The organism is Levilactobacillus tongjiangensis (assembly GCF_003946345.1).
In the GTDB taxonomy this organism is placed as follows: Bacteria; Bacillota; Bacilli; order Lactobacillales; family Lactobacillaceae; genus Levilactobacillus; species Levilactobacillus tongjiangensis.
In genome coordinates, this window is the sequence record NZ_RHNY01000008.1 from 1 (window position 1) to 115,343 (window position 115,343).

109 protein-coding genes, 5 tRNA genes, 1 other RNA gene, 2 pseudogenes and 1 other annotated feature (1 of these 118 running past the window's edge) are annotated in these 115,343 nt (G+C 47.7%); of the genes and pseudogenes, 94 read left to right on the forward strand and 23 right to left on the reverse strand.

Translation table 11 applies throughout. From position 1 onward, the window contains the following. Positions 1-81: 81 nt before the first annotated feature. From EKM75_RS06050 to EKM75_RS06105, 12 genes are all read left to right on the forward strand, one after another. Positions 82-154 (forward strand) — tRNA-Asn (locus EKM75_RS06050). 28 nt (positions 155-182) lie between these two features. Next, positions 183-255 (forward strand) — tRNA-Thr (locus EKM75_RS06055). Positions 256-545: 290 nt separating this feature from the next. Next, positions 546-863 carry a PTS sugar transporter subunit IIB gene (locus EKM75_RS06060; RefSeq protein ID WP_125692954.1) on the forward strand — a complete coding sequence of 106 codons (318 nt, stop codon included), beginning with the start codon at positions 546-548 and terminating at the stop codon, positions 861-863. 342 nt (positions 864-1,205) lie between these two features. Then, entirely contained in the window at positions 1,206-2,687 is a 1,482-nt protein-coding gene (locus EKM75_RS06065) for a peptide MFS transporter (RefSeq protein WP_125692956.1), read from the forward strand. Positions 2,688-2,773: 86 nt separating this feature from the next. Next, positions 2,774-3,574: a metallophosphoesterase gene (locus EKM75_RS06070; protein WP_125693143.1), complete on the forward strand. Its 801-nt coding sequence runs from the start codon at positions 2,774-2,776 to the stop codon at positions 3,572-3,574. An 82-nt stretch (positions 3,575-3,656) separates the two neighbouring features. Further along, positions 3,657-3,739: transfer RNA gene (locus EKM75_RS06075), tRNA-Tyr, on the forward strand. A gap of 10 nt (positions 3,740-3,749) precedes the next feature. Then, positions 3,750-3,821 (forward strand) — tRNA-Gln (locus tag EKM75_RS06080). Between the two features lie 310 nt (positions 3,822-4,131). Further along, positions 4,132-7,233, forward strand: a complete 3,102-nt coding sequence (locus EKM75_RS06085; protein WP_125692958.1) for a leucine-rich repeat domain-containing protein — start codon at positions 4,132-4,134, stop codon at positions 7,231-7,233. Between the two features lie 210 nt (positions 7,234-7,443). Next, positions 7,444-9,402: a S9 family peptidase gene (locus EKM75_RS06090; protein WP_125692960.1), complete on the forward strand. Its 1,959-nt coding sequence runs from the start codon at positions 7,444-7,446 to the stop codon at positions 9,400-9,402. Positions 9,403-9,404: 2 nt separating this feature from the next. Continuing rightward, on the forward strand, positions 9,405-10,208 hold the full coding sequence (proC, locus tag EKM75_RS06095) for a pyrroline-5-carboxylate reductase (protein ID WP_125692962.1): 804 nt from the start codon (positions 9,405-9,407) through the stop codon (positions 10,206-10,208). A gap of 119 nt (positions 10,209-10,327) precedes the next feature. Then, positions 10,328-11,470, forward strand: a complete 1,143-nt coding sequence (nagA, locus tag EKM75_RS06100) for an N-acetylglucosamine-6-phosphate deacetylase (protein ID WP_125692964.1) — start codon at positions 10,328-10,330, stop codon at positions 11,468-11,470. Between the two features lie 35 nt (positions 11,471-11,505). Then, a complete protein-coding gene (locus EKM75_RS06105; RefSeq protein ID WP_125683778.1) occupies positions 11,506-12,207 on the forward strand; it encodes a GntR family transcriptional regulator in 702 nt (233 codons plus the stop codon). 553 nt (positions 12,208-12,760) lie between these two features. Here the strand turns inward: EKM75_RS06105 and EKM75_RS06110 are convergent. Beyond that, positions 12,761-13,495: a WecB/TagA/CpsF family glycosyltransferase gene (locus EKM75_RS06110; protein ID WP_125692966.1), complete on the reverse strand. Its 735-nt coding sequence runs from the start codon at positions 13,493-13,495 to the stop codon at positions 12,761-12,763. 160 nt (positions 13,496-13,655) lie between these two features. Here EKM75_RS06110 and EKM75_RS06115 point away from each other — a divergent pair, with 160 nt between their 5' ends. The 7 genes from EKM75_RS06115 (at position 13,656) to EKM75_RS06145 (ending at position 20,319) form a co-directional block, all read left to right on the forward strand. Beyond that, entirely contained in the window at positions 13,656-15,122 is a 1,467-nt protein-coding gene (locus tag EKM75_RS06115) for a nicotinate phosphoribosyltransferase (RefSeq protein WP_125692968.1), read from the forward strand. Positions 15,123-15,151: 29 nt separating this feature from the next. After that, on the forward strand, positions 15,152-15,982 hold the full coding sequence (gene nadE, locus EKM75_RS06120) for an ammonia-dependent NAD(+) synthetase (RefSeq protein ID WP_125692970.1): 831 nt from the start codon (positions 15,152-15,154) through the stop codon (positions 15,980-15,982). A gap of 21 nt (positions 15,983-16,003) precedes the next feature. After that, positions 16,004-16,438: a hypothetical protein gene (locus EKM75_RS06125; protein ID WP_125692972.1), complete on the forward strand. Its 435-nt coding sequence runs from the start codon at positions 16,004-16,006 to the stop codon at positions 16,436-16,438. A 151-nt stretch (positions 16,439-16,589) separates the two neighbouring features. After that, positions 16,590-18,782: a Tex family protein gene (locus EKM75_RS06130; protein ID WP_125692974.1), complete on the forward strand. Its 2,193-nt coding sequence runs from the start codon at positions 16,590-16,592 to the stop codon at positions 18,780-18,782. After that, positions 18,775-19,254, forward strand: coding sequence for a SprT family protein (locus tag EKM75_RS06135; RefSeq protein WP_125692976.1), 480 nt, complete (start codon positions 18,775-18,777; stop codon positions 19,252-19,254). The genes EKM75_RS06130 and EKM75_RS06135 overlap by 8 nt, the downstream gene beginning before the upstream one ends. A gap of 19 nt (positions 19,255-19,273) precedes the next feature. Continuing rightward, on the forward strand, positions 19,274-20,155 hold the full coding sequence (gene thrB, locus EKM75_RS06140; RefSeq protein ID WP_125692978.1) for a homoserine kinase: 882 nt from the start codon (positions 19,274-19,276) through the stop codon (positions 20,153-20,155). A 79-nt stretch (positions 20,156-20,234) separates the two neighbouring features. Further along, positions 20,235-20,319 (forward strand) — tRNA-Leu (locus EKM75_RS06145). Between the two features lie 163 nt (positions 20,320-20,482). Here the strand turns inward: EKM75_RS06145 and EKM75_RS06150 are convergent. From EKM75_RS06150 to EKM75_RS06160, 3 genes are all read right to left on the reverse strand, one after another. Further along, complete coding sequence (locus EKM75_RS06150) at positions 20,483-20,647, reverse strand: helix-turn-helix domain containing protein (protein WP_191988798.1); 165 nt, start codon at positions 20,645-20,647, stop codon at positions 20,483-20,485. Between the two features lie 63 nt (positions 20,648-20,710). After that, positions 20,711-21,709 (reverse strand): hypothetical protein, encoded by a 999-nt coding sequence (locus tag EKM75_RS06155; RefSeq protein WP_125692980.1) that lies wholly within the window; start codon positions 21,707-21,709, stop codon positions 20,711-20,713. A gap of 145 nt (positions 21,710-21,854) precedes the next feature. Next, positions 21,855-22,880, reverse strand: a complete 1,026-nt coding sequence (locus EKM75_RS06160; protein WP_125692982.1) for a hypothetical protein — start codon at positions 22,878-22,880, stop codon at positions 21,855-21,857. Between the two features lie 380 nt (positions 22,881-23,260). Here EKM75_RS06160 and EKM75_RS06165 point away from each other — a divergent pair, with 380 nt between their 5' ends. The 3 genes from EKM75_RS06165 (at position 23,261) to EKM75_RS06175 (ending at position 25,853) form a co-directional block, all read left to right on the forward strand. Continuing rightward, positions 23,261-24,685, forward strand: coding sequence for an MATE family efflux transporter (locus EKM75_RS06165; RefSeq protein ID WP_225426668.1), 1,425 nt, complete (start codon positions 23,261-23,263; stop codon positions 24,683-24,685). Between the two features lie 97 nt (positions 24,686-24,782). Next, positions 24,783-25,394 (forward strand): HAD family hydrolase, encoded by a 612-nt coding sequence (locus tag EKM75_RS06170; protein ID WP_125692984.1) that lies wholly within the window; start codon positions 24,783-24,785, stop codon positions 25,392-25,394. Positions 25,395-25,430: 36 nt separating this feature from the next. Beyond that, positions 25,431-25,853 (forward strand): PTS sugar transporter subunit IIA, encoded by a 423-nt coding sequence (locus EKM75_RS06175; protein ID WP_125692987.1) that lies wholly within the window; start codon positions 25,431-25,433, stop codon positions 25,851-25,853. A gap of 161 nt (positions 25,854-26,014) precedes the next feature. Here the strand turns inward: EKM75_RS06175 and EKM75_RS06180 are convergent, their stop codons facing one another. The 4 genes from EKM75_RS06180 to EKM75_RS06195 all read right to left on the reverse strand — a co-directional run bounded on the left by EKM75_RS06180 (position 26,015) and on the right by EKM75_RS06195 (position 30,965). Beyond that, positions 26,015-27,256 carry an RNA-guided endonuclease InsQ/TnpB family protein gene (locus EKM75_RS06180; protein ID WP_164508743.1) on the reverse strand — a complete coding sequence of 414 codons (1,242 nt, stop codon included), beginning with the start codon at positions 27,254-27,256 and terminating at the stop codon, positions 26,015-26,017. 161 nt (positions 27,257-27,417) lie between these two features. Further along, positions 27,418-28,548, reverse strand: coding sequence for a GGDEF domain-containing protein (locus tag EKM75_RS06185; RefSeq protein WP_125692991.1), 1,131 nt, complete (start codon positions 28,546-28,548; stop codon positions 27,418-27,420). Positions 28,549-28,777: 229 nt separating this feature from the next. Continuing rightward, entirely contained in the window at positions 28,778-29,425 is a 648-nt protein-coding gene (locus EKM75_RS06190) for an EAL domain-containing protein (RefSeq protein WP_125692993.1), read from the reverse strand. Between the two features lie 412 nt (positions 29,426-29,837). Next, a complete protein-coding gene (locus tag EKM75_RS06195; RefSeq protein ID WP_125692995.1) occupies positions 29,838-30,965 on the reverse strand; it encodes an LCP family glycopolymer transferase in 1,128 nt (375 codons plus the stop codon). A gap of 366 nt (positions 30,966-31,331) precedes the next feature. Here EKM75_RS06195 and EKM75_RS06200 point away from each other — a divergent pair, with 366 nt between their 5' ends. From EKM75_RS06200 to EKM75_RS06225, 6 genes are all read left to right on the forward strand, one after another. After that, entirely contained in the window at positions 31,332-32,279 is a 948-nt protein-coding gene (locus tag EKM75_RS06200; protein WP_125692997.1) for an AEC family transporter, read from the forward strand. A gap of 40 nt (positions 32,280-32,319) precedes the next feature. Next, positions 32,320-33,390, forward strand: a complete 1,071-nt coding sequence (locus EKM75_RS06205; RefSeq protein WP_125692999.1) for a DMT family transporter — start codon at positions 32,320-32,322, stop codon at positions 33,388-33,390. Positions 33,391-34,030: 640 nt separating this feature from the next. Beyond that, entirely contained in the window at positions 34,031-34,702 is a 672-nt protein-coding gene (locus EKM75_RS06210) for a 2,3-bisphosphoglycerate-dependent phosphoglycerate mutase (protein WP_125693001.1), read from the forward strand. Positions 34,703-34,827: 125 nt separating this feature from the next. Then, the gene (locus EKM75_RS06215) at positions 34,828-36,060 is read left to right on the forward strand and encodes a serine hydrolase domain-containing protein (RefSeq protein WP_125693003.1); all 1,233 of its coding nucleotides are present in this window, start codon (positions 34,828-34,830) and stop codon (positions 36,058-36,060) included. Positions 36,061-36,421: 361 nt separating this feature from the next. Next, entirely contained in the window at positions 36,422-37,726 is a 1,305-nt protein-coding gene (locus EKM75_RS06220) for a GntP family permease (protein ID WP_125693005.1), read from the forward strand. Positions 37,727-37,751: 25 nt separating this feature from the next. Continuing rightward, positions 37,752-38,882 carry a glycerate kinase family protein gene (locus EKM75_RS06225; RefSeq protein WP_125693007.1) on the forward strand — a complete coding sequence of 377 codons (1,131 nt, stop codon included), beginning with the start codon at positions 37,752-37,754 and terminating at the stop codon, positions 38,880-38,882. Between the two features lie 189 nt (positions 38,883-39,071). Here EKM75_RS06225 and EKM75_RS06230 read toward each other — a convergent pair whose 3' ends face one another. Then, on the reverse strand, positions 39,072-40,406 hold the full coding sequence (locus tag EKM75_RS06230) for a C1 family peptidase (protein ID WP_125693009.1): 1,335 nt from the start codon (positions 40,404-40,406) through the stop codon (positions 39,072-39,074). 522 nt (positions 40,407-40,928) lie between these two features. Beyond that, a complete protein-coding gene (locus EKM75_RS06235) occupies positions 40,929-41,363 on the reverse strand; it encodes a MarR family winged helix-turn-helix transcriptional regulator (RefSeq protein ID WP_164508744.1) in 435 nt (144 codons plus the stop codon). Between the two features lie 115 nt (positions 41,364-41,478). Between EKM75_RS06235 and EKM75_RS06240 the strand changes: the two genes are divergently transcribed. After that, positions 41,479-41,937 (forward strand): hypothetical protein, encoded by a 459-nt coding sequence (locus EKM75_RS06240; RefSeq protein ID WP_125693013.1) that lies wholly within the window; start codon positions 41,479-41,481, stop codon positions 41,935-41,937. 145 nt (positions 41,938-42,082) lie between these two features. Here the strand turns inward: EKM75_RS06240 and EKM75_RS06245 are convergent, their stop codons facing one another. From EKM75_RS06245 to EKM75_RS06255, 3 genes are all read right to left on the reverse strand, one after another. Then, complete coding sequence (locus EKM75_RS06245) at positions 42,083-42,889, reverse strand: aldo/keto reductase (RefSeq protein WP_125693015.1); 807 nt, start codon at positions 42,887-42,889, stop codon at positions 42,083-42,085. 344 nt (positions 42,890-43,233) lie between these two features. Next, complete coding sequence (gene rpiA, locus EKM75_RS06250; RefSeq protein ID WP_125693017.1) at positions 43,234-43,920, reverse strand: ribose-5-phosphate isomerase RpiA; 687 nt, start codon at positions 43,918-43,920, stop codon at positions 43,234-43,236. Between the two features lie 25 nt (positions 43,921-43,945). Further along, positions 43,946-44,266, reverse strand: coding sequence for an N-acetyltransferase (locus EKM75_RS06255; protein WP_225426669.1), 321 nt, complete (start codon positions 44,264-44,266; stop codon positions 43,946-43,948). A gap of 173 nt (positions 44,267-44,439) precedes the next feature. Here EKM75_RS06255 and EKM75_RS06260 point away from each other — a divergent pair, with 173 nt between their 5' ends. The 20 genes from EKM75_RS06260 to mprF all read left to right on the forward strand — a co-directional run bounded on the left by EKM75_RS06260 (position 44,440) and on the right by mprF (position 63,151). Beyond that, a complete protein-coding gene (locus EKM75_RS06260; RefSeq protein WP_125693019.1) occupies positions 44,440-44,979 on the forward strand; it encodes a dCTP deaminase/dUTPase family protein in 540 nt (179 codons plus the stop codon). Between the two features lie 90 nt (positions 44,980-45,069). Beyond that, positions 45,070-46,452 (forward strand): DNA repair protein RadA, encoded by a 1,383-nt coding sequence (radA, locus tag EKM75_RS06265; RefSeq protein WP_125693021.1) that lies wholly within the window; start codon positions 45,070-45,072, stop codon positions 46,450-46,452. 37 nt (positions 46,453-46,489) lie between these two features. Further along, positions 46,490-47,671: a PIN/TRAM domain-containing protein gene (locus EKM75_RS06270; protein WP_125693023.1), complete on the forward strand. Its 1,182-nt coding sequence runs from the start codon at positions 46,490-46,492 to the stop codon at positions 47,669-47,671. 151 nt (positions 47,672-47,822) lie between these two features. After that, on the forward strand, positions 47,823-49,313 hold the full coding sequence (gene gltX, locus EKM75_RS06275) for a glutamate--tRNA ligase (RefSeq protein ID WP_125693025.1): 1,491 nt from the start codon (positions 47,823-47,825) through the stop codon (positions 49,311-49,313). A gap of 293 nt (positions 49,314-49,606) precedes the next feature. Continuing rightward, the gene (gene cysS, locus EKM75_RS06280) at positions 49,607-51,016 is read left to right on the forward strand and encodes a cysteine--tRNA ligase (RefSeq protein ID WP_125693027.1); all 1,410 of its coding nucleotides are present in this window, start codon (positions 49,607-49,609) and stop codon (positions 51,014-51,016) included. Positions 51,017-51,019: 3 nt separating this feature from the next. Continuing rightward, a complete protein-coding gene (locus tag EKM75_RS06285; protein ID WP_125693029.1) occupies positions 51,020-51,427 on the forward strand; it encodes a Mini-ribonuclease 3 in 408 nt (135 codons plus the stop codon). Further along, positions 51,427-52,206, forward strand: coding sequence for a 23S rRNA (guanosine(2251)-2'-O)-methyltransferase RlmB (gene rlmB / locus EKM75_RS06290; protein ID WP_125683842.1), 780 nt, complete (start codon positions 51,427-51,429; stop codon positions 52,204-52,206). The genes EKM75_RS06285 and rlmB overlap by 1 nt, the downstream gene beginning before the upstream one ends. Positions 52,207-52,235: 29 nt before the next feature. Continuing rightward, positions 52,236-52,781 (forward strand): NYN domain-containing protein, encoded by a 546-nt coding sequence (locus EKM75_RS06295; protein WP_125683843.1) that lies wholly within the window; start codon positions 52,236-52,238, stop codon positions 52,779-52,781. A gap of 71 nt (positions 52,782-52,852) precedes the next feature. After that, positions 52,853-53,422, forward strand: a complete 570-nt coding sequence (locus tag EKM75_RS06300) for a sigma factor (RefSeq protein WP_125693031.1) — start codon at positions 52,853-52,855, stop codon at positions 53,420-53,422. A gap of 74 nt (positions 53,423-53,496) precedes the next feature. Continuing rightward, entirely contained in the window at positions 53,497-53,646 is a 150-nt protein-coding gene (rpmG, locus tag EKM75_RS06305) for a 50S ribosomal protein L33 (RefSeq protein WP_125693033.1), read from the forward strand. A gap of 47 nt (positions 53,647-53,693) precedes the next feature. Beyond that, the gene (secE, locus tag EKM75_RS06310; RefSeq protein ID WP_125693035.1) at positions 53,694-53,870 is read left to right on the forward strand and encodes a preprotein translocase subunit SecE; all 177 of its coding nucleotides are present in this window, start codon (positions 53,694-53,696) and stop codon (positions 53,868-53,870) included. A gap of 123 nt (positions 53,871-53,993) precedes the next feature. Beyond that, on the forward strand, positions 53,994-54,545 hold the full coding sequence (nusG, locus tag EKM75_RS06315; RefSeq protein ID WP_057732911.1) for a transcription termination/antitermination protein NusG: 552 nt from the start codon (positions 53,994-53,996) through the stop codon (positions 54,543-54,545). 239 nt (positions 54,546-54,784) lie between these two features. After that, entirely contained in the window at positions 54,785-55,210 is a 426-nt protein-coding gene (gene rplK / locus EKM75_RS06320; RefSeq protein ID WP_125683847.1) for a 50S ribosomal protein L11, read from the forward strand. 98 nt (positions 55,211-55,308) lie between these two features. Continuing rightward, the gene (gene rplA / locus EKM75_RS06325) at positions 55,309-56,007 is read left to right on the forward strand and encodes a 50S ribosomal protein L1 (RefSeq protein WP_125683848.1); all 699 of its coding nucleotides are present in this window, start codon (positions 55,309-55,311) and stop codon (positions 56,005-56,007) included. Positions 56,008-56,079: 72 nt separating this feature from the next. Continuing rightward, positions 56,080-56,204 (forward strand) — a sequence feature (ribosomal protein L10 leader region). Positions 56,205-56,228: 24 nt separating this feature from the next. Continuing rightward, positions 56,229-56,735, forward strand: coding sequence for a 50S ribosomal protein L10 (gene rplJ, locus EKM75_RS06330; RefSeq protein WP_125683849.1), 507 nt, complete (start codon positions 56,229-56,231; stop codon positions 56,733-56,735). Positions 56,736-56,793: 58 nt separating this feature from the next. Then, entirely contained in the window at positions 56,794-57,159 is a 366-nt protein-coding gene (gene rplL / locus EKM75_RS06335; RefSeq protein ID WP_125688436.1) for a 50S ribosomal protein L7/L12, read from the forward strand. Between the two features lie 68 nt (positions 57,160-57,227). Further along, a complete protein-coding gene (locus EKM75_RS06340) occupies positions 57,228-57,542 on the forward strand; it encodes a hypothetical protein (protein WP_225426670.1) in 315 nt (104 codons plus the stop codon). 170 nt (positions 57,543-57,712) lie between these two features. Next, on the forward strand, positions 57,713-58,408 hold the full coding sequence (locus EKM75_RS06345) for a response regulator transcription factor (RefSeq protein ID WP_125693037.1): 696 nt from the start codon (positions 57,713-57,715) through the stop codon (positions 58,406-58,408). 6 nt (positions 58,409-58,414) lie between these two features. Next, the gene (locus EKM75_RS06350) at positions 58,415-59,803 is read left to right on the forward strand and encodes a sensor histidine kinase (protein WP_125693039.1); all 1,389 of its coding nucleotides are present in this window, start codon (positions 58,415-58,417) and stop codon (positions 59,801-59,803) included. Positions 59,804-60,541: 738 nt separating this feature from the next. Next, the gene (mprF, locus tag EKM75_RS06355) at positions 60,542-63,151 is read left to right on the forward strand and encodes a bifunctional lysylphosphatidylglycerol flippase/synthetase MprF (RefSeq protein WP_125693041.1); all 2,610 of its coding nucleotides are present in this window, start codon (positions 60,542-60,544) and stop codon (positions 63,149-63,151) included. Between the two features lie 123 nt (positions 63,152-63,274). On the opposite strand, the gene EKM75_RS06360 is transcribed toward mprF, so the two are convergent. Further along, complete coding sequence (locus EKM75_RS06360; protein WP_125693043.1) at positions 63,275-63,853, reverse strand: LOG family protein; 579 nt, start codon at positions 63,851-63,853, stop codon at positions 63,275-63,277. Positions 63,854-64,047: 194 nt separating this feature from the next. Between EKM75_RS06360 and EKM75_RS06365 the strand changes: the two genes are divergently transcribed. The 4 genes from EKM75_RS06365 to EKM75_RS06380 all read left to right on the forward strand — a co-directional run bounded on the left by EKM75_RS06365 (position 64,048) and on the right by EKM75_RS06380 (position 68,355). After that, positions 64,048-64,944 (forward strand): 3-hydroxyacyl-CoA dehydrogenase, encoded by an 897-nt coding sequence (locus EKM75_RS06365; RefSeq protein WP_125693045.1) that lies wholly within the window; start codon positions 64,048-64,050, stop codon positions 64,942-64,944. 1,153 nt (positions 64,945-66,097) lie between these two features. Further along, positions 66,098-66,769: a GW dipeptide domain-containing protein gene (locus EKM75_RS06370; protein WP_125693047.1), complete on the forward strand. Its 672-nt coding sequence runs from the start codon at positions 66,098-66,100 to the stop codon at positions 66,767-66,769. Between the two features lie 758 nt (positions 66,770-67,527). Then, positions 67,528-67,887 (forward strand): hypothetical protein, encoded by a 360-nt coding sequence (locus tag EKM75_RS06375; protein ID WP_125693049.1) that lies wholly within the window; start codon positions 67,528-67,530, stop codon positions 67,885-67,887. A gap of 276 nt (positions 67,888-68,163) precedes the next feature. Further along, on the forward strand, positions 68,164-68,355 hold the full coding sequence (locus EKM75_RS06380) for a KxYKxGKxW signal peptide domain-containing protein (RefSeq protein WP_125693051.1): 192 nt from the start codon (positions 68,164-68,166) through the stop codon (positions 68,353-68,355). Positions 68,356-68,747: 392 nt separating this feature from the next. On the opposite strand, the pseudogene tnpA reads toward EKM75_RS06380, so the two are convergent. Next, positions 68,748-68,972: pseudogene (tnpA, locus tag EKM75_RS06385) on the reverse strand (IS200/IS605 family transposase); the annotation flags it as partial. Between tnpA and EKM75_RS13125 the strand changes: the two are divergent. Beyond that, complete coding sequence (locus EKM75_RS13125; RefSeq protein ID WP_449818786.1) at positions 68,941-69,051, forward strand: zinc ribbon domain-containing protein; 111 nt, start codon at positions 68,941-68,943, stop codon at positions 69,049-69,051. The pseudogene tnpA and the gene EKM75_RS13125 overlap by 32 nt on opposite strands. Positions 69,052-69,619: 568 nt before the next feature. Here EKM75_RS13125 and nrdF read toward each other — a convergent pair. The 3 genes from nrdF to nrdH all read right to left on the reverse strand — a co-directional run bounded on the left by nrdF (position 69,620) and on the right by nrdH (position 73,158). Continuing rightward, a complete protein-coding gene (nrdF, locus tag EKM75_RS06395) occupies positions 69,620-70,615 on the reverse strand; it encodes a class 1b ribonucleoside-diphosphate reductase subunit beta (RefSeq protein ID WP_125693053.1) in 996 nt (331 codons plus the stop codon). A gap of 45 nt (positions 70,616-70,660) precedes the next feature. After that, positions 70,661-72,826, reverse strand: a complete 2,166-nt coding sequence (gene nrdE, locus EKM75_RS06400) for a class 1b ribonucleoside-diphosphate reductase subunit alpha (protein ID WP_125693055.1) — start codon at positions 72,824-72,826, stop codon at positions 70,661-70,663. A gap of 104 nt (positions 72,827-72,930) precedes the next feature. Further along, positions 72,931-73,158 (reverse strand): glutaredoxin-like protein NrdH, encoded by a 228-nt coding sequence (gene nrdH, locus EKM75_RS06405; protein ID WP_125583309.1) that lies wholly within the window; start codon positions 73,156-73,158, stop codon positions 72,931-72,933. Between the two features lie 199 nt (positions 73,159-73,357). On the opposite strand from nrdH, the gene EKM75_RS06410 reads away from it, so the two are divergent. The 16 genes from EKM75_RS06410 to tsaD all read left to right on the forward strand — a co-directional run bounded on the left by EKM75_RS06410 (position 73,358) and on the right by tsaD (position 85,016). Continuing rightward, the gene (locus EKM75_RS06410; RefSeq protein WP_125693057.1) at positions 73,358-73,960 is read left to right on the forward strand and encodes a class I SAM-dependent methyltransferase; all 603 of its coding nucleotides are present in this window, start codon (positions 73,358-73,360) and stop codon (positions 73,958-73,960) included. A 52-nt stretch (positions 73,961-74,012) separates the two neighbouring features. After that, positions 74,013-74,519, forward strand: coding sequence for a nucleoside deaminase (locus EKM75_RS06415; protein ID WP_191988802.1), 507 nt, complete (start codon positions 74,013-74,015; stop codon positions 74,517-74,519). 191 nt (positions 74,520-74,710) lie between these two features. After that, positions 74,711-74,797, forward strand: an RNA gene (gene ffs / locus EKM75_RS06420) — signal recognition particle sRNA small type. A gap of 291 nt (positions 74,798-75,088) precedes the next feature. Beyond that, positions 75,089-76,858, forward strand: a complete 1,770-nt coding sequence (dnaX, locus tag EKM75_RS06425; protein WP_125693061.1) for a DNA polymerase III subunit gamma/tau — start codon at positions 75,089-75,091, stop codon at positions 76,856-76,858. Between the two features lie 11 nt (positions 76,859-76,869). Continuing rightward, on the forward strand, positions 76,870-77,196 hold the full coding sequence (locus EKM75_RS06430) for a YbaB/EbfC family nucleoid-associated protein (protein ID WP_191988799.1): 327 nt from the start codon (positions 76,870-76,872) through the stop codon (positions 77,194-77,196). Between the two features lie 22 nt (positions 77,197-77,218). After that, complete coding sequence (gene recR, locus EKM75_RS06435; RefSeq protein ID WP_125683412.1) at positions 77,219-77,818, forward strand: recombination mediator RecR; 600 nt, start codon at positions 77,219-77,221, stop codon at positions 77,816-77,818. An 11-nt stretch (positions 77,819-77,829) separates the two neighbouring features. Then, positions 77,830-78,081 carry a YaaL family protein gene (locus EKM75_RS06440; RefSeq protein ID WP_125683414.1) on the forward strand — a complete coding sequence of 84 codons (252 nt, stop codon included), beginning with the start codon at positions 77,830-77,832 and terminating at the stop codon, positions 78,079-78,081. 340 nt (positions 78,082-78,421) lie between these two features. Further along, positions 78,422-79,063: a dTMP kinase gene (tmk, locus tag EKM75_RS06445; RefSeq protein ID WP_164508745.1), complete on the forward strand. Its 642-nt coding sequence runs from the start codon at positions 78,422-78,424 to the stop codon at positions 79,061-79,063. A 25-nt stretch (positions 79,064-79,088) separates the two neighbouring features. After that, positions 79,089-79,418, forward strand: coding sequence for a cyclic-di-AMP receptor (locus tag EKM75_RS06450; protein WP_125683418.1), 330 nt, complete (start codon positions 79,089-79,091; stop codon positions 79,416-79,418). 9 nt (positions 79,419-79,427) lie between these two features. Next, positions 79,428-80,441 carry a DNA polymerase III subunit delta' gene (holB, locus tag EKM75_RS06455; protein WP_125693067.1) on the forward strand — a complete coding sequence of 338 codons (1,014 nt, stop codon included), beginning with the start codon at positions 79,428-79,430 and terminating at the stop codon, positions 80,439-80,441. A 28-nt stretch (positions 80,442-80,469) separates the two neighbouring features. Next, positions 80,470-80,808, forward strand: coding sequence for a DNA replication initiation control protein YabA (locus tag EKM75_RS06460; protein ID WP_125683422.1), 339 nt, complete (start codon positions 80,470-80,472; stop codon positions 80,806-80,808). Between the two features lie 9 nt (positions 80,809-80,817). After that, positions 80,818-81,699 carry a 16S rRNA (cytidine(1402)-2'-O)-methyltransferase gene (gene rsmI, locus EKM75_RS06465; RefSeq protein WP_125693069.1) on the forward strand — a complete coding sequence of 294 codons (882 nt, stop codon included), beginning with the start codon at positions 80,818-80,820 and terminating at the stop codon, positions 81,697-81,699. 5 nt (positions 81,700-81,704) lie between these two features. Further along, positions 81,705-82,445 (forward strand): acyl-[acyl-carrier-protein] thioesterase, encoded by a 741-nt coding sequence (locus tag EKM75_RS06470; protein ID WP_125693071.1) that lies wholly within the window; start codon positions 81,705-81,707, stop codon positions 82,443-82,445. Between the two features lie 174 nt (positions 82,446-82,619). After that, a complete protein-coding gene (gene tsaB / locus EKM75_RS06475) occupies positions 82,620-83,342 on the forward strand; it encodes a tRNA (adenosine(37)-N6)-threonylcarbamoyltransferase complex dimerization subunit type 1 TsaB (RefSeq protein ID WP_125693074.1) in 723 nt (240 codons plus the stop codon). After that, positions 83,326-83,910: a ribosomal protein S18-alanine N-acetyltransferase gene (gene rimI / locus EKM75_RS06480; protein WP_125693076.1), complete on the forward strand. Its 585-nt coding sequence runs from the start codon at positions 83,326-83,328 to the stop codon at positions 83,908-83,910. The genes tsaB and rimI overlap by 17 nt, the downstream gene beginning before the upstream one ends. Before the next feature lie 62 nt (positions 83,911-83,972). Beyond that, entirely contained in the window at positions 83,973-85,016 is a 1,044-nt protein-coding gene (tsaD, locus tag EKM75_RS06485; protein WP_125693078.1) for a tRNA (adenosine(37)-N6)-threonylcarbamoyltransferase complex transferase subunit TsaD, read from the forward strand. A gap of 398 nt (positions 85,017-85,414) precedes the next feature. On the opposite strand, the gene EKM75_RS06490 is transcribed toward tsaD, so the two are convergent. Together EKM75_RS06490 and EKM75_RS06495 are read right to left on the reverse strand one after the other, a co-directional pair. Further along, positions 85,415-85,747, reverse strand: coding sequence for a hypothetical protein (locus EKM75_RS06490; protein WP_125693080.1), 333 nt, complete (start codon positions 85,745-85,747; stop codon positions 85,415-85,417). A 710-nt stretch (positions 85,748-86,457) separates the two neighbouring features. Next, positions 86,458-88,410 carry an ABC-F family ATP-binding cassette domain-containing protein gene (locus EKM75_RS06495; protein ID WP_125693082.1) on the reverse strand — a complete coding sequence of 651 codons (1,953 nt, stop codon included), beginning with the start codon at positions 88,408-88,410 and terminating at the stop codon, positions 86,458-86,460. A gap of 469 nt (positions 88,411-88,879) precedes the next feature. Here EKM75_RS06495 and EKM75_RS06500 point away from each other — a divergent pair, with 469 nt between their 5' ends. The 4 genes from EKM75_RS06500 to EKM75_RS06515 all read left to right on the forward strand — a co-directional run bounded on the left by EKM75_RS06500 (position 88,880) and on the right by EKM75_RS06515 (position 94,533). Then, a complete protein-coding gene (locus tag EKM75_RS06500; RefSeq protein ID WP_125683436.1) occupies positions 88,880-89,518 on the forward strand; it encodes a redox-sensing transcriptional repressor Rex in 639 nt (212 codons plus the stop codon). A 786-nt stretch (positions 89,519-90,304) separates the two neighbouring features. Continuing rightward, positions 90,305-90,589: a co-chaperone GroES gene (groES, locus tag EKM75_RS06505; RefSeq protein ID WP_125683438.1), complete on the forward strand. Its 285-nt coding sequence runs from the start codon at positions 90,305-90,307 to the stop codon at positions 90,587-90,589. A 57-nt stretch (positions 90,590-90,646) separates the two neighbouring features. Further along, on the forward strand, positions 90,647-92,272 hold the full coding sequence (gene groL / locus EKM75_RS06510) for a chaperonin GroEL (protein ID WP_125693084.1): 1,626 nt from the start codon (positions 90,647-90,649) through the stop codon (positions 92,270-92,272). 425 nt (positions 92,273-92,697) lie between these two features. Then, positions 92,698-94,533 (forward strand): APC family permease, encoded by a 1,836-nt coding sequence (locus EKM75_RS06515; protein WP_125683442.1) that lies wholly within the window; start codon positions 92,698-92,700, stop codon positions 94,531-94,533. A 190-nt stretch (positions 94,534-94,723) separates the two neighbouring features. Here the strand turns inward: EKM75_RS06515 and EKM75_RS06520 are convergent, their stop codons facing one another. Together EKM75_RS06520 and EKM75_RS06525 are read right to left on the reverse strand one after the other, a co-directional pair. Further along, complete coding sequence (locus tag EKM75_RS06520) at positions 94,724-95,530, reverse strand: LrgB family protein (protein ID WP_125693086.1); 807 nt, start codon at positions 95,528-95,530, stop codon at positions 94,724-94,726. Between the two features lie 45 nt (positions 95,531-95,575). After that, a complete protein-coding gene (locus EKM75_RS06525) occupies positions 95,576-96,016 on the reverse strand; it encodes a CidA/LrgA family protein (protein ID WP_125683446.1) in 441 nt (146 codons plus the stop codon). Positions 96,017-96,358: 342 nt separating this feature from the next. On the opposite strand from EKM75_RS06525, the gene EKM75_RS06530 reads away from it, so the two are divergent. After that, complete coding sequence (locus EKM75_RS06530) at positions 96,359-97,456, forward strand: glycosyltransferase family 4 protein (RefSeq protein ID WP_125683448.1); 1,098 nt, start codon at positions 96,359-96,361, stop codon at positions 97,454-97,456. Between the two features lie 217 nt (positions 97,457-97,673). On the opposite strand, the gene EKM75_RS06535 is transcribed toward EKM75_RS06530, so the two are convergent. Then, on the reverse strand, positions 97,674-98,336 hold the full coding sequence (locus EKM75_RS06535; protein WP_125693088.1) for a YigZ family protein: 663 nt from the start codon (positions 98,334-98,336) through the stop codon (positions 97,674-97,676). Positions 98,337-98,432: 96 nt separating this feature from the next. On the opposite strand from EKM75_RS06535, the gene EKM75_RS06540 reads away from it, so the two are divergent. The 19 genes and pseudogenes from EKM75_RS06540 to lgt all read left to right on the forward strand — a co-directional run. Further along, positions 98,433-99,746 carry a DEAD/DEAH box helicase gene (locus EKM75_RS06540; protein ID WP_125693090.1) on the forward strand — a complete coding sequence of 438 codons (1,314 nt, stop codon included), beginning with the start codon at positions 98,433-98,435 and terminating at the stop codon, positions 99,744-99,746. After that, positions 99,746-99,925, forward strand: a pseudogene (locus EKM75_RS13100) (ComF family protein); the annotation flags it as partial. The gene EKM75_RS06540 and the pseudogene EKM75_RS13100, both read left to right, overlap by 1 nt. Positions 99,926-99,952: 27 nt before the next feature. Next, positions 99,953-100,420, forward strand: a complete 468-nt coding sequence (locus EKM75_RS06545) for a ComF family protein (protein WP_225426672.1) — start codon at positions 99,953-99,955, stop codon at positions 100,418-100,420. A gap of 138 nt (positions 100,421-100,558) precedes the next feature. Beyond that, positions 100,559-101,113: a ribosome hibernation-promoting factor, HPF/YfiA family gene (hpf, locus tag EKM75_RS06550; protein WP_125683456.1), complete on the forward strand. Its 555-nt coding sequence runs from the start codon at positions 100,559-100,561 to the stop codon at positions 101,111-101,113. A gap of 199 nt (positions 101,114-101,312) precedes the next feature. Next, positions 101,313-103,676, forward strand: coding sequence for a preprotein translocase subunit SecA (gene secA, locus EKM75_RS06555; protein WP_125683458.1), 2,364 nt, complete (start codon positions 101,313-101,315; stop codon positions 103,674-103,676). 148 nt (positions 103,677-103,824) lie between these two features. After that, a protein-coding gene (gene prfB, locus EKM75_RS06560) for a peptide chain release factor 2 (RefSeq protein WP_125693094.1) occupies positions 103,825-104,941 on the forward strand; the annotation gives its coding sequence in 2 pieces (ribosomal slippage) (positions 103,825-103,896 and positions 103,898-104,941; 1,116 coding nt in all). 121 nt (positions 104,942-105,062) lie between these two features. After that, a complete protein-coding gene (locus EKM75_RS06565; protein ID WP_125693096.1) occupies positions 105,063-106,217 on the forward strand; it encodes a PDZ domain-containing protein in 1,155 nt (384 codons plus the stop codon). Between the two features lie 4 nt (positions 106,218-106,221). After that, complete coding sequence (locus EKM75_RS06570; RefSeq protein WP_125693098.1) at positions 106,222-106,929, forward strand: response regulator transcription factor; 708 nt, start codon at positions 106,222-106,224, stop codon at positions 106,927-106,929. Then, entirely contained in the window at positions 106,926-108,269 is a 1,344-nt protein-coding gene (locus tag EKM75_RS06575) for a sensor histidine kinase (RefSeq protein WP_125693100.1), read from the forward strand. Before EKM75_RS06570 ends, EKM75_RS06575 begins: the two co-directional genes overlap by 4 nt. 183 nt (positions 108,270-108,452) lie before the next feature. Next, the gene (locus EKM75_RS06580) at positions 108,453-109,337 is read left to right on the forward strand and encodes a phosphate ABC transporter substrate-binding protein (RefSeq protein ID WP_125693102.1); all 885 of its coding nucleotides are present in this window, start codon (positions 108,453-108,455) and stop codon (positions 109,335-109,337) included. Then, complete coding sequence (gene pstC / locus EKM75_RS06585; protein ID WP_125693104.1) at positions 109,337-110,266, forward strand: phosphate ABC transporter permease subunit PstC; 930 nt, start codon at positions 109,337-109,339, stop codon at positions 110,264-110,266. The genes EKM75_RS06580 and pstC overlap by 1 nt, the downstream gene beginning before the upstream one ends. Beyond that, positions 110,266-111,150: a phosphate ABC transporter permease PstA gene (gene pstA, locus EKM75_RS06590; protein WP_125683471.1), complete on the forward strand. Its 885-nt coding sequence runs from the start codon at positions 110,266-110,268 to the stop codon at positions 111,148-111,150. Before pstC ends, pstA begins: the two co-directional genes overlap by 1 nt. Before the next feature lie 49 nt (positions 111,151-111,199). Further along, a complete protein-coding gene (gene pstB / locus EKM75_RS06595; protein ID WP_125693145.1) occupies positions 111,200-111,988 on the forward strand; it encodes a phosphate ABC transporter ATP-binding protein PstB in 789 nt (262 codons plus the stop codon). A 15-nt stretch (positions 111,989-112,003) separates the two neighbouring features. Continuing rightward, a complete protein-coding gene (pstB, locus tag EKM75_RS06600) occupies positions 112,004-112,762 on the forward strand; it encodes a phosphate ABC transporter ATP-binding protein PstB (RefSeq protein WP_125683473.1) in 759 nt (252 codons plus the stop codon). Positions 112,763-112,773: 11 nt separating this feature from the next. Then, positions 112,774-113,451, forward strand: coding sequence for a phosphate signaling complex protein PhoU (gene phoU / locus EKM75_RS06605; protein WP_125693106.1), 678 nt, complete (start codon positions 112,774-112,776; stop codon positions 113,449-113,451). A 116-nt stretch (positions 113,452-113,567) separates the two neighbouring features. Next, the gene (locus EKM75_RS06610; RefSeq protein WP_125693108.1) at positions 113,568-113,903 is read left to right on the forward strand and encodes a PspC domain-containing protein; all 336 of its coding nucleotides are present in this window, start codon (positions 113,568-113,570) and stop codon (positions 113,901-113,903) included. 1 nt (position 113,904) lies between these two features. Further along, on the forward strand, positions 113,905-114,276 hold the full coding sequence (locus tag EKM75_RS06615; RefSeq protein ID WP_125693110.1) for a phage holin family protein: 372 nt from the start codon (positions 113,905-113,907) through the stop codon (positions 114,274-114,276). 90 nt (positions 114,277-114,366) lie between these two features. Further along, the gene (gene hprK / locus EKM75_RS06620) at positions 114,367-115,302 is read left to right on the forward strand and encodes an HPr(Ser) kinase/phosphatase (RefSeq protein ID WP_125683480.1); all 936 of its coding nucleotides are present in this window, start codon (positions 114,367-114,369) and stop codon (positions 115,300-115,302) included. Positions 115,303-115,307: 5 nt separating this feature from the next. Then, on the forward strand, positions 115,308-115,343 hold the 5' end (the start) of the coding sequence (gene lgt, locus EKM75_RS06625; protein ID WP_125693112.1) for a prolipoprotein diacylglyceryl transferase. The gene runs 828 nt beyond the window's last position; only the first 36 of its 864 coding nucleotides appear in the window; its start codon is at positions 115,308-115,310; its stop codon lies beyond the right edge, outside the window.

The window sequence follows — 115,343 nt, forward strand, 5'->3', positions numbered from 1 at the left end:
ACACGGAAGTTAAGCTTCAGCACGCTGATAGTAGTTGGGGGATCGCCCCCTGCGAGGATAGGACGTCGCTACGCGAATTATTCCGGCATAGCTCAGTTGGTAGAGCACCTGACTGTTAATCAGGTTGTCGACGGTTCGAGCCCGCCTGCCGGAGTCGGGTTAACCCAGTTAGCCAGAGTTATGCCGGCTTAGCTCAGTTGGTAGAGCATCGGTATCGTAAACCGAGGGTCGGGGATTCGAATTCCTCAGCCGGCATCAGATAATCATCAGTCTTATGACTGGTGTTTTTTTTGTGTCTAAAAATATTTAGTAGTCGTGGTCAACCGATGGACCTAACTTGACCATGTCAGGAAGAAAACGATTACAGTCACAACCAAATTGGTATATCCAATCAAGAGTGATTGGTATAGAGCATACAAACACTAGTGCACCAGTAAATAAGGCGAACTAAATAAATATTGATTTTCTCCATTGACCTATTGTGGTATAGGTAGCGAAGTGCTATTCTTAATTCATGAAGAAGAACGTGAAGGGGAGAACTAATTATGAAGAATGTTCTATTATTATCCGGTAAGGAAAACTCAAGTCGACTGTTTTTAGGTGAAGCTAAACGAGTTGCTGAGACACGTCACGTAGCTTTGGCTTTCACAGCTAGCACCGTTGATGACCTGACAGCTGACATGCTGGCGGAACAAGACTTGGTCTTACTGGCCCCACAAGCTGCTGATCTCGTGGAAACTGCCGCTCTGCATACTCAGGTGCCGACTGCTTTGATTCCCAACGATGTCTATGGATGGCTGAATGGGCAAGCCTTAGTCAAATTTGCCTGCAAGCAGTTGGACTTAGCTCCAATGCCTGCATAACATATATATGGAAGAAACGTGTGTTGATTAAAACCCGACGCACGTTTTTTATTTGCGAGATTTTATTCATAACGAAATTGATAATCACACGATAAGGAGAATGAATAAAAAATAAGAAGATTGCATGAGATGGCTAATAATTTCATCATTGTTTTTTCGCGCTATGCCGCTAATTAGAGCGGGTGCGGTTGCGAAAGTCGTTGCGTAACGGTACTTCATGCAGTATAATTACTACTATGTTTTATTAGAGGTCTATGAGATACCGCTGCCAAGGGATTTTGGATTGGCGTTACGGATGATAAAATTATTCATTTTTGCAGATGCTATGGAGGTATTATAGTTTTGAATAACAAACCGGAATCAACCAGCCAGGACCGAACCTTCTTCGGTCAACCGCGCGGGTTATCAACCTTGTTCTTCACAGAAATGTGGGAACGGTTCAGTTACTACGGGATGCGTGCCATCCTTATTTATTACATGTACTACTCTGTCACTAAGGGTGGTTTAGGCTTTGACAAGACGACCGCTGCTTCAGTGATGTCCATCTACGGGTCAATGGTTTACTTATCCTCAGTTTTGGGTGGATACCTTAGTGACCGTGTTTGGGGTAGTCGGCGGACAGTGTTCATTGGTGGGGTTCTCATCATGTTTGGGCACATTGCGTTGTCTGTTCCTGCTGGGAGCGTTGCGCTGTTTATTTCGATCCTGCTGATTGTTTTAGGGACTGGGCTGTTGAAGCCAAATGTTTCTGAAATGGTTGGGGGCCTGTATGATGCAGGGGACACTCGACGAGACGCTGGGTTCACCATCTTCGTCTTCGGGATTAACCTGGGGTCGTTGGTGGCACCAATGTTAGTCGGTTGGCTCGGGTTGAAGTACAACTTCCACCTTGGGTTCTCATTAGCCGCTATTGGGATGTTCCTAGGATTAGTTCAATACTGGCTTGGTGGTAACAAGTACCTGAGTAAGGATAGCTTGTACCCAAGTGACCCACTGGAACCAGGTGACATGAAGAAGCTGTCTGTTCGGAGTTCCCTTGGATTGATTGCTTTTGCCTTAGTCGTTGTTCTGATGTACTTATTGGGTTCATTGAACTTAAACAACTTCGTGCTCTTGCTGTCGATCATTGCTCTCGCTGCACCAGTTGTCTACTTTGTCATCTTCTTAACCAGTAAAAAGGTTACACCAACTGAACGGAAGCACGTTTGGGCTTACTTAGGCCTGTTCATCGCTGCGATGATCTTCTGGGCGATTGAAGAACAAGGGTCGTCCGTATTGGCACTGTTCGCAGCTAACCAAACGAATAACCACTTCATGGGAATCCACATCTTGCCAGCTTGGTACCAGATGTTAAACCCATTGTTCATCTTGATTTACACACCATTCTTTGCTGCTCTTTGGAACCGTTGGGGTAAGAAACAACCAAGTTCTCCAGCTAAGTTTGCAACTGGTATGTTATTTGCTGGGGCATCTTACCTGATTATGGTGATTCCTGTCACGATGTTTGGGACTAGTGCTCGCATCAGCCCACTCTGGTTGGTTGGTAGCTGGGCAGTTGTCGAAATTGCCGAATTGCTGATTTCACCAATTGGATTGTCCGTGACGACCAAGTTGGCGCCAAAAGCCTTCCAATCTCAAATGATGAGTATGTGGTTCTTGGCCGACGCTGCTGGGCAAGCCGTGAACTCACAAATCGTTAAGTTCTACACGCCAGGTAATGAAGGTAACTACTTCTTAGGCGTGGCGATTGTCGCCATTGTTGCCGGGTTGATTATGTTTGCCTTGGTTAAACCAATTAAGAATTTGATGGCTGGGATTAAATAGTCATTATTTAAAGCGGAAAGTGCTACTCTTAAACGGAGTGGCACTTTTTTTGTGGAAGGGGGTAGGTTTCCGTGGTTCGTGTGGCAATGATCAGCGATTTACATTTAGACATCAATCATCAAGACGCCCGTGTTGTGGCTCGGCAGCAGACTGCTTACTTGCAGCAGCAACGAGTTGGTATTTATTTGATTGCGGGAGATATCAGTAATCACTTTTCCCAATCGTTGGCGTTTACTCAGGACTTGCAGAGCCAATTGGCACCGGCTCAAGTGAAATTTATTGCGGGCAATCACGATATGGTCCATGACATCTCGTATGCGGGCCTAGAATCGCCTCAGGGGCCAACTTATCTTCATCGCGGGTATTTAGACGTACCGGGGACAAACTGGCGGATAATTGGCAATAATGGCTGGTATGACTATCTATTTGCCGACAACCTGACAGGTCGGAACTTTTTAACCTGGAAACGGGCATTTTGGGTCGACGCCGCAATTACCCAACCGATGACGGACCCCGAACGGATGGATGGGGTGTTGGCTCAGGTTGAGGCGCAATTACTGGCGGCTCAGCAGGTTGGCAAACGCGTCTTGTTTATGACACATTTCGTTCCGCGCCGTGACTATATCAAAATTACCGGAGATGATCGTTTCTGGAACATGGCTAACGCATTGTTAGGTAGCCCCCGGTTGGGAGACCTGTTAGCCAAATATCATGTGGTGATCACACAATTTGGCCACGTCCACCGACGTTTTGCTCCGCGCCATCTTGCTGGAACGATCTATTATGATCAAGCAGTTGGTTATCGGAACAAGCGTTTTAGTGAATGGTCGCAACCGGATTATATGACTGAATGGCGGCAACGATTAAGAATTTTAGACTTAAAATGAAAAAATATGCAAAAACCTCTTGACGGTTTATGCAGAATTTTGTATGATAGTGAAGTTGATTCGTTACGGCGATTCATTTTTTGGTGGGGTAGCGAAGTCTGGCTAAACGCGGCGGACTGTAAATCCGCTCCTTCGGGTTCGGTGGTTCGAATCCACTCCCCACCATTTTTATTATTGGGCTATAGCCAAGTGGTAAGGCAACGGGTTTTGATCCCGTGATGCGCTGGTTCGAACCCAGCTAGCCCAACTTAGACCGGTCACTGTGTGTGGCTGGTTTTTTTGTGTTTAAATTTAAAAAACTTTTTTTGTCACAAATTAAGGACTTTGTCCCTAAAAGTAAGCATGCACCTATTAACTGTAGGTGCCGGGCTTGCAGTCAGCGTTCTTTATACATCCGTTTCAAATAAATGCAAAAGGACCCTATCAAATTATAGCCATAATCGTTATCCCCCTGGGCAATTGAGCTTCTGGCTCAAGGTGTTAACATGTATATGTGGTTAGTACGGGATAAATTGAATTGTAAAAAATCGTTTTTATTGTAAAGGGGTGGCACAGACATGTACGAACAAAAATGGCACGTAGCAAAACATTTCGGCTATTCAAGTTGCAAATGGTTATATGCCGGCGCCACCATGGTTGGGTTGAGTGCTGGCATGATGTTGACCGGAATCGTTGCAAGTGCTAACAGCGCTCCAGCTGGTGATTCAGAGTCGACACCACAAACGCAGGTTGCATCAGCCAATCAAGCAGCAAGTGCCACCCCAGCGACGCCAGCTAGCTCTTCAGAAGATAAGCGGGCGGGAGCCGATAATCAACAGAGTGATGAGAATAACACGGATCAGCTAGTTAATGGCGAGGTCCCAGATAAGGATTCGAGTCTGTCCAAAGGCTCAGACCTTTCTAAAGAAACGGATCAGCCTACTGATCCAGCGAAACCAGGAACCCAGTCTGGCAAGTTACCGTCTTCGAACTTCCGGTCACGGATAGCGGCCCCCGCAGCGACTAAGGAAACACCTGCGGATATGGCAGTCACAGCTGCACCAGTAGTCACGGCAACGGTACAACCACAATTAGCTTATCAGCTAAATGACGCTGGCTCGGGGTACATTCTGACGGGGTATACGGACAAAGCGACTGCGGCGGCCTCTACCGCTACCAGCTTAGTGATTCCAGACTTTTATCAAGGGAAGCCCGTGACGGTGGTTGGGACTAATGCTTTCAAAGGAGCGGGACTAACTGCCGTAACGTTCGGAAAGAATCTGCAATGGATAGAAGCCGGCGCTTTTGAAAATAATCTGCTGAAATCAATTAAACTTCCAGATGGTGTTTGGTCGGTCGGTGAAAGTGCGTTTGCCCACAATCAACTGACGACAGTCGATCTAAACCAAGTGAGCGCCATCAATGCGTACGCCTTCAGCGATAACGCCATTACCAGCCTGACGATTCCCGACAATGTAACGGGTATCGCGGCGTATGCCTTTCAGAACAATGCCATGACGAAGTTGGCTCTCAATCAGAAGGTCGTCTCGATCGGTAGTGGTGCCTTTCAGAATAATCAAATTCAAGGACAACTGGTGCTACCAGATACGTTGACGCTGTTAGGTGTCCAGGCTTTTGAAAATAATCAGCTGACAGGCGTTACCTTGGATAGCGGTTTGACGATGCTGAACACCGGTGTTTTCGCCAATAACCAATTGACAGGAACGTTGGTCTTGCCAGCGACCATCACCAGCGTTGGGGACCAGGCGTTTACTAATAACCAGTTGACGGATGTTCAGCTAAACGATAACCTGACTTCAATTGGGACGGCAGCGTTTGCCCATAACCTTATCGAAAAGTCACTTACCTTACCCAGCAAATTGATCAACCTTGGCGATGAAGCCTTTTGGGACAACCGATTAACGGGGATCACCTTGAATGATCAGTTGACTGGGATTGGCAGTAAAACGTTCGCCGATAATCAACTGAAAGGGACACTCAACCTACCGGCCAATATTTTAAATATTGGGACGCAGGCGTTCGCCAACAACCACCTGACTGGTTTAACGGGTGGTGCTAACTTACAAACGATTGAAAAGGAAGCCTTTCTGGACAACGATTTGACTGGGTCATTTACCCTTTCGGATCAGTTGAAGAGTATTGGAGAATCAGCCTTCGCTAACAACCAATTGACTCAGATTTTGGGCGGAGCGGGTCTGACAACCATTGAAGTCAACGCGTTCGTAAATAATGAGTTAAGTGGAGTCTTGAACCTTTCCAATGTTTTGAAGAGCATTGGGAAATCAGCCTTCGCCAACAATCAATTGACCGGTTTAACCGGCGGGGCCAGTCTGGATACAATTAATGACCAGGCGTTTGCTAACAACCAGTTACAGGGAACGTTGACGTTAGCGGATACGCTCCATGATGTCGGAGAATATGCCTTTGCACATAACGACCTAACGAAGCTGGACTTGGGTGACGCGGTCAACAGTCTGGCGGATTACTCATTTGCTTATAATAATCTCAAGGAAATCAATGCTAGTGGCAAGATCAATACGATTGGGGACTACGCGTTTGCCGGGCAACGAGACCTAGATGATGTTAAAGTGGACGCACTGGTGACCAACAATGGTCAAACCAATACAGCGGTCTATCATGTTCGTGAAGCGATTATGAAACGGTTAGGGTTGAGCAATCTCGACTTGGCTGGGTTAAGCTTTACGGACACTGATACGCAACAGATGCTGAACTACGATGCGGCGACAGATACACTGACCTTGCCTGTTGGGTTCATTGGCGGCACAATTACCGTCAGTCTGAGTACCGATAGTACTGATACCGGCCGGTACGGTGTGAAGAATCTGACTTTGGTCTTAAACCGTTACGTTATTGCTGATGTTGATATTCCAAGCAATTTGAAGGATGAAGGCATGGGTGAGTGGTTGGTCGAGATTCACGCCGATAAGGTCAAAGATGCTGCTGGATATGTTGGTAATATCATCTCGGTCAAGGTACCCGTGCTCGAGGGGTGGACTGTTAACAAGGCCTCAATTAAGGCAACGGTCAATCCGGATGGGACCATTACGCCGAATGAAGCCGTCATCTACACTTCGAAGGTTGCTACTAAGGGAGAGCCAACCACACCGACTGGTGGCGATACTGGTCATACTGGGGATGATTCCGGGACCCCAACGACACCGATTGATGGTGGTCAGACTGGAGATACTGGCACAACGCCGGTAGACTCGGGTGAGACGCCAAATGTTGGTGTCGTCACTGATGAACCAACCATTCAGGTACCTATCGTGATCGACGACCACAAGGCTGCTAAGATTACGCCAGTGCTCTACGTTCCTGACTGGCAGCATCATCAAATGGGACGGCCAATTGATACGGAATGGTTGGGGCAACGGGTACCACAGCAATGGCGAGCAAGTGTTAAGCCGATTGGGACCTATCCAAAGAATAGTGTAGCAGCGTTCAAGCCAATGATGGCGCCGGCACCTACGGAAACCATTTCGACGACCACACAGCCCGCTCGGCAGGCGGCAACTATTAGTAAGCAAGTCACGTTACCACAGACCAGTGAGCAACTTGGCTGGTGGCAAGCGTTGGGTGTTGCATTGCTTAGCACGTTAAGCTGGTTGGGCCTGACTAAACGCAAGCACGAATCATAATCATTGACGGTTACTTCAGAATAATAAATTTATTTGACTAAGGGATTGGAGAATTTTCCAGTTCCTTTTTTATTATCCAATTTTTGAGAACGGTTATCCCAATGACGCGCCGCTCTAAAGAATTGACAAGTACCCGGAATTTCGCTAAAGTCAAACTAATAATTGCTCCAGACCATTTGTCGTTTCAAATGAGGAAAGTGGGGTCTTACGATGGCGTTAGCTGTGCAACCAGAGGATCTATTTGCCTTGCGTCCGCTGGCTCAACCAGTAAGTGATGGGCAACGGGTCTACTTTGTTGAAAGTCAACTAGACCAACTGCAGAATAAGTCCGTGGCAGCGGTGTTTAGCGTTGACCTGAAGGATGGGAGTGACCGGCGTCGTTGGAGCCCGGCAGATGTGCAGGTCGCACAACTGGCATTGAGTCCCAGTCATCGCTACTTGGCGTTTACCGGAAAAGTGGGGGAACATACCCAGCTCTTCATGGTGCCACTAGATGGTGGTGCCCCCGAACAGGTTACACGAGGCGATGCTGATGTTCAACAACCAGTGTGGGAAACTCATGCAGACGTGTTGTATTTTCAAACGACCACTGGTGCCATTGAGCAGCCGACTTGGCCAGAGCCCCACGTGATCGATCACTTACATTATCAAGAAAATGGGCGTGGCCTATTACCACAAGGCTTAACGTATCAGTGTATCCGGTACAATTGTGCTAATCGCGATCAATCAGTTGTCTTAGAACGATCAACGGCGTTTAACGTGACGGCAGCTAGTGATCAAGGTCTGGTCTACGATACGAAACGTTTGCCATTGGATGAACACGACTTTAGTACTGGCGTCTACTGGCATTCCTTTGCTGGCGCAGGCGATGTTTTGCTCAATCAGCAATTGCCCGCGGGAAGCTTTGGTCAAGGACGGCTGACAGCCTCCGGTGACCGCGTCGTGATGTGGGGTCAGGATAACCACGTTCCCAATGTCTCCCAATTTCACGCCTGGACGGTCAAAATAGACGGGACGGCACTAACTGACGTGACGGCGACCCGCGACGTTGAGGTCGGCAACATGCTGGCAATTGATAGCCAGCAGCGACTGAGTAACCAATTTGTGGCGTGGCTGACGCCGACTCGAATACTGACTCTGGAAAATATTCACGGCCGCGTTCAACTGGTTGTTCAATCAGACCAGGATCCAGCACCCGCGCGAGTATTATTGGGTGGTGACCGGGCGATTACAGATTTTGGCGTTGTGGATGCCCAGACCATTGTCTTTACCGAAACGACCATGACCCATGTGAGTCGATTAGGCGTGTTGAACGTAGCAACTGGTGTTGAACGACAGCTGGTCAATCCGAACGCGACTTACGAGGCAAAACACGCGTTGGTTGCTGGACAACGTTTTACGTTTGCTGGTGCCGAGGACTGGCCGATTGAAGGCTGGTATTTCCCGCCAGTTCAGGAAACGCCAACACATCCGGCGGTACTCTACGTCCACGGTGGGCCGCAGGTGGACTTTGGCTATGGCTTCTACCATGAGCTGCAGTATTTAGCCGGCCAGGGATATGGCGTCATTACCATCAATCCGCGAGGTGGTAACAGTTACGGTCAGGACTTTGAAACGGCCGTCATTGGGCACTACGGCGAAGGTGACTTTGAAGACCTCATGTTGGGCGTCAATGCGGCGCTGGCATTGGATTCAAGGATTGATGAGCGACAGCTTTGTGTCACTGGTGGCTCGTACGGCGGGTTCATGACGAACTGGATTGAAACACATACCAGTCGGTTTGCTGCGGCGGTAACGCAGCGGTCAATTTCAAATTGGATCAGTTTTTACGGAACCAGCGATATTGGCTACTACTTTACGCCTTGGGAGCTGCAGCAGGATATGTCGGATATTTCAGCCCTCTGGCGTTTCTCACCGCTGGCCTACGTTAAGCAGGCCACAACACCCCTGTTGGTACTTCACGGGACCAATGACCTACGTTGTCCGGCAACACAGGGTGAGGAGTTCTACGTGGGTCTTAAGGAGGCAGGGGTGGAGACTCAGCTGGTTCTCTATCCGGAGTCGACCCATGAGTTGTCCCGGTCGGGGTTGCCCAATTTACGGGTCGACCGGTTAAAACGAATTCAGCAGTGGTTCCAGGACCACTTACCACATGAGGAGGAAATTTAACGATGAAAATTGGGTTTATTGGTGTTGGTGGCATGGCAAAAGCCATTATTGGTGGCTTATTAAACGCGCAGACATTTGCACCAGCGGATATTTTGGTGCATAGCCACCGGCAAGAAAGTTACGGGCCGTATGCGCAAGAACATGGACTAGTTGCGGCTGATAGCAACGTTGCCGTGGCACAAGATAGTGATCTGGTGGTCCTGGCCGTGACGCCTAACGTGGCGGTTAAGGTACTGCAGGAAATTGCACCGCAGTTAGTTGCGGGTGAGAAAACGCTAATTTCTATCGTTGCCGGCCTATCCTTGGCGGAGATGCGTCAGGTCGTAGGCGCTGACCTACCGATCTTACGGACGCTGCCCAACGTTAACGTTGAGGTCGGTGCGGGGATGACAGCGGTCGCGGCGAATAATCAACTGACTGGCAATCAATTGACTGCGGCACTTCGGGTCTTTAACACTATCGGGTCGACGACCACGTTAGCGGAAGATCAGTTTGGGGTCTTCAGTGCCCTGGCTGGGAGTTCACCTGCCTACATTGACTTCTTCATTGATAGTCTGAGTCGGGCCGGGGTCAAGCATGGTTTGAGCAAAGAACAGGCAACTCAAATTGCCGCCCAGGCCACGTTGGGTTCGGCCAAAATGGTATTGGAGAGTGATAAGATTCCGTTCGCTTTGATCGACCAGGTAGCTTCACCAGGTGGTAGCACCATTGCGGGGTTATTGGCGATGGAAGAAGCTGGTCTGATGACGGCAGTCGTGAAAGGCATTGACGCCACCATCAAACGGGATGCTGGGGGTCCCGCCTAACGACCGGTAGCTCAAGCTAGATACAACTGAATTTATGATGACTGTCAGTTGCCTTTTTGGTCTATACCGATTATAATATCAGTGTTGACTAAATGTGACATTTGATGAGGAGGAGACTCATGAGTATTGTTTTAAAGCACGCAAAGATTTATACCGGTGACGAGGTTATCAATGATGGCTACATTCGGTTCGACCAACAAATTGAAGCGGTGGGCCCCGTGGCGGATTTCCGGCCACTTCCCGCTGACGAGATTCAGGTTGTGACGGGCCGGACCATTGTCCCCGGATTCATCGATGTGCATAGCCATGGTGGCTATGGATATGATAGTATGGATGGGGAACCAGACCAAATTGATAAGATGGTTAACCTGATGGCGCAAGAAGGGATTACGTCGATTTTTCCAACTACCATGACACAGTCTAACGAGGCCATTGACCACGCCATGCGTGGAATTGCGACTGCTGCTGAACGGAACCCCATTATCCAGGGGGTTCACTTGGAAGGACCATTTATTGCGGCGATTTTTAAGGGCGCTCAGCCAGAAAAGTATATTAAAGATCCGGATGTTCATTTGCTAGACCACTGGAATCAATTATCCGGCGGCCGGGTCAAGCTGATTACCTACGCACCAGAAGATGCCGGTGCCAAGAACTTTGAAGCTTACTGTTTGGCAAATAACATTGTGCCATCCGTTGGTCATTCCAATGCTACCCGGGAACAACTCCTGACCAGTCGGGCCACTCACGTTACGCATTTGTACAATGCCCAGCGTGGCTTACGGCACCGGGAACCTGGCGTAACGGGGCATGCGATGTTGGAAGACAACCTGTACTGCGAATTAATTTGTGATGGGTTCCACATTGTTCCCGATATGATCAAGCTTGCGTACGAACAAAAGGGCCAACATCGTTTGGAACTGGTGACCGATTCAATGCGAGCTAAGGGGATGCCCGAAGGGGTTAGCGAATTGGGCGGTCAGAAGGTTATCGTGAAGGACCGGCAAGCGCGATTGGAGAGTGGCAACTTAGCCGGGTCCGTCTTACGCTTCGATGAGGCGTTCAGAAATGTGATTGCCTTTACCGGATGTGACGTGGACGCAGCCGTGCAGATGAGCTCGGTCAATCAAGCAGAAGAGTTTGGTCTGACTCAAAAGGGCAAGCTCGTAGTGGGCCGCGATGCCGATTTAAACTTGTTAACTTCAGACCTGCAAGTAGAAACGACTTATAGCTTAGGTCGTCATATTCAGGCCGCAACAGACTAAAAATTGTAGTGATTCGAGAAGGGACGTTGGGTGCTGTGAGTTCACCGATTTATATTCAAATTCATAATGATATCAAACGAGCAATCGAAGCGGGAAAGTGGGCGGTTGGCGACCGGATTCCATCGGAACGAGAGTTGTCTCGAGATTTTGATGTGAGTCGGATGACTCTGCGCCAAGCGATTCAAACCCTGGTCGATGAAGGAATATTGGAGCGCCAAGTGGGTTCAGGAACCTATGTGGCCAACCAAAAAGTACAGGAAAAGATGTCTGGGGTCACGAGTTTTACGGACCTCATGCTGACGCAAGGCAAACAGCCAACGAGTAAGACTATTTCTTACCACGTTATGAACCCTTCCCTGAGTGAGGCTGAAAAGCTGAAGCTTAAGGAAGATGATCAGGTCCTGCGGATGGAGCGGATTCGTTACGGCGACGATGTTCCCATCTGTTTTGAAGTGGCCACTGTTCCAGAAAAACTGGTTGATGGATTAAATAAAAAAGAAGTTACGAGCTCGCTGTACCGGGCACTGGAGGATAAGAAGAGCTTGAATCCAGGCAAGGCACAACAGACGGTTTCCGCCATGTCCGCTTCCGAACGGATTGCAGAATACCTCAAGATTAAGCGGGGAGATGCCATCTTACGGTTGCGGCAAGTAACTTATTTACAAGATGGAACGCCGTTCGAATACGTTCGCACGCAATACGTGGGTGAACGCTTTGAGTTCTATTTGGAAAAATAGTCAGTAAAAATGCCTCACAAAGGGTTAGTCTAGCTAACGAGATTGTGAGGCATTTGCTGTAACTAAATGGTGATGAACTGCTGCCTCCGGTTGTTAGGGGCGACGGTGGCTGTGGGGACCGCTTCCGGCCTGAGAAGCGGTCCTTCAGCTCGACTTGAAGCTTCACTTAGAACCGTGAATCTCCAAGCTCGTCCCGTAGTGTAAAACCGAGAGAAACGCCCGCTTTAACGCCACCGACACGGCCACCGTCCCCCCTAACAACCTGCGGCTACATGTTGTTTTCAGTGGCAAATTTATGTTCACTGCAGGTTTAGTCGGGGTGTTCTAATTCAGGTCCTTTTAGGACGATGTACATTAACTAGAATTGACCTCAGATGTCAATGAAATGAGGCCTAAACAAAAGGTGGCAATATCCATTCATCGGACACAGCCACCTTGAAAATAGTATTTTTAGTTGAGGTTGCAAAGCTACAGTTGAGCCGGAGGACCGCCCCTCAGGCCGGAGGCGGTCCCCACAGCAGCGACCATCCCTGACAGCCGGAGGCAGATATAACTATCTCGACTGTTTAGCTTGGCGCCGAACTAGGTGCAAATAGTGGGGGATGACCGCGATTCGCTTGAGCCGCTTAGGTTCCTTGACCGTGCGGTACAGCCATTCCAGGTGGTGTTTTTGCCAGAATTCTGGTGCGCGGACCACGGCGCCAGCTAGCACGTCGAAACTGCCACCAACGCCCATCCACAGGCCCTTAGTGGTGTGCCGGTGGGCGTTAATGAACCGTTCCTGTTTTGGAAAACCTAGCGCAGCGAAGACCATGTCGGGCTGCTTGTCTGCAATGTCAGCAATGATTTCGGCGTCGTCTTCAAAATAGCCGTCGTGCATACCAGCAATAACCAGGCCGGGGAACTGGACGTCTAGCACCCGCTTTAGCTGAGCAATGACGACTGGCTTAGCACCCACAAAGTAGGCGGAACGGTGGTTATCACTGGCCCAGTTCAGTAACGCTTCCAGCGTATCAAAGCCGGTGATGCGTTCTGGTAAGGGCTGCTTCAGAATCTTAGCCCCGTCTAGGATACCAACGCCATCTGGTGTGATGAAGTCGGCGGTATGTATCAGATCACGGTAGTCTGGATGGTCGTGAGCGTACATCGCGATTTCTGGATTGGCCGTAACTACGAAGGTGTTTTGTTGGTCAACGATGCGTTGCTTGAGAACTTTGAGCAACTCGTCTGCGGTCGTTTTAACGAACGGAATATCAAGGACCGTGACGGTCGGAAATGTAGTTTGCATGGCGGTGCTCCTTTCGAGATTGTCATGGAAACGAATAAAGCTTCCGTGACCACACTAAATTGTATGACGCTTAATTTGATTCATGCTAAAATGTACCTATTGGATTTAAAAACAAACACAAATAGTCTGGCTTGAAAGATAGCCAAGGGAGTAGCTCATTATGACGAATTTGTATCCTGACGACAGTCAGACCCTGCATACGGATGCGTATCAAATCAACATGATTCAGACGTATTACGAAGAAGGTATCGCAGATAAGCGTGCCGTCTTTGAAGTTTTCTTCCGTAAGATGCCGTTTAGAAACGGGTACGGCGTCTTTGCCGGTTTGGAACACATTGTCCATTATATCGAAAATCTTCATTTTTCCCAAACGGATATTGATTACTTACGAGAAGCTGAAGATTATTCAGAAGATTTTTTAAATTACTTAGCCAATTTTAAATTCAGAGGATCGATTCGTTCAGCGGTTGAAGGTGAATTAGTCTACGCCCACGAACCCTTACTCCAAGTCGAAGGCCCCTTGGCAGATTGCCAATTGGTAGAAACGGCTATTTTAAACATCGTGAACTATCAAACGTTGATTGCCACGAAGGCTGCACGAATTCGTTCAGTGGCTGGTGATGACGCCCTGATGGAATTTGGGACGCGGCGGGCCCAAGAGTTTGATGCTGCCATCTGGGGAACGCGGGCCGCTTACATTGGTGGTTTCGACGCGACTTCTAATGTGCGTGCTGGTAAAATTTTTGGTATTCCCATCAGTGGAACTCACGCTCACGCTTTGATTCAGACTTATGGTAACGATTACGACGGGTTCATGGCTTACGCTAAGACCCACCATGATTGTGTCTTCTTGATCGATACGTATGACACGTTGCGGAGTGGCTTACCTAATGCCATTCGTGTGGCTAAGGAAATGGGCGACAAGATCAACTTCCAAGGCGTGCGAATTGATTCTGGAGACATGGCCTACATTTCAAAGCGCGTGCGGCAGGAGCTGGACGAAGCTGGTTTTCCAAATGCCAAGATTTATGCCTCTAACGACTTGGATGAAAAAACGATTCAAAGTTTGAAGATGCAAGGGGCTAAGATTGATGTCTGGGGGATTGGGACTAAGCTGATTACGGCGTTTGACCAACCCGCACTGGGCGCCGTTTACAAGATGGTGTCTATTGCCGACGAAGACGGGAACATGCACGGCACCATCAAGCTGTCTAACAATGCCGAAAAGGTGACGACACCTGGTAAGAAACAGGTTTGGCGGATCACCAAGAAGGCTGACGGCAAGACTGAAGGGGACTACATTACCTTGATCGATGAGGATCCTCGACGTGAAGAGTCCATTTTCATGTTTAATCCCAACTACACCTACATTAATAAAACTATCAATGATTTCAACGCCCGGCCAATTTTACAGCCGATTTTTGAAAGCGGTCAATTGGTTTACGAGCTCCCAACTTTGGAAGCTGCACGGGACCGTTGTCGTGGTGCCTTAGCTAACTTGTGGCCTGAGTACAAGCGGGATCTGAATCCGCAGAAGTACCCGGTTGATTTATCCGAGGACTGCTACAACCAGAAGATGGCTATTATCAAAGGAATTCATAATTACGTTCAAAAGATGCCCGAATAGAGTCGAGCAAAAACTAGGGGGCAAGTAGCATGCGTGCTATGCAAAAGACGATTATTGAAGCTTTAAAGGTACAACCGACCATCGATCCTGCCACGGAGGTTCGTCGCAGTGTGGACTTCTTGAAGGATTATTTAAAGCATTACGATTTCATGAAGACCTTAGTCTTAGGAATTTCTGGTGGACAAGATTCCACACTAACAGGAATCTTATGTGAACAGGCCGTGACTGAGTTACGTCAGGAAACAAATGATCGTGACTACCGGTTTATTGCGGTTCGCTTACCCTACGGTGAACAAGCAGATGAGGACGATGCCATGATGGCCATCGATTTCATGGGTGCCGATGAGGTTGAACGCGTCAACATTCAACCGGCGACGGATGCTATGGTGGCCGCAGTGACTGCTAATGAGGAATCTGTGAGTGATTTCAATAAAGGCAATATCAAGGCACGGCAACGGATGATCGCGCAATACGCCATTGCTGGTGCTCGCTCTGGGGCAGTTGTGGGAACGGACCACGCTGCGGAGGCCATCACCGGTTTCTACACGAAATTTGGGGATGGTGCGTCAGATATTTGTCCAATTTGGCGGCTGGATAAGCGCCAGGGTGCAGCTATGCTGGACTACCTAGGTGCCCCAGAGCACCTCTATAAGAAGGTGCCAACGGCTGATTTGGAAGAGAATCGGCCGGCACTTCCCGATGAGGTAGCCTTAGGGGTCCACTATGCTGACATTGATGCCTACCTGGAAGGGCACGACATTGATGCACAAGCGGCAGAAAAAATTGAGAATTGGTATCAAAAGACCGCGCACAAGCGGCATTTACCAGTCAACGTTTACGATACGTTCTGGCAGAAATAAACCAAGACGGAGGCCAACAGAATGCGTAAAAATAATATGAATGGGTACATCAACGTCTTATCGAAAGTTCTGCAAGGAACGGAAGACACTGCAGGAGAAATGAACGCGGACTTTGAAACGATGCGTCAAGCCATCGATAATGGTACCGTTGGGGACTTGTCCCAAGTTGAACTGCAAAAAATTGCGGACAATTTTCAACGCGGTACTGATGGTTACGAAGATAAGTTGAATCAACTTGAACAAGCCAGTGCCCCAGTCCGGGTATTGGGCAAGCACAAGTCTCTGGTAGCGGCTTACCGGGTGTACGCTGAGGCTTGTCAGTCAATGACTGATAGTTTAGACGTGGAACACCAAGCGGTTGACCAGGCAGCGTTTGATGAAGCCGAAAAAACGCAAGAGAATGCCATGGGTAAAGTGACTGCGGCAATTCAACGGATTATGAGCAGTCCAATGTAGGGCGTTAAAACTCGTGAAGATACGCAAGGATTCCGGTATTGGCGGAAACTCTTGCGTATTTTTTTGGCCGCTCGGGTTAGTCGAGTTATGGACGGTGGGCGGTCGTCCCATGGTATAATGCAGGTATGACGAAACGTAACGGAGGGGTTGCATGGCAACACAGAAGAATGAGAATGCTTTACGTGAATTGGCTCAGCCGGTTCATGCCCAGCTCAGTCAGTATAAAGTGACCCAAATACAGGCCGTGCTGACCCTTCTGGATGAAGGTAATACGGTCCCATTTATTGCCCGGTACCGGAAAGAACGTACGGGTTCGCTGGATGAAGTCGCGATTCGTGACATTGAAGACGAAGCCCACCGGTTGATGAAGTTGAATCAGCGCCGGCAGGATGTTTTAAAATTAATCGCTGAACAAGGGAAGCTGACCCCACAACTGCGGCAGTCATTGACCCACGCTACCGTTCTTCAGCAGGTGGAAGACCTTTACCTGCCGTATAAGCAAAAGCGGCGAACCAAGGCAACGATTGCACGGGAAAGTGGGCTAGCACCACTGGCGGAGTGGTTGCTGCATTTTCCGGCCAACGGACTAACTGCTAAAGCGCAAGGCTTCATAAACCCGCAGAAGGAATTACCCGATGTGGCGGCCGTATGGGCTGGTGTCCATGAGATCTTGGCGGAAACATTCAGTGAACAAGCTGCCTTTCGAGAATGGATTCGGCGTTATACTTGGCAACACGGCGAGCTGACCAGCAAGCTAAAACGGGGCGCAACCGATGAGCAACAGGTGTATGCAACCTATTATGACTTTAGTCAGCCACTGAAGCAGTTACCACCATACCGGGTACTGGCCATTAACCGGGCAGAACGGGAAAAGGTCCTCACAGTGGGGGTTAACGTAGATTCAGCTTCAATTCTGCAGTACGGGCACTTTCGGCTGATTGGGCAGCATCAGGGCCCAGCCGTGGCGAAAGTGGAAGCTGCTTTTGCGGACGCCTACAAGCGGTTCCTGGGCCCCGCCATCGAACGGGAACTCCGGCGACAATTGACCGAGAAGGCTGATGACCACGCGATTCAGGTATTTGGCAATAACCTTTACCACCTGTTGATGCAAGCGCCGTTGAAGGGCAAAGTAGTGATGGGATTTGATCCTGCGTACCGGACTGGCTGTAAGCTGGCTATAATGGACGCTAACGGCCGTTTCTTGGCTAAGCAGGTCATTTATCCACATAAGCCGGCAAGTGGCAAGCAGCGGACGGCAGCGGGTCCAGAGTTCAAACGGTTATTGGAGACCTACCACGTGGAAATGATTGCCATTGGTAATGGGACGGCGAGTCGGGAATCGGAGGAATTTGTTAGTGAGATTCTCAAAACGTTAGACCATCCCGTGTACTACGTATTGGTGAATGAAGCGGGGGCGTCCGTCTACTCGGCTAGTGCCAATGCCCGAGCTGAATTCGCTGATTTTCACGTAGAAGAACGGTCGGCCGTCAGCATTGGTCGGCGGTTGCAGGATCCCTTAGCTGAACTGATCAAAATTGATCCCAAGGCTGTGGGGGTTGGGCAATACCAACACGATGTTCCGGAAAAAGCACTGGATGAACAACTGGACCGCGTGGTGGAAACGGCTGTGAACCAGGTCGGCGTTAATGTGAACACGGCTAGTCCGGAACTACTGACCCATATTTCCGGGTTGACGGCAACCACGGCGAAAAATGTGGTGGCTTACCGGAATGAGAACGGTGCGTTCACGTCACGGCAAGCTTTGAAAAAGGTCCCACGGTTGGGGCCCAAGGCTTATCAGCAAGCGGTGGGATTCCTCCGAATCATTGGCGGAACCGATCCGCTGGACAATACGGATATTCATCCCGAAAGTTACACGGTGGCTAGAAAATTGTTGAACGGTGTGACAGCGACGCTGAGCGATGTGGGAACAGCTAAGTTACAGCAGAAGCTGGCACAATTAAACCGGCAGCAGTGGTCAACCCAGTTAGATGTTGGGACGGCAACCTTGACAGATATTATTGACGGGTTGAGTAAGCCGGGCCGAGACCTGCGGGATACGATGCCTGCACCGTTATTACGGCAGGATGTACTGACCATGGCTGATTTGAAGCCAGGGATGGAGCTCCAGGGAACCATCCGCAACGTTGTTGATTTTGGGGCCTTTGTGGATATTGGCGTGAAGCAGGATGGACTGGTTCACATTTCCCAGTTGGCGGACCATTACGTTGGTGATCCCAGCACAGTGGTGACGATTGGGGATGTCGTGACCGTCTGGGTCCTGACGGTTGATGAGAACCGCCAGCGCATTCAGTTGACGATGCGAGCTGATCACCATGACTGATGAAGAGCTACAGCGACTGGTGGAACAAATTTCACGCGAAAGCTTTGGCAAGGAGTTCCGTCACCGGGCTGTGTTTAATTCGCGGTTAAGGACGACGGGTGGCCGCTACCGGTTACAGGACCACAATATTGAAATTAATCCGCGGATGTTAACTGAGCACGACGAAGCCACTTTGGTAGGCGTCATCAAGCATGAGTTGTGCCATTACCATTTACATTTGGGCGGTCAATCCGGGCAACATCGAACGGTTGCCTTTAAAAAGTTATTGAAACAGGTGGGGGGACTACGTTATGCCCCGGCACCCGTAAATCAAAAGCCCCGGGTCAGACGTTGGTATCTGTACATTTGTACAAACTGCCAGCAGAAGTATTACCGGGCAAGAAAAATTGATGTTACAAAGATGGTGTGTGGTCGGTGTCATGGTCGCTTGGCCTGGCAAAAGATTGTTTTAGCACCCACCCGTCCGCATTAGGCTTAGGAGGCAAGAGCTCATGGGAAAAACGATTATTCGGGTTCCCGCAACGTCGGCGAACCTGGGCCCCGGAATTGATTCAATTGGGGCAGCGTTACATCTGTATTTAACGGTGATTATTGAGGAAAAAACTGAGAAATGGCGGGTCAACCATGCGTTGGGAACCGACATTCCGCGGGATGAAAATAATTTGATGGTCCAAACGGCTTTGAAAATTAAACCAGATTTGGCGCCCCATCAGTTAACCGTGATGTCTGATATTCCAGTGTCACGGGGGTTAGGGAGTTCAACGAGTGCCATCATTGCGGGAATCAAGATTGCTAATGAGCTTGGCGAGTTGGATTTGACGATTCCAGAACAGTTAGACTGGGCCATCAAGTTGGGTGGGGCGTTGGATAACGTTGCCCCAGCGCTGATGGGTCAAGCCGCGGTTGCTACAGTGGATGGTGTCCATGCCGATGCGATTAAGTTACCATTACCTGATCTGCAGGTGCTGGTCTTTATTCCCGGCCAGAAGTTGATGGCGGAAAAGAGTCGTGAGGCATTGCCGAAGACGTTGCCTTTGAACAAGGCCGTGCATGCTAGCAGTGCGGCCAACGTCCTGGTTGCTGCATTATTGAAAAAAGATTGGGAACTCGCGGCGAAGATGATTGAACGCGATGAATTCCACGAACAAGCGCGGTCACAACTCGTTCCCGAGCTTAATACGATTCGGGATGCAGCTCATGATTTAGATATTATGGGGACGTACTTAAGTGGGGCTGGGCCTACGGTCGTCACGTTTGGAACGTCAGCACAACTGACCCTCTTACGCGGGAAATTAGCGGATCAGGATCTGCCGGGTAGCCTGCGGATTATTGAGCTGGATCAGGACGGTGCGACGGTCTTAACTGATGCATAAATAAAATTTTTTTGAATTAACTTGCAAAAAATATTGTCAGGTGCGAAATCATTTGTTATACTATTTCTTGTGAGTTAATGCGGCCATGGCGGAATTGGCAGACGCGCAAGATTAAGGATCTTGTCCGGGTAATCCGGGTGGAAGTTCGAATCTTCTTGGCCGCATCATAATTACGGCGACAGCAATCAGATTTCTGATTGCTGTTTTTTTTGTGGAATTAATGAAAAGTGGATGTTTCTAGTAGTTAATGAGTGGGGGAGCTAGCGGTGCGCTAACGGGATAAAAAGGCAGATAGCGAATTTTCTTTTTTGAAGTGACACCTGCCGTTTAATCTCCGTCCATCAATACCGTGTTTTTTTGGAAACGACTAACCCAAAGAAGAATGATACCTTCCTCACTGATTCGGTACTTCTTAGCTAGTGAAGTTGAGCCAATACCACTTAAGTATTCGGTGACGACTTTAATCCTAAAATCTAAATCAAACTTAAGCATAGTAAAACTCCCAAGGTTGGACAGAACGTCCAACCTTGGGGGTTCACTTCATGCTTGCTTTTATTATTGTAAACCTTGAATATAACTTTTGGCTTTGGCACTGTCGAACTTAGCAAAGGTCTTACCCTGAAGCGTACATGCATAAGATTCTGCGACATTTCCAAGTGTGGCATAGAACTTTTTACTACCAACGTTAACGGTAATTCTGAAACCATCGGTGTCATGGTTAAAATTATCATGAGTCATAAATACATGGCCCAGAGAGACTTTTAGTTTGTAAAGATAAGTTTTACCTACTCGTGTCTTAGTTGTGCCAAATCCGGCTAATGGCTTGGCTAGGTAATAGGTATAATTAGAGGTGCCACGCGTAAATTTCTTGATTTTTACTGACTGCGAAATTTTACTGTAATTTGTATTATTGCCAGACTTGTAGCTAGTCGTGTAGTAATTCAAGTAGTTGTCTGACGTTACACTAATAAACGGATTATTTGCACGATCTGTGTCGAAATATGATTGTAGGCCCTTTTCCTGCAAGTCAATCAAATTACGAACACCATTATTTGCAAATGCTGTGTTTTTAGTGTACTTGGTGAGTGGTGTACCATTGGTCGTTGAAATGGCACTTCCCGGGAGCTTGGTACCAAGTCCTTTAAACACTTTACTTTGATTCTTTTTACTTAAGTGGGAGTTGTAGATGGTAAATGTTCCCTTTTGAAATACAGTGCCCGAAACAACTGACCCTTTCCCAAGTGTCACAGTTTTACTTGCGCCATTCGAAGCTTTTACTGCCCTAGTCGTGTAAAACACGTCCGTTGCGGGTGCATTAGGCAACGTATTATTCTGACCGTCTAGAGTGAGTGCTGTAAGGTTAGACATGCCAACTTTATCAAATTCTCTGTCCACCTTTTTACTCATGGTTGTGGCTTTACTATCTGTCTTTTGCGTAGCAGTTAGATATTTGGTGGCACTTGAACTCAGGGCAGATGCCTTGAGTGTAGTAAATCCAATCCCTGAAATTGCCCCAAGCAACAAGAGACTGACAATACCTTTCAATTTTAACAATTGTGTTCCCCCCCTAATATATGTGACTCGCAAGCATTATAGCGCAAACTGTGAAGCATTAAAACATACCTAGTTAATTGGTAAGGGTTCACTTCAAAAAAGAGAACTCCCTGTCTGCTTTCTTAGTCCGGGTATCGCTGCCGACTTACTGTAAACTTTGAATGTAGGCTTTAGCTTTTTGTTCGCTGAAGGATGATTCGCCATTAGGGCTACCTTGCAAATAGTAAGCGTACGACTCGGCAATATCTTGCAGGTTGGCGTAAAACTTTTGATTACCGACGTTGACTGTGATCCGGAAGGTTCCGGCGTCACCGTTGTCATTATCATAGGCTTGGAAAACGTGGCCGAGTGACATCGTTAATTTGTAGAGGGTTTTACCAGCGACTTTTACCTTCTTAGTTCCGAAGCCAGTCATTGGTTTAGCTAAGTAGTAGGTGTACGTAGATTTGCCACGAGTGAACTTTTTGATCTTAATGGATTGTGCAATGTTGGTGTAGTCCACTTTCCCTGACTTGGTGGTGTAATTATTATAGTAATTCAAGTAATTATCAGCAGTGACTGTCACAAAGCCATTATTGGCTTTGTCGATGTCAAAATAGGATTGCAAGTTTTTTCGATAGAGTCTGGGAAGATTTGAGTAGGCACCGTAAGCAAAAGCTGTCTTGGATTTGTGTTCCGTTAGAAAGGCTGCTTGTGCAGATGCAGTCAACTTCTTCATGGATACAGCATACGGCCACTTGTTTCCGATGACTTTCAAAACTTTCTTCTGATTCTTTTTGGAAAGGACGGTTGTGTCAACGTTGGCCACTCTCCAAGTGCTAACGTTGCCAACGACGACAGAATGTTTCCCCAGGGTGACTCCGTGAGTTCGATTTTCATTGCCAATTGCGAGTGGTTGACCAATGGTAAAGACGTCCGGCTGGAAATCTTCAACGACGGAACTACTCATATTGATTCGAGTCAGTCGGGTTAGATTTCGCATACCAACCTTATCGAATTCACTGTCGACCTTTTTGGTGGTCTTAGTGGTCTTTTTATCAAGCTTGGCGTAGTTGTTCAACTGGGCCAGCTTGCTTTTGCTCATGGCGGATGCATTCGTGACAGCTAAGCTGCCAACTGTGGCCCCTATTAGCATGAGCAGTACAGCACTCGTTTTTCTAAATGTTAACAATCTAATTACCCCCTATAATGAGTATCCCACTTCAATAGTTAGTGTAACGCTTTTTTTAATGCATGAGAATAAGCATATTAATGAATGGGAGTAGGCAAGCCACTGATGAATCACGCAATCTGTTGAATAATTGAAGCCGTTTTCTGAAAATGATACCAAAATGTCACCAGAAAATGACAAACAGATAACAATTTTCAAAGGAAATCGTTTTCAGTGGGAATGGGGGTTCAAATGCGGTTAAAAAGGGCGTAGAATGCCTTATTACAGCGGAAAATTCGATTGAAAAATAAGTGAGCAAATTTACTGACAATCCGGGTGTTTCGCGTTATAGTAGTCCTCTTGTGTGTTTTGCAAGATAAATATTAGAAGGAGGTCGGCGTATGAGCGACTTAACCAAGGGCAATTCCCTGAAACTTATTTTCTTTTTCACGATTCCATTGTTGATTGGTAACTTATTTCAGCAATTGTACAACGTCTCCGATACCGTTGTTGTGGGACAAACCCTTGGTGTCAAGGCGCTCGCCGCTGTTGGAGCTACTGGTTCCATTAACTTTCTGATTATTGGCTTTGCGCAGGGCTTAACTGCCGGCTTGGCCATCATTACGGCAACGCGCTTTGGTGCACGCGATTATCGTGGCGTGCGGCGGTCGTTTGCTGCAAGCATTATCATTTCGATTTTAATGACCGTTGTTTTAACGGTTTTAGCATTAACGTTTGTTGATCCTATTTTAAAGTTAATGCAAACACCAGCGTCAATCTTTGACAACGCACGAACTTTCATCAGCATCATTTTCGCTGGTATCTTTGCATCCATGGCATTTAACCTGTTGTCCAACATTATTCGGGCATTAGGTGATTCACGGACACCACTGATTTTCTTGATGGTTGGGACTGTGGTTAACGTGATTCTGGAATTGTTGTTTATTTTAGTCTTTCATATGGGGGTCGCCGGGGCTGGTTGGGCAACCGTTATTTCTCAAGTAATTGCATCATTACTATGTGTGGGCTACATTGTTCGGTCAATTCCGTTACTACACATCTCAAAGGAAGACTTCAAATTTGATTTAAATGAACTATGGCAACATTTTTCAACGGGGATGCCAATGGGATTCCAACTCTCAATCATTGCGATTGGGACAATGGTCATGCAGGCGGCGTTGAACTCATTAGGAACCGATTCCGTTGCTGCTTCGACGGCCGCGTCTAAGGTTGATCAACTCTGCTCGTTACCAATGTCTTCATTCGGCGTCACTATGGCGACCTTTGCCGCACAGAACTTTGGCGCGGGTAAATTTGGTCGAATCTTAGAAGGGGTTAAAAAAACTCTGTGGTTATCAGGGAGTTTTGCTGTCTTCGCTGGTGGGTTGGTCATTTTCCTCGGTAAGCCAATCGTGACCTTGATTATTGGTACTGCTGACGAGAACGTTATTCACCTGTCACAGACATACTTCAACATTATCGGTAGTACCTACCTGTTGTTGAGCGTGCTGTTTATTATTCGGAACACCCTCCAGGGATTGGGACGACGTGTTTTGCCGACTTTGGCCGGTGTTGGTGAATTAACCATGCGGGTATTTGCCGCTTTATTCATGGTTCAAGCCTTTGGCTATGCTGGTGCAGTTTCTGCAGAACCATTAGCTTGGCTGGAATCATGTGCCATCTTAGTGCCTTCTTGGATTCGGGCGGTTAAGCAATTGCGGAACTTACAGCGTTCTGTTGACGTCGTTGAAGGGAAGACCGAAACTACGGAAGACAGCTTGGATGCGCCAAGAATGATGGCAGCATCTCCCAAATTAGAGTCCTAACCTAAAGCGTGATAAACTAGGGTGTAGTCGGTATGACTGCATCCTTTTTTGATACACTAAGGGTCAACCAACCTGTGATTGAGGAGAAGTTATTTAAATGAAAAATTTTATTTTTGACATTGATGGTACATTGTTAGATACGGAGGCGATGTACATGAAGTCCCTTCAGGCCGTTCTTCACGAACGGGGAATTGACCGGGAGTACGCAGAATTGGTCACGACTTTTGGTATTCCTAGTCGTGAAGCATTAGTACGACTGGGCATCGCCGATGTTGATGATGTGTTAGCTGCCTGGGGACCGAGAACGGCTCAATATCGTGAGTCGGTTAAAGTGTATGCAGGTGTCAAACCTGCGTTGACAGCATTGAGAGAAGCTGGCGCCCACCTGGGAATTATGACATCAAAGCAGCAATTTGAGTATGAACGTGATGTGACGGCTGAAGGCTTAGATACAGAGATGAGCATCGCAGTTGTTGCTGAAGATGTTGCCCATGGTAAACCGGAGCCTGATGGGATTCTGTTAGCCATGCAGCGCTTAGGTGCCACACCTGCTGAAACAATGTACATCGGGGATACAGCCTATGATGCGCTGGCTTCCAAAGCAGCAGGCGTGACCTTTGGTTTTGCCGCTTGGAATGGGCGTCAGCCACGGGACTTTACACCTGACGTTCGTTTTGCAACACCACAAGCCATGTTAAAAATGATGTAATGGTTTCTTCAGAAATAAGAGGAGAGGGATGGCAACATGTTAGCCATAATCGTCACTGGCCACGGTGAGTTTACCCGTGGCATTTTACAGAGTGCCGAGATGATCTTTGGCAAAGCGCCCAAAGTGACAGCAGTTACGCTGGGGGCTAAGGAGAGCGTTGAAGACCTGGCCAATCATTACCAGGCCGCAATTCAAGCAATGCGACCCGTTGATGAGTTATTGTTCTTGGTGGATTTGTGGGGTGGATCACCCTACAATGCCGCTAAGCAAATTGTTGCACAACATGCAGATAAATATGGTCTCGTTTCAGGGTTAAACCTGCCAATGTTGATTGAAGCATTGTCGAGTCAGGATCAGCCGCTGACGGAAGTGATTCCACGGATTGAAACGGCTGCTAGAGCAGGAATTCGCCACGTGGAGAATCCTAACGAAACGACGGCTGATCAGGAAGATTTTTAAGTTAGTTGCGTGGACTCAGTGGTTCCACGGTTGGTAGTCAACTGCGTCTTGGACGCTTACGAGCCTTGGTCAGCAACCAAGGAACCGTAATTTGCGTGATTTTTCTTAGGTTAAGTGTTGTTTGTCACGCCAAACCCGCAAGTTGCCAAACGGGGGAGCTATTATGCTAAGCGAATCAGTCCACGATTTAAGATGTTTTGGGCGGCATTCTGATCACGGCGGTGGAACGTCAGACAGTGTGGACACCACCAGGTGCGTTCACGACAAGTCAGTTTTTGCTGGCCATGCAGGACGTAGCCACAGTGGCTACAAGTCTGGGTAGTTGAAACGGGATTAACCGTGATAAATGTTCGCCCATACAATTGCGCTTTATAGCGCAGCATGGTCAGTAATGAAATCCAGCCGGGGTCGCGAAAACGCCAAGACATGGCATAGTTACGGGCCGGGTCCTGACCACGAAGTTCTTCCGCAACTACGAGATCGTGATGACGAAGAATTTGGGTACTCAATTGTTGTAAAAAATTTTCGCGTTGCTGGTGTAGCTTAATGAGTAGTTTTGCCACGCATTGACGTTGTTTTTGGTAATTTCTGGCGGTCCTTAGGGGTCGCCTTTCTTTTTGGGCTAAATGACGTTGCCAATTTAGTCGCTGTACCGCTCGCCTAAAACGGAAACTGAGTCGGCGATTGAAATGGGGACTGGCTACAGTTTTACCTGTTGAAGTGGTTAAAAAATTAGCAGTGTTCAGATCGATACCGATAGGTCGTGGTTGATCGTCTAAGTGTCGAACAAAGGGGACTAGACTGGTTAGTTGTAGGGAAAGGTAATAGTGATCAACCGCATCTTTAGTCAGGGTTACCAGGGTAATCTGAATTAGGGCCTCCCTGCTCAGTAGACGGCGCTGGGAGCCAGCCACTCGTAATCGGCCAATGATGGGCAGTGTGACGTGGTGTGTGTCGGTGAATGCAATTGATCCGTTGCGGAGGGAACCGTGGCGACGATGGTGATATTGACAAGCCAACTGGTACCGCCACGTATAACTTTTCCGTAGAAAGTGGGGACGCTTGGCCCGTCCGAGTTGGTAAGCCATCTGTCGATCGTGATAGTCAATGATGGCCTGTAATCGGACGTGGGCGTCAATTCGAGGATCTGCTAGGAAAGAATGATTGAGGGCCATTCGCTGATAGTCTAGACTTTTGGTGAGGTGTTGGATGAGTGTGTGGACTTTGGTTGGTGGGTGTTTAATCTGATGAAGATGTTCTAATCGCTGTTGAATGGCGTGATGCTCGTTGTAGACGAAACGATACGCCTCAGCGTTACGCTTAATCAATTGTTTTTGCCGGTCGGAAGGGTAGATTCTTACCTTGATGCCAAAACGATAGGGGAGTTGTCCAAAGTCGCTCATGAAGCCACCACCAATCTGATTTTTTGGTAGCCTTACCATAACATGTTCACGTTGATTATTCACCCCGTTTACCTTATAACATTTTTCATACGAAATACCAAAAAAGTCGTAAGCAAAAAAGCACTGTTTCAATTTCCCATTGGAAAGAAACAGCGCTAATTTTAGCCAACTGTGATTTGGTCTCGGCCGTGGCGTTTAGAATAATAGAGATTTTGATCAGCCCGTTTATAAACGTCCAGTTGTTCGGCGTCTGCTCGACGGACTTGGGTTACGCCCACTGAGAGGCGAACAGTAATCTGCTCGCCAGCCTGTTCAAATTTGGCTTCGCGAATGGACTGTGCAATGGCATCAATGTGGGTGCGTGCTTGGTCCGTTGTGTAATTGGTGAAGAGGATGGTGAACTCTTCGCCACCGGTTCTGTAAAGTGAAAGTTCCGGGTCAATATCTTGTAACTGTTGCGTAATCAGGTTAGCCGTGCGGTTAAGCACGTAATCACCAGCTAGATGACCATACGTGTCATTGACGTTTTTGAAATGATCAATGTCAAATAGCATCAGGGTCAGTGGCTGATTGGCAAGTTTACTCTGGCCAAAGCCGCGTTCGAAATCATTTTTGAAGGCAAAATAATTTTTGACCTTCGTTAATTCGTCGAAGTTGGTCGTATAAGTTAGTTGGGCGAGCGTTGACGCACTAGAGATTAATGTTCCCAAGTAGATATACATAATAGTGAGTAGGAAGAAACTGAAAATCAATTCCCAGAGAAGGGTGTTGCCTGGCAATTTGAAGCGAATGCCAATCAGTCCCCAGAGAACCGCGGAAAACGCGAGGCTGGCTATTGTATAGTCAACGAAGTCTAACCAATGGTGATGGCGATGCTTTTTTACCAGTTTCATCACATAGAATAGGCCAATGTAAAAGGCGGCGAAAACCCAAGATAGACCGAAGAACATGGTACCATTGACAATCATGAAGATTATGATCACACTGATCAGCTGCCATAAACGGATATCCAATTGTAGGAAGTAGCTGACGAAGACAATTGCAAATATTTGAAAGTTTGCGAAGACCCAGCTATTAGAAGTACCATTGACTGCCAATTGCATACCAACAATTAAGAGGGTAATGTAAATGACCCCAACGTGAGTTCGGACTTGATCAGGGTCGGGATGTTTGTCACGATTTTTAAGAAAACGAATAATCTCGTTTGTGAGGAACCAATACAGGGTTAAGACGCCGAGAAGAAAAAAGAGACTGGTAAAGGCCGGCGTCACGAACCAGTGGGACCAAGTCAATGTGAGTCACCATCCAATCCGGAAAATAAGTTTTTACTATCGATTAATTTCATTGTCACATATTAACGCGTTATCAATACTTTTGCCACGATAACGAAACATTCCGAGAAAAGTGGATAGAGAAAAGCTGTTTCAACTGTCTGGCTTGGTAACAGATTTATAAAAGTGTCCTCGAAAAGAGGCTCAGGAAGATATTCCCAAGCCTCACGTAAACTTAAAATTAAATTGTTTAAACTAAACTAGGTTTGCCATAAAGGTATCCTTGGTGAAGGGTAATACCAAATTGTTTGGCAAGTTCTTGATCCTGCTCGTTCTCAACGCCTTCCAGAACGAGCCGAAGGCGAAAGTCCCGGGCAGTTTGCGCCCAGAAGGCCAAACTAGCCGGAATTAAGTCACCTTCACCGCTCATGCGTAAGTTTTGCATGGCGAATTTGATTTCATCGACGAAGGGTAATAGGAAACGGATGTTTTCGTAAGTATTACTTCCAGTGCCCACATCATCTAACACTAAGCCAATACCGTACTGATGGACGGACATACTGAAGAGTTTCATCTCATCTAACGTAGGTGCCTCTGTCAATTCGATTGTCAGTGCTGCAGGAGCAATCCGTTTTTTCAGCGCGATGATTGTCCCCAGAGTTAAAGGATCTCGTAGTTGTTGGTTGTTAAGGTTAAAGGCCAAGACTTGGTTATTAACAGCGGTGTGTAGAGATGCTGCTGCTTCTTCCAGGAGCTTTGCCTGGTCGGTCACGGAAATATCCGTGAAGTGTTTAGGCAAAACCCAGGTGTCATTTTCCTGCTTACGAAGTAAGACTTCGTAACCAAAAACCCGGTTATCATCTTGATTTATTTGAGGCTGTACGAAAAATCGATACATGCCGATCCTCTCCTTTGGACGCTTTAAAGGCTATTCGTTCTGATAAGTTTAAATCTATTTTAACGCATTATTAAAAAAGCACAACGACATATATCTTTTAGTGTGGTAACTTCAGAACGGTATGATTCGCTTACCCTAGTGATTATCGGGGTCGCAATTCATTTCTACAAGAATAAGCGAGCAATTCTAGCACTGTTTCACATTATCGAAGTGTTCTCGTCATTTGCCAGCGACTGATAAATCTTGTCAAAAATACCAAATTGGCAGAATTGTCGCAATCAAAAAATGCAGGCGAGATGTCTGCACTTATCATAGCATATAATTGTATACTTCGCGCTAATTGGTTACTTTGACTGGTCGACCAGAAAAAAAGGTTTCGAGACAATCGTCCCGAAACCTTAGGAATTATCAATTAGTAACCGTAACCGGTGTTGGTGGCAGTGCCGGTAGTACCGTCATAACCAGTGGCACCAGTAGTAGACGTATCTGCGTCAGTCGTAAACTTCGTCGTGTTTGCGAGGCCCAGAGTCTTCCGAATATGATTAGAAACCTTCTTTAATTCGGTCGTGGTAGGGACTTGATAGGAAAGACCGTCAATCATCGCATCCTGACCTTGAAGGGTTTCAGAACTGATGTGGTGGGACGCATCACCATATTTAGCTCGAATCTGCATCAAATCGTCGAAGGTCAAGTCAGTCTTTAAATTACCGTTCAGTGACTTGAGAATTGTTTGATATCGAGTAATCGATGAGAGCCCAGCCGCCTTAACAACCAGTTTCTGCAGAACTTCTCGTTGCCGTTTTTGGCGACCGTAGTCACCCAGTGGGTCTTCGTGGCGCATCCGGGAGTAATCCAGAGCTTGTTTTCCATTAAGATGGGTCTTTTTACCCTTGACCACGTTAGCCGCACCATAGTGGAAAGTTAGTGTCGGCTTCACGTCCACACCACCAACTGCGTTGACCATCTTTTCTAGACCACCCATATTGACGATGGCGTAGAAGTCGATTGGAATATCTAAGAGGTCTTCCGTTGTTTTAACAGCAGTTTTGGCACCGCCAATGGTATAAGCCGCGTTAATTTTTTGAATGGAAGCATTCTGGCCAGAACCAACTGTGACCCGTGTATCTCGCGGAATACTGGTCAGGTAGGCCGTTTCCTTCTGCGGATTGATGGTGGCGACCATCAGAGTATCGGTTCGACCAACATCTGAACGACCCAAGGCACCGGTATCAGTTCCCATTAAGAGAATTGAAAATGGCTTGTTTGACCGTAAGACAGCTGATACATTGCGGCTCTTGGCGGCATTCGAGGCTTCATAGGTTTGACTGAAGGTCTTCTTAGCCGAGTTCCACGCCTGATAGCCATATGCTAAGCCCCCGCTTAACAGAACGAGTAGGGCAATGACAATCGTCCACATGACTGGACGGTGTGGATGAACTTGTGGTTGTTTGTAGTGTGAGTTTCGGTCGGCACGCCGGTCGTAGACTTGTTCAAAGTCTTCGGGGGAGTGGTGCCGCCGTGATTCATTATCATTTGGCATATTTGTTTTCCTCATCCTCATCAAAATCTTTAGACCATTATAAGCCGGATTTCCCATCAGTTAAAAGGGGGCCAGCCAACTTTACCAGATTTTAAAATTCCCTGGAATCCCATCTGTAGACTCAATTAATCCATTAGACCATAAATTTCGACGTTCGTAAATGTGTGGGTACCGTCAACTCCCAGATAATGACGGAAAGTTTACCGCAAATTGGGTGATTTCACAAGCTGTCAAGGTAGGATAAACCGGATAAGAATGCTGATTGTAACCGGTTGCTAAGGCGTGTTTGCGCGGACCTATGCTATAATAAGACGCGTTGCTTAAGAAACTCTAATTTTTCGTAACGATTAGCGGGGAGGTTAGCGGATGGCCGTCTTTATTCGAAGCGTCTCAGGGGTCTTGATCATTTTGGTCATGATCAGTCTGGGGTACGTGCTTTCCCGCCGGGGGTGGTTTGACGATCAAGCGCCGAAGCTAATCGCTCGGTTGGTGACCCAGATTGCGTTACCAGCTTATATGATCAGCACGATTACTGCGAAGTTTTCCGCAGTCACGTTGAAACGAACGTTGCCGGATCTACGGTTCCCGATTATTTCAATGCTGATTATGTTTGGCCTTTCAATTATTGCCTTCCACCTGTTCCGGATTCACCCGCGGCACCGGGGATTGTTTGAATCAATGTTCTTGAATTCAAACACGGTCTTTGTGGGGTTACCCGTGAACGAGGCGTTGTTTGGTCCGAAGAGTTTACCGTTCGTGTTAGTCTACTACATGGCAAACACGACTTTCTTTTGGACGCTGGGGGTTTACCTCATTCAACGCGATGGTCAAGGTAAGGCTAAGTTCAATCTCAAAGACACCCTCCAAAAGATTTTTTCACCACCGTTGCTGGGATTCATTGTGGGGGTCCTCTTGGTCCTTCTCAACATCCAATTACCAGATTGGATCATGAAGGATTTCCAGTATATCGGTGGCCTGACGATTCCACTGTCGATGATTTTTATCGGTACAGCCATCGCCGGGGCAGGATTGCAGAACATCCGGTTTAACCGGGACAGTTGGGGCATCCTGTTTGGACGGTTTATTGTGGCACCGACCTTAATGGCGTGTCTGGTATTACCGTTACCCTTACCAAGTTTAATGAAACAGGTTTTTATCTTGCAAGCAGCGATGCCCGTCATGACGAATGCACCAGTAGTCGCCAAGCTCTATCGAGCGGATGCCGATTACGCGGCCATCATGGTAACCGAAACGACCCTCCTAAGTTTAGTGGTGATTCCGATTCTGATGGTGATTGTCCAGCACGTTGCCTGATTGTTGAGTCGGTTCATACAAGGAGGAACAATTTTTCGTTTTGAGAAAAACAATGTTGTACATCGCATTTTCAACCTTAATGTTTAGTTCAATGGAAATCGCTTTGAAGTCTGCCGGTGGGGCGTTCAACCCCATTCAGTTGAACCTCATCCGGTTCTTCATTGGGGGCGTTGTCTTGTTGCCAATCGCCTTACGTGCCTTACATAAGCAACATCACCGCTTAAATCGCAGTGATTGGGCGTTGTTCTTCCTGACCGGCTTGGTCTGTGTCATCATTAGTATGACGCTGTATCAACTAGCAATTACGGTGGATGAAGCCTCTACCGTTGCCGTGTTGTTCAGTTGTAACCCAGTCTTTGCTTTGATCTTCTCTTACTTGATCTTGCATGAACGAATGGGGCGAGCTAACTTGATTGCCGTCATCGTTTCCATCATTGGTCTGGTAGTGATCGTCAATCCCGCCCACTTAACGAATCCCGTGGGACTGACCTTAGCCATTGCCTCGGCTTTGACCTTTGGGCTGTACAGTATCGTTTCGCGGTGGGGTTCCGTTCGTCACGATTTCAACGGAATTGTGATGACTTGTTTCACTTTTCTGGCTGGCTCATTGGAACTGTTTATCATCATGGCCATCACTCACGTGCCAGTGATTGCTGGAAATATGCGTCAGATAGGGTGGTTACGTCAGTTTGCTGCCATGCCGATCTTACAAAATGTTAGCTTCCAGTATTTCTGGATTCTGTTCTTCATCGGAGTTTGTGTGACCGGTGGTGGGTTTGCCTTTTACTTCTTGGCAATGGAACGTTCCGATGTCTCCACCGCGTCACTGGTCTTCTTTATCAAACCAGGCTTGGCCCCAATCATGGCGGCCATTCTGATTCACGAAAAAATCCTGACGAACACTATTATTGGGATCGTCATCATCTTGATTGGGTCCGTTATTACCTTTATGGGGAACCGGGTCAAGACTCGCGAATCCGATTTGGAAGAGGAAGATGTCAGCGACTTTCAAACGCCAGCTATGGCTGAACAGTCGGCGGTTGCTAAAGCTGCCTTAGCCAAATTGGCACGACACGCTGAAGAATCTTCAACTGATTACTCAAATGACTAATTAAACCAATGTCACGCGTCCTTCTAAATGGAGGCCGGGTGGCTTTTTTTGTTAGACGCTAAAGTTTGAAAGCACTGAAACACCCACTATGCCTGATGCAACAAGGATTAGGTAATGGGATTTAGTCAGACATAGTGGGGAATTGCCGCCTTACCGTTCGCCAAATTTGGACTGGAACGCGGCGGGAAGGACGGGACAAGCCAAAGAACGGTCTTGCCCCTCGCTTGAAGCCGCAAAGCACGTCTTCAAGTCGCCATTTTCAAGAAAATCACTTGAAAATCCCACGGCTTAGTCCAAATTTGCCTCACTCTCGGCTACCTAGTGGGGCCAATAATATTGCGTAAGTGCGGTCATGTAGGTATTTAAAACAGCTTAGTTGCCAAGAATCCGTTTAACCGGAGGCGGAATCTCTGACAGCCGCAGGTGGCTGGAAAAGACTAGTTTTAAGTCTATAACGCTTTACTATTCTTGGTTTGATAACGGTTTTCAAACTTTCAATCTTAAGTTAAACGGTGCGTTTCAGCAGGTGATCCAATTGTTCTCGTGAAAGGTTACACGAATTAGACGAAACGCCATGGGAGCTATGGTATCATAGTTGGTGGGAATTGATTGAAATGTCTGAGAGAAAGGGAGTATGGCGATGGCAACGCTAGTTATTTTACGGCACGGAGAGAGTGTCGCTAACCGGGATAATATTTTCACGGGGTGGAGCGATGTGCCATTGACGGCTAAAGGCAGGGCTCAGGCTTGGAGCGCTGGTAACTTGGTTGCTGAGACTGGCATCCAGTTTGCGGCACTGCACACGTCTATGCTTCAGCGGGCAATTGTGACGTCTCACATTATTTTAGAGGCCATTGATCAGCTCTACTTGCCAGAGTATAAGTCATGGCGGCTGAACGAACGGCACTATGGTGCGCTTCGTGGCAAGAATAAGGCAGCCGTTCAGGAAGTCGTAGGGGTCGCCCAGGTAAAGATTTGGCGGCGGAGCTTCGAAACGGTGCCTCCGTTACTGGACCACGTGACTCAGGACCGACGCTATGACCAGTTTGGCCCGCACGTGGAGCCCTTGGGTGAAAGTCTAGAAATGGCCTATCACCGGTTGATGCCTTATTGGGAAGATGAGATTGCGCCACGGTTGTTGGCTGGTGACAATCAATTGGTGGTTGCTCATGGAAGTACGTTGCGGGCATTGATTAAGTACCTCGACCATGTGGCGGATGCAGATATCAGCCAGGTTGAAGTTGCGAATGGTGAACCCATTCGCTACGATTTTGATGATCGGTTGAACGTACTACGAAAGACCGTTCTGTAGTCGAAGGTTAACAAAAGAATAAGATAATTAAGTTGGCGGAAGCAATGCTCATAAATCATTGTTTTTGGCTAACTTTTTCGTATAATCAAGCTAGTAGTATCTATAAGATTGGGGATTGGGGAAAAGTGAATAAGCGAAATTTGATCCATTGGGGTGTGTTACTGGTCATTATCTTGGGGATAAGCGGCCTGGTCTTTGGGATGCATCAGATCGATACACAGGACAAAAAAGAAATCGCGACGTCTAATCGTAAGTCGGCCAAAAAAATCAAGCGGGACATTCGCTCGGATGCACGGGATAGTAGCCGCCAACGCACGCATCAGGTCACCGCATTTGATCGACGGAATACGGGGAGGCGGACACCCATATTTACGGGTAAGTTGACGACGGCACTGAAAGACAAAAAATTCAGTGGAACGGCCTTGGTTGTGAAGAACGACCGTGTGGTTTATCAGCGGTCATTTGGGATGGCCAATGCTGAAAAAAACCAACAGAACAAAGCCACCTCTCAGTTTTTAGTGAACTCTATTCAAAAATCCATGACAGGGATGCTAGTTATGCGGGCCGTTCAAGCCGGCAAAATCTCACTGACGGATAAATTGCATAAATATTACCCGAAAATTGCTGGCAGTGATCGAGTGACATTACGGCAGATGCTTGATATGAAGGCTGGTCTGGTGGGCGATGTCGATCCTAGCACGACATTGTCTGAAAAGGGTGTGTATCAGTATGCTGGCCAACTGGCCAAAATCGATAAGCAGTCAATCAATAAGTTTAACTATCAGCCAATCAGTTTTGTTTTATTGGCAGCCATTGTGAACCGGGTGACCGGGTTATCCTACTATCAAAACTTCTACGAACACATTGTGACGCCGCTGGACTTGAACCACACTTCGTTTGCTCAAATTCGGTCGACAACGAAGGGGATGACAATGGGCTATAAAGGCAATATCCCGGGTGATTACACCACGCCGGTCTCAACGTCCATGCGAGACATGGAGGCCCAAGTGGCCACTGGAAACGCGACAATGAGTGCTGGTGACCTGTTCAGAGCAGAGCGGGCCATCATTCAAGGAACCTTGTTGGCAACACCTAGTGGGGCTAATGAGCTCCATGAAGCTAACGCGGCGGATGCTAACTACGCTGGGGGGATGTATCACTTTGAGAAACGCGGTTACTATGGTCATGGGTTAGGCGAGTTTTACGAAGGGACGTTCGTGATGAGTAAGAACGGACGGACTGGGGTGATCTTCCTCTCAAACAATTTTTATAAGAAGACTATGTGGCCAGATTGGTCGACTGAAGAGTTAGCGAAGACCACCTTTAAACATGTGTTAACGGCGAAAAAGCTTAATTAGTTTGGCAATAAGCACCTTTGCGCACACACTTCAATAAATAAAAATTAAGTGGTCTGGGATTTCGTCCCGGACCACTTTTTGGGTACGAATCATTTGTGAAATTTACCTGGCAATTTCCGAGATTACCTAATCATTACTCAGATTAATCTGCCAATTAATTGTGGGCCAAAACGAATTTTGTACGAATTTAGGTGGCCCTATTAAACCGGTATACCTGCAGGTAGAACGTGAATTTAAGGTTGCAGCATTAATTAGTCCGGATAAATATAGCGCTTTCATAAAGAATTGCATTGCGCTATACTGCAAGAGTACTTTGTGAAATTTACCGAGCAACAATGACTAAGATGGGAGTGGTCTACGCGTGTCAGTTTCTGTTAGCTGGATTGGGGCTTTAATCGGGTTGGCTCTTGCAATTATTTTAATCCTTCGAAAATTAAATCCCGTTTACTCATTACTCCTGGGAACCATTGTGGGTGCACTCATTGGTGGCGCTAATCTCACGCAGACTGTTAATATCGTGGTGGCTGGCTCTCAAAGTGTGATGGGAACTGTCGTCCGGGTTTTGGCTGCTGGTGTCTTTGCCGGTGTCATGATGGAGTCCGGTGCGGCGAATGCCATTGCCCGGGGCATCGTCACGAAATTTGGGGAAAGCCTCGCCATTTTTTCGTTAGCATTGGCAACCATGATCATTACAGCTGTGGGGGTCTTCATTCCCGTGGCCGTCCTGATTGTGGCACCAATTGCGTTAGAGGTGGGGAGCCGGATGAAAATCTCTAAGCTGGCGTTATTGGTGGCCCTGTCTGGTGGGGGGAAAGCCGGGAATATTATCTCGCCTAATCCCAACACCATTGCGGCCGCTCACGGGTTTAATATTGAGTTGAGCCAATTAATGGTGGCTGATTTTATTCCGGCTGTCTTTGGGTTAATCATGACCGTCTTGATTGCTACGTTGCTGCGGCATCGGGGTGCTATTGCTACAATGGCCGACGTGCAGGCCAATCAAGACCAGAGCACGTCTGACGAACCGTCAGAACTGCCTTCGCTGCGGTCCTCCATTGTGGCTCCCGTACTGGCTGTCATTCTGCTTCTGTTGAACCCCGTCGGTAGTATTTTACATATTGGGTTATTAGAAAAATTTGAAGTGGATGCCATGTACATTTTGCCACTGGCTGGGTTAGTTGGGATGCTAGCCATGCACCAGGGCAAGCAAGTCTTGGCCTACACCAAGGCTGGGATGGCACGGATGACGGACGTTGTTCTGATCCTGATTGGTGCCGGGGCAATCGGTGGTCTGATTACGACCTCAACACTCCCTGCAGCCATTGTGCATCTGATTAAGATCTCCGGTATTTCTGGGACCTTCTTGGCACCAATTGCTGGTATTTTGATGGCCGCAGCGACAGCGTCGACGTCAACTGGTGTTATCTTAGCTACCGGGTCGTTTGGGAAAGCTATCTTGGCCTTCGGCACGGCACCATTAGCCGCAGCTGTGATGGTCCATACTGGTGCGACAGTGATCGACCACCTGCCACAGGGAAACTACTTCCACGTGACGGCGAATACGATGAATATGACTTTGAAAGAGCGGATGCAATCAGTCCCTTATGAAACGGCTGTTGGGTTAACGATGACAGTGGTTGGGGTCGTTATGTTTACCTTGCTTTAGATTACGGGAAAAGGATGGTTTATCTATGAAAATTGTGATTGCCCCAGATTCATTTAAAGGAAGTCTGACCGCCAAGCAAGCAGCCGAGGCTATTCACACCGGTTTACAACGAGTATTCCCGGAAGCAGACTATGAAATTGTGCCAATGGCTGATGGTGGCGAAGGGACGGTGCAGTCCTTGGTTGACGCCACACAGGGGACTTTTAAACGCGCCGATGTGCTAAACCCCTTAGGTGAAACGGTATCAGCTGAATATGGGCTGTTGGGTGATCAACGGACTGCCGTCATTGAAATGGCCGCAGCCAGTGGGATTCAGTTTATCAACGATGAGACTAAGAATCCCCTGATTACGACGACCTATGGGACTGGTCAACTAATGTTGGATGCGATGCACCACGGTGCCCAGGAAATCGTCATTGGTATCGGTGGCAGTGCTACCACGGATGGTGGTCAGGGGATGGCTGAGGCGCTGGGCGTCAAGTTCCTCAACTCTGCTGGTGACCCCATCAAACGGGGCGGCGGTGGTCTGGGTGAGTTGGCCAGTATTGACGTTTCTGCAGTTGATCCGTTGGTGGCCCAAACTAAGATTCGTATCGCATCCGACGTGACGAATCCGTTGGTGGGACCCAAGGGGTCAGCAGCCGTGTTTGGCCCACAGAAAGGAGCCACACCAGAGATGGTTCCCGTCCTGGATGCGAACTTGGCCCATTATGCGGCAATTATTAAACAAACTTTGGGAAAGGACTTGGCAGATTATCCTGGTGCCGGTGCTGCCGGTGGCTTGGGTGCGGGCCTGTTAGCCTTTACCCAGTCGCAAATGGAGAAAGGTGTCGAAATTGTGGTTCGGGAAACGCATCTGAAAGAACGAGCGGTGGGTGCTGATCTGGCCTTTACGGGTGAAGGAGCCATTGATTTTCAGACTCAGTATGGTAAGACCCCAATGGGAACGGCGCAGGCTGTGAAGGCAGCCAGTCCACACGCTAAAGTGATCGGGGTGGCCGGCAATGTGGGTGAGGGAATCGACCAACTCTATGACTTGGGAATCGATGCCATCTTTGGCATCCTACCGGGAGTCGTTGATTTGCCAACTGCCATTCAAACAGGGCAGGCCAACCTGGCCCGGACGGCGGAAAACATTGCCCGCGTAATTAAGTAGCTCGCCTTGGCACTTTGTGGGCAGGCTAGATTCGTTGAGAAGCGCTGTGATATGGCGGCTACAGCATGAGCGTCCACGGCAAGCTTTTCTTGAAATGCTCAAAAATTAATCAGCTAACTTAAAAAGGTTCGTGAAATCACTAAGATTTCACGAACCTTTTTGGACTGTATCAAGAAAATAAGTTTTTGATTAAGCTAAAGCACCCATTGGGTCCCATGGTGCCAGAACAGTTGGTTCTTCGGTTTCCTGCGTCTTCTTCAAGTCGTCAGGTAAGAATTGCTTGTTCACAACAACCTGGTAGCAGTATTCATCCATCCAAGCGTCGCTCATCACGAAGTAACCCTTCGTTCCGACCTTTTCACCCCAAGAGTTTTCAACTTTCCACTTGGTTGGTTGGCCATCGACTAAGTCGACACCAGTTAAGACCATGGCGTGGGTCATCATACTTTCACCATAATCGAGGCGTTCTGCCTTGGTCGTGGAGAAATCGATGTTGAAGAGGGCATCCTTGTCGTAGAACTTGGTGTCCATGATACCCTTTTGACGTTCTGAGGATTGACCAACGTCACAACCGAACCAAACGGATTGGCCAGCTTGTAATTGCTTGATGGCCAGTTGCTTGAAGTCCTGCATCGTGACGTTCAAATGCTTGACTTGACGGCCGTTGACCACGTTACCTAACATTTCAACGGTGTAGGTGTGGTTGTATGGCTTGTCGTCAGTTGGGGCGTTGATGATGGAAACGTAGTCGCTTAAGTCCCAGTTAACATACTTGTCGAAGAAGGACTTAGGGGTTAGACCCTTGTCGATGTGGTAGTTCTTATCGTCGTCGCGGTATTCGAAGTCGAATTCACTAACGGGTTCGCCGAGTGAGAAGCTCAGTAAACGGTAAACTTCGCCTAACATTTTATCCTTAGCAGCAGCAATGTCAGCATCACTGGCCTTGTCGGCAACTAATTTACGTAAAATAACGGCATCCTTACGCAGCTTTAAGTTCAACGTGCTGTTGAGTTCGCTGGACTTGGAACTGTTGTAAGTTTCAGGCATGACAGACTTAGGCACGATTCCGTACTTTTCAATGATGGCACACAGCATGTCCCATTGACCACCGTCTTGTTGTGGGGTAGCCATTAAGAAGGCAACCTTCCGGCTAGACGTTGGTTGGTCAGCAGTGGCCAAGACGTTTTCGTAAAAGTAGTTGGCTTTTTCGAACTTGTCCCAGAAGTTAGTGTAATTCTGAGATAATTCAAAATCGCTTAAGTTGAAGAGGTCGGCTAAATGATGACGCATCGTGTTCAATGCGGCAAACATCCAGCAACGGCCACTTTGCTTTTGATTGGCAACTTTCCCAGTGTCCAAATCAATGGAGAAGACGGGAGTCATGTCGGTTTCTGAAGCGTAATCGGCAGAAGTTGCTAAAATTCCTTGATGGCTGACGGCCCGTTCTAAGACCTTTGCGGTGGGGTCAGCAGCTAAAGCTTGTTGGTAACGGGCGGTTTGATCCGCCGTGATTTCTTTACTCAATGACGTCACTCTCCTAACTATTCTCTCATTGTACCCCAATCTTCTCATTTTTGTATAGGGGTGGTTGAAATTCATGGGCTAGGGACCAAAGTCTCAGCCCCTTTGCACTCCGAACTTATATGGTTGAAACGTGCGACGAGAGGCAGTTAGCTCTGCGTAACTCGCTAGACAAGCAATCCAAGACCGGGATTATGTGATAATATTCATTGACTAACCAGTCTTTGGCGCACACAACTTTTGGTTGACAACCCAAACGACCAAGCCCATTATTTAAATGAATATACTTGTCAGGGGATGTCAGGATGTTCTATTTGGGAGATTCTTTGTTTTACATAATTAGTTTTGTCTTTTGGATTGCAGTCTTTGGTGGGATTATTTGGCTGATTAGACATTTGGTTAAGCGTAAATAGGCAGCTAAGGTATTAAAAGGGTGCTCGCTAACTCCGTGTGGAGTTGTAGTGAGTACCCTTTGCTAATTACTGGCTTAAATGAGTGTTAAATCCTGGTTCTTGTGAAAATAGATTACTGGAGATGATCGAATACCTTTGCACGCTCACTCAGGGATGCCAATTGATTGAAAAATACTTCGACATCAGCTGCCGATGTATCAACGAGAACTTGATCCCAGAGCGCTTGTTTAATTTGACGAATTGTTTCACAGGCAGTCAGGCCCTTAGGGGTAATACTGACCCAAGTGGCTCGTCGGTCGGTGGCATCGGGGACTCGGGTGACGTAACCAGCGTTTTCAAGACGGGTCATTTCACGACTAACTAGGCCTTTATTAATGGCTAGTTCGGTTGTGATTTGTTTAGCAGTAACCCGGTCATGTTCGCTGATAAACAGCAGAAAATTTGCGTTACTGGCATTGATTTCAGGGAGCGTTAATTCACGATTCGTTGCCGTCTGAAAGCGACGTTGGAGTGCTCCAATGAACTTTCCTAATTTGATAGTGTCCAAGGTAACGGCCTCCTTTGTGATATTTAGGTTAGTATAACATAAATATAGTTGACAAATACACTAAATGCGACTATTCTGTATTAGTTGCCTTATCAACTATATGGAGGATTTTAAAATGACTTTAAAACAGCGATTACTTTTTACATTATTTTTGTGCACTGGAATGGCTAGCAGTATGAGCTGGTTGGGAATGGCGAAGAGTGTTGGTATCAACCACAACATGTGGCGGGTATTTTGGCTGTCAGTTGGGCCCACGATTGCCTTCGCCTTTGTTCTCAACCTCCTGGTAGCCGTGAACTTGAGTAACTTGTTAATTAAATGGCAGACTCACCGGATGGTTGATGAGGCGAAAATTCAGGCGAAGTCCACGACGATTCGTAGTTGGACCATGCTTCTGACAATGTGTTTCACTATGAGCACGCGGGCATTATTGTTGAATGGAACACTGGTTCATATGACAGTGAGCCAGTTTATCCTGGGGTTCTTCAGTACCCTAACGACGGCCTACTTTATTCGGGATCTATTTGTGATGCCAGCAGCGACTCGGCTGGTATTTCGGATCATGCCATCTTAGTAGGGGATAGCGAGACGGCTTAGCATTATAAGTCGGTAGAGACTATAGCCAAGCAATTAAAGGTTGGAAACAAAAAACGCCTGAGATTTCTCTCAGACGCTGGTCAGGTCTCAATGACCGGTATTTCTAATTTTTCAATGCTGGTTTAGTCGTAATTTAGATGCTTGTCTTGATCTAAGCCGTTGATTTCTGCAATTTCTTCAGCTGTTAAATGAAAGCCGGAAATTTCAAAGTTTTCCCGGACCCGGGCTGGTTTTGAGGACTTAGGGAAGACCACAAAGCCCGTGTCGACTTGCCACCGTAAAACAATTTGTGCTGGGGACTTCCCATATTTATCAGCCAGCTTAGTGATGACGGGGTCTTCGAGAATCAGGTGACCGTGACCAATTGGTGAGTAGCCTTCGTTAAGTACGCCGTTGTCCGTGTCGAATTTGCCTAATTCGGCTTGCACCTTGTATGGGTGACGTTCGATTTGGTTGACCATTGGTTTAACCTTAGCCATGGCAAAAACCTGATTCAGTTGGTCTTCTGAGAAGTTAGAAACCCCGATGGCCCGAACCTTCTTTTGTTGGTAGAGGGTTTCTAAGGCGCGCCAAGTATCTAAGGTGAGGTCGAAGTTTTCTTCATTTGGCCAGTGGATCAAATATAAATCCAGATAGTCTAACTGTAAGTCACTTAACGTCTGGTCAAAGGCGGCCAAAGTCTTATCGTAACCCTGATCGGCGTTCCAAACCTTGGACGTGATGAACAGGTCGGAACGGTCAATGCCAGACGCCTTGATGGCCGTACCAACGGCTGGTTCATTGCCGTAAATGTGGGCGCAGTCGAGATGCCGATAGCCAGCATCTAGGGCCGTCTTGACAGCTGCTGGGACGTCCTTACTGTCAATTAAGTAAGTGCCGAATCCTAACATGGGGATGGTAACGCCGTTGCTTAACTGTGTCGTTTCCATGTAATTACCTCACTATACAAATATTTTAAAGCAATATAAACATGTGTTAATGATACACTACTGGGCTAATAGTTTCACGGATGACACCTTATCACCGTGCGGCCATTCCTTTGGGTATTGGGGTTTGGTCAGACATAGTGGGAAGTTACCGCCTTACCGTTCGCTAAATTTGGACCGGAACGCGGTGGGCAGGACGGGACAAGCCAAAAAGCGGTCTTGCCCCTCGCTTGAAGTCGCAAGACACGTCTTCAAGTCGCCATTTTCAAGAAAATCATAAGAAAAGCCGCAGTCAATTCTATTTTAGAATTGACTGCGGCTTTTTAGAATTTAGGATTAAGCGAAAACTAGTCCCGTGCGTTCAGGACTTCTGGGCCATCTTGGCGGCCAACAATCACCGTGTTGACCGTGTCCAAGAAGAGCCCGTGTTCGACAACCCCGACGATGCCGTTTAACGTGTCGGCTAATTCGTGAGGATGGTCGATCCGGCCTAGATGCAGGTCAATGATGTAGTTTTTGGAGTCAGTCAGCACGTGGCTGCCGTCCTCTTGCATCCGGAATTCAGGGTGTAAGCCCATCTTATCCAGCTTTTCTAACACATGGGTAGAACCGAATGGAATAACTTCCAATGGGAGTGGAAATTGGCCTAAGTGATGGACCATCTTGCTTTCATCTACGATCCACATGTTTTTGGTCGAGTTGATAGCCACGATTTTTTCCCAGAGATGGGCAGCACCGCCACCCTTGATTCCTTGGAAGTTGTCGTCAATTTCGTCAGCACCGTCAATAGTGAGGTCGAGGTGGTCAACTTCATCTAATTGCTTAATGGTGATACCCAATGATTCAGCTTGCTTAGCGGAACGATCTGAAGTGGCGACCCCCACGATGCTGAGGCCTTCTTCCTTAACACGTTTGCCAAGGGCATCGATCATATAACGGACGGTTGAACCGGTACCGATTCCTAAAATCATGCCGTCTTTGACGTACTTTACAGCTTCTTGGCCAACGAGGGCCTTTAATGCATTCTGATCCATCTAAATGTCTCCTCTTCTGAATGTTCTAGTTTAAAGATACTGGTTGTACCGCCGCGGCACCGCTGATTGGCAGTTGATGGGCTGCCAGTAAAGTGGGGGCGGGATGCTGAGCAAAGTAACGTTTGGCGTACGGGTCCAGCAATTTAACGGTCACGTGCGCCGCCGTTGCTAGCTCGATAAACCGGGTAATCAGTTGAGCTGCTAATTCAGTGGCAGGCTGTGATGGCCGGACAAAAATCTGTTCGAGTACCCAGCTTGAGTCACTCAGGCAAACGTAGTGTAAGCTTGCCTGTAACTGGTCCTCGGCCGTCAGGGTCAAGCGACCAGGTTCTTCCGTCATCACCATGCCAAAGCTCCTTTCTCAAACCAGTCTTACTTCGATTTTGGTCTATCAGGCAGGGGTTGTCAACTAATTTTCGTGAGAACGTGTTTTTGCTGGTAATCTGGTCTGAGGATGCTTATTCTAGTAACAGAGTGAAAGATTAGCGTTCATCTAAAAATGAGGGAGTGTCGATTTTTATGCAACGGGGATTTGAAATTGTTAGTAAGTATGCCGATCAGGGGCTAAAACTCCCTTATAGAACTACACAACAGGCAGCTGGTTACGACTTTGAGTGTGCTGAGGACTTTGCGTTACCATCTATTTGGCGGCATGACCTATTGCACGCCTTTAAACGGTTGAAACACCGCGAGCCCTTAACAACAGCTGAGTTAACGGCCGGTCAAAGTGATTTGAAGCCTTGGCTGGTGCCGACGGGGATCAAGGCATTTATGCAACCGGGTGAGGTACTGATGCTGGCTAACCGGTCCAGCAACCCGTTGAAACATAACTTGATTTTGCCAAACGGGGTGGGTGTGATTGACGCTGATTACTATAATAATGACAAAAACGAAGGCGAGATTTTTGTGCAACTGGTCAACGTAGGTCTAACTGACCTCACTATCAAGAAGGGTCAACGGATTGCGCAGGGGATTTTCATGCCATTTTTACTCGCTGATGGCGAGCAGATTCCACAGCAACAACGGACGGGTGGCTTTGGATCTTCGGACAAGCAGTAGACCGTAAAAATAGCACAACAGACTAGTGGGGAACGCCCATTAGGTATGCTAAAATGAAGTTAAATCAATCAAGAAAACAGGGGGATCTACGTGGCTAAACCAAGAACAACTTATGTTTGTCAGAACTGTGACTATAGTTCACCGCGTTATCTGGGCCGCTGTCCCAACTGTGGTGAGTGGAATACGATGGTGGAAGAGGTTGTGACGCCGGCTGCTAATAAGCCCAAGCCACAATCCACGCGAACCGCTGTGGGTGGGAAACAGTCCCGCCCACAGCTCATGAGTGAAATTAAGCATTCCACCGAAACTCGGGTCAAGACGCAAATGGAAGAATTGAACCGGGTCCTGGGTGGCGGTATTGTCCCTGGTTCTCTCATCTTAATCGGTGGGGATCCCGGAATTGGCAAGTCTACCTTGCTGCTACAGGTGTCTGGCCAACTTAGTCAGACCGGGGGCAAGGTATTGTATGTGTCAGGGGAAGAAAGTGCTTCGCAGATCAAGATGCGGGCTGACCGGTTAGTGGTCAATAGCGATAATCTTTACCTCTATCCAGAGACGGATATGGCCAGCATTCGGGCTAATATTGAACAAATGCAGCCGGATTACGTGGTTATTGATTCTGTGCAAACTATGCAGGCACCAGGGATTGAATCCGCCATTGGTTCGGTTTCACAGATTCGGGCCGTGACAGGTGAACTCATGCAGATTGCCAAGACCAACGGTATTACGATTTTCGTCGTGGGCCATGTGACCAAGGGAGGTGCCATTGCGGGGCCTAAGATTTTGGAACACATGGTGGATACTGTATTGTACTTTGAAGGCGATTTGCACCACACCTACCGAATTCTCCGGGCAGTGAAAAACCGGTTTGGGTCCACCAATGAGCTAGGAATCTTTGAAATGCGGGAAGGCGGGCTCTATGAGGTGGCCAATCCATCAGAGATTTTCTTGGAGGAACGCCTAAAGGATGCGACTGGTTCGGCCATTGTGGTCTCGATGGAAGGAACTCGGCCAATTCTGGTTGAAGTTCAAGCTTTGATTACGCCGTCAGTCTTTGGGAATGCGCAACGGACCTCGAGTGGCTTGGACCGTAACCGGGTCTCCTTACTAATGGCCGTTCTAGAAAAGCGTGCGAACCTGATGCTCCAAAACCAGGATGCTTTTCTGAAGGCTGCCGGGGGGGTCAAGCTTGACGAACCCGCCATTGATTTGGCGATTGCGATGTCGATTGCTTCCAGTTACCGGGACACGGCGACCGCGCCTACGGATTGCTTCGTGGGTGAAGTCGGACTGACCGGTGAAATTCGACGAGTCAACCGGGTCGAACAGCGGGTCGCCGAGGCCAAGAAGCTCGGTTTCAAACGGATTTACGTGCCTAAAAATAATCTTCAAGGGTGGAATCCACCGACTGGAATCGACGTTGTGGGGGTTTCCACGCTGAGACAAACGTTGAAATTGGCGTTGGGCGTTTAACAGACGTTCACTGCCAGTGAAGGGAGGTGAATAAAACATGCGTAAGAAAACAGTGATTTTGATTGTCTTTGCCGTCATCGGTGCCATTCTTGGGGTAGCTTATCTGCCCCGCATCTGGGTATTGGTGGGGGTTACGAGTCCGTTAGTCGACAACATGCTCGTTAATATTTTGCTTGGTGCTATTATTTTCCTGATTTTGGGATTGCTCTTTGCGGGCCTGTTGCTGAAACTAATCAATCAAATCGAAGCCTATTTGAACCAGCAGAATCCAGTGACCATGATTCTGGGGGCGTTGATGACCATCGTTGGGCTAGTCCTAGCGTTGTTGATTTCGTCGTTCCTGTTTAAGATTCCAAACGTCCTGTTTGGAACCGTCATTCCCGGAATCTTAATGCTACTCTTTGGTTATTTTGGTTTTCGAATCGGGGTACGGTTGAGTAAGATGCGGCCAGAAGAGTGGCGGAAACTGTTCCAACCACGAAATAAGAAGAGCGCTGAGGAGAAAGCAGAAAAAACTGTTTTAGACAAAGAGGTGGAACCAAATTTTCACCACTACAAGATTTTGGATACCAACATCTTGATCGATGGCCGTATCTATGATCTGGCTAAGACGGGCTTCCTGGAAGGGACCCTCTTAGTCCCCAACTTTGTGCTGTATGAACTTCAGTACATTGCAGATTCTAGCGACTCAATCAAACGGGTGCGGGGTCGCCGGGGCTTGGATATTTTGAACAAGCTCCAGAATGAACACATCATGCCGATTGAAATGTATGAGGGTGACTTTGAAGACATTCCGGAAGTTGATAGCAAGTTGATTGCCCTGGCTAAGCAAAACGGCGGGGTGATCGTTACGAATGATTACAACCTGAACAAGGTCATCCAGTTCCAAAACGTTCAGGTCTTAAACATCAATTCCCTAGCTAATGCGTTGAAGCCACGGGTCATTCCTGGTGAAAACATCCACGTGATGGTCGTCAAGAATGGGACGGAACGCCAACAAGGGGTTGCTTATCTGGATGACGGGACCATGGTTGTAGTGGAAGATGGCCGTTACTTTATCAACAAACAGTTGGATGTCACGGTTACGAGTGCTATTCAAACGGATGCCGGTCGGATGATTTTTGCTAAGCCAGCTCACTCTAGCAAGAATATTGAGGAGCAGACTGAAAGTGAAAAGTCAGCAGCTAAGGGGTCTAAAAATACAAAGCGTTCCCGTTAATTTGCTGAAATTGACGGAATTCTGAGAAGGATTGAGGGTCACGCCTTTATTTTTCTTGGCGAGCATTGTAAACTTAGAACATTGCGTCATAAATTATGACGAAGTGTCAGCAATTAAACGTGAATAAAATTTAGAAAGAGGCGCAAACGTTTTGGCGAAAAATTCAATTCGGGTTCGGTACGCACCGAGCCCAACCGGTCATTTGCACATTGGTAATGCCCGGACGGCCATTTTTAATTATTTATTTGCCCGTCACAACAAGGGTAAGTTCATCATCCGGATCGAGGATACGGATACGAAACGAAACATTGCAGACGGTGAACGGAGCCAACTAGAAAACTTAAAGTGGCTTGGCTTGGACTGGGATGAAGGTCCTGACGTCGGTGGCGACTACGGTCCTTACCGTCAATCTGAACGGCGCGATATTTACACGCCACTCATCCAACAACTGTTAGATGAAGGCAAGGCTTACGAATCTTACCGGACGGAAGAGGAATTACAAGCCGACCGTGAAGCCCAAAAAGCTCGCAAAGAAATGCCGCACTACGAATATGAATACGCTGGGATGAGCGAAGAAGAAAAGCAAGCCGCTATCGATGCCGCTAAGGCTAAGGGCTTGAAGCCAGTTGTTCGTTTCCGCGTACCTAAGGACGAAATCTTTGCCTGGGATGACATGGTTAAGGGGAACGTTTCCTTTAACTCTGATACCATTGGTGGGGACTTCGTTATCGCTAAGCGTGACGGAATGCCAACCTACAACTTTGCCGTGGTGGTTGACGACCACAAGATGGCTATCAGCCACGTCTTCCGTGGTGATGACCACGTTGCCAACACGCCTAAGCAATTGATGATCTACCAAGCCTTTGGTTGGGAAGCTCCTAAGTTCGGCCACATGAGCTTGATTATCAGCAAGGACACGGGTAAGAAGTTATCTAAGCGTGACGAATCTGTTCTGCAATTCATCGAACAATATCGTGATCTGGGTTACTTACCAGAGGCTATGTTCAACTTCATTCTGCTGTTGGGCTGGTCACCAGTGGGTGAAGACGAAATCTTCAACCGTAAGCAATTCATCAAGATGTACGATGAAACTCGGTTGAGCTCATCACCGGCCACGTTTGACAGCGACAAGCTGGAATGGTTGAACAACCGTTACGTGAAGGATGCCGATGACAGTACAATCATGGATCTTGCCTTGAAGCAGTTGATCAAGGCCGGGAATATTCCAGCTAACCCAGACAATCAAAAGATCGAATGGGCACGGCAACTGATCAATCTGTACAAGCGTCAGATGAGTTATATGGCTCAAATCAATGACATGGCTTCGGTCTTCTTTGAAGAACCTGACCAAGTTAGTGGTGAAGCCTTTGACGAAATTAACAACGAGACGGCACCGAAGGTCTTGAAGGCGTTCGCTGCTCAGATTGAAAAGTTGGACTTGTTTGATGCCCCAGAAATCTTTAAGGTCATCAAAGCCGTTCAAGCTGAAACTGGTATCAAGGGTCGGCAACTTTGGATGCCGATTCGAATTGCTGTGACCCACGAAATGCACGGGCCAGAACTACCAGAATCCATTGAATTAGTTGGGCGGGAAACTGCCTTAACACATATCAAACAAACTTTAGCGCAATTAGAAGGCTAATGATTTCGTAAAGAAGCCGAGTGAAGGCCAATTGGCACTTCATTCGGCTTCTTTGTTATCCCCTGGTTATGCTACAATGGAGCTACCTCAGTTTGTTTCAATGAAGTAGGCTGCCGTACCGCCCGATTGGTCCCAATCGTGAGTTACTGACCCAACAACTGGTTCTTTTCAGCTGGGGTCCATCACGACTATGGTGACAGTTAAGGAATCACCATGAGATTCAGGATGATTTTAGTCGGGTGGCATTAACGAGATAATTAACGAAAACTATGAGACGTGAAAGGAGCTTCGGGATGCTCAAAGTATTTAACACCATGACTCGTCAAAAGGAAACATTTGAACCGATTACCCCCGGAGTGGTCAACATGTATGTGTGTGGCCCCACCGTTTACAATTATATTCACATTGGTAACGCGCGTAGTGCCATTGCCTTTGATACCATTCGCCGGTATTTTGAATACCGGGGATACCAGGTCAAGTATGTCTCGAACTTTACTGACGTTGACGATAAGATGATCAACGAGGCCAAGAAGGAAGGCATCACGGTTCCTGAATTAGGTGACCACTTTATTAAGGCCTTCAAGGAAGACACGGCAGCCTTAAACATTGAACCGGCTACGGCCAATCCACGGGCTACTGAACACATCAATGAAATTATTGAATTTGTGCAAGACTTAATCAAAAAGGATTACGCTTACCCAGTGGCTGGTGACGTCTACTACCGGGCTCGGAAGTTTGACCATTATGGTGAGCTGGCTCACATGAATATTGATGATTTAGAAGAGGGCGCTTCTCAGCATACCAACGATGAGGAAACGATTCGTAAAGAAGATCCAGTGGACTTTGCCTTGTGGAAGGGTGCTAAGCCTGGCGAGATTTCCTGGCCATCACCTTGGGGAGCGGGTCGTCCCGGCTGGCACATCGAATGTTCCGTCATGTCGACCCACTACCTCGGAGATACCTTTGACATTCATGGTGGGGGTGAGGACTTAGTCTTCCCTCACCATCAAAATGAAATTGCTCAGAGTGAAGCCAAGACGGGCAAAAAGTTTGTGAACTATTGGCTCCACAACGGATTTGTGACCGTCGGGGATGACGATGAGAAGATGAGTAAGTCGTTGGGCAACTTTGTCACGGTGCACGATATTCTGAAGACGGTGGATCCGCAAACGTTGCGGTTCTTTATGGCAACGACCCAGTATCGTCGACCAATTCAATACAGCCAACGAAATCTGGACACGGCTGAACGCAACCTGGAACGGTTACAAACGGCGTACAACAACATGGGCTACCGCTTAAAGGACGCCGAAGAAGGTAATGATCCTAAGGTAGAGCAAGAGACTCGGCAAATTGTTGCGGACTACATTGATGCCATGGATGATGATTTTAACGTTCAAAATGGTGTTGCGGGTGTCCACGACTTGGCCCGGTTAGGTAACGTGTACGCAGAACGGCCAGTGGTCTTTGCTGGTACGCTGAACTTTATTCGCAAGACATTGGCTGATTTAGTCGGTGTCTTTGGGGTTACGTTCAGTGAAGCTGATTCTTTGGATGACGACGGGATTCAAGCATTGATCGATGAACGACTAGCCGCTCGAAAGAACCGAAACTTTGAACGCAGCGATGAGATTCGTGAACAATTGAAGAATCAAGGAATTATTTTGGAAGACACGCCCCAAGGGACGCGTTGGAGAAAGGGTTAATTAATGACAACTGAAGTAGATTATCGGCAACTGAACGGGGTCGCACTGGCCTACATGGGGGATGCTTCCTACGAAGTCATCATCCGGAAACACTTGATTGCGGAAGGCTTGGCTAAGCCGAATCACCTACAAAAAAAGGCGACGCACTACGTCTCCGCTAAGGCCCAGGCAGCTTTGATCGACCTGATGGAACAGGATAAGATTTTGAGCGAAGATGAGTGGACCATGTTCAAACGGGGACGGAACGCTAAGAGCTACACCCACGCTAAGAACACGGACGTGGTGACTTACCGAATCTCAACCGGGTTTGAAGCCTTGATGGGTTACCTTGCGTTGAGCGGTCAACAGGCCCGAGTCGATGAACTCGGTCAGTGGTGCATTGAACAAGTAGAAGCGGGGCGGACTGAATAATGAGACCAGATCAACCAACGAATGAAGATAAAGATATCAGCAGCGATTTTGTCATTGGCCGGCATCCGGCCGTTGCGGCCTTACGTAGCCAACAAACGATCAACAAAGTTTTCCTGCAGAGTGGCCTGAAGGCAGAAGCACTGGATGAAATCCGGCAATTAGCTAAGAAGCGTCACTTGGTTATCTCTGAAGTTCCTAAGCAAAAATTGGACCTTCTGACTGAACACCAGAATCACCAGGGAGTGGCTTTAGGTGTCGCAGCCTTTGCCTATGCTAGTATCGATGATCTCTTTGCTAAAGCAGAAGCTGCTGGCGAAGCACCATTCTTCTTAATTTTAGATGGCGTGGAAGATCCTCATAACTTAGGATCAATTCTGCGGACGGCCGATGCCAGTGGTGTGCATGGTGTCATCATTCCGAAGCGGCGGGCAGTTGGCCTGACGTCGACGGTTGCCAAGACTTCTACAGGCGCCATTGAACGCGTTCCCGTTGCCCGGGTCACTAACCTGGTCAACACCGTCCACGAGTTAAAGGACCGGGGCGTGTGGGTCTTTGGGACTGACATGGCCGGAACTGATTACCGTGACTGGGATGCTAAGGGTGCCACGGCACTGATCATCGGTAACGAAGGTAAAGGTATTTCACGTTTACTGAAGGAAACGGTTGATCAAATGTTGACGATTCCAATGGTCGGTGAGGTCCAAAGCTTGAATGCCAGTGTTGCTGCTGGATTATTGATGTATCAAGGTTTTAGTTCCCGACACCCGGTTCAACACTAATTTAAGGAAAATGAGCGAGGGAGAGGTCAATGAAAGAAGACATTTTAATTGTCGATGCCTATAACATGATCGGCAACTGGCCCAAACTCAACCGGTTAAAGTTACAGGATCGGTTACCTGAGGCCCGTGACGAGTTGCTGAACCTGTTAGCAAATTACAAGAAATTGCGTGACGCTAGTATCACGGTCGTCTTTGATGCGATGTACGTTCCCGGCATTTCTAAGAGCTACAATCAATTCGACTTAGAGGTTGTGTGGACCAATCGTGACGAGACCGCTGATAGCTATATCGAAAAGCTGGCCAAAGAACGTCAGACGCGGTTTACACAGGTTACGGTAGCGACGAGTGATCAAGCGGAGCAGTGGACGATTTTCTCGGAGGGTGCCTTACGAATCCCGGCCGGAGAATTGTTAACGGACATTGAACGGGCCCAAAATGAGGTCAAACAAACGGCAAGAGAGTTTGCGGACCGCGGGATTGTGCGCAAATCACCTTGGAATGACCAACAGCTCTATAAGTTGGAAAAGTTGCGGGACCAAATGATGGCCAAGCCTCATAAAAAAGATAAGAAATAAACGCCCGTTCGTACGAAGGGTGCTGTGCCTTCCTGTAAACTGGGGTAACCAGTTGAAGGGGAGGTTTTTTGATGAATGAGATGAGCAACGCGGCTTTATTAGTGTGTTTACAGGATCAGTTAGATTCACCCGCCCTACATATTCTTTTTGAGCGTTACCGACCCGTACTGAAGAAGTTACAACAGCGCTACTTTATTGTCGGATTTGATCAGGATGATTGGGATCAGGAGGCCCGGGTGGTCTTCTGTCGGTCCGTTGAGCGGTTTGATGCCACCAAGGCGCCAAATTTTGGGGCGTTTTATCGGCTCAACCTACGTCATCGGGTATTTGATCTGATTCGTCGGAGTAAGGCTTTAAAACGGCAGCAGAGCCGTAAGGTCATCTCACTGGAAGCCAACAGCGACTATTTTGCTGATACCTTAAAGGATAGTCGATGGGCCGTGCGGGAGCAGTTGGAAGTTCAAGATGCCGTTCAGCGCGTGCAGGAGAGTCTATCTGGCGTGGAACACACCGTCTTTAACGGGTTACTGCGAGGCGAGACACTTTTAGTGATCAGTCAGCGAAAACGGTTACCTTACCGGCAGGTCACGGCGGCGTCTCATCGGAGTCAAGTTAAGCTTCGGCGACTCCTCGCTGAATGATTGACGGCGGGGACAAACGATGGTAAGCTATTGCAGTATGAGTTGAATAGGATTTAATTAAAGGTGGTGGCAAGATGTCTCAAAGAAAAATTGCCCTGGCCTGTTCAGTTTGCGGGTCACGGAATTACACCATCACAGCAAGTGCAACCCGCACTGAGCGACTAGAGGTTATGAAGTTTTGTAAGTACTGTGGGAAACACACGTTACACCGTGAAACCCGCTAATGCGCGCAGTAAATCACAACAAACACTAATTTTAGGGAGGCAACACCATGCGTTTATTCCGTTTCTTTAAGTCCGTTGGAGCAGAAATGAAACAAGTTTCTTGGCCGGGGGTTAAGCAAACGCGGCACGATACTGGCACCGTCGTTGGGATTTCCGTCTTGTTCGCGATCTTCTTTGCGGTCGTCGACTGGGTCGTTCAGTACGGCTTAAAGTTCGTCTCCTAGTGGATTGTCGGTAGTCAAAGACGATTAAATATGCTATATTGGTTGGTAACAGGGAACTTCGTGTACGCGGAGTTTTTTTATTTTGGTCGAAAAGTCAAAGAATACTAAAGGAGTGCACCAAACATGGTTGAGTCAGCTGAAAAGCAATGGTACGTTCTTCACACCTACGCAGGTTACGAGAACAAAGTTATGGCGAACTTGGAATCGCGGGCCGAATCAATGGGGATGCAAGACAACATCTTCCGAGTCGTTGTCCCCGAAGAAGAGGAACACGAAGTTAAGAACGGTAAGGACAAAGTCACAATGGAAAAAACCTTTCCTGGCTACGTTTTGGTTGAAATGGTCATGAGTGACCAAGCTTGGTACATTGTGCGGAACACACCTGGTGTTACTGGGTTCTTGGGTTCCCATGGACAAGGTAGTAAGCCAACGCCACTCTTGCCAGACGAAGTTGAACGCATCTTGCGTCGGGTCGGCATTTCTGCTCGTCACGCTGATCTGGACGTTGCCGTTGGAGATTCAGTAACCATTGTCGACGGTGCCTTCAGTGGCTTAGTTGGGAAGATTACGGAAGTTGACAACGAAAAGATGAAGTTGAAGGTCAACATTGATATGTTCGGTCGGGAAACGAGTACTGAACTGAACTTTGATCAAGTCGACCCTATCTTAGGTTAAGTTCTTTTGAATGCATAATGATGGTTGATTGCCGGTTACAGCCGACAGTTGGTGCTTCAGCCCAGGGTGGAGAAACCCGTCCATTCAGAACTATCAGTCAGTATCTGGTTGAAAAGAACTTGTTGTAGTTAGTAAAGTGTGGTATGATTCTCAAGTATGCGTTAGAGCGTACAGTTAACGTGGGAGGAGCAAACTAACAGCTCCACTTACCACACACGGACTCAAGGAGGTATTGTCTCGTGGCTAAAAAAGTAGCTAATGTCGTCAAATTACAGATTCCTGCGGGTAAAGCAACCCCAGCTCCCCCAGTTGGACCAGCTTTAGGTCAAGCAGGTATCAACATCATGGGCTTCACTAAGGAATTCAACGCACGTACAGCTGACCAAGCTGGTATGCTGATTCCTGTTGTGATCAGTGTCTATGAAGATCGTTCCTTTGATTTCATCACTAAGACCCCTCCAGCAGCTGTTCTGTTGAAGAAGGCCGCTGGTGTTGAAAGTGGTTCTGGCGAACCTAACACGAAAAAGGTTGCTACGGTAACCAAGGATCAAGTTAAGCAAATCGCTGAAACTAAAATGCAAGATCTAAACGCAGCTGACGTTGAAGCAGCTATGCGCATGATTGAAGGTACTGCCCGGAGCATGGGCTTCACGGTCGAAGGTTAAGCTCAGTTTTCGGATAGTCGGACACTTCACGAAAATGAAATGTGTCAAGTGGGAGGTTTATCCGTTACAACCACATTTGCAAGGAGGAATACACAAAAATGGCTCACAAACGAGGTAAAAAGTATCAAGACGCTGCCAAACTGGTCGAGGCCGACAAGGTCTACACCATGGGCGACGCCGTTGATTTAGTAAAGAAGATGGATTTCGCTAAGTTTGACGCAACTGTTGAAGTTGCCTTCAAGCTTAACGTTGACACAAAGCAAGCGGACCAACAACTCCGTGGCGCATTGGTATTACCTAATGGTACCGGTAAAGATACCACGGTAATCGTATTCGCTAAGGGTGACCAAGCTAAGGCTGCTGAAGCAGCTGGTGCTGACGTTGTTGGCGAACAAGACTTAGTAGAACGCATCCAAGATGGCTGGTTGGACTTTGACGTTGCTATTGCAACGCCAGATATGATGGCCCAAGTTGGTCGTTTAGGTCGTGTCTTAGGACCTAAGGGCTTAATGCCTAACCCTAAGACGGGTACGGTTACGATGAATGTCGAAAAAGCCGTTTCCGATGCTAAGAACGGGCAAGTTACTTACCGGACTGACCGGGATGGTAACGTTGCTGTTCCATTTGGTAAGGTTTCCTTTGATGCTGACAAGCTTGCCGGCAACTTGAAGACCATTGCTGAAACGATTGTTCGCATTCGTCCAGCTGCTGTACGTGGTACTTACGTACAACACGTTTCAATTTCTTCAACGTTCGGCCCTAGCGTCGACGTTGACTTGGCTTCTTTATTAGCCTAAGTTAAAACGTGAATTAAAAAAATCCCTATCAGTGCATTGACAGCAATGTCGAAGTATTGTATGCTATTGAAGTTGTATTTAATAGATCTACCTAAGACTCAGGTGGCCTAATGGTCTTAATTTCCTGCCGAGGAAGAAGTTTACTTAAACTTTGGACTCCTTATGTCTTGGTGGCATAGGGATTTTTTTATCCCACCAAACTACTCCGGGAGGTGAACAATTTGAGTGAACAAGCTATTGCAATCAAAGCAAAAAAGGTTGATGAGGTTGTTGAGAAATTCAACAACGCCGTTAGTGCTATCGTCGTTGATTACCGTGGGTTAACAGTTGAACAAGCTACTGACTTACGTAAGCAATTACGTGAAGCTGGCGTCCAAATGAACGTCATCAAGAACAAGGTTTTGGTACGTGCTGCAGAAAAAGCTGGTTACGAAGGTCTTAACGATCTTTTCGCCGGTCCTACTGCCGTTGCTTTCTCTGACGAGGATCCAATCGCACCAGCTAAGGTCTTGAAGAAGTTTGCGGATAGTGTTGACGCCCTTGAAATCAAGGGTGGTTACATCGAAGACAAGATCATGTCTATCGACGAAATCAACACCTACGCTACCTTGCCTAGTCGTGAAGACCTGCTCTCTATGCTGGCTAATGTCTTACAAGCACCAGTACGGAACGTGGCTTACGCTGTTAAGGCGATTGCTGAAAAGGGTGACGAAGGCGACGCAGCCTAAGTCCCTGATTCAAATTTGAAACATAAAATATAAAACCCAATTATTGGAGGAAAATAACATGGCTTTTGATAAAGATGCTATCATCGCTTCTCTTAAAGAAGCATCCATTACTGACCTTAACGACTTAGTTAAGGGTATCGAAGACGAATTCGGCGTATCCGCTGCTGCACCAGTTGCTGCAGCCGGTGCTGCTGGTGGCGACGCTGCTGCCAAGGATTCATTCGACGTTGAATTAACTGAATCTGGTGACGCCAAGGTTAAGGCCATCAAGGCTGTCCGTGAAATCACTGGTTTAGGTTTGAAGGACGCTAAGGGCCTCGTTGACAACGTACCATCTGTCATCAAGGAAGGCGTTTCTGAAGACGAAGCTAACGACATCAAGGAAAAGCTTGAAGCCGTTGGTGGTGTGGTTACTCTTAAGTAGTCACCTTCACTTACGAAATGAAAAACCACTGCCTGCGGGTAGTGGTTTTTTTGTGCAGTTGGTGATTGATGAATCAGTTGATCCGAGTTGATTTTGTGGGACCAGAGACTGCTAATAAGCCTGTACAAATCGTGACCTACTCTAAGTATAGTGATGGTGGAATGTTGGCTGCTGCTTCCTTTGTCGGTATTTTGCAGATGCTCAAGATGATGGTGTTACCAATGCCAGTTTTGTTGTGGAATGCCGACCCCAACTTTTTAGAAGATGGTGGGTTGTCGCTGGATGCGCCTAATAGCAAGCATTTTGCCGAGCGGCTACAAGTTGCCTTTGAAGAGTTGGCACATTATGCATTAATTATGAAAGAACACCCGCTAACGAAATAAGTAAAGAATTATTGAGACCGGATGGGTAGTCGTCCGGTTTTTTTGAATTCACAATTTCATTAAGGATAGCGCTTCTGATAGTTAAAATTTTAAGTTTAAGTGAAGCAGATAGTATTTTAGTGGCAACATCGCTATGCTAAGGATAAGTAAAACTTACGGGAGGTTTCAGCATGGCGGGAACAATCTTAATTGTGGAGGACGACGCAGCGTTACTTGATTCGTTGACCACAGAGCTTCAATTTGAAGATTACACAGTCTTGAACGCACAAGATGGCAAGACAGCGCTAAGTATTTATGAAAGTAATCGGGGACAGCTGGACTTGATTCTATTAGATTGGATGCTTCCTGAGTTGGATGGATTGGGCGTTCTTCGGCGGATTCGTAAGCACGATGACTTACCGGTTATCATGATGACGGCTCGAGACTACGTCGGTGATAAGGTGGCTGGTTTGGATACGGGAGCTGATGATTATATTACCAAACCGTTTGATATCGAAGAGTTACTCGCGAGAATTCGCGTGATTTTGCGGCATCAAACACATCACCAAATAGCGGCAAGTCAACTCCATGTGGGCGACTTGACGTTGGATACGAAGTCGCGCCAGGTTCTTCGTAATGGGCAATTGATTCAGTTGACGCAACGAGAGTACCAGTTGTTGCTGTGTCTCATGAAGAATTCCGGCCAGACGATGACCCGAGATGACTTACTCAATGCGGTTTGGGGTGTCGACTTTGAAGGACAACCGAATATCGTAGATGTTTACGTCCGTTATCTCCGTCACAAATTGAATGAAGAACAATTGCCCCCACTGATTCACACAGTCCGTGGCGTGGGTTACGTTCTTTCCACAGAGTACAATGGGTGATTGCCAATGAAGAAACGACAAGTTACGCGGACAACTGCGCAAGAAATTCAGCGGCGTTTTTTAACTATGCTAGTGTTAATGACGCTCATTATGGGAGCGGCGGTTTTTAGTACGGTGGGCTATCAACTGGTCAAACAGAGCGAGCGTTCATCACAACAGCTTATTCGTAGCCTGAGGCGGTCCTTCATTGATGACCGTCCGGATTGGAATTACTGGCAACGAACGAGCCCACTAGATACCCGAAATACATTTGTGCGGGTTTATAAGGATCATGATAGAAAGCCAACTAGTACCTTTTATTCGGCACGGGCCCGTCGTTTTATTCGGCAACGGCACTATCCCATACCGATTTTTCCGGCACTAGATTATACGCCTGGGTATGGGATTACGTACTACCGTTCTGGCCATCGTGAAGGATTTTATTCTGAAATCTGGATGAGTTTAACCCCTGTTATGACGATTCTATATTCGGTATTGCTGGTAACCGTTTTGGTGGCCATTTTGATGATTGGTATTGGGTGGATTTACGTCCGGCGAACTGCGAACAAGATTACTAAGCCATTAGCAAGTTTGAATGTGGCTGCTCAAAAGCAAGCCCACACGAAGACTGTTAAGGCAATTTTACCAGTGCCGGTCAGACCACAAGAAGTCAGTCAATTAGCAGCCAGTTTTAACGAATTACTCACAGCCATCAACCAAAACGCTGAGCAGGAGCGGGAGTTTACGTCTAATGCCGCTCATGAATTACGGACACCAATTGCTGCGATTCGGAGTCACGTCCAACTGCTAGAACGCCGCTCGGCCGATCATCCAGAGATTATCCCACGTTCAATTCACTTCATTGGTGAGGAATCCCTGCGCATGCAAAAGCTAGTAGACAGCCTATTAACACTCTCTCGGGCAGACCGGGGTACGTTGAAGTTAGTATCTTTTGATTTAACCGCGATTGTCCATGAGACGATTGAGGAAGAACGTGCAGTTTTACAGCAACCCCTTAATGTGAAGGTGGCAACTGGGGTGCAGGTCTTTGGGAATGCTGAAAGTGTCCAGCAGATTTTGGCAGCAATCATGGAGAATGCGGGGAAGTATTCCCCAGCAGACCAACCAATTACGATAGAGCTGACTGCTGACACCGAGCGGGTGCAATTGACGATTGCCGACCTGGGAATCGGCATCACCGATGAGGATAAGGCCCGCATTTTTGATCGGTTTTACCGGGTGGACTCTGCACGAACACGTGAAATTGGGGGTACCGGTCTGGGACTAGCAATTGTTGCCCAGTTAGTCAAAATAAATCAGTCGGACATTCAGGTGATGGATAATCACCCACAGGGCAGCCAGTTTATCATGACTTTTCCACCAACTACTAGTAGTGTTGAGACAGCTCCAAAGTAATTTCTTTTCCTAACTGGATTTGATTACTAAGGGTGTGAGACAAAAGTCGCACACTCTTTTTGCACTTCGAACGGATATAGGCGAAACGTGCGCCACAAGTCAGTCAACGCCACTTAACCCCGATAGACGGACAATCCAAGAACAAGAGTATTCGCCCATTGACTAACCGCCTTTGGTTGCATTCTCTTTCGGATTGCGATGATTGGTGAGTTCAATTCTGAAAATTTCTCAGATAAATCTCTTTTCCAACCAGTTTTTAAAGTCAGTCAGATTAACTATTATAGGTTTAGTCAATGAGAACCAGGCATTGGCCAGCACGAATCAGTTGGGGGATTGATTCGTGGCGGTCGTCAGCGTTGGGGGACGCTGGTAACCGTCGTATCAACGACGTTGGCCGCTAGCTTGAGGTAGCCAACGTGGCAGTTTAGGGAAATCGTCAGTAAAGTGACTGTGGTCATGAGAGCAAGGGAAATTCAAACAACTAAGGTAAGAATTGGCGAGGTTCCGGGCCGACGCCACTTGCTTAGCGGGGAAATAAAAAAGTGATGAAATAGTGTGTAGGTGTCATTGATTGGGGAATCAAGACACCCAAAAAGGCCGGGAGAAATTTCTCGGCCTTTTTACATAACGTGGGGGGCAAGATAAGTTCATTAACGTAACTGGCTAATGAACCGGCGCTCTGATTGTGATTTAAGTTGGTGGTTGGCATAATGAAGGACTATGGGGGAGGCGGAGCTGATGGGGAAGCAACTCTGGACTGGAATTCAAAAGCATCTAACTTTGATTAAGGGTATTTTTATATTTTCTGTATTAATCTTCATCATTCGTGAGGTGGGCCATATTGCCCGCGAGGTGAATGGCGAACAGATCAGGGTGGAACTAGCCGGTCTGGGAACGGGCATGTTCCTGTTGCTCCTAGTTGGTGGGTTTGTGGCAGTCCTACCGATGTTGGTCTATGACTTCACCATTGTAAAATTTTTACCCGGCCATTTCTCTACGGGGTATATCGTCCGTAGCGGTTGGGTCACCAATACGTTTACCAACCTAGCGGGGATGGGCGGCTTGCTAGGGGCGAGCCTCCGGGCCAACTTTTACGCGAAATCGGCCAGTAAGAAGCAGGTGCTTTACGCAATTTCAAAGATTGCCCTGTTTCTGCTGGCTGGTCTGTCACTCCTTTGCTGGGTCGCTTTGATTCTACTCTTTGGGTTGGATATTGGGGCACCGTACCGAGTTTATTGGTTTTGGCTTCTCGGCGGGGGCTTGTACTTTCCGGGGGTATTTATCTTCACCCGCATCAGTGATGGGGAATTTTTTGCGGACTTGACCTGGCGACGAGAGCTCAGTCTAATCGTTGGGTCCAGTTTGGAGTGGGGGAGCTGTGCGCTCTTCTTTCTTCTAATTGGCTGGGCGTTAGGCCTACCGATTCCCTTATTGGCAGTGCTACCCATGTTCGTTGTGGCCTCAGTGGCGGGAGTTGTTTCCATGATTCCCGGCGGGTTAGGGGCCTTTGACGTGTTTATGATTATTGGGCTGGGCCTGTTAGGGGTGAGTCGGGCGGATGCAACCGGCTGGTTGCTCCTATACCGGCTGTTTTACTACCTCCTGCCATTTGGTGTCGGGGTGGGCTTCTTCATTCATGATATCGGCCATCGTCTGAATCGCTTCTTAAATGGCCTCCCAGTGGCTGCTACCCGTCGGGCTGCCCAGTTATTCGTGACGACCTTCATGTACTTCTCTGGTGTTATGATGTTGTTATTTGCCACGATTCCAGACGTGGTCCTGGCTAATCACTTCTATTTACGGTTGGTGCCCTACATGTTTTATTTCTTAAATCAGCTCACCAATATCGTGATGGCCTTCCTATTGATTGGGCTAGCGCGTGGCATCGGTGCCCGGGTCCAACGCGCTTTTTGGCCGACACTGGTGGTGCTGGTCATTGCCATTGGCAATACGCTGTGGCAGGAGAACTTTCCGGCGGGGCTGGCGGTGTTATTAGGCGTAGTCCTCATTTGCCTGTTACTGGCTCGACCGGAGTTATACCGTGCGGGTTTCCACTATTCTTGGGGCGGCTTGCTGGTGGACGGTAGCATCTTCGTAGTGACCTTCTTGAGCTATACCGTACTGGGACTCTTTACCTTAAATGAAGGCCATCGTCACTGGCCACTGTTACCAGATTCGTGGCTGCTGCCTTCCATGCAGGTTTGGCTGAATGGTCTAGGCGGACTACTGCTAGCCTTGTTGATTTTGGTGCTGATTAACCGCTATTTAACTGGTCGGCCCGTGGCTTGGCTTCGAGAGCCCTTTGATGCAGACCGGGTGCGGCGGGTGATTCGTCAATTTGGTGGGAATGAAGTCAGTCATCTTGCCTTTCTGCGGGACAAACAGGTGTACTTTTACCAGGAAGGCGGGGTCGATCAGCTCTTCTTACTCTATCGGCAACGAGCCGACAAACTATTAGTCATGGGGGAACCCATTGGCAATCAAACAGCCGTTCCCGCCGCGTTACAGGCCTTTATGCACGATGCCGACCAGGCTGGATTCCGGCCCGTCTTTTATGAGATCAGCGAGTCCCTAACGATTCGGTTACACGAGATGGGTTTCGACTTTTTGAAGGTTGGTGAAGAGGGGCACGTTGACCTGCACGACTTTACTCTCGCTGGCAAGGCCCACCGTGGTGAACGAGCCTTGATCAATAAATTTAAGCGGGAAGGGTATCAGTTTGCCCTCCTTCAGCCGCCATTTAGTACGTCACAGTTGGCCGAGCTTGAGGCAATTTCAACGTCTTGGTTAGGTGACGAGACTGAGAAGGGGTTCTCAATGGGGTTCTTTGATCGGGATTATTTAAATGAAGCACCGATTGCCGTTATGCAGGATGCAGCGGGAAAAGTGGTGGCTTTTGCTAATCTTATGCCAACTGGCGACCAACGCATGACGTCGATTGATTTAATGCGGGCCAGTCGGGACGCACCGTCGGGGATTATGGATGGCTTGTTCGTATATTTGTTTGAAACCTGCCGTGAAGAGGGCTATCAGAGCTTTAATTTGGGGATGGCACCACTCGCTAACGTGGGGGTGTCTGAGTTTAGTTTCATTGAGGAACGGGCGGCTCACTTGATTTACGAGTATGGCTACAACTTTTACAGCTTCCAGGGATTACGGGCCTATAAGGAGAAATACGTGACGACTTGGCAACCAAAGTATCTGGCATATCGTCGCCGTCAGTCGTTGATCTTTAGCATGTTACAGCTTATCCTGACAATCAATCGTCCAACCGCTAAGGAAAAAGCAGCTCCCAAGTGGTTAAGCGGTTGGTTGAGCAACGTGGCGACATGGCCAAATCGTGAGTAAATTCTTTAACTGGCTTTCGTCGCACGTTTTGACTATATATGTTTGGAGCGTAAAAAAGGCCTGAGTTTTTCTCAGACCTTTTTTATCTATAAATTTATCTTTTGGGCCACTATTTTGACCTCTTTAGTTGGTGTACTTATAAGGTAATTGGTGATGAAAATTTTCAAAACCCGAGAAGATCTCGTCGATCGTGGCGGCATCGATGAAGAGTTGCAGGTTTTCTTGTGGGGCAAAACCTTCGTCGCAACATCTCTGCATCATCGTAACCAGTGGATCGAAGTAGTGGTCAATGTTGAAGAGGGCGATGGGCTTTTGATGAACGTTGATCTGACTCCACGACAGCATGGTCGTGAATTCTTCAAAGGTACCAAAGCCACCAGGTAGCACAATAAATGCATCAGCCTGACGCAACATCTCATCCTTACGTTCGTCCATGGTGGCCGTTTCGATGAAGGTGGTGACGTCTTCCTTGGCTAGGCCCATCTCACGTAGGAAGGTGGGGATGATGCCGATGACCTCACCGCCAGCCTCCATGGTCGAGGTGGCGATAGCCCCCATCAGGCCCTCCTTACCGCCACCATAAACAACAGGGTGTTGGTGCTCAGCTAAGTATTGGCCGAGGTTATTCGTTTCACTTAAGTACTTTGGATCGTAGCCGTGGTTGGATCCGCAGAAGACACAAACATTTTTAATTTTTGGCATGAAGTTGACCCCCAAGTAAACTTATTTTGGCACCATTATAACGCAAACCAGTGTTGGGGGGGAGATAGTTTTTTGTAAGTGCCTTTCAATTTAGTAAGGAGTTAGCATCAAGCCGGATGCTTTGATTGACCTTTAGCGGGGACCCTTCTAAGCTGGTCACATAAAAGGTTCACTAACGGGAAGGATGAAGGGTCATGGCTATTGAAAGGGTCGTTGTAGCGGGCGGCGGCACGTTGGGAAGTCAGATTGCCTACCAGGCCGCCTATAGTGGGTTTCGGCTCACAATTTGTGAGGTCAACGCAGCTAAGGTAGCCGCTAGCAAGCGGCGCGTGGCCACCTGGGATACCATTTATGCCCGGGAATTGGCCGCCACACCCGCCATGTTACACGATACCAATGAGCGCATTCGGTATGCCACGGACTTGGAGACGGCGGTCGAGGACGCCGATTTGGTAATTGAAGCGATCCCCGAGGCGGCCGGCGTGAAGCGGGAGTTCTACGCCACCTTGGCGAAAGTAGCCCCCGCCCGGACGATTTTCACGACAAACTCAGCGACATTTATCCCCAGTCAATTTGCGGTGATGACGGGCCGCCCTGACCGTTTTCTGGCCTTGCACTTCACCAGTCCAGTTTGGACCGACCACGCGGCTGAAATCATGGGACAACCCGAAACGGATCCGGCCGTGTATCAGGAGGTTGTCCAGTTTGCCAAGGATATTGGCATGGCACCGATTTTATTGCGGCGTGAACAACCAGGGTATGTGATTAACACGTTAACGACACCGTTCTTGGAGGCCGCACTGACACTGTGGGCCAACGGTATCGCGGAGCCGGCTACTATCGACCGAGCTTGGATGATTGCCACCAGCGCACCGAAGGGACCGTTTGCGATTCTCGACCAGATTGGGTTGAAACGCGTTTACAACGGTCTGTTAGCGGCTAGCGCTCAGCCAGGGAAGGGCGGCTTGGTTGAAGTGGCCCATAAATTAAAAATGGCGTTGTTAGATCAGCATCGACTAGGCTTGGAAAGTAACCACGGCTTTTACCAGTATCCGCATCCGGCGTATGAGCGGGCTGATTTTTTAATATAAATTAACGCGTAGTGCTAGTCATGTAATATTTACTGGATAGAATTCTGAATCAAATCAAATAGTCTGCAAAAGGCCCGCAATTTGCGGTAGCTTCTAAAGACCCTAATGGTAGTGATGTTTATACCAAGGCTTATGACGATGAGGCGACGAAAAACGCTAATGATTATAAGGCCGGCCAAACCGATGGAAATGCTGATGGCGAAGGCGGTAAAGGGTCAAATCCTAAAGCTAATCAGTCCGAGGCTTATAATCAAGGTTATGATTCTGGGTATGCGACTGGAAAAGCAGACTATGATAAGAACAATAGTGGGAAAACAGATTCCGATGATTCTGGAAATTCTGGTTCTGGAACTAACATTGGATCCAGTACGGGTACCGTCTTGTTGGAATGGCGGAATTGAAACGAAAGAAAGTAGCTTAGTACAACTGTCATCTCAAGAGACGTTCACCAATTCAGGTGAGCGCCTTTTTAATTTTTTTGAGTTAGTGAAGAGGTGTAGGCCTTATTTATAGGTTAACTGAGTTTAAACGGATTTGAACTATGATTGGTTGCATCATTAAGCGAGCAAACTAGCGTTTTGGATTAAGGTTCACCTAAATTACTATTGACTAAAGAAAACATTAAGAATAAATTATAAAAGGAAGCACCACACATTGCCTCGAGTGGATAGTATATTGTGCTTGAATAGGTGAAAGTGGGAGGAGCGTCGAAATGAATAGACAGTCAAGAAAAGTGACAAGTAAATATGGAAAATTTATAAATAAAAGGAATTATCAGTATTTGGGGTTATTAGGAATTTCGTTGTTTTCTCTTTCATTGAGCCAGTTAAAGCCGGTTGATGCATATGCGGATTCTACAGGTGAACAGAAGGTATCTTCGTTAAAAATAATCAAAATGGAAAATATGTACGAGCTTCTAATGCTCATCAGTATACGATTAAACAGTTATTTAATAGATAGGCGGGCGTGTGAGCATGGATAAACATCGATTATTCAAAAAATTATTGTATCAATTGGGGTAATTTGTCTGTATTTGCTGCCAATCGTAAGTATTTCGGCGAATTCAAATTCTCAAAAATACGGTTATGCTTTTAAAAACTCGAGTCCGGTGAAGTATAGTCGGCACCTATCGACGCCTTTGGTAACTAAGGTGATGGATCCACGTACAAAAAATCTATATTTTAAAAAACGTGAGATGACGCACCATGGTGTTAAGTACATTGGCCTTCAGCGTCAATCGGTTGATTGGGCATTTACGAAAGGGCATGCACGTAGAAAACCGTCCAGAACATTCTATGTTCGTCGGAGTGCTGTAAAAAAGGTCAAGACGGTGTTGGCCCAAACGTCGATTAAAAAAACGCCAGTTAACTTAAAATCCAGTCAGTATAATTTTTGGACGTATCCAAGAGGGACGCGGCAGAGCGTTAAGGAACAGTACCGAGGCAGTACTTATCGTTTTCGTACGCTATATGCGACTGAGAAAATGCATACCCGATTACATGGGACTTTTATAAAAGTACAGACAGCTTCCGGGAAAAAATTGGGTTGGATTTATCAAGGGGCAGTATTAAGTGGCCGGTATTTAGACCCTGTTGCTTACCTAACGCGTAATACACAGCTCACCAAAAGAGTGTGGGTAAACAAAAAGAAGCCACGTATCAAAGTTGCTTCACTAAGTCAGGATAATCAGTTGAAAACTTTGATTGTCCAAGCTGAAGATAATTCAGCAACCGCACGCGAACCGAGGTTAAAAAAACCAGCAATAAGATGTACAATGATACTTTTTATCGTTACGGTTATGACGGCGTCAGAGATAATCGGGTAATCTTCGTAAGATTTTTCCTGGATGATGCTACTCAAGGATCGAGAATTGATGTGAAGATGAACGGGCAACTACATCAAGCATATTAGGATTGATGCGAAAATTCCCCAAAAATAATCATATTAAAAACATGACTCTGGTTGTTTAAGAATCCCTTTTCTAATGACGAATTGTCAAATCAAGTGTAACGATTGCCCGAAGAAAACTTCTGCTGGAGACTTCCAGCCCAGGACCTTGCGTGGTCGATTATTGTACAAATTATGTTTCACAAATTGTGAGACATGGGGGCGCTAAAGTTTATGTTCATAAAGTGCATCATCATAATCGCAGCACTTCTACTAAGCAGTGGTTTCTACACAAAAAAATGGACTTGTTTGGGCAGAATATTCGACTTCCTGGACGTCGGTTGTAGACTTTTATAAACACTGGACGAAATATGGGCATAAACGTCATTATACCCGGATAAGTCGAAAGAAATTCTCTAGAAAACAGAGAGCTACAGTCGTAAGAATGGTTGAAAAAAAAAGCTAAGTTGGGAGACATTATTCAATTTAGAAGGTACAGAAAAGGACATGGGTATGAATGGTTTCATTCGGGATTTGTCGATGGAACATACAAGAAAAAGAAGCATGGTCACTATGTGTATCGGGTTTATTATGCGTCGCACACAGGAAATTATAAGCATAGGAATTTAAATACGGGATTAGCATCGAGTGGTTCAAATGGTGTTCGGCTAATCCATATGAAAATGAGATGATTTCTTGAAAACAAAATATGATCATTTTAAAGAGAAATTAGTTAGTCATTGGAAAAATATTGGAAGAGTGAGGAAAGTTCTTGAGGTTCTGCTTTTTACCGTCCTTGCTTTTCTTACAGTGCCGAGTAATTCTGTAAGATTGGCGATAGCCTTGTCTGGGCATCCGCATATTGCACTCCATACTCAGGTCACTAAAGTAGGCTCTGGTGAAACTCGATATTTGCTTGGTAAGTATCATATTGGTCGAGCTTATGAAATTAATAATTCATATTTAAGCTGGGATGGAAGCTATTATGTTTCTGCATTTCATGTGACTAGAATTATTTTATTTAATGTGGCATATTCAGTACCTGAGCCTGGTTGATAGACACGAAAGTGTTGAGCGGTTTATTAGTACACATGGAAAATATCTATTTAATGTGGGGAATGTTGAAAAAGGCAGCTTTTAATTACGGGGTCTAAAATTCCAAAATCAACCGGTCTGTTTTTTGCTCGCAACTTGAGTGTTTTTCGTCGCTCCGACAATGCAGGATTGAATGAGTTCACTAATTTGTTTTATTCTTCGTTTGTGTGAAGCTTAGGGGAATCCCTTAGTTTCACACAAACGATTTTTTTTAAATTCAGAAAGAAGTGATCTGATATGCGATTCAAGCAATTATCGCGTGAGGGTGATATGAAGCTTCACTATAAGCTTTTTAAGGCAGGCAAACAGTTAGTCAATGCCCCTATCGGAAAGTTAGCACTGACAAACGTCGTTTTATTTACGATAGCGTTAGGCGGGGTCAATGCGTATGCGGATACAGCCGGAAGTATTGATCCGACCACAACATAAACGAGTTCTGCGGCAACTTCAAAAAGTACGTCGGCAAACATTAACCAATCTGACGCTACCATTAACACAAGCAACACGTCACAGGCTGCCAGTTCATCAGCAGAACAAGCAATCTCTGCTGCAGTTTCGAGTTCTCAGAGTCAAGCTGCAAGTTCAATTTCGAGCTCAGCTACTTCTACAACTTCGACTAGTACGACTGAAGCTAAAAGCAGCATTACTCCAGCAAGTTCTTCAGCTCAGGCAGAGGCTTCGACAGCTGTCCAGGTAGCTAGTTCAGCAGCGAGTCAAAGCACATCGCCTACTAGTTCAATTTCTTCTACAGCGGGGGTCGACTAGCACAACCAGTTAAATTAGGCAGAAATCCCTTGCTTTCAAGCAAGGGATGAATGTCACTATACTTTTCGTTGATTAGAAATGTATCTGTCCACGGTCGTCTTGCTCATGTCACCCAGGGTACTCATGAAGTAACTAGGCAACCAAAGATGTCCACCCCAGAATTTTTGAGCCTTTATCTCTGAATGTCGTTCAAAGAATAAGCGAGCCGAACCGCCCTTGAAGGCTTTGATAACATTAGTTTGTGCATACTTGGGCTTAAAGCTTAGCAGTAAGTGGACGTGCCCTAGTTGTGAGACGTTTCATGTGCGTGACCATAATGCAGCTAAAAATATTCTAGCTAAGAGTTTAGCAGCTTGGTAGGAAACGAGTCCGTCTGGCAAGCTGCGGACCTAAAAAGCTTTGGTAATTAGCGGATAAGTCCAATTCGTAGGCTAGCGCTGTATCTAAGTAAATTGTGGTCACCATGCCAAGGGGTGTGGTGACCACAAGCGCCCGTTTTTAAACGGGCGTGGTTGACAGGAATAAGGCGCATTCGACTGGCTATCGGTAAGGCGGAAGGCCACTAAGTTAACGAATCAACATTGAAATACTCTCTGCTCCTGATACAACAAGGATTGGATGTTGGGGGGGCAGACATAGTGGGAAGTCGCTGCCTGACCGTTCGCCGAATTTGGACTGGAACGCGGTGGGAACGACGGGACAAACCCAAGGTCGGTCTTGCCCCTCGATTGAAGCCGCAAAGCACGTCTTCAAGTTGCCATTTTCAAAAAAACCACTTGAAAATCTCACGACTGAGTGAGACGAATTTTAAGTCTATAACGTTTTACTAGTTTTGGTTTAATAATGGTTTTCTAACTTTGGTTAAATGAATAAAAACGCCGCAAATGGTTGGTAATTTTCCAATCGTTTGCGGCATTTTATTTAGCGCTTATTTACTTGGATCTTGCGGATCAGCTGGCTCACCGATATTGTAATCATCGTCATTCATGGCTTCAACGTTACCTAAGAGATAACCGTTCCCAACTTGGGAGAAGAAGTCGTGGTTGGCCGTCGAGGTGGAAATACCGTTCATGACCACGGGGTCGACGTCTTCAGCGGTGTCGGGGAACAAGGGATCTTGGCCCAGGTTCATCAAGGCTTTGTTCGCGTTATAGCGAATGAACGTTAACACCTTTTCTGACCACCCAATTTGGTCGTAGAGGGTGTGGGTGTATTGTTCCTCATTAGCGTAGAGCTTGTAGAGGAAATCGTACATCCAGTCCTTCATCTGTTGTTGTTCGTTGTCCGTCAGTTCCTTCATGCCAAGCTGGAACTTGTAACCAATGTAGGTCCCATGGACGGATTCGTCGCGCAAAATCAATTTAATGATTTCAGCGACATTGTTGAGCTTGTTGTGTCCCAGGTAGTAGAGGGGCGTAAAGAAACCGGAATAGAACAGGAAGGTTTCTAAGAACACACTTGAGATTTTTTTCTTCAACGGATGTTCATCATCGTGATAGAGATCATAGATGCGTTTGGTCTTATTTTGGAGAAATTCTTCAGAATCACTCCATTGGAAGATTTCGTCAATTTCATCCGGCGTGTTCAGCGTGGAAAAAATGGTGGAATAACTCTTAGCGTGAACGGATTCCATGAATTGGATGTTGTTCAGCACGGCTGTTTCGTGTGGCGTCCGGACGTCCCGTCGCAAGGCGGCCATCCCATCTTGAGACTGAAGCGTGTCTAGCAGGGTCAAGCCCCCAAAGACGTGACCTACGACCCACTTATGGTCAGTATCTAGCGTACGCCAGTCATCTAAATCGTTGGAAACGGGAATCCGGGTATCCAGCCAAAATTGTTCCGTGAGTTTTTCCCAGGTGGCTTTGTCGATTTCATCGGAAACTTGGTTCCAGTTGATTGCGTTATAATTTTCAGTTCTTGCCATGATGCCACTCCTTTTTGCGGTCTGTTTTACAGGTAGGGGAAGTTGTTAAATCACACAACTCTCACACTGGTTGGCGCCGACTTCGTTGTTATCATCGGTAAATGTCCGTACGTAGTAGATGGATTTGATACCCTTGCGGTAGGCATAGTTGCGCAAAATGCTGAGATCCCGCGTCGTCATCTTATCAGTGCGGCCATTTTTCCACTCGTACAGGCCGGCTGGAATCGTTGAACGCATGAACAATGTCAGACTCATTCCTTGGTCCACGTGCTTTTGGGCAGCAGCGTAAACGTCGATGACCCGGCGCATGTCGGTGTCGTAAGCAGACTTGTAGTAAGGCATGGTGTCGTTGTCCAGGTAAGGTGCGGGGTAGTAGATCTTACCGATCGTCTTTTCCTGGCGTTCTTCAATCCGGTTGATGATGGGGTGGAGACTGGCAGTAGTATCGTTGATGTAGGAGATGGATCCGTTAGGTGCAACGGCCATCCGATTCTGATGATAGAGACCGTCGCGCATGACGGCAACCTTGAGGTCAGCCCAGTCTTCAGGTGAGGGTAACCAAACGTCAGCGAAGAGGTCTTGGACCTTATCGTTGGTTGGTCGCCAATCTTTTTCCGTGTAACGGTCAAAGTAGGACCCGGAAGCGTAAGCACTCTTGTCAAAGTTGTGGAATGTTTCGTGCTTTTCCTTAGCAATCTGGTTAGAGGCTTTTAACGTCCAGTAGTTTAGGAGCATGAAGTAGGTGCTAGTAAAGGCCACACTATCCTTAGAACCGTACATCATGTGGTTCTTGGCAAAGTAACTATGTAGGCCCATTGCTCCTAGCCCAATCGTGTGGGCGAGGTGGTTACCCTTTTGGATGGATGGCACGACGTCGATATCCGAATGATCCGTCACAAACGTCAGCGCCCGCACCATAGTTTCCACGGAGTGACCGAAATTTGGTGACGTCATCAGGTTGACAATGTTGGTCGATCCCAGGTTGCAAGAAATATCGGTACCGAGCTTGACGTATTCCTGCTGGTTGTTGACGGTGGAAGGTGTTTGGACCTGCATGATTTCAGAACACAGGTTGCTCATGACGATGCGCCCATCAATGGGGTTTTCACGATTAGCCGTGTCAATGTTGACAATGTAAGGGTAACCGGATTCTTGTTGGAGTTTACCAATATCGGTTTCCAAGTCCCGGGCTTTCATCTTTTTCTTGTGAATGTCGGGATTGGCGACCATATTGTCGTACTCAGTTGAGATGTCCACGTAGGAGAAAGGCTTGCCGTAGATCCGTTCTACGTCGTAAGGACTGAAGAGGTACATGTCCGCGTCCTGTTCACAAAGTTCGTAAAATTTATCGGGCACAGTGACGCCCAGTGAGAGTGTTTTGAGCCGAATCTTTTCGTCGGCGTTTTCCTTCTTAGCACTCAAAAAAGCGACGATATCTGGATGGAAGACACTCAGGTAAACAACCCCGGCACCTTGCCGTTGTCCCAATTGATTGGAGTAAGAGAAGCTGTCTTCAAGTAACTTCATGACTGGCACGACCCCGGAGGCAGCCCCCTCAATGTGTTTGATTGGATCACCGGCGCCCCGTAAGTTGGAGAGACTGATGCCGACCCCACCACCGATACGGGAAAGTTGTAGGGCGGAATTGATAGTCCGACCAATGGTATTCATATCGTCAGTCGATTGGATCAAGAAACAAGAGACTAATTCACCTCGGCGGGAACGACCAGCGTTCAAAAAGCTGGGGGTAGCGGGTTGGTACCGCTGATGAATGATTTCGTCGGCCAGGTCATGGGCTAATTGTTCGTTACCATCGGCGAAGTCTAAGGCGTTCATAGCGACCCGGTCAATAAAGTTTTCTAAGTAAAAATCGTTGTCGTCGGTCTTCAGTGCATACTGGGCATAGAACTTGTACGCTGCCATAAAGGATTTAAAGTGAAAATTTTGACTACGCAAAAAGGCGTACAAATCTTCGATAAAGCTGAAGTCATACTGGTCAATGACGTGCTTTTCGATGTAATTATTGTCGACTAAGTAGTCGAAGCGGTCTTTCAGTGACGTGAACTTTTTGGTATTGGGTTCGACGTTTTCTTTGATGAAGGCTTGGAGCGCTTCTTGGTCCTTGTTTAGCGGAATCTGGCCGTTAACGGGGATGTTGATCTCATTGTTTAAGTCGTAATACGTAACGTTCTTTAAGTCCTTTAGGCTCATACTAATCAACTCTTCTTTCTCTCAATAGGTGCGAAAAATCAAACAAAAAAGCGCCACCGTGAACAGACACGACGTCGCCAAGACGGGTTAGTGCCGAACTTAAATTAGCCCGCGATTTGGGTTAATTGATCAGGTCGGAAGCCATAAAAGGCTGGGTGACCGGGTGCTTCAATTACGGGAACCGCCTGGAAACCTTTTTCTTTTAGGTAAGTCACATATTCTGGATTCTGGTTAATATTGCGTTCTTCGAATTCCACGTTGTGTTCGCTGAGAAAACGCTTTGTCATCTTGCACTGCATGCAATTGTTCTTTGAGTAAATCGTTACTTTCATTGTTGCCACATCCTCTAAATTTCATTATCAATGTGTTCAGTGTACACCAGATATGGAAAAATACAATCAAAAAAGACACCATATTTGGTAGTTGGAACATACAATAACTACTAAATGTGGTGTCTGAGCTGTTAAATTTATTTTGCTTGGCCTCGACCCGTTTTCTACGGTAAAATAGGTCTAAAAGGTGGCGGAAATATTGACTAATCATTATTATACACAAAATCCAGACGTTTTACACGAAGAACATCATTGGCCGTTTACCCTCTTAGGCAACGAATTGTTGTTTACCACCGACAACGGTGTCTTCTCGAAAAATCGCGTGGACTACGGCTCACGGGCGTTATTAGCGGCCTTCAATGCCGACCAGACGCCGGCTGGCCCCTGGCTTGACTTGGGGACAGGATACGGTCCTATCGGTCTAGCATTGGCTAAGAAGTGGCCTGAACGACAGGTGACAATGGTCGATGTGAATGAGTTGGCATTAGCACTGGCTCGTCAAAATGCGGTGGCTAACCAAATCGAAAATGTTGAAATCAAGACGTCAGATATCTATGCGGACGTCACGGAGCGTTACGCGGCTATCCTTACTAACCCACCGGTCCGAGCTGGGAAAAAGGTGGTTACAGCGATGCTGACGGGAGCCAAGGAGCACCTGCTGCCAGGGGGGACGTTGACAGTTGTTCTTCAAAAGAAGCAGGGGGCACCATCGGCTGAGAAGGCGATGAAGGAAACGTTTGGTAACTGTGCCATCATCAAAAAAGATAAAGGTTATTACATCTTAGAAAGCACACTGAATTAACTGTCAGCAATGAAAGGAAGCGGTCCGCGTGCGACAAGTCAGTTACGGCCCAATGGAACGACATTACATGGAAGAAGCGCTCTTTGAAGCTGACCAGGCTGGCCTGATTGGTGAGGTGCCTATCGGTGCGGTCATCGTTCACGGTGATCAAATTGTGGGGCGCGGCCATAATCTCAGGGAACACGGGAATGATGCAACCATGCACGCGGAAGTTCGCGCGATTGAGGAGGCTTGTGCCACGTTGCATAGTTGGCGATTAGAAGATTGTCAATTGTACGTGACGATTGAGCCGTGCCTCATGTGTAGTGGGGCCATTATCAATTCACGAATTCCGGTAGTCTACTATGGTGCCAGAGATCCTAAAGCGGGCGCAGTCGATAGCCTTTACGAAACGTTGACGGATAGTCGGTTGAATCACCGAGTGACGGTGTACGAAGGCCTGATGGCTAAGAGTGCTGGCGAACGCATGGTAAGTTTCTTCCAGGCAGCTCGTAAGCGACAAAAGGCGGAAAAAAAGGCTCGGAAGGCGGCTCAGCGGGCCGAACGGGTCGAGAAGTAAGTGGGCGCGGTGGCTGAAACGTGGTCGGTGAGGCAGCTGGTGAGCATTAACCCCGTAAAAATAAGAATCCAAGTCCAGGATTCTCATTTTTACGATGTTAATGCTCACCAGCTAAGCGCCTCACCGACCACTCTTTAATAACATCCTAGACACTCCGCCAAAATCATGCTACACTAGTATTAGCCGTTAAGGCCTTGGAGCAAGGGTGGGCTTACGAATCGTGTCAGGTCCGGAAGGAAGCAGCACTAAGTTCGTTTCGCTTTGTGCTTCAAGTTTATGAGCTAATTCCAACTCCTAGTCCGTGGACTGGGAGTTTTTTTGTACCTAATTTTGGGTACTCAGCTATTTACCAGTGAAACTATCTATATGGAAGAAAAATATTTTATTGTGGTAGCGGATACGGTTTAAGTCCCGACAATGGTTGGCTCGGAGGTAGGGGGAGATTCCCGAAATACTTGCGGCCAATTCGTGGCGGGGACCCACGAAAAAGGCTATAATTGTTATCAGTGAATTTTAAAAATGTGCCTCTTAAATAATTGATTTTAACCTCACGGAAAGGAACGGATTGCATGGCTTATCAAGCACTTTATCGGGTCTGGCGGCCCCAAAGATTTGACGACATGATTGGGCAAGAAGTGATTACCCGAACGCTTAAGAACGCGATTACCACGAATCAGATCAGTCACGCCTATCTCTTTGCCGGTCCTCGTGGGACGGGGAAGACTTCAGCAGCTAAGATTTTTGCCAAAGCCATCAACTGTCACCACCAAACGGATGGTGAACCTTGCAATGAATGTGAGACGTGTCGCGCAATTACCGATGGGACCTTGAACGACGTCATTGAAATTGACGCGGCGTCTAATAATGGCGTCGAAGAAATCCGTGATATTCGGGATAAAGTAAAATATGCGCCAACGGTTGCCGACTACAAGGTCTACATCATTGATGAAGTCCACATGTTGTCGACGGGGGCGTTCAATGCCTTACTGAAGACCTTGGAAGAACCACCGGCTAACGTCATCTTTATTTTGGCGACGACGGAACCTCACAAGATTCCAGCAACAATTATTTCTCGAACACAACGGTTTGATTTTAAGCGGATTGCGGCGAGCGATAGTTATGATCGGATGATCTACATCCTGAAGCAAAAGGATGTAACTTACGATGACCAGGCGGTTAAGGTGATTGCGAAGGCGGCTGAAGGTGGTATGCGGGATGCCTTGAGTATCCTCGATCAAGCGCTGTCCTTTGGCGACAACGAAATCACACTGGATAACGCCCTCTTAGTTACGGGGAGCGTTACCCATGAACTCCTGGCCACCTATGTTCAACAGGTGCTGGCCGGGGACACGAAGGCAGCCTTAGCGACCTTGCAGTCCGTTCTGGAAGCCGGAAAAGATGCTGAGCGCTTTACGGAAGACGTGATTGGCTACGCGCGTGACTTATTACTGTACCAGCAGGCACCACAATTGGTGGAAGAAGCAGAAATGGGCAGTGTCAGTGACGACTTTAAAGCCTTAGCAGAAAAGACGCCGGCCCAGACCATGTACGCCATGATCAATGAGCTGAACGCGATTCAACAGCAGATGCGGTTTACCACCCATCCGGACGTTTATTTAGAAATTCTGACGATCAAGCTGGCTGAAATTGGGCGGCAACCCGGGACACCAGTTGCAACACTAGCAGCGGCGACACCAAACGCGGCCGCTGCTAGCACACCAACGCCCGCAGCTACTGAAGGGCAAGAAACACCGGCCGTGGCCGAGTTGCAACATGAAATCGACCAGTTGCGTTCTGCGGTCAAACACCTCGAACAAGCGCCCGCACCGACTAAGGCAGCCGCACCAGCTAAGCCGCGGGTCAATAAGTCCGCACCAGCTAAGGAAGTCAACTTAGCCAAAATCTATCCCGTTCTGGGGAGTGCTACGCGAGAAAAGCTGAACCAATTACAGGAAGCTTGGCCAGACTTGTTGAACAGTTTGTCAGTTACCCAACGGGCAGTAATGAAGGTTTCTCAACCCGTAGCGGCAGCAGATTCGGGGGTCATTGTCGCCTTTGACTACTCGTTCTTGTATCAACGGGCAACAACCGACAACGAACTGACGGATGCCTTAGAAAACGGATTGGACCGCATGATTGGTGCCGCTCTGCCGGTGGTCTTCGTACCGAAGGATGAGTGGCCAGTGATTCGAAAGAATTACTTGACGGCGCATAAGGCTGAGTTGCAAAATAACGCAGAGGGTGAACCGGAAGAACCAGCGACGCCCGCAGCCAATCCAGTTGTGACCAAGGCGGAAGAATTATTTGGTAAAGAAATTGTTGATGTGAAAAAAGATTAAATTTTGGAAGGATGATTAAAGTGCGGAACATGGGAAATATGGGTAGCATGATGAAACAAATGCGTCAAATGCAAAAGAAAATGGAACAGGATCAAGCCAATTTGAACGCCCAATGCTTTACCGGGACGTCTCCTGATGACTTAGTGCAGGCAACCTTTACTGGTGAACGGAAGATGACGGATCTGACGATCAAGCCGGAAGCCATCGATCCGGATGACCCTGATATGCTGGCTGACTTAGTGTTAGCAGCTGTTAACGATGCTTTGGGCAAGGTTGATGACACGACGAAACAGACCATGGGAAAGTACACGCAAGGTATGAATATCCCTGGTATGTAATTAAGAAAGGACGTTGTGAGGCATGCAGTACCCAGAACCAATTGCACAACTGATCGACAGTTACATGAAGTTGCCGGGAATTGGCCAAAAGTCCGCCACACGACTAGCCTTTTTCACGATTGATATGCAGGAAGACGACGTGACGGCCTTTTCAAAGGCGCTGGTTGCGGCCAAAAAGGATCTTCATTTTTGTTCAATCTGTGGCAACATTACTGAGACTGATCCGTGTGTGATCTGTGCTGACAAGACGCGGGATCAATCCCACGTGTTGGTGGTTGAACAGGCCAAAGACATCATGGTCATGGAAAAAATGAAAGAATATCATGGTCTGTATCACGTCCTCCACGGTGTTATGTCGCCAATCGAGGGTAAGGGACCTGAAGACCTAAACATTTCTAGTCTGATCAACCGGTTACAACAGAATCCCACGATTAAAGAAGTGATCATTGCCACTAACGCAACCCCTGAAGGTGAAGCGACGGCGATGTATCTGTCACGTTTGATTAAACCAGCCGGTATTAAAGTTACTCGGTTAGCTCACGGATTATCTGTGGGGAGTGACATTGAATACGCTGATGAAATGACATTGTTCAAGGCCGTAGAAGGCCGAACGGAAATGTAGGAGGTCTCCCGATGTTCGGAAGAAAGAAGCGCCAACTTCCTCGGCTCAAGGCGGCTTACGATGATCAACTTTTAGCAACCATCGATGCTGCGAAGGACCGTTGGGACCATGCGAAGCAAACGGAGGAAGCTATCGCCGATGCGGACAACCAAATGACCGCGAATACGGCATTAGCTCGGCAGACGTACTTGTTTTTATACCGGGAAGCCCGTCGGCGCAAAGTCCGGGGTAAGCACATTTCAGCCGCTATTTTCCGCGACTAATGGGGTAAATAGTTGAAGAGCAACCAAGTGGAGGTCGAGACCAGGTGTCTCGGCCTCTTGACATCTAGAGGCAATGTTAAGCAAAACTTATTGTGAGTGGTATCGTGGGTAGTTCTTTGAAGTCGTTCTTAGAGTGATAACACAGCTATTTAAATGAAGTTTTATTAATTTGATGCCGAAAATACAAAGTTCACCCAAATTAGCTAGTATGGGACGTATAATCTAGTCGTTGCTGAATGCCAGCTAATAACTAAACCTATGATAAGCAATGGATGCAAATAGACATCAATTCTGAATTCAAGTACAATATAACTATCAATCAAAAATGGGGTCGAGTATCTTGTCAGGAACGTTTATTAGCTTTGAAGGACCAGATGGTGCGGGGAAAACGAGTGCACTGAAGGCAATAACGGCGCAGATTACACCGCTATTGGGCGACCGGTTGACGATTACCCGGGAACCAGGAGGCAATCCCATTTCCGAGAGCATTCGCGCGGTGATTTTGGATCGAAAAAATACGGCCATGGACTATCGGACCGAAGCTCTGCTCTATGCAGCGGCACGGCGACAACATTTAGCTGAAACGATTCTACCAGCTTTGGCGGCCGATCAACTGGTGCTTTGCGACCGGTACGTTGATAGTTCCGTTGCCTATCAAGGCGCGGGCCGGCAAATTGGTGAGCAAGCAGTCGAAGAGATGAACAGATTCGCGACCGATGGCTTACTGCCGGAATTAACGATTTATTTTGATGTTCCTGCCGAGGTGGGGTTGCAGCGTATTCAGGCGCACCGCCAACCTGACAAGGTTGATCGACTCGACGTTGAACAAACGGCCTTTCATGACCGGGTGCGGGCGGCCTACCTGCGTTTGCAGGCAGCCCATCCAGACCGAATCAAACTGATCGATGCGACGCAATCTCCGGACCAAGTGGTTCAGGAATCGTTAGCATTGATCAAGCAAACAGCCCGCAGGTACTTTTAACCGGCATTGAGGGAGGAAATTCACAATGAAATTACTAATCGCTATCGTCCAAGATAAAGATGCTAATCGGCTAAGCAATGAGTTTATTGATCATGACATTCGGGCAACCCGGTTGTCCACTACTGGTGGTTTCTTAAAGTCTGGCAACACGACCTTTATGATTGGGTTGGAAGATGAACGAGTAGATGAAGTTCTGGACATGATCAAGGCAGCCAGTCACACGCGGCAGCAATTTATGACCCCACCGGTTAATTTGGATGCGCAATTGGACAGTACGTCGGCGTACCCGGTTGAAGTTCAGGTCGGTGGTGCGACGGTGTTTGTCATGCCAGTTGACCAATTTCATCGCTTTTAGGGGGCCGAGATGACTGAAGAATCCGTAGTGGCTACGGCCCAACGGCTTCAACCGCAACTGGTAAGCCACTTTATGCATCTGATACAGCAACAGCATTTGTCCCACGCTTACCTCTTCAACGGGGCCGATGGGACTGGTCGGCAGGTGGTGGCCCGAACGATTGCCATGCGCTTGTTTTGTCAAAATATCACGGCTGAGGGCTTGCCTTGTGGGCAGTGTTCCGAGTGTCGGCGGATTTTAGCAGGCGACCACCCCGACGTGGTCACGGTGATTCCAGACGGGCAACGAATCAAGGTGGACCAAGTTCGGTACCTCAAGGCCGAGTTCACTAAGAGTGCGGTTGAGGGGAACCAGAAGATCTTTATTGTGGATCAGGTCGACCGGATGACCACGAGTGCCGCCAATAGTTTACTGAAATTTATTGAGGAACCCGTGGGCAAAACAGTGGCCTTATTATTGACGGCCAATAAAAATTTGATTTTGCCCACGATTCTATCGCGAACGCAGGTGGTTGATTTCTTGCGGGTGGCACCACAGGCGTTGGCCAGTGCCTTAGCTGATGCTGGGATTGCGCCTAGCCAGCGCTACTTACTCGCCACGTTGACGGAAAGTGTGCAGGCGGCGCAGGAGCTGACGACCGATGACTGGTTGAAGGACGCCCAAGCTAAAGTTGGACAGTGGTTTACGGCTTGCTGTCAGGGTGACGAGCGGGCGTTTGTCCGCGTGCAATCCGAGTTGTTACCTTTGGCGTTAAATCGTGATCGACAAGGGGTTATCCTGGACATGCTGGTGCAGGTTTGGCACGATGCTTTACGGCAACAGGCTGGTGAAGTGGGCGACCAATTAGCATTTCCTCAGGTGGCGCAGGCCAGTCAACAGGTAGCACGGCAGTTGACCATTGACCAGTTAGTTACAATTATGACGTTGACATTAGCAACCCGCAGTCAATTGGCGGGGAACATGAATTTTCAAACAATTTTAGAAGCCTTAACTTTACAAATCTTAGCGCAGGTAACGCGTTAAAATCAGGTTAGCACTGGAGGGTGGCAGTTTGGATAAACAGGAAGTATACGATCAATTTAAGAGTCTTGAAGCGCAGTTGGACCAAATGTCGGCCCAGTTCTCTGACTTACAGGCGGAGATGACCAAGGTCTTTGAGCAGAACGCGGAATTGGAAATTGAAAATCAACATCTGCGGGATCTGGTCAGAGAACTCCAGCGCACCTTGCCGGAAGACCCAGAGACCCCCCAGGGACTATCGAAGTCTCGGCAGATTCTGGAAAAGCTGTACGAGGAAGGGTTTCACGTGTGTCGGGAATTTTACGGGACACGGCGTAAGCAAGACGAGGAATGTGCCTTTTGCTTAGAAGTTATTTATCGTGATCAGTAGGAGGCAATAATGGAACGACGAAGAAGTTTTCAGCGTGACGAGGAAGGGCATTTATACCTGGTTCCCACGCCAATCGGTAACTTGGATGACATGACGTTTCGGGCGGTTAAGACGCTGCAGAATGCGGATTTAATTGCAGCAGAAGACACACGGAATACGCAAAAGCTTCTCAATCATTTTGAAATTGAGACGAAGCAAATCAGTTTTCATGAACACAACACACAGGAACGTATTCCCCAACTGATTGCGAAACTACAAACGGGGATGGATATTGCCCAGGTCAGTGATGCGGGGATGCCTTCCATCTCTGATCCCGGCCATGAACTGGTGAATGCCTGTATTGAAGCACACATTCCGGTAGTACCCTTACCCGGTGCCAATGCTGGTTTAACGGCCCTCATTGCCTCAGGTTTAGCCCCACAACCATTTTACTTCTACGGTTTTTTGGATCGGAAGCCCAAGGATCAACGGGCTGAAATTGATAGCTTAGCTCAGCGGCCAGAAACGTTGATCTTCTACGAGGCACCACACCGGTTAAAGAAAACGTTGCAAAATTTAGCAGAAGGTTTTGGTGATGATCGACCTGCCGTTTTGTGTCGGGAGTTAACCAAACGCTACGAAGAATTCTTGCGCGGTTCCTTAGCAGAGTTGGCCGATTGGGCCGCTAACGATACGGTGCGGGGGGAATTTGTTGTTCTGGTTGGCGGGAATCCCGCGCCCACCACAACTGCCACCACGGCGGTTGACCTCAGTGAACCCGTTGAAGTGCAAGTTGACCGGTTGATTGCGGCCGGCGACAAGCCTAATGCTGCCATTAAAGAAGTGGCAAACCTCCGAGGGGTTAAGAAGCAAGAAATTTATCGTCAATATCACCATTTAGACAAGGAGTGACCCAGGTGGCCGCAAATGAGTTTTCCGAAACACACCGTGTCGTTTATTACGAAGTAGACGACACGGCCCACTTGACCCTCGCCATGTTGATCAATTTATTTGTATTGGTCTCCGAGGATCAGAACACTGCACTGAACCTAACCACCGACTTCATTAAGAGTCAGGGTGTGGGCTGGGTCGTTACCCAGTACCATATTCAAATCGAGCGGCTTCCACGGACGGGGGATGTGGTGACGGTTAAGACCCGCGCCACCTCATACAACCGTTATTTTGCTTATCGAGAGTACTGGCTATTCGATGCCGCTGGTCATCAATTGGCCTATGGTGAGGGTATCTGGGTAACGATGAGTTATGAGACCCGGAAGATTGCAACGATTCCTGACGCCATCATGGCACCATACGCCAGTGAACAACAGACCCGCTTGCCACGGTTACCACGACCGGACCGGGCTGATGCAGCGTTGACGGGAGTATTTAAACCTTATACGGTGCGGTATTTTGATATCGATAACAACGGTCACGTGAACAATGCCCACTATTTTGAGTGGATGCTGGATGCGTTGCCAGCTGATTTTCTTCGGCAACAACAACCAACGGACGTCAAAATTCGGTTTGAAAATGAGGTTCAGTATGGCCATCAAGTAATCAGTGAAGTTCGCCGTTCGACAGCGACGACTACACAACACACCGTTAAGCTGGGAACGACCACGGCGGTGGAAGCAACGGTTACCTGGGAAAAAGCCTAAACCTGAAAAATCAGGCAGGTAAGGTGTAGCCACGGCGGCTTTGTGGTAGTATAGTAAACTGATAAAGACAGTCAACGGAAAATACATCCGGGCGTTGAGCGGTGACGCCGTTTTTAGCGTTTCCGGAGTTTTAAAAGTTATGGCGAAACACAGTGAAGGGGAACGTAAGCAATTATGAAGATTTTAGCAATTGATACATCAAATCGACCACTGAGTGTTGCCGTCTTAGATGACAGCACGGTGTTAGCTGCCATTACGGTAACCGTTCACCAAAAGCATGCAGAGTACTTGTTACCTGAAATTGAACGTTTGATGGGGATGGCAGGGTTAAAGCCAGCCGATTTAGACCGCATCGTCGTGGCAGCTGGGCCGGGGTCCTATACCGGAATCCGGATTGCCGTGACAACGGCCAAGACACTGGCCACGACGTTAAATATCGACCTGGTAGCCGTATCGAGCCTGGCTACACTGGCTGCTAATGTGCCAGTTGAAGGGGCCTTGGTGGCACCGCTGTTTGATGCCCGTAATCAGAACGTATTCGCCGGTTTATACCGGATCAAAGACGGGCAGCCAACGGTGGTCATTGCAGACGCTCATACGAATATTGCAGCCTTTTTGGAAGCCGTTAAGGAGTATGCAGAGCCCGTCTGGTTCTTGGGGGATGCTGACCACTTCACGGAACTGATTAACACGACTGTGTCAGCCGCCACACCACGAATCAGTCCTTGGCTGAATTTGCCACAAGTGGCGACGATTGGTTTACTGGGCCAGCAAATGACTCCCGTGAAGGATGTTGACCGCTTTGTGCCCAACTATCTTCGTTTGACGCAGGCTGAAGCTGAATGGCGCGCTAAGAACCCGAAAGAGGACGTCGAATCATATGTTGAAAAAATTTAAAGTCTGGTATAAAAATGTATTTGGGAGTCGGAATGAGCTCGCTCGTGAAGAGGCCATGGATGTGAAAAATCACCGGGTTGAGATTCGAGACGTCACTTATTTTGTGGCGAAAGCGTTGTTCACCGACATTCCGGAAATGATCGAGATTGAAAAGGCGGTTTATGCCGGTAAGGCACCGTGGGATTCGACGGCGTTTGCCAACGAATTACGGCGTGAAAAGGACCGGCTGTATTTGGTTGTGCGGAAGAATGATCGGCTGTTAGCCTTCATCGGTAGCACGTTTGATGACCGGACGCGTGACGCCCACATTACCAACATCGCCGTCTTACCAGAGTTTCAAAGTCGGGGCTTAGGTCGCTTCCTGTTAGGTGTCATGATCAAGAAGGCGCGTCAGATGGGCTACAAGTCCGTGAGTTTAGAGGTTCGAGTTTCAAATCAAAATGCTCAAAAGCTGTACCGTGAGTTAAACTTTGAACAATCTGGCATTAAGCGGGGGTATTACTTCGGTGATCACGAAGACGCTGCTGATATGACGCTGTATTTAAATGATGAATCTGATTCAGACTAAGGCGAGTTGGCGCTTGGCCGCTCGTTTTTTTTGTGAGAGCATTTGGGAGTTTGAAAGAGGGAGTGAGTCCAACGGATAAGCGAAATTTAATTTTAGCATTTGAGTCGAGTTGTGACGAAACGAGTGTAGCGGTGATTGAAGACGGGCACAAAATTTTGTCCAACATTGTGGCGACGCAAATCAAGAGTCACCAACGGTTTGGCGGTGTCGTGCCAGAAGTTGCCAGTCGGCATCATATTGAAGAAGTAACGTTATGTATCGCTGATGCTTTGAGCGAAGCCCAGGTGGGCTATGATGATTTAGACGCCGTGGCTGTAACGTATGGTCCTGGGTTGGTTGGGGCCTTGCTGATTGGTGTGACGGCGGCTAAGACGGTGGCCTTTGCTCACAACTTACCTTTGATTCCGGTTAATCATATGGCAGGCCACATCTATGCGGCTCGTTACGTGGAACCAATTGAATTTCCAGCCATGGCGCTGTTGGTTTCAGGGGGCCATACCGAGTTGGTTTATATGCCAGCTGAAAATGAATTTGAAATCATCGGTGAAACACGAGATGACGCTGCCGGTGAAGCCTACGATAAAGTTGGCCGGGTCATGGGGGTGAACTACCCAGCCGGTAAGACGGTTGATGAATGGGCCCATCAAGGTCACGATACGTTTAAGTTCCCCCGGGCAATGGAGAAGGACGCCAACTTCGACTTTAGTTTTAGTGGGTTGAAGAGTGCTTTCATCAATACCACGCACCATGCTGATCAGATTGGCGAGGAGCTGAGCAAGCAGGATCTGTCCGCTAGTTTCCAACAGGCGGTTGTTGACGTCTTAGCTGAGAAGACCCAGCGGGCATTGGCCGATTATCCCGTTAAGCAGTTGATTTTAGCCGGCGGTGTGGCTGCCAATCAGGGGCTACGTGAACGTTTGGAACGCGACTTGTCCAGCAATCCCACGACTCACCTGGTTAAAGCACCCCTGAAGTTGTGTGGCGATAACGCTGCCATGATTGGGGCATTTGCCTACGTGGCATTTAAGCACGGCGTCTTTGCTGACGCAACGTTGAATGCTGATCCTAGTTTGGAATTTGACTGGGTGGCTGATCCCGTTAAATAAGGATTGGGTATTGGTATTTAGTCATGTAAGCTGGCTTAGTTTTAGTTTCCAAGAACCCGTTTAACCAGAGGTGATCAGAGGTAGAGCCAGCTGTGTCGACGGTGATAGCTAATTTTCGGCTTACAGCGTGGGATGTGTTTGGAGACTGGTGTTTTTCCAGGCTTCAAACCGAGCCGAAGGACTGCTTTTTAGGCCGGAGGCGTTCCCCCACAGCAGGCGGAATCTCTGACAGCCGCAGGTGGCTGGGAGAGACTAATTTTAAGCCTGTAACGCCTGACTGTTATTGGTTTGATAATAGTTTTCAGATTTTCAATCTTTAGTTAAAAAATACAATGGTATCAGAAAAGGACGGTCGCATTAAATGTGACCGTCCTTTTTGCTGTGCGTCATTGTTAGGATTAGTTGTGTTTACCGATAATGAAGGCATACCCATTATCCATATTTGAGCCACTATAGGTAGTCCGGTACGTACTATCAACGATGTTAAGGCCAATTTGGTAGTTTTTAGAGAGGTGGTTTAACTTGTTGGTTGTGTATCCGTAGGAAGCTAGAATCGCCTTTACTTTCTGGACGCGGGTCTTCACGGGTGTATTTTTACTGGTATTCAGGTAAGTGATTACTTTTGGAAATTTGACGATGGTATACTTGGTCAAATCAGGTTTGACGGAATATGGTGACGGGGCAATGTCGGGGAAGTAGCTCGCATTAGTGATTGCAGCAATATTTGTCATGTTAAGTGTTACTTTGTTATTCGGAAACAGCTTGACGATTTCGCGAGTTATTTTTTGTGAGGGCGATTTTTTGAGATAACTAAGGTAGTCACCATTATTTACAAAGAAGTCTAAGAGTAAATAATTTGATCTAAGCTCTTCCTTGCCAAATCCCAATTCTAAGTTACCATGCCAGACGTATCCCGAGACTAAGTCAGTATGTTTCTTATTGTGTCCAGTGATGTAAGTATATTTTGCGGTGGTCTTCCCATGTTTCAGTATTTCGCTACCGCGTCCGTACCAAGAATTGTTGGGGTAATCTTTCAGGTGAAACTTAACCTTGGTGTGTTTGGCGTTCCAGACCGCAATCGATTTTTTGGGAAATTTAGCACGATTAATAGTGGCTTTTTGCCAAAATGATTGTTTTTAAATCGAATATTTAGTGTTAGCCGATCCAGATTGTGATAGACCAAATATTGCGATAATGGCAATGAGTCCAGCAACTAGCAGCTTTTTCATGGTAGTGTTCCCCTAATTTTTAGTTCCCAGGAATCGATGTTCAATGAATTATATTATGTTTAAGAAGGCGGTTTCTAAAATTGTCAGCTATTGTTAGATAAAAAATGGGGAGGAAACGAGAGAGGGTTAACCCCCGGTAGAATTGGGGACTAAAAAAGGGCCTGAGATGTTTGTCTCAGGCCCCAATGCTATCTGGTTTAAACTAAAGCGCATTAATCCTCAAATTCCTCTAACGCCAGGCTTTTTTCAGTCCAATCAGTTTCGGTACTGTCGAGTTCCGTTGTGATCCGGTTCAGGTCAGCCTGAAGATCACCAAGCTTGCCAGCATCGTTAAAGTTTTCTGGTGCGCTCATTTCTGTTTCAACTGCGGCCTTTTGTTTTTCCAACTCGCCGAGTTTTTCTTCGAGAGCATCTACCTGCCGGCTTAGTTTCCGTTTGGCTTTCTGCTGTTCCTTCTGTTGTTGATAGTCGACCTGAGTCTGCTTGGGGGCCGTGACTGTTGGATGAGCGGCTTCTGCTTCAGCTGCTTCTTTGGCAGCGTAAGCGTCCTGCTCAGCCTTCTTGGAGACATAGTAGTCGTAGTCACCCAGGTAACGAGTTGTGCCGGCTGGGGCCAGCTCAACGACCTGTGTGGCTACTTGGTTAATGAAGTACCGGTCATGGGAAACGAAGAGAATGGTGCCATCGAACTCGTTCAGGGCGTTTTCCAATACTTCACGACTGTCGATGTCCAAATGGTTTGTCGGTTCGTCCAACATTAAAAAGTTGTCGTGGCGCAGGGCTAGCTTGGTTAGCAGAAGTCGCGCCCGTTCCCCACCACTGAGGCTGTGGACGGATTTGTCGACGTCACTCCCGGTAAACAGAAAACTGCCCAAGATTGAACGAATATCGCCCTCTGGTGTAGTGGGGTGATCATCCCACAGCTCATGTAACACGGTTTTCTTATCGTGGAGAGTTGCTTGATCTTGATCGTAGTAGCCAGTGTCCACACCAGTACCAAAGATGATCTGGCCCTGAATGGCCGGAATCCGACCGAGAATCGTTTTCAGAAGAGTCGATTTTCCAATGCCGTTGGGGCCAACAATGGCGACAACCTGATGTTTCTTAATATCCAGGTTGACTGGCTGACAAAGAATCTGATCATCGTAGCCAACTGCGCCGTTAACGACGTCCAGGACGACGTTACCGCTCTGACGATTGGGTTTAAAGGTAAAACGGGCAACCTTTTCTTCACCCTCAGGTTTGTCCATCTTGTCCATTTTCTCTAACTGTTTCCGACGGGCCTGGGCTCGCTTGGTTGTGGAAGCCCGAACAATGTTTTTGTTCACAAAATCCTCAAGTTTACCAATTTCGGCTTGCTGCTTGTCATATTCCTTCCATTCCTGACGGAGCCGTTCGGCCTTGGATGAAATGTAATGGGAGTAGTTGCCAGGGTAGTGAACCAGACCGCCGTGCGCCATGTCATAGACGTCGTTGACCACGTGATCCAGGAAGTACCGGTCATGGGAAACGACCAGGATAGCGCCCGGATAACCCTGCAAGTAACTTTCCAACCAGGTTAAAGTTTCGACGTCCAAGTGGTTGGTGGGTTCGTCGAGGATTAGGAGATCGGGACGTTCTAGCAAGAGTTTAGCCAGAGCAAGCTGGGTCCGTTGGCCACCGGACAATTCATTAATAGGCTTATCGTAGTATTCCTCACCAAATTCAAAACCGTGCAGCACGCCGCGAATTTCGGCCTGATAGCCGTACCCATTTTGGTCGCTAAAGTCTTGTTGCAATTGGTCGTAAGTGGCGCTGATCTGTTGAAAACGTTCCTCATCGGCAATGACGTCAGGGTTACTCATTTCGGTTTCCAGTTCATGAATCCGGTTCTCCATGGCACGGACTTTTGCGAAGACACTCAGCATCTCGTTCCAAACGGTTTTAGTGGAGGCCAAGCCAGCATTTTGGGCTTGGTAGCCCATGGTCAAGCCACGCTTGGTAGTAATCTGGCCAACGTCTGGCCGAGTTTCGCCGGCAATCATTTTAAGTAGGGTCGATTTACCTGCACCGTTGCGGCCCACTAGGGCGACCCGACCGTGTTCGGGAACGTCCATACTGACATTCTCAAATAAAACGGTGGCACCAAACCGACGTGTCACTTGTTGCACTTGTAATAGAATCACGTTGAACCAACCTCCTTATGTTCTAAAATTCAATTTTAATTTTTTTGAGGGGACGCCAGCAGGTCATTATCACTGCTGGTAAATTTAATGGTGACTGAAGACTTGAGTCCCTTAATTAGTTATGGCAATTTTATTAAAGTTAGTGAAGAATTTAAATGTGACAAGTTGAGACTTGATCAAGCGCTTTTCGGCGATTAATTCCGGGTTGCAATCAGCGAGTAAACCGCGGCGGGACGCTACCAGCCATGGGGGCTAATCACAATGGTCACCGATACAATCTATTCTATCATATTCTGACTCTAGACCGAAATTTGTAAAAAATTGTGAAAAATATTTGCAATTTGTTTCACAAGACGAGTGGTTATGCTATAATCTTTAGGAAAGTTAATTTCACAATCGGATTGTATTTAAAGTGTATGTTGTCATTTACGGAGTGACAACGAGTGCTATTGATTAGGAGGGCCCTCATTTGACAGACCAAAAGATTCCCCGTGCAACGGCTAAACGGTTGCCAATTTACTACCGTTACCTGAATATTTTGCTGGACGCGGACAAGACACGAGTTTCATCGACGGAGCTATCAGAGGCCGTTAAAGTTGATTCTGCAACTATTCGGCGTGATTTTTCCTACTTCGGTGCCTTAGGTAAACGAGGTTACGGATATGACGTCGAAAGTTTATTGAAATTTTTCAAAAAGATCTTGAACCAGGACCGGTTGACTAACGTCGCTTTGATCGGTGTTGGTAACTTGGGTCACGCGCTGTTGAACTTCAACTTCCACCAGGACAGCAACGTTCGAATCAGTGCGGCCTTTGATGTGAATGAAGATATCGCCAACACCATTCAGAGTGGGGTACCAATCTATCCTATGACTGATTTACGGACACAGTTGGAAGAACAACAGATTGAAGTGGCAATTTTAACTGTGCCATCGCCCGTTGCACAAGAGGTCACGAATAACGCCATCGCTGGTGGTATCAAGGGTATCTTGAACTTCACACCACTGCGGATCACGGTGCCAAAAAATATTCGAGTGCAAAACGTTGATTTGACCAATGAATTGCAAACATTGATCTACTTCTTGGAACACTATAACGATAAAAACTAAGTGACCCGGATTGCATTGGGTCACTTAGGTGAGGGGAAGCTGTGATAAAATCACGGCTTCTTTTTTTGCGTGTTTTTGAATACCGAGCCAGTGCTGGAGAAGTAAGTAAAGGTTGAAAGCACTGAAATATCTACTATGCCTGATACAACAAGGATTGGGTGTTGGGGTTTAGTCAGATATAGCGGGGAATTGTCGCCTTACCGTTCGCCAATAATATTGAGTAAACACCATCATTCAGGCATGTAAGCTAGTTTAGTTTCTAGAAACTAGTTTAATCGGAGGTGGTCAGAGGTGGAACCAGCTGTGTCGACGGTGTTAGCCGATTTTCGGCTTACAGCGTGGGACGTGTTTGGAGACTGGTGGTTTTTCCAGGCTCCAAACCGAGCCGGAGGACCATTTTTCAGGCCATAGGCGTTTCCCACAGCAGGCGGAATCTCTGACCGCCGTAGGTGCCTGGGTGAGACTAATTTTAAGTCTATAACGTTTTACTATTCTTGGCTTGATAACAGGTTTCGAACTTTCAACCTTTAGATCCTTAATTGATTTAGCACATATTAGACCCTTACTGGCGTGATTTTACTTCGTAAATAGAAGCAATCGACTATCAAATATTTAATTTTTCGCGAGCTTTCACAGGTGCCAAGGCCTTTCCGGAAACGGTTGCAAAATAGTTTGTCAAATTCCTTGATTTTTAGCGAAAAAAACCATATATTAGATATTGTGATTAGCACTTATGTTAGTCAAGTGCTAACAGTGCTAAAAAGTAAGTTTATTGGAGGGATTCAAGTGTTAAAACCATTAGGAGACCGCGTCATTTTGGATCAACCACAAGAAGAAGAAACCACGGTTGGTGGCATTGTTTTGGCAAGTAATGCTCAGGAAAAGCCTTCAACGGCAAACGTTGTTGCTGTTGGTGATGGCCGTGTGTTAGACAATGGCGATAAGGTAGCCCCAACTGTTAAAGTTGGCGACAAGGTATTGTTCGACAAGTATGCCGGCACGGAAGTTAAGTACCAAGATTCGACGTACCTTGTTTTACACGAAAAGGACTTAGTCGCAGTTATTGACTAACCTTTCCCACTGATACAGAGCGTAATTAAAAAATTTAGTATGAGGTGAATTAGAATAATGGCTAAAGAATTAAAGTTCTCTGAAGACGCACGTAGCAAGATGCTTGCTGGTGTAGATAAGTTGGCGAACACCGTTAAGACCACCTTAGGACCTAAGGGTCGTAACGTTGTTTTGGAACAAAGCTACGGCAACCCTACCATCACCAATGATGGTGTGACGATTGCTAAGTCCATCGAATTAGACGACCATTTCGAAAACATGGGTGCCAAATTGGTTTCCGAAGTTGCTTCTAAGACCAACGATATTGCTGGTGATGGGACTACGACCGCAACTGTTTTGACGCAAGCCATCGTTAACGAAGGTATGAAGAACGTCACTGCCGGTGCCAACCCTGTTGGTATCCGTCGTGGGATTGAAAAGGCAACGAACGCTGCCGTTGAATCTCTGCACAAGATGTCCATCGACGTTAAGACGAAGGAAGATATCGCCCAAATCGCTTCCATTTCTTCAGCAAGCAAGGAAACTGGTTCCTTAATTGCCGATGCTATGGAAAAGGTTGGGAACGATGGGGTTATTACGATTGAAGAATCCCGTGGTGTTGATACCAGCTTGGACGTTGTTGAAGGGATGCAATTTGATCGCGGGTACATGTCACAATACATGGTTACCGACAACGATAAGATGGAAGCTAACCTCGACAACCCATACATCTTGATTACTGACAAGAAGATTGCCAACATTCAAGACATCTTGCCTGTCTTACAAGCCGTTGTTGAACAAAGCCGGTCACTCTTGATCATCGCTGATGACATCACTGGTGAAGCTTTGCCTACGTTGGTTCTGAACAAGATGCGGGGGACGTTCAACGTCGTTGCTGCTAAGGCTCCTGGCTTTGGTGACCGTCGTAAGGCGACCTTGCAAGATATCGCTATCTTGACTGGTGGGACTGTCATCACCGATGACTTAGGCCTTAACTTGAAGGACACGACTATTGACCAATTAGGTCAAGCTCAAAAGGTTAATGTTACCAAGGATTCAACGACCATCGTTGAGGGTGCTGGTTCTAAGGACCAAATCGCTGAACGGGTTGCTGAAATTAAGGGTCAGATCGATGAAACTTCATCTGATTTCGACAAGGACAAGCTCAAGGAACGTTTGGCTAAGCTAGCCGGCGGGGTGGCTGTTGTTCGTGTCGGTGCCGCAACTGAAACGGAATTGAAGGAACGGAAGTACCGGATCGAAGATGCTTTGAACGCTACCCGTGCCGCCGTTGAAGAAGGCTTCGTTGCCGGTGGTGGTACTGCCTTGATCAACGTTATTAGTGATGTTGCTAAGGTTGAAGCCGAAGGCGATGAATTGACCGGTGTTAACATCGTTCTGCGTGCCTTAGAAGAACCAGTTCGTCAAATTGCTCAAAACGCTGGGGTCGAAGGCTCCGTTGTGGTTGAACATTTGAAGGGTGAAAAGCCAGGCGTTGGTTACAACGCTGCTGACAACAAGTACGAAGACATGGTTAAGGCTGGTATTACTGACCCAACCAAGGTTACCCGTTCTGCTCTGCAAAACGCTGCCTCTGTTTCCGCACTGTTGTTGACGACTGAAGCCGTGGTTGCTGAAAAGCCAGAAGACCATCCAGCACCAGCTGCACCAGCTGCTAACCCAGGTATGGGCGGCATGATGTAAGCTTCGTCAATTAATTGATAATTAAGACGTCGATCCGTTGTGGGTCGGCGTTTTTGTATAGGTGCGCCGATGAATGTGGTTGATCGGTGATTGTCAGGGGGATGGCAGGAGAGATTCTTATTCGGGACACCACGGTCTGTGTGGTAAACGTCTGCTGGGAAAGTGGATGGATTAAATGCCGCCAGATTAATCTTTAGGGGTAGCAATAAATTAAAGTGAAAAACAACCCTTTATTTCTCTTACGCTTTGCCGGATAATGGAAAAGTTCGGTTGCCAAATCTTCGGTTGCGAAGTCAGAGATTTGTGGTAATGTTTAGCTAGTTGTAGTAGAATTACGTCTGCATTCGAACTTGAATTAAATCAAGCAATTATACGACGGGTGAATGCCCGTCTTCATTATTTATGGAGATAAGGAGTAAATAGTCATGTGGCGTTATTTAAAGCGGGTTTTAATTGGAAAACCCCTCAAGACCATGGACGAAGGCGGTCAGGCGCTAACTAAGTTTAAAGCGCTGGCTCTCTTGTCGTCTGATGCGTTATCTTCCGTGGCTTATGGTACTGAGCAAATCACCACAGTCCTAATTACCTTGTCAGCAGCTGCATTGATGTATCAATTGTGGGTTGCTGCACTGGTCTTAGTTCTGTTATTTGCGATTACGCTTTCTTACCAGCAAATTATTCATGCCTACCCATCTGGTGGTGGCGCCTACGTTGTAGCCAGTACGAATTGGGGGCAATCGGCAGGGTTGATTGCCGGTGGTTCCTTGCTCGTTGACTATATGTTGACCGTGGCGGTTTCCACGACTTCTGGGACTGAAGCTATTACGTCGGCGATTCCGGCGCTATATCCGTATTCTGTATGGGTATCAGTCTTAATTGTGATTGGTATTATGTTGTTGAACCTGCGGGGGATGCGTGAATCGGCGGCATTTCTGACGGTTCCCGTTTACCTGTTCATCCTGATGATCATTGTGATGATTGGGGTTGGGTTCTACAACATTGTGACGGGTAATATCACGTATCATGCGGCGGCCTCGTTCAACGGTCCCGTCCAAGGCATGACGTTATTGCTGTTCTTCCGGGCCTTCTCGTCCGGGTCTTCTTCCCTGACTGGGGTGGAAGCCATCAGTAACGCTGTGCCTAACTTCAAGGAGCCGAAGCGGCACAATGCTGCGGCGACCTTGGCAATTATGGCGGGAATCTTGGCCATCTTCTTCGCTGGGATTACGTTCTTGAGTTACTACATGGGGATTCGTCCGCAAAGTAACCAAACTGTTTTGTCTCAAATCGGGACTGGCGTGTTCGGTCACGGTGTCTTCTATTACATCCTTCAGTTGTCCACGGCGATGATTTTGGCAGTGGCAGCCAACACCGGGTTCTCAGCCTTTCCAATCCTGGCTTACAACCTGGCTAAGGATAAGTTCTTACCGCATGCGTACCTGGATAGAGGGGACCGGTTGGGTTACTCTAACGGAATCATTTCGTTAGCCGTTGGGGCTATCGTGCTGATCTTTATCTTCCATGGGCAAACGACTTTACTGATTCCACTGTACGCGGTTGGGGTTTTCGTGCCATTTACGTTGTCACAATCAGGGATGATTATTCACTGGTTCAGAACACGTGAGGGATTCTGGTTAGGCAAGGCCTTCATCAATTTGATTGGGGCCCTCATTTCTCTGGTCCTCGTTGTCTTCTTACTGTTCTTACACTTTGGCAACGTTTGGCCATACCTGATCATCATGCCGTTGATTCTGTTGTTGTTCTACCGAATCAATCAGCATTATCACAACGTGGCTAAGCAGTTGCGGGTTGCTGCTAAGGAAAAGGCTGATATCCATCAATACGATGGGGCAACGGTCATTGTCCTGGTCAGCAACATCACGCGGGTAACGTCTGGTGCCATTAACTATGCACAGTCCATTGGGGACTACGTCATTGCGATGCACGTGTCCTTCGATGAAAATCCTGAGAAGGAACACAAGACGGCTCAGGAATTCAAAGAGGAGTTCCCGGACATTCGGTTTGTGGATATCCATTCCTCCTACCGGTCGATTGCGACGCCAACGTTGCGGTTCTGTGATGTGATTGCGAAGCGGGCGGCAGAACGGAACTTTACGACTACGGTCCTGGTTCCGCAATTCGTTCCCCGGCATCCTTGGCAAAACGTCTTGCATAACCAAACAGCGTTACGGTTACGGACGATTTTGAACTCACGGGAAAACATCATTGTTTCGACTTATAATTATCATTTGAAAGAGTAGTTGTTGAACTGAGCTGCTGAGTAGCAGGTTAGTCGACGACAGTATTAAAGGGCATTGGGACTTTCGTCTCGATGCCCTTTTTTGTTGGATTGAAACGCAGCAAAAGTCCGTCTAGGGAAGCGGTCGGCAATAATGGAATAACAAAAAAGGTTCTCCCAGTTGGGGGAGAACCTTACGTAACTGTTGAATTCTAACGTAGGCCAACCAGTGATGCGAATTGTGGCACCACCAAGTCGACGACGATTGAGATAACGACGACGGCGATGGAGGCCATGGACCCCTGAATGGATCCTAGCTGTAAGGCCTTGGCGGAACCCACCGTCTTCCCAGCGGTTCCTAATCCTAAGCCGGCACCGATTGGGTCGTTGTTGATTCGGAAAACTTTTACCAGCCAGTCACCTAAAGCGTAGATGATGACGGCGTTTAGGATACAAACCATGGCGGTAATGGCTGGGTTTCCACCGATAGCAGCCGCAATTGGCATTGCGATGGCCGTAGTGGCCCCGGTAGGCAGTAACGAAGCCAACGTCCCCTTGGACAGTCCGAAGAGCTTACCAGCCTCGTAAATGATGAATAACGAGATGACCAGTCCAACAATCAGTGAGAGGACAATTTCTAACCAGAAACGCTTGACGATATCATTCCGTCGGTACAGAGGAATGGCAAAGGCAATGGTTGCTGGGTTTAAGAACCAGAAGATAATATTTCCTCCGGGGAGGTAGGCCGACTTGTAAAAAGTGGCGGTGTCCGTGCCAAAGGCTTTGGCCAGGAGGAACAGGATAAAGATTCCTAACACCATCCCCACGAAGAGGGGTTGGAAGATAAAGAAGCCGTTACTAATTTTAAAGAGCCATTGGCCGATTAAGAAGACGACCAACGTGAGAAAAATCCCAAAAACAGCGTTACCCGCAGAGGCACCAGTGGCCGTTTTACTCAGGCCATCGCCTAGCCACTTGCCCCAAACCGCCATCTCGGCGGCAACATTTAAGCTGATCATAATTCTCCATCCTTTTCTGTTGAGTGTTAATCGTTGTCAGGCAAATTATTGGTCGATATCGGTATTTCCGTGGAAGACGTGCTTCCGAATCCAAATAAATCCGGCCGTGGTGTAGGCGATGACGACCAGCATCACAATTGTCGCGATGATAACCACGATGATGATCTTAACGCCTTCAGCTTGCAGTACTTTTAGACTGGCAGCCAGCTGGATTCCTGAGGGAACGAACAGAAAGGCAATTAAACTGATTAAGAAGTCCCCAAACTTCTCAACATTCCGGAGCTTCACGATGTGGGTGGCTAGGAGGACGTAGAGGAGAATCAGTCCGACCACTGGTGTGGGCACCGGAAAACTAGCAGGAAACAGAGGGGAAATAAGGCTGGAAACGAACAGAATAGCAGCGAAGATACCCATTTGAATCAAGATGGGAGAAGCTTGTTCTTTTTCTGGAGCTTCTGCTGATGAAACTTTTTTATTAGCAGCCATTGAAAACTCTCCTTTCAATTGATGACCTGGTTGCACGACAATCCCCAAAATTTAGAGGGCAAGCCTGTTCTGAATTGAATGCATAATTGTATTATATGGGGTGTAAGCGCTTAAAACAAGCGTAAATATCGTATTCACTATACGTTTATAAGTATTAATTATTATCCGTGTGATAAATCACAAATGCCGTTATTGTAGACTGGCGTCCAGTAGAGATGGGTGGACCAAAGTTGCGGCACTTTTCACAAAAAACTTTTTTTACAAACTAAATGGTGGTTGTGTTTAATTTACGAGATTTGTATAATTAGCAAAAGAACCATTAGGAAAGAATGAGGACACTTTATGAAATTTGAGATTATTGTTAGCTTGTTTGCTACCATGATTATCTCCGCGGTCCTAACCCCGTTTGTACGCCGCTTTGCGTTTCAAATTGGTGCGGTGGATAAACCGAATCAGCGCCGGGTCAACAAGGTTCCCATGCCGACGTTGGGCGGCCTAGCTATCTTTATTGCGTTTACTTTTTCAACGATGTTTTTATTGCGAGATCAAATGCCAACGCAACAGCTGTGGGGGTTGTTCGGTGGTGAATGTATCATCGTCGCCGGTGGGATGATCGACGACGTCTTCGAACTGAAGCCACGACAAAAGGTGATGTTTCAGTTGTTAGCGGCCATTGAAGTTTACTTCGTGGCTGGTATCCGAATGCGGTATTTAACGTTACCATTCGTGGGTGCATGGCACTTTGGCTGGTTATCGTTGCCCATTACCTTGTTGTGGATTGTTGCCATCGTTAATGCCATTAACTTGATTGATGGTCTAGATGGATTGGCGACCGGGGTCTCAATTATTGCGTTAACGACGACTGGGATTACTGGATTGTTCTTCTTGAACGTAGCGAATACCTGGGTGGCCATCATGATTTTTGCACTAGTCGCCGCTATGGTGGGGTTCTTGCCATACAATTTCTTTCCAGCCCGCATTTACTTGGGGGACACGGGGGCGCAATTCATTGGATTTATGATTGCCTGCTTCTCCCTGTACGGTTTGAAAAACGTGACCTTCATTTCCGTGATCATTCCGGTGATCATTCTGGGTGTTCCCATCACGGATACGGTGTACGCTATGATTCGCCGGATTTTGAATCGGCAACCTATCTCTCACGCGGATAAGCACCATTTGCATCATCGCTTGATGCAATTAGGATTGACGCACCGACAGACGGTTCTAGTAATTTACGGGATTGCGTTGATTTTCTCGTTTATTTCACTGTTGTACCCGCTGTCTACGATTTGGGGGTCGGTACTGTTGACCATCGCGATTCTGATTGGCTTGGAGTTATTCGTCGAAGCCATCGGGCTAGTGGGGTCGGACCGACAGCCGCTCTTACACTGGATCAACCGGGTCGTTAAGAAGTTAACGTCGAAGAATTCGGAAAGATAGGGATAAAGAGTGGACCCAAAGGCGTTTAGCTGGCGAGCATTAACGGTGATAACCGAAGAATCCTGGTCTTGGATTGTTTGGTTATCAGTGTTAAGCGGAGTCAGCTGCCTTCGGGCGCACGTTTCCGCCACATAAAATTAAAGGAGCCAAGGGGAAAATTCCCAAGGCTCCTTTTTACGTGGAATCACATTACAATAGTGCTAGTGTTCAGATAAACTTAATCACTTGACCGGCTGCTGGCGTTGATCTCAACCGGCACCTCGTTGTAGGCAATGTCGCCCAGGTCCACGGTTAGCCGGTCACTCAGCAGGTTGGTGATTGCTGTTTGTGTGGTGGTCACGGCGTCCAAATCAACGGCAATGGTGACTGAAACTGCAGCCGTGTACGTGGTGTCCATGATACTGATCTGATTTTCAGTGAGGTAGTGATTAAGACGGTCGTAGTTGGGATAGTCCACGGAAATCGTCATAGCTTGCTGTCGAACAAGTTTGACGACGCCGACCGCTTCAATTCCAGTGGAAGTGGCGTTGCTGTAAGCCCGAATCAGACCACCGGCCCCCAGCTTGATACCGCCAAAGTAACGGGTGACCACCCCAATGACGTTGTGCAGGTGGTTGCGTTGGAGCACCGTTAGAATGGGAACACCAGCGGTACCAGAAGGCTCGCCGTTGTCGCTTTCTCGTTGAATTTCATCATGCTCTCCGACCATGTAGGCCCAACAATGATGGGTGGCTTTCGGTTCCCGCGCGGTTACCGCAGCAATGAAGGCCTTGGCTTCGTCTTCGCTGGATACGCGACCGAGGTCGGCAATGAACCGTGATTTTTTAATTTCGAGTTCGTGATTACCACTTGCTTGAATGGTTAAGTAGTCAGTTTCCATTGGCAGACACCTTTCTTCTAAATAAAGTTAGTTCTTAAAAAATTAGTGGCTCCCTTCACGTAGTTATTCAGTAGAGGCTGGAAGGGAGAACTTTTCTTGGATAATGATGAGCAATTCTTTGGGCGGTGGGTCCCGTCTGCAAGACCCCCGTTGAAACCGTTGGTAAACCGTGAGGCAATTGCGCAAAGTCGTGGCGCAGCTCGGTGCACCCGCTGTGGCAACTGGTTAACCGTGACAGATCAGTTACCAAACGGGGCACGGTACTGTCGACAGTGCTTACAATTGGGTCGTTTGACCACGCACCATAAATTATACACTATTCCGGAACCCAATCAGTTTCCGAGGATGACAGAATCACCATTGACCTGGTCGGGACAACTTAAACCACAACAGGTGGTGGCCGCAACGGCCGTTCGTAAATTGGCGGCGGCTAAGAAAAATCAATTGTTGTGGGCGGTCACTGGTGCTGGTAAGACGGAAATTCTGTACCCAGCATTGGCTTGGGCATTACAGCAAGGCTGGCGGGTCGCCTGGGCATCGCCGCGGGTGGACGTTTGCTTAGAACTGGCGCCACGGCTGGCCCGGGCCTTTGCCGGTGTGTCACAGGCCGTCTTACATGGAAAACAGGAACAGCCCTATACCTATCGGCAATTGACAATTTGCACCACGCACCAACTTTTGCGGTTCCAGGCCGCCTTTGATTGGCTGATTGTGGATGAAGTTGATGCCTTTCCGCTTACCACAAGTCCCATGCTACAACGTGCTGTGAAACAGGCTCAGAAGCCCAGTGGCAGTCATATTTTTTTGACCGCAACGCCGGGCCCTCATTTACAAAAACTAGTGGCGCAACGAAAAATAGCGGTGACTTACGTGCCCTTACGATATCACGGCTATTTACTTCCACAGATGATGGTACATCTGAGCTGGCAATGGCGACAGCATTTGCTGAAGGGACGGTTGCCTGGTCACCTCGTTCGTCAATTACGGGGATACCAGCAGATTGGGCAGCGGTTTCTCCTATTTGTTCCCCACGTAGCGGATCTGGCACCCATTGCAGCAGCCTTGGCTCAGGCGGGGGTCGTTGGTGGGGTGACGGTCCACGCTGCTGACCCAGAACGAACTGCGAAGGTTCAGGCGATGCGCGACGAGCGTTGTCAGTTTTTAGTGACGACCACCATCCTCGAACGAGGGGTGACATTCCCCAACGTGGCCGTTGTCATTCTAGGTGGGGATGAGGCTGTCTTTTCAACGGCGGCCTTAGTCCAAATTGCTGGTCGGGCGGGCCGCCATGCTGCCCATCCCCGGGGTGAAGTGACGTGTTATTGTCAGAGCCAGTCGCGAACGATTCAGCAGGCCCGCGCCATGATCGGTCATTTGAATCGGCAGGGACGTCAGCAGGGCGGTCAGTGATGCCGGCGTGTGTATGGTGTAATCGGGACATTCCTCAGGTGGTGACCCTTGATCAAATACTCAGTTGGGGGCCGTTCCCCGTTCAGGAGGTTTGTCAAGCCTGCCGGGAACGATTAACCCCCATCACAGGTAGTTGCTGTTCACGGTGCGGTCGCCAGCAGCGTGCTGCCACTATTTGCCATGACTGTGAACGTTGGCGCGATGCGGTGATTAATCGGGCACTGTTTCAGTACGATGCTGGTTTCAAGGCTTACATGCAGCAGTACAAATTTCAGGGGGACTATGCATTACGAGTCGTGGTGCAGGCAACACTGGCCCGGGCCTTACAGCGAGCTACGTATGATGTGTTGGTTCCCATTCCGGTGGATGTGGCAACCTGGCAGAGCCGCGGGTTCAATCAAGTGACGGGGTGGCTGACCGGCCAACCGTTTTTTCAGGCACTTGAGGTGGTTGCTGACCATAAAGAACGTCCCCAGTCTGCCAAGACGCGGGCAGAGCGACTGGTCACGCCACAGCCGTTTTCATTAGCTCCCAATGCGTGCAAAGTGCTTCAGCACCAGCGTGTTTTACTGTTGGATGACGTCTATACGACTGGGCGAACAATTCGGCATGCCATTGATCAAATTAATTTGAGTGGTGCGAAAGCGGTTACCAGCCTGACTTTAGCACGTTAAATTGTGATTATTTTACTTAGATTAATTGTTTATGAGAGGGCTTTCTATTATAATAAATGTAAGCAAAGCATATTAGAAGAGTGGTCCTTCTAATGCTAAGCAAGCCAAGTATCTCTTGGCTGAAGGGAGAGAAGTTTTATGCTCACATTTAATATTCGTGGTGAAAACATCGAAGTTACTGACGCAATACGGGATTACGTTGAAAAGCGTATCAGCAAGTTGGAGAAATATTTCGACAACAATGTTGAGGCAATTGCGCATATCAACCTGAAGGTCTACCAAAATAAGACAGCGAAGGTTGAAGTAACAATCCCACTCCCATACTTGACATTACGGGCAGAGGAAACCTCTCCGGACCTATATGCAAGTGTTGACCTGGTTACGGACAAGTTGGAACGTCAGATTCGCAAGTACAAGACTAAGGTTAACCGTAAGTCCCGGGAAAAAGGTTACAAAAACCTCGACTTCTCAGCTGAAACGCCAGACGCCGATTCCGACGACAATGGTGAGTTAGAAGTTGTCCGGACCAAGCGGGTTTCTTTGAAGCCGATGGATAATGAAGAGGCCGTTCTGCAAATGGACATGTTAGGTCATGACTTCTTTATCTACGAAGATGCTGAAACCAATGGTATCAGCATCGTCTACCGCCGGAACGACGGCCGGTACGGTTTGATTGAAGCCGACGACGAGTAATGTTAAATCAGCTAACGAAGCACTGCAATTTTGCGGTGCTTTTTTAGTTATAATTCGAAGAAGAAAGCGGTTACCCTTGCGTTGACCACGTCTTAAAGTTTCATCTTGGGTTGGTTAGTGGTAAAATGTAGGTTGATTTATTGTAAATAAATGGGTAACTTTAAATAGACTTATTAAATGTACTGAAGGGAATTCTCACATGCCAAATATTTTGAAACGATGGGTCGAAAGTGATCGCCGGACTTTACGACGCCTCAGTAAATTAGCGGACCAAGTTGGTTCTTACGCTGATGAATACGAACAACTTTCAGACGATGATCTGAAAGCGAAAACGCCAGAGTTCAAGCAGCGCTACCAAGACGGCGAAACTTTAGACGACTTACTGCCTGAAGCGTTTGCTGCAATTCGTGAGGGCGCACGGCGGGTCCTCGGTCTCTATCCATTCCACGTGCAAATCATGGGGGGAATTGTGCTTCATGAGGGGAATATCTCTGAAATGAAGACCGGTGAAGGGAAAACCTTGACCGCCACGATGCCTGTCTACCTAAATGCCATTGCCGGCAAAGGGGTTCACGTTGTTACGGTTAACGAATACTTATCCGCACGTGATGCCACTGAAATGGGTGAATTATACTCCTGGATGGGCTTAACGGTTGGGTTAAACTCCGCTGAGAAGTCACCAGAGGAGAAGCGTGAAGCCTACAATGCCGATATCACTTACTCAACTAACGGGGAAATCGGGTTCGATTACCTGCGTGATAACATGGTCGTCTACAAAGAAGACATGGTACAACGGCCGCTGAACTTCGCGATTGTCGATGAAGTTGACTCCATCCTGATCGATGAAGCGCGGACGCCATTGATTATTTCTGGCCAATCCGAAGGAACGAGTGCCCTTTACCAACGGGTAGATCGTTTTGCTAAGACGTTACATGAAAAAGATGACTTTAAGATCGACTTGGAATCCAAGACGGTTGCTTTAACCGATCAAGGGATTGAAAAAGCCGAAAAATACTTCAATTTGAAGAACCTGTATGATACGGACAACACGGCCTTGACCCACCATTTGGATCAAGCGCTGCGGGCCAACTTTATCATGTTACGTGATAAGGATTACGTGGTTCAAGACGGTGAAGTTCTGATTGTTGATTCCTTTACTGGACGGGTTATGGACGGTCGTCGTTACTCAGACGGGTTGCACCAAGCCATTGAAGCCAAAGAAGGCGTTGAGATTCAGGAAGAAACCAAGACGATGGCCAACATCACCTACCAAAACTTATTCCGGATGTACAAAAAGCTTTCTGGGATGACTGGTACGGCGAAGACCGAAGCCGAAGAATTCCGGGAAATCTACAACATGGAAGTTGTTTCCGTGCCAACCAACAAACCGGTTGTCCGGGTCGACCAACCTGATCTGTTGTACCCAACTTTGGAATCTAAATTTGATGCCGTTATTCGGGAAATCAAGGACTTGCATGAAAAGGGTCAACCAATGTTGATTGGTACCGTGGCCGTTGAAACTTCTGAATACTTGTCTGAACGTTTGGATCAAGAAAAAATTCCACACGTGGTCTTGAACGCTAAGAACCATGCGAAGGAAGCCGATATCATTCAAAACGCTGGTCAACGTGGTGCCGTTACGATTGCCACCAACATGGCTGGGCGGGGGACCGATATTAAATTGGGACCCGGCGTTGTCGAAATCGGTGGGTTAGCCGTTATCGGGACTGAACGTCATGAATCACGGCGGATCGATAACCAACTTCGTGGCCGTTCAGGTCGTCAAGGGGATCCTGGTATGACTCAGTTCTACCTGTCCTTGGAAGATGACTTGATGCGTCGATTTGGTTCAGACCGGGTCAAGAGTTTCTTGGAACGGATGAACGTTGACGGTGAGGATGCTGTTATCCGGAGCCGGATGATCACGAAGCAAGTGGAATCCGCGCAAAAGCGGGTTGAAGGGAATAACTACGATTCCCGGAAGAACGTGTTGCAGTACGATGACGTAATGCGTCAACAACGGAACGTGATCTACGGCGAACGGAACCAAATCATTAACCAGGAAGAATCCCTCAAGTGGGTTCTGATGCCAATGATCAAGCGGACCGTTGATCGCGTGGTTGACCTGCATACGCAAGGCGACCAAGCAGATTGGGACTTAGATACGTTACTGGACTTTGGGATTTCCGCAATGGTTACGCCTGAAAAGATCAGTTTAGACGCTCTGAAGAACAAGACGGCTGACGAGATCAAGGAATTCTTTATGGGCTTGGCCAACGACGTCTACGCTGAAAAGCAAAAGCAACTTTACGATCCAGCTCAAATGTTGGAATTTGAAAAGGTTGTGCTGTTGCGGGTCGTGGACTCTCACTGGACGGACCATATCGATGCCATGGATCAATTACGTCAATCAATTGGTTTACGTGGATACGGGCAATTAAACCCATTGGTTGAATACCAACAAGATGGGTTCCGGATGTTTGAAGAAATGATTTCAAACATTGATTACGATACTACCCGGTTGTTCATGAAGTCTGAAATTCGACAAAATATTACCCGGTAAACGGGAACGTGACGAGGCGGGAAGTGATTCCAGCCTCGTTTTGTCTTAACCGACGGGGATCAGCTAGGGATGAAAACGATTGTCAGATTATTTCGTTTAAGCAGGTCACCAAACTAACCGAAAATAACTTTAAAGGAGCCAATGCACAATGGAATTAAGCGATGCAAAACGTGAAATTGCGACCATGCGCAGTCAGTTAACCGGCTTTAGGGGGTCGCTTTGACTTTGATGCTTTAAATGAAAGCATTAGTGTCAATGAGTCCCAAATGGCTGAGCCTAATTTTTGGGACGATGCGCAGGCGGCACAACGATTGATCGATGCGACCAATGAAATGAAGAAAAAAGTTGATGAGTACCAGAACCTAGCCAACCAAATTGATGATCTTGAGGTAGCCTTGGAGCTGCTTCAAGAGGAACCGGATGCAGATATGCAGGCAGAGTTTGAACAGGACTTTGCGACGGCGCAAAAGGCTCTCCAGCAGTATAGTCTCAACATGCTGCTGAACCAGAAGTATGACCACAACAACGCTATTCTGGAAATTCATCCCGGGGCCGGGGGAACGGAATCTCAGGACTGGGGTGACATGCTCATGCGGATGTATACGCGTTGGGCGGAGCAACACGACTTTAAAGTCACCGTATTGGACTACCAACCGGGCGACGTTGCTGGGTTAAGCAGTGCCACCTTGTTGATTGCTGGACACAACGCCTACGGTTATCTGCGTTCCGAAAAGGGCGTTCATCGGTTAGTCCGCATCTCGCCATTTGATTCGGCTGGGCGGCGCCACACGTCGTTCGCTTCCGTGGACGTCCTGCCAGAGCTGGATGATTCCGTGGATGTTGAAATCAATCCGGCAGATTTGAAAGTTGACGTTTACCGGGCATCCGGTGCCGGTGGACAACATGTCAACAAGACGTCTTCCGCGGTCCGAATCACCCACTTGCCTACGGGAATCGTGACGCAAAGTCAGGCGCAACGGTCGCAGCTTCAGAACCGGCAAACGGCAATGGGGATGTTGCGGGCCAAACTCTACGAACGGGAAGAGGAAAAGAAGGCCGAGGAAAAGGCGAAGCTTGAGGGCGACCAGATGGACATTGGTTGGGGCTCTCAGATTCGGTCGTACGTTTTCCACCCGTATACTATGGTCAAGGATCATCGTACCAATTATGAAACGGGGAATGGGCAGGCCGTCATGGACGGCGACCTGGATCCATTTATTGATGCCTTTTTGCAGTGGCAGTTGAGTCAGAAGAATCCGGATTAATGATTTAGCAAAACCCTATTATTAAGATAATGGTTGCACGGGTAACACGAATGTCGTGTTGCCCGTTTTTGTTTCATGCTATACTGAGGACAGCTATTTTTTCAGGAAGGATGTCGATTTCATGCGGACATTAATTGCGCTGGGGAGTTATTTACTCCAGCCGCTGTTGTGGCTTGCCATTATTCGGGTCTGGTTGACCAGTAAGTCACGGATTAAAGCTGAACGTCGCAGTTTTGGAAGTGCGGTGTACAGTGATCATTATGAGTTGCGGCATATGTTAACCCAGGGCTTGCTCCTGGGAGCGGGACTTTCGCTACTCAACTTTTTGCTAGGATTTAGTTTGCCGCTATTGTGGATCATTATCTATGAGATTTTAGGAGCAGTTACCTTATTGTTATTGCCAACCACTGTTTTACCAATGACCTTGATCGTGGTAACCACCTTGTTAACGGTTCTGGCAGGCCCTTACATAACGGATAAACCTGATTTGTCGACTGTTGGGTTGAGTTGGCACGGTGTCGCTCATCTCAATTACTTATGGTTATTGGTTATTTTCTTCATGATTTTGGGACACTGGCTGGCGAACTACGGTGGCCGCTTTGTGAGTCCCAAAATTTACGCCAAGCAGCGGGGCAAGCGAATTGCTGGCTACCCGTGGCGTGAGTTGCTGGTGCTTCCGATGGTGACATTAGTGCCAGGTGATTGGTTTACCAGTCAGCTAAGCTTTTGGCCAGTGTTAAATATCCACGGTCAAACGTACGCCATTCTAGTAGTACCGCTGTTGCTGGGATTGAGGTTCACCGTTTTTCGGCAAGTGCCCCGTGAAGTGTATCGGCGCTTGGCCCGCAAAATGGTGTGGCTCGCTGCGTTGAGCTTGGTTGGCTTGGGTTGGACGGCTTGGCGCCCACAAGATTTGCCGGTCGGATTAATCGTCCTGTTAGTTGGTTACGGACTAGTCCTATGGCAAGCTAAACGCTATGATGAGCGGCAACAATTCTGGTATTCTCAAGTCGATGATGGCGTTCGCGTTTTAGCCATTCGTCCCCGCACGCCCGCAGTCAAAATGGACTTAGAGGCGGGAGACATCATTTTAGAGTGTAATCACCAAGCAATTAATAGTGAAACAAGTTTTTATGAAGCCTTATTGGCTAATCCAACGTATTGTCATTTACGGGTGCGTGATGTTCAGGGGGAACTGAAAGTGACCGAAACGGCCATTTATTCAGGCGCACCACATGAGATTGGCATCGTCCTATTCAGAGATCAGGAGGGGTAAACCTATGAGTAGAGTCTTAGTCGTCGATGACGAGCCAGCCATCGTGACGTTGCTACAGTACAACCTTGAACAAGCGGATTATCAAGTTGTGACGGCAATTGACGGTGAGCAGGCCTTAAACCTAGCGTTGCATGAGAAGTTTGATGTCATTTTGTTAGATTTAATGTTACCTAAGATGGATGGCGTAGAGGTGACAAAGCGTTTGCGTCAGGAAAAGATTAGTACGCCCATCATTATGATTACGGCTAAGACCAGTGAATTCGACACCGTTTTTGGGTTGGAATTAGGAGCCGACGATTATATCACCAAACCGTTCAGTCCTCGTGAGGTCATTGCGCGAATGAAGGCGGTTATGCGGCGGTACCACGATGACGAGCCACAGGCGACGACGCCAACGAAGGCCGACCACCGGTTGCAGGTCGCTGACTTGACGATCGACCAGGATAAATTTCAAGTTAAACGGGGAGCAACCCCCATTGACTTGACGCCCAAGGAGTTCGAACTTTTACTCTTCTTTGCGAAGCGGCCGGGTAAAGTTTGGAGCCGTGAGCAGTTGCTCGAAGGCGTTTGGGGATTTGACTACAGTGGGCAAACTCGGATGGTGGACATTCACGTGTCTCATCTACGCGAAAAAATTGAACTCGATCCAAAACATCCGGTTCTCTTGAAAACGGTGCGGGGGTTCGGCTACACGTTTGAGGCGCAATCATGATTCGCCGCCTAATGACAGCCTTGTTGATTATGGGTGGTTTAAACAGCCTGTTAGTATGGCTGGTTGATTCGCCACACTTAGGCTGGGCATTGCTGATGGCTTGGTCCTTGGCAATTTTGGAAACAGTCGCGATTGGCTATCTGATCAGGTTGGGGGATCAGCGGATTTCAATTCTTACGAACAAAGTTAAGGGGATTCGACATGAGGAGGAACCTGCCCACGTGCTCTTGTCACCGCATGATCTGTTCTATCAATTGGCGTTACAGATTAATTATCTGCAGACCCAGCAGCGAAAGGTGCAGCGCCAAATGGCCGGCCAAAATCAGGAGTTTGCCACGTTACTTGACTATCTGCCCATTGGGGTGATGGTCATCGATCGTTACCGTAAAGTTGAGTTGGCCAACCCGGCGATGGAACAGTTCTTACAGCATCGCATTTCGCCACGACGACACCTGTTTACCCAGGATGTCCGCCAATTCGAGCTGGCCAGTCTCATCAACTCGGCGTTAAGCGAACGACAAACGCAGCATAAGACGTTAAAGTTACCAGGGGTTACCGCTGACCGGACCGTTGACGTTCGGGCGGTTTATACGGCAACCTCTCAGGATTATTTTCAGGTGCTAGTCTTACTGTATGATGTGACGGAGGTCTATGCCGTTGAACAGATGCAGATGGACTTTGTGTCGAACGCTTCTCATGAACTGAAGACGCCAGTTACGGCGATTTCGGGATTTGCTAAGACATTGTTAGCGGGAGCAAAGGATGATCCAGAGAAGTCAGTTGAATTTCTAAAAATCATCGACGAGCAGAGTGAACGCTTAGTAGAGCTGATCAACGATGTGTTGACAATTTCACATATTGAGTCCGGAAATGCTGTGGAGGCAACCGCGGTCCCCGTTGGTCAGATGGTGGCCAATCAGGTCCGGTTATTGGCGCCACTGGCGGGCGTGAATCAGGTGACCCTGGTCAATCAGGTGCCCAATGAGTTGATTGAAACGACTGATCGCAGAAAGTTTGATCAAATTCTGAAAAATGTTTTAGGTAATGCCATCAAATACAATCGACCACAGGGGTCAATTACGATTTCAACGACTAAGTCGGGCCGGTCGTGGGCACTGATTATTGCCGACACGGGGGTGGGAATTTCTCCCCAGGATCAACTTAGAGTCTTTGAACGGTTCTACCGAGCGGATGTTTCTCACTCGAACCAGCTGGTCAGTGGAAGTGGTCTTGGTCTCGCCATTGTCCGGGAACTCGTGGAATCATTGAATGGTAAAATTGATTTACAAAGTGCAATCGATGAGGGAACGACGGTCACGATGACCTTTCCAGTCGACTAGCGTTGCCCCAACGGGATTCACCAAAGTGGTGAATCCCGTTTTTTATTTTGCATAATAATTCCTAATAATGGGTTACATTTACACAACCTTTACAATACGTCTACCAGACATTTACATTCGTTCGCTATACTTACTTTTGAAATGGTTGGGCCGCGACGCTTAACCGATAGGAGGTCAAACGGTATGTCTAAAAAACGCTGGGTACAAGGACTCATTCTGGTTGTCTTACTAGGCTTGGGAGTCTTTGCTTATCAAACGCGTCAGGTCAGCCATGCGGGGGAATCCATCACTGCGGTTGGGTCGACAGCTTTGCAACCCTTAGTGGAGGCGGCAGGGGAACAGTATACGGGGGAACACTTAGGAACGTTTGTAAACGTCCAGGGTGGGGGAACTGGAACTGGTCTGAGCCAAATTCAAGAGGGGGCCGTACAGATTGGCAATTCTGATCTGTTTGCCGCTGAGCAAAAAGGCATCCGTTCGACTGAACTGGTTGACCACCGGGTAGCCGTGGTCGGCATTACACCAATCGTCAATAAAAAAGTAGGCGTCAAAAACTTATCAACTAAGCAATTAATCGGGGTATTTACTGGTAAGATTACCAACTGGCAACAGGTGGGAGGGGCCAATCTCCCCGTTGTTTTGATTAATCGGGCCCAGGGAAGTGGAACGCGGGCAACGTTTGAGCAATTTGGCTTGAACCAAAGTCGTTCAAAGACGGCTCAAGAACAGGATTCCTCGGGGATGGTCCGGTCAATTGTGGCCACCACTCCGGGTGCCATCAGTTACGTGGCATTTTCTTACGTAGACAAGACGGTCCAGGAACTGGATCTGAATCATGTCGCTCCAACGGAGGTCAACGTGACCACGAACAAATGGCGAATCTGGTCCTATGAACATCTGTATACCAAGGGACAGCCAACCGGGTTGACTAAGAACTTCATTGCGTATGTTCAGTCACCAGCAGTTCAAAAAACGCTGGTTCGTCAACTGGGTTATTTGTCGCCTGATCAAATGCAAGTTGAGCGGAACGCACAGGGACACGTTAAACAGTTGGGAGGCACAAACTAATGAAAGCAACGCAACAGTTAGAGCAACAATTAAAGCGGCGTTCTAAGGCCGCCAAGCTAGAAATCTGGGGGCGGGTCGTTAGTTTCTCAGCCCTACTCCTGATTGTGGCCGTTGTGGTTGCCATCATTGGATTTGTGGCCTCTAAAGGGATTGCGACGTTTACTAGCAATCACGTTAATCTCTGGGACTTTTTAACCGGTAAGCAGTGGAATCCTAATATTACGGATGCTAATGGTAAGCCTGAGGTGGGTGCCTTACCCATGATTGTGGGGTCGTTCTTGATCACAATCTTATCGGCCCTAGTAGCCACACCATTTGCGATTGGAACGGCGGTCTTTATGAATGAAATCTCTCCTAACAAAGGGGCTAAGATCTTACAGCCCGTTACGGAATTGCTAGTGGGAATTCCCTCAGTGGTTTATGGATTCATTGGGTTATCCGTGGTGGTTCCGGTGACGCGGGCCATCTTCGGTGGCAGTGGTTTCGGCATTCTTTCTGGAACCTGTGTGCTCTTCGTGATGATTTTACCCACGGTAACGTCCATGAGTGCTGATGCCTTGAAGTCGGTTCCCCGTTATTACCGGGAAGCATCACTAGCCTTGGGCGCTACGCAATGGCAGACCATCTATAAGGTTGTTCTGCGGGCGGCCACGCCGGGACTAATGACAGCCGTGGTCTTCGGGATGGCCCGGGCCTTCGGTGAAGCTTTGGCCGTACAGATGGTTATCGGAAACGCGGCATTAATGCCCAATAGTCTGGTGTCACCATCATCGACGCTGACGTCTGTCTTGACGACGGGAATTGGGAACACCGTGATGGGTTCGCTGCAGAACAATGCGCTCTGGTCACTGGCTCTAGTACTCTTACTGATGTCCCTAGTCTTTAACTTAATTATTCGCTTGATTGGCCGAAAGGGGCGCTTGCAATAATGACTTCTAAAAAACAAAATCAGCTAGCCATTGGTGCTCTTTACGGAATCGCTGGGTTAGTTGTCCTGATTCTGCTGGCGCTATTGGGGTACATCTTGGTGAGTGGGATGCCTAAGTTGAGTTGGCACTTTCTAACCTCTCCAGCGAAGGCGTTCTTGTCCGGTGGTGGGGTAGGAATCCAACTGTTCAATTCCTTTTACCTCTTGATTCTAGCGATGCTGATTTCCTTTCCCATTGCCTTGGGGGCAGCAATCTACCTCTACGAATACGCGAAGGATAACTGGGTAACCGCCACGATTCGCACGGCCATTGAAATTCTAAGTTCACTGCCTTCGGTGGTAGTTGGACTGTTTGGCTTCCTGTTCTTCGTGGTGAAGTTACGGTTAGGCTTCTCCATTCTTTCTGGGGCCTTTGCGTTAACCTTCTTCAATCTGCCGCTGTTGACCCGGAGTATTGAGGATTCACTCCGAACAATTAGTGATGTTCAACGCGAAGGTGGCTTGGCATTAGGCTTATCACGTTGGGAAACGGTGACCCGGGTCATCTTGCCAGCAGCGGTGCCCAGTATTTTGACCGGTGTCATTTTAAGTGCCGGCCGAGTCTTTGGTGAAGCGGCTGCCTTAATTTACACGGCGGGGCAAAGTGCGCCAGCCTTGAACTTTGCGGACTGGAATCCGTTCAATATTTCCAGTCCATTGAATCCAATGCGGCCGGCTGAAACGTTGGCGGTCCACATTTGGAAAATCAATTCTGAGGGAATTATGCCGGATGCGAAAGCCATTTCGTCTGGGTCGTCCGCAGTTTTAGTCCTAGCAATTTTACTATTTAACTTCGCTGCTCGTTACCTAGGTAAGCGGCTGTATAAGCGGCTAACGTCTGCATAAAGGAGGGCACGCCATGTTTGTGAATAACGACGTCAGAAAGTCTGAAGAAATGTTAGAACGACACGTCACCCAACCAAGTGAGGCGGGTCACCCCATTATTCTGTCGACTGAGGATTTGCACGTGTATTATGGCAAAAAGGAAGCCCTGTTCGAGGGTGACCTGCAATTTGCTAGTAACCAAATTACCGCGTTGATTGGGCCTTCCGGTTCCGGTAAATCCACGTTCTTACGGTCTTTGAATCGAATGAATGATCGAATTGCGACGGTGACTGGGCGCATCATGTATCGTGGCGTGGACATTAACCAACCGGCCGTGGACGTCTATGAGATGCGACGGCGGGTTGGGATGGTGTTTCAACGCCCCAATCCATTTGCTAAATCAATCTACGACAACATTGCGTTTGCCCTCCGTCTGCGCGGGGTGACCGGTAAACACGAGTTGGATGAAATTGTAGAAACGTCCCTCAAGCAAGCGGCACTCTGGGAACAGGTCAAGGATGACTTGAACAAGAGCGCCTTAGCCTTGTCGGGGGGGCAAGCCCAACGGTTGTGTATTGCCCGGGCGATTGCCGTCAAGCCCGACATTTTGTTGTTGGATGAGCCGGCAAGTGCTTTGGATCCCGTGTCAACCGGTCAGCTGGAAGACACGTTGTTGGAATTGAAGGAGAATTACACCATTATCATCGTGACGCACAACATGCAACAAGCGGCCCGGATCAGTGAATACACGGCATTTTTCAATCAGGGGCGGGTGTTGGAATACGACACCACGAGCCAAATATTTACGAATCCACAGGTTCAGGTCACGAGTGATTATGTTTCGGGGAACTTCGGCTAAGAGGAGGAAAAGAACATGAGTAAGGAAATTTTGACGACACAGGACCTACATCTGTATTATGGGGACAAGGAAGCTTTGAAGGGAATCAACCTGAACTTCGATGAGAAGGGTATTACCGCGTTGATTGGACCATCCGGTTGTGGGAAGTCCACGTATCTGCGGACACTGAACCGCATGAACGACTTGATTCCCAACGTGACTATCACGGGAACCATTAAATTCAAAGATCAGAATCTCTATTCACCAAGTGCGGACACGGTTGAAATTCGGAAAGAAATTGGAATGGTCTTCCAGCAACCGAACCCTTTCCCATTCTCAATCTATGACAACGTTATTTATGGCTTGCGAATTGCCGGTGAGAAAGATAAAGAAAAACTGGATGCTGTGGTTGAAAAATCTTTGCGGCAAGCAGCGGTTTGGGATGAAGTGAAGGACCATTTGCATGAAAGTGCGTTGGCCCTTTCTGGTGGGCAACAGCAACGGGTCTGCATTGCACGAGTGCTCGCCGTTTCACCAGAAATCATTCTGTTGGACGAACCGACCAGCGCACTGGATCCGGTGTCCAGCAGTCAAATTGAAGCAACTCTCTTGAATTTGCGGAATGATTATACGATTATTATCGTAACCCATAACCTCCAGCAAGCCTCTCGAATCGCTGATCGAACAGCGTTCTTTATGAATGGTGAGCTGATTGAGGTGGATCAAACCAAGAACATTTTTATGAATCCCGCCAAGAAACAGACGGAAGACTACATTAGTGGGCGCTTTGGCTAAGGAGGTAACTTATGCGAAGATTATTTGATGATGAGTTGGCAGATTTAGACGCTGACTTTACAGAAATGGGGATGCTGGTCAGTGAGGTCATTCAGCAATCGGTAGATTCTTTTACGAATCGAGATGCCGTGGCTGCTCAGCATATTATTGATACTGATCATGAAATCAACCAACGGGAAATTGCGTTGGAAAAGAAGACGTTTGAGATGATTGCCCTGTACCAACCAGTGACGACCGACTTGCGCGAAATCGTCACGATTTTAAAAGCCGTCTCGGAACTGGAACGAGCGGGGGATCATGCGAGAAACATTGCCCACGCGACCATTAAGTTTGGTTCCAAGCAGAAGATTCCGGTCTTGGAAGAGCTGATCGACCAAATGGGCCAGTTGGGCACGCAAATGATCAAGGATGTCCTGGCGGCTTACGTGAACAAGGATGAGCACGAAGCCCGTAAACTAGCAGACATTGATCGTAAGTTGGACCAATTGAATCATCAGGTTAGAGCAGATAGCTATCAACAAATGCGGCAGGACCCAGTCTTTGAAACCGGGGCTTCCATTTACCTGAACGTGGCCCAAGATTTGAGCCGCATCGGGGATTACGTGACGAACGTGTGTGAATGGATCGTCTACCTGAAGTCCGGGCAGATCATTGAATTAAATCCAGCCAACCAGGATTCAACGGACTAAACGTTAACCAAAACTGAAGATTTAGATGAACGACCACTGGAAACTTGCTTTCAGTGGTCGCTTTCGTTATTCTTGCCGTAATAGGAAATCAATTTTACAAAAGGAAGTGTCCGTCGATGGCAGCAAAAAAACGTTTTGTTCGTTCCCGTACGAACCGATTAGTTGGTGGGGTATTGGGTGGAATCGCCGAATACTTTAATTGGAATGCCAACCTCTTGCGGTTAATTTACGTGTTAGTTTCTCTCGCTATTCCGACCCACGGAATCTTGGGATTGTTGGTGTATGTGGTCGTCATGACTTTCATGCCGCTGGATGATTCTCGCCCTGTTGGGGGACCAAGTTTAGGCGACCTTTTTCGGGGCGGAACGAGGGCTGCCCAAGATTCCGGGCGCAAGGTGATTCATGATGTGACTGAGCAGGATATTAAGAACCATCACAAGGATGGTGAGTAGCGTGGGCTTTTGGCGACGAATATTCTTTAATGCCTTAATATTCTTGGCCTTAGCGGGGTTCTTTCAAAGTTCCTGGGCAGGGAGCCTACAAAACTCCTTCGTCGTATCCAGTGTGTGGGTCGCTATTCTGGCGAGTCTGGTGCTTGCGGTGTTGAATGCGGTCGTCCGGCCCATTCTGTTCGTGTTGTCACTCCCAATCACTATTTTGACCCTCGGGCTTTTTAGCATTGTGATTAATGCGGCCATGTTGGAACTGACCTCGGCGTTGGTAGGAAATAGCTTTGCCTTTACCTCGTTTGGTACGACCATGATCATTGCGGTGGTGATGGCTCTTTTCAATACAATTATTAGTGATCACTACGCCCGAGGATAAGTTGACTCGCAAACGAATTAATTTGGTAGGAGTCGACCCCGTAAAGTGCTAAAATTAGAGTAGTTTACTATGCAGTAAGGAGGAGCGCCCATGACAGAGAGTGTCACAGTGGCCGACCTCGTCAAGGTGAACCGGTTGGATATTTATTCCGGTGAAGATGACTTGGACCGACCAATTACCACCAGTGATATTTCACGTCCCGGTCTGGAATTGACCGGTTACTTTAATTATTACCCAGCTCGACGAGTGCAGTTACTTGGAATTACTGAAACGTCATTTGCTAAGGGCATGAGTCACGAGAAACTGTTGGATGTCATGCGGAAAATGTGTCAACCTGAAACACCCGCATTCGTCATTTCTACGCAGTTGGATCCACCAGAAGAGTTGAAAGAATCCGCTAAGGAAGCGGGAATTCCTATCTTAGGAACGAAATTGACAACTTCACGGGTCCTCAGTAACATGACTAACTTCCTAGAAGGTAAACTGGCGGAACGTCAGTCAGTTCACGGTGTTTTAGTCGATATTTACGGTGTTGGGGTCATGATTACCGGTGATTCTGGTGTCGGGAAGAGTGAAACGGCGTTGGAACTGGTTAAACGGGGCCACCGGCTGATTGCCGATGACCGAGTTGAAGTTTACCAACAAGACGAACAAACGCTGGTAGGGGCAGCGCCCGCCATTCTTAGCCATCTGTTGGAAATCCGTGGAATCGGAATCATTGACGTCATGAACCTCTTTGGTGCTGGCGCAGTGCGTTCTGAAACGGATATTGACCTGATTGTGCACCTGGAAGCTTGGCACGATGATAACCACTTTGATCGCTTAGGAAACAACAGTGAATCACAACGGTTCTTTGACGTTGTTGTTCCCAAGATTACAATTCCAGTTAAGACTGGGCGTAACTTAGCAATCATTATTGAAGCGGCAGCCATGAACTTCCGGGCCCGTTCCATGGGATACGATGCAACGAAGGTCTTTGATGAGAACTTAAAGCGCTTAATTAAAAAGAACGGAAATAACTCATAAGGGAGATGGGCGTTATCTTTTCACCAATCGTGGCGGCGCTT

What these genes read in the sequence shown, in the direction of transcription:
- EKM75_RS06060 (WP_125692954.1), top strand. Translation starts at nt 546, where the DNA reads ATGAAGAATGTTCTATTATTATCCGGTAAGGAAAACTCAAGTCGACTG.
- EKM75_RS06070 (WP_125693143.1), top strand. Translation starts at nt 2,774, where the DNA reads ATGATCAGCGATTTACATTTAGACATCAATCATCAAGACGCCCGTGTT.
- EKM75_RS06085 (WP_125692958.1), top strand. Translation starts at nt 4,132, where the DNA reads ATGTACGAACAAAAATGGCACGTAGCAAAACATTTCGGCTATTCAAGT.
- EKM75_RS06090 (WP_125692960.1), top strand. Translation starts at nt 7,444, where the DNA reads ATGGCGTTAGCTGTGCAACCAGAGGATCTATTTGCCTTGCGTCCGCTG.
- proC (WP_125692962.1), top strand. Translation starts at nt 9,405, where the DNA reads ATGAAAATTGGGTTTATTGGTGTTGGTGGCATGGCAAAAGCCATTATT.
- nagA (WP_125692964.1), top strand. Translation starts at nt 10,328, where the DNA reads ATGAGTATTGTTTTAAAGCACGCAAAGATTTATACCGGTGACGAGGTT.
- EKM75_RS06110 (WP_125692966.1), bottom strand. Translation starts at nt 13,495, where the DNA reads ATGCAAACTACATTTCCGACCGTCACGGTCCTTGATATTCCGTTCGTT.
- EKM75_RS06115 (WP_125692968.1), top strand. Translation starts at nt 13,656, where the DNA reads ATGACGAATTTGTATCCTGACGACAGTCAGACCCTGCATACGGATGCG.
- nadE (WP_125692970.1), top strand. Translation starts at nt 15,152, where the DNA reads ATGCGTGCTATGCAAAAGACGATTATTGAAGCTTTAAAGGTACAACCG.
- EKM75_RS06125 (WP_125692972.1), top strand. Translation starts at nt 16,004, where the DNA reads ATGCGTAAAAATAATATGAATGGGTACATCAACGTCTTATCGAAAGTT.
- EKM75_RS06130 (WP_125692974.1), top strand. Translation starts at nt 16,590, where the DNA reads ATGGCAACACAGAAGAATGAGAATGCTTTACGTGAATTGGCTCAGCCG.
- EKM75_RS06135 (WP_125692976.1), top strand. Translation starts at nt 18,775, where the DNA reads ATGACTGATGAAGAGCTACAGCGACTGGTGGAACAAATTTCACGCGAA.
- thrB (WP_125692978.1), top strand. Translation starts at nt 19,274, where the DNA reads ATGGGAAAAACGATTATTCGGGTTCCCGCAACGTCGGCGAACCTGGGC.
- EKM75_RS06150 (WP_191988798.1), bottom strand. Translation starts at nt 20,647, where the DNA reads ATGCTTAAGTTTGATTTAGATTTTAGGATTAAAGTCGTCACCGAATAC.
- EKM75_RS06165 (WP_225426668.1), top strand. Translation starts at nt 23,261, where the DNA reads ATGAGCGACTTAACCAAGGGCAATTCCCTGAAACTTATTTTCTTTTTC.
- EKM75_RS06170 (WP_125692984.1), top strand. Translation starts at nt 24,783, where the DNA reads ATGAAAAATTTTATTTTTGACATTGATGGTACATTGTTAGATACGGAG.
- EKM75_RS06175 (WP_125692987.1), top strand. Translation starts at nt 25,431, where the DNA reads ATGTTAGCCATAATCGTCACTGGCCACGGTGAGTTTACCCGTGGCATT.
- EKM75_RS06180 (WP_164508743.1), bottom strand. Translation starts at nt 27,256, where the DNA reads ATGAGCGACTTTGGACAACTCCCCTATCGTTTTGGCATCAAGGTAAGA.
- EKM75_RS06190 (WP_125692993.1), bottom strand. Translation starts at nt 29,425, where the DNA reads ATGTATCGATTTTTCGTACAGCCTCAAATAAATCAAGATGATAACCGG.
- EKM75_RS06195 (WP_125692995.1), bottom strand. Translation starts at nt 30,965, where the DNA reads ATGCCAAATGATAATGAATCACGGCGGCACCACTCCCCCGAAGACTTT.
- EKM75_RS06200 (WP_125692997.1), top strand. Translation starts at nt 31,332, where the DNA reads ATGGCCGTCTTTATTCGAAGCGTCTCAGGGGTCTTGATCATTTTGGTC.
- EKM75_RS06210 (WP_125693001.1), top strand. Translation starts at nt 34,031, where the DNA reads ATGGCAACGCTAGTTATTTTACGGCACGGAGAGAGTGTCGCTAACCGG.
- EKM75_RS06225 (WP_125693007.1), top strand. Translation starts at nt 37,752, where the DNA reads ATGAAAATTGTGATTGCCCCAGATTCATTTAAAGGAAGTCTGACCGCC.
- EKM75_RS06240 (WP_125693013.1), top strand. Translation starts at nt 41,479, where the DNA reads ATGACTTTAAAACAGCGATTACTTTTTACATTATTTTTGTGCACTGGA.
- EKM75_RS06245 (WP_125693015.1), bottom strand. Translation starts at nt 42,889, where the DNA reads ATGGAAACGACACAGTTAAGCAACGGCGTTACCATCCCCATGTTAGGA.
- rpiA (WP_125693017.1), bottom strand. Translation starts at nt 43,920, where the DNA reads ATGGATCAGAATGCATTAAAGGCCCTCGTTGGCCAAGAAGCTGTAAAG.
- EKM75_RS06255 (WP_225426669.1), bottom strand. Translation starts at nt 44,266, where the DNA reads ATGGTGATGACGGAAGAACCTGGTCGCTTGACCCTGACGGCCGAGGAC.
- EKM75_RS06260 (WP_125693019.1), top strand. Translation starts at nt 44,440, where the DNA reads ATGCAACGGGGATTTGAAATTGTTAGTAAGTATGCCGATCAGGGGCTA.
- EKM75_RS06270 (WP_125693023.1), top strand. Translation starts at nt 46,490, where the DNA reads ATGCGTAAGAAAACAGTGATTTTGATTGTCTTTGCCGTCATCGGTGCC.
- cysS (WP_125693027.1), top strand. Translation starts at nt 49,607, where the DNA reads ATGCTCAAAGTATTTAACACCATGACTCGTCAAAAGGAAACATTTGAA.
- EKM75_RS06285 (WP_125693029.1), top strand. Translation starts at nt 51,020, where the DNA reads ATGACAACTGAAGTAGATTATCGGCAACTGAACGGGGTCGCACTGGCC.
- rlmB (WP_125683842.1), top strand. Translation starts at nt 51,427, where the DNA reads ATGAGACCAGATCAACCAACGAATGAAGATAAAGATATCAGCAGCGAT.
- EKM75_RS06295 (WP_125683843.1), top strand. Translation starts at nt 52,236, where the DNA reads ATGAAAGAAGACATTTTAATTGTCGATGCCTATAACATGATCGGCAAC.
- EKM75_RS06300 (WP_125693031.1), top strand. Translation starts at nt 52,853, where the DNA reads ATGAATGAGATGAGCAACGCGGCTTTATTAGTGTGTTTACAGGATCAG.
- rpmG (WP_125693033.1), top strand. Translation starts at nt 53,497, where the DNA reads ATGTCTCAAAGAAAAATTGCCCTGGCCTGTTCAGTTTGCGGGTCACGG.
- secE (WP_125693035.1), top strand. Translation starts at nt 53,694, where the DNA reads ATGCGTTTATTCCGTTTCTTTAAGTCCGTTGGAGCAGAAATGAAACAA.
- nusG (WP_057732911.1), top strand. Translation starts at nt 53,994, where the DNA reads ATGGTTGAGTCAGCTGAAAAGCAATGGTACGTTCTTCACACCTACGCA.
- rplA (WP_125683848.1), top strand. Translation starts at nt 55,309, where the DNA reads ATGGCTCACAAACGAGGTAAAAAGTATCAAGACGCTGCCAAACTGGTC.
- rplL (WP_125688436.1), top strand. Translation starts at nt 56,794, where the DNA reads ATGGCTTTTGATAAAGATGCTATCATCGCTTCTCTTAAAGAAGCATCC.
- EKM75_RS06340 (WP_225426670.1), top strand. Translation starts at nt 57,228, where the DNA reads ATGAATCAGTTGATCCGAGTTGATTTTGTGGGACCAGAGACTGCTAAT.
- EKM75_RS06345 (WP_125693037.1), top strand. Translation starts at nt 57,713, where the DNA reads ATGGCGGGAACAATCTTAATTGTGGAGGACGACGCAGCGTTACTTGAT.
- EKM75_RS06350 (WP_125693039.1), top strand. Translation starts at nt 58,415, where the DNA reads ATGAAGAAACGACAAGTTACGCGGACAACTGCGCAAGAAATTCAGCGG.
- mprF (WP_125693041.1), top strand. Translation starts at nt 60,542, where the DNA reads ATGGGGAAGCAACTCTGGACTGGAATTCAAAAGCATCTAACTTTGATT.
- EKM75_RS06360 (WP_125693043.1), bottom strand. Translation starts at nt 63,853, where the DNA reads ATGCCAAAAATTAAAAATGTTTGTGTCTTCTGCGGATCCAACCACGGC.
- EKM75_RS06365 (WP_125693045.1), top strand. Translation starts at nt 64,048, where the DNA reads ATGGCTATTGAAAGGGTCGTTGTAGCGGGCGGCGGCACGTTGGGAAGT.
- EKM75_RS06370 (WP_125693047.1), top strand. Translation starts at nt 66,098, where the DNA reads ATGGATCCACGTACAAAAAATCTATATTTTAAAAAACGTGAGATGACG.
- EKM75_RS06380 (WP_125693051.1), top strand. Translation starts at nt 68,164, where the DNA reads ATGCGATTCAAGCAATTATCGCGTGAGGGTGATATGAAGCTTCACTAT.
- nrdF (WP_125693053.1), bottom strand. Translation starts at nt 70,615, where the DNA reads ATGGCAAGAACTGAAAATTATAACGCAATCAACTGGAACCAAGTTTCC.
- nrdE (WP_125693055.1), bottom strand. Translation starts at nt 72,826, where the DNA reads ATGAGCCTAAAGGACTTAAAGAACGTTACGTATTACGACTTAAACAAT.
- nrdH (WP_125583309.1), bottom strand. Translation starts at nt 73,158, where the DNA reads ATGAAAGTAACGATTTACTCAAAGAACAATTGCATGCAGTGCAAGATG.
- EKM75_RS06415 (WP_191988802.1), top strand. Translation starts at nt 74,013, where the DNA reads ATGGAACGACATTACATGGAAGAAGCGCTCTTTGAAGCTGACCAGGCT.
- dnaX (WP_125693061.1), top strand. Translation starts at nt 75,089, where the DNA reads ATGGCTTATCAAGCACTTTATCGGGTCTGGCGGCCCCAAAGATTTGAC.
- EKM75_RS06430 (WP_191988799.1), top strand. Translation starts at nt 76,870, where the DNA reads ATGATTAAAGTGCGGAACATGGGAAATATGGGTAGCATGATGAAACAA.
- recR (WP_125683412.1), top strand. Translation starts at nt 77,219, where the DNA reads ATGCAGTACCCAGAACCAATTGCACAACTGATCGACAGTTACATGAAG.
- EKM75_RS06440 (WP_125683414.1), top strand. Translation starts at nt 77,830, where the DNA reads ATGTTCGGAAGAAAGAAGCGCCAACTTCCTCGGCTCAAGGCGGCTTAC.
- EKM75_RS06450 (WP_125683418.1), top strand. Translation starts at nt 79,089, where the DNA reads ATGAAATTACTAATCGCTATCGTCCAAGATAAAGATGCTAATCGGCTA.
- holB (WP_125693067.1), top strand. Translation starts at nt 79,428, where the DNA reads ATGACTGAAGAATCCGTAGTGGCTACGGCCCAACGGCTTCAACCGCAA.
- rsmI (WP_125693069.1), top strand. Translation starts at nt 80,818, where the DNA reads ATGGAACGACGAAGAAGTTTTCAGCGTGACGAGGAAGGGCATTTATAC.
- tsaB (WP_125693074.1), top strand. Translation starts at nt 82,620, where the DNA reads ATGAAGATTTTAGCAATTGATACATCAAATCGACCACTGAGTGTTGCC.
- rimI (WP_125693076.1), top strand. Translation starts at nt 83,326, where the DNA reads ATGTTGAAAAAATTTAAAGTCTGGTATAAAAATGTATTTGGGAGTCGG.
- EKM75_RS06490 (WP_125693080.1), bottom strand. Translation starts at nt 85,747, where the DNA reads ATGACAAATATTGCTGCAATCACTAATGCGAGCTACTTCCCCGACATT.
- groL (WP_125693084.1), top strand. Translation starts at nt 90,647, where the DNA reads ATGGCTAAAGAATTAAAGTTCTCTGAAGACGCACGTAGCAAGATGCTT.
- EKM75_RS06515 (WP_125683442.1), top strand. Translation starts at nt 92,698, where the DNA reads ATGTGGCGTTATTTAAAGCGGGTTTTAATTGGAAAACCCCTCAAGACC.
- EKM75_RS06520 (WP_125693086.1), bottom strand. Translation starts at nt 95,530, where the DNA reads ATGATCAGCTTAAATGTTGCCGCCGAGATGGCGGTTTGGGGCAAGTGG.
- EKM75_RS06525 (WP_125683446.1), bottom strand. Translation starts at nt 96,016, where the DNA reads ATGGCTGCTAATAAAAAAGTTTCATCAGCAGAAGCTCCAGAAAAAGAA.
- EKM75_RS06530 (WP_125683448.1), top strand. Translation starts at nt 96,359, where the DNA reads ATGAAATTTGAGATTATTGTTAGCTTGTTTGCTACCATGATTATCTCC.
- EKM75_RS06535 (WP_125693088.1), bottom strand. Translation starts at nt 98,336, where the DNA reads ATGGAAACTGACTACTTAACCATTCAAGCAAGTGGTAATCACGAACTC.
- hpf (WP_125683456.1), top strand. Translation starts at nt 100,559, where the DNA reads ATGCTCACATTTAATATTCGTGGTGAAAACATCGAAGTTACTGACGCA.
- secA (WP_125683458.1), top strand. Translation starts at nt 101,313, where the DNA reads ATGCCAAATATTTTGAAACGATGGGTCGAAAGTGATCGCCGGACTTTA.
- EKM75_RS06565 (WP_125693096.1), top strand. Translation starts at nt 105,063, where the DNA reads ATGCGGACATTAATTGCGCTGGGGAGTTATTTACTCCAGCCGCTGTTG.
- EKM75_RS06570 (WP_125693098.1), top strand. Translation starts at nt 106,222, where the DNA reads ATGAGTAGAGTCTTAGTCGTCGATGACGAGCCAGCCATCGTGACGTTG.
- EKM75_RS06575 (WP_125693100.1), top strand. Translation starts at nt 106,926, where the DNA reads ATGATTCGCCGCCTAATGACAGCCTTGTTGATTATGGGTGGTTTAAAC.
- EKM75_RS06580 (WP_125693102.1), top strand. Translation starts at nt 108,453, where the DNA reads ATGTCTAAAAAACGCTGGGTACAAGGACTCATTCTGGTTGTCTTACTA.
- pstC (WP_125693104.1), top strand. Translation starts at nt 109,337, where the DNA reads ATGAAAGCAACGCAACAGTTAGAGCAACAATTAAAGCGGCGTTCTAAG.
- pstA (WP_125683471.1), top strand. Translation starts at nt 110,266, where the DNA reads ATGACTTCTAAAAAACAAAATCAGCTAGCCATTGGTGCTCTTTACGGA.
- pstB (WP_125693145.1), top strand. Translation starts at nt 111,200, where the DNA reads ATGTTAGAACGACACGTCACCCAACCAAGTGAGGCGGGTCACCCCATT.
- pstB (WP_125683473.1), top strand. Translation starts at nt 112,004, where the DNA reads ATGAGTAAGGAAATTTTGACGACACAGGACCTACATCTGTATTATGGG.
- phoU (WP_125693106.1), top strand. Translation starts at nt 112,774, where the DNA reads ATGCGAAGATTATTTGATGATGAGTTGGCAGATTTAGACGCTGACTTT.
- EKM75_RS06610 (WP_125693108.1), top strand. Translation starts at nt 113,568, where the DNA reads ATGGCAGCAAAAAAACGTTTTGTTCGTTCCCGTACGAACCGATTAGTT.
- hprK (WP_125683480.1), top strand. Translation starts at nt 114,367, where the DNA reads ATGACAGAGAGTGTCACAGTGGCCGACCTCGTCAAGGTGAACCGGTTG.